Here is a 110,694-nt window from a genome sequence, read left to right as displayed (position 1 = left end):
CGGTGCCTTGTGGCTGGGCTTTCATGTTCGGCACGGTCACGAGGCCAGCGGGCGGCGCCTCGGGGAACTCGGCCAAGTCTTGCGCCAGCGACCAAAGCACAAGCCGCAGGCGTGTCGGTGCAGGCTTGAGCAGCAATGGCATAAAGATGGTGAACTGACCAAAGCGGATACCGTGTTTACGCAGGGCACCACGGGCTTCTTGATCAAGCGCTTTCACGTCATCGGCAACAGTTGCACGGGGCATAACGCCCAAGGCTTCAACCATCTGGAAGGCGAAACCGCGCGCGAGGCCTGAAAGCTCTTCATCACGCGAGAGATTGAGCAGAGGTTCAAACGCAGTGGCAATCTTGCGATCAATGAAATGCTGGAGGCGGCGAGTGACTTTCTCGGCGACGTCCGTGCCGGCTTCGTCGTCAACAAAGGCTTTCACAGAGGGCTTCAAAGCCTCGGAGCCTTTCACAAGCTTGCCAACGGCGTTGTTGCCCCACATCAGGCCGCCTTGCTCGGTAAAATCAAGCTCGGTGTCAGGCGCGTTGTAGAAGCGGTCAGCCAGCAAGTGGAAATGCGGCGCCAGCGCGGCAAGGCTTGCTTGCTTGAGCGTCTTGGCTTCCTGCCCAGCTGCGGATTTGTCCTGACTAAAGCGGAATCCTTCAAGACGGCCGACAAACTCGCCCTCAACCGTCACTTCACCGTTATCATTTACTTCGGCCAACATGGCCTCCTTTTGTTTCAAACGTCGCAGGAGCACCGATGTGCGCCTGTCGACAAATCTCTGGGTCAGGGCATCGTGGAGCGCATCTGACAAGCGGTCTTCTACAGCGCGCGTGCTCTCGCGCCAATGGGTTTCGTCATTTACCCAGCCTTTTCGCTGCGCCACATACGTCCAAGTGCGAATAAAGGCCAGCCTTTTCGACAATGTGTCGATGTCACCCGAGGGACGATCTATGTGTTTTATATGCCGTGCGAGCCAGTCTTCCGGTATCTGGCCACGCTCATGGAGGTAAGCGAATATTTGCGTAAGCAAGCTGGCATGCTCGGCAGAACTGATCGAGCGGAAGTCGGGAATTTGGCAAACATCCCACAAAAGGCGGATGCTGGCAGGGTCCGAGGCACGCGCGCGGCTTTCGGCGTCGTCCGCGAGGGCTTTGAGAGCCGAGAGATCATCTGCTTCGCGGGCCTTGACCAAGAGGTCGTCGTTGGGCGCGACTTCAAGCGAAGCGATGAGCGCATCAAGCTGGCCAAACTCAAGCCGTGGATTACGCCAGATCACCTTCTTTACCGGAGCAAATCTGTGCTCCATGATCGCATTGGCAACCTCGTCTTCCAAAGGCCTCGCCTCGCCTGTGACACCAAAAGTGCCGTGGCTCATCCCACGGCCCGCGCGGCCCGCGATTTGGCCAAGCTCATGCGGCATCAACTGGCGCATGCGCTGGCCGTCAAACTTTGCCGTGGCCGAAAAAGCGACATGGTTGATATCTAGGTTAAGGCCCATGCCGATCGCATCAGTCGCCACCAGAAAATCAACATCGCCGTTCTGATACAGCTCGACCTGCGCATTGCGGGTGCGGGGGCTCAACGCGCCCATCACCACGGCGGCACCGCCTTTTTGCCGCTTCAGCAGCTCGGCGATGCCATAAACATTGTCGATCGAGAAGCTGACAATCGCCGAGCGTGCCTGCATCCGGCTGATCTTTTTAGACCCGCCATAGGAAAGCTGCGACATGCGCTCACGCCCCAGAAACTCGGCCTCGGGAACCAGCTTGCGGATGATCCCGCGCATAGAGTCAGCGCCCAAAAACAGCGTCTCCATGATGCCGCGACTTCTAAGCAAACGATCAGTGAAAACATGCCCACGTTCGGGATCGGCGCAGAGCTGAATTTCGTCGATAGCCACAAACTCTGCGTTCATAGCCTGCGGCATCGCCTCAACGGTGCAAACCCAATAAGCGGCCCGCTCGGGCACGATGCGCTCTTCACCCGTCACCAAGGCAACGACGTTGGCCCCGCGAATGGCAACGATCTTGTCATAAACCTCGCGTGCCAGTAGGCGCAGAGGCAGGCCGATCACTCCAGAGCGATAGCTCAGCATCCGCTCGATAGCATAATGCGTCTTGCCAGTGTTCGTCGGGCCGAGCACGGCCACGGTTCTTGAAGAGGAACTCATAAGGGAACTCTTTGACGCGGTTTACAGGTTGGTGCCGTTAACACGGCTCTCGAGGCGCTCAACCGCAGCCAAAGCTTTTTCATGCGCAGGATAGAGGTTCAAGAGAATCTTATAGGCATCATAGGCCTCTTCGGGCTTGTCGATCTGTTCCATTATCGCGCCGAGACCGTAAATCGCCCCGAAATGACGCGGTGTTAAAGCAAGAACTTGCTTAAGGTCATTCAGTGCCAAGCCGTATTCTCCGAGCGCAAAAAACGCCCGCGCACGGCCATGCCAGCCTTCGGCAAACAGCGGCGCGTGGTCTGTCAGGGCGGTAAAATGCTCGACTGCAAGCGAGGGGTTGTCTTCTCGCAGGGCCTTTTCTCCTCGTTTATACAACAGGTTGGCAGATGCCGAGCCCGATTTGGACCACTCAAGCTCGATCTCACGTGCAACCTTAACTGCATCGGCTTCTTCGGCAGTCTTTAGGGTTTCAAAAAGGGAATCGAGCGAGGACTCGTCAGCGCTTGCCCCAAGGGCAAGAACACATGAGAGGAAAAGTGCCCCAACGGCAGGTTTGAGATCGACACTTATTTTTCGCATACTATGGTTAGGATAACCGCAGGCAGGGCGCATAGGAAGCCTTTGTCGCGATAACGTGAAGGGAAACACAATGAGTGACGTGATCAATGCAGCAGTAGAGGCACTAAACGCAAAAATGGACGGCGGCTTTGATGCCGGCACAGCCAAGTTTGCGATCGAAGGCGAAGGCGCTTTGATGATCGACAGCGACGGAGCACGCGCTGGCGACGAAGAGGCCGATGTAACGATGACGGCCGACCGCGAAACCTTTGAGGCCATCCTCAACGGTGAACAGAATGCAACGGCTGCTTTCATGGGCGGCAAACTCACAGTTGACGGTGACATGGGCATGGCCATGCAACTCGGTGCAGTGCTGGGTTGATGCTCACCGAAGCTCCCTTTTTTAATGAAATGAGCGAAGGCCCCGAAAAGGGCCGCGCTTTTTGGATTCAATCGTTTGACGATAAGCGGCTGCGCGTTGGCTATTGGGAGCCTCAAAACGCCAAGAGCGTTAAAGGAACCGTGCTGCTCTTTCCGGGCCGCACCGAGTATATCGAGAAATATGGCCGCACCGCCAAGGCGCTTGCCGATGACGGCTTTGCCACCTTGGCCATAGACTGGCGCGGGCAGGGGCTTGCTGATCGCCTCACTGACGACAGGATGCTTGGTTACGTCGGCAAGTTCGCCGACTATCAACTTGACGTCAAAGCCGTGCTCGCGGCGGCAAAAGAACTCGGCGCGCCTGAACCCTATCACTTGTTGGCACATTCGATGGGCGGTTGTATCGGACTAAGGGCGCTGCATGACGGCTTGCCTGTTGCTTCAGCGGTGTTTTCAGCGCCGATGTGGGGCATCAAGCTGGCCCCTGCAATGCGTCCGGTTGCGACGGTTCTCGCAGCGGTCACCAGCAGGCTCGGTATTGGCGCGCGCCTTGCTCCGGGAACGAGCGCAACCACTTATGTTCTGGATGCTCCATTCGAGGGCAACTCGCTGACGACCGACCCTGAGATGTGGGACTACATGAAGCGGCAAGCCCAAGAGCAGCCGAAGCTGACACTCGCAGGCCCTTCGCTACATTGGCTGCATGAGGCGCTGGTTGAGTGCAAGGCTCTCGCAGCATTGCCAGCCCCGACGACACGCACGCTCACCTTTCTTGGCACCAACGAGCGTATTGTTGACGCGCCTAGCGTTCATGTCAAAATGTCGGGCTGGAGCAACGGAACTTTGCAAATGGTTGAAGGCGCAGAGCATGAGGTTTTGATGGAAACATCAGAAAACCGAAGCCGGATCCACGCGCAAATCTTGGCGTTTTTTCAAGTTTAACCTCTTCAATTCGCACCAGCGCGGAGCCGAAGCCTTGTCTGAGGGTGAGACAAACTGCGCATAGCTTGCCTGCGTGCCTTGAGATCAACCTCGTCAGGCTCTATGTCAAAGAGATAACTTCAAAGAGGCCCACTATGTTTAGACTTTCGTTCCCTGTTCGTGATGCCAACGCCGTTTCTGGAGCCGACGGGTTAGAGGGCCTGCCCGAGTGGGATTTGAGCGATCTTTATACAGCAGATGATGCGCCGGAGCTAACCCGTGATCTGGCTTGGCTGGAAGGCGAATGCGCCTCCTTTGCAGCAGACTATGAGGGCAAACTGGCTGATATCGATGCCGCTGGCCTGCTTGCCTGCGTCTTGCGCAATGAAAAGATCAACGGCGTCGCAGGGCGCATCATGTCTTATGCCGGACTGCGATACTACCAACTGACAACTGACGCCGAACGCGCCAAGTTCCTTTCGGACGCGCAAGAAAAGATAACCAACTACACCACCCCGCTGGTGTTTTTCACTCTTGAGATCAACCGGATTGAAGACGCTACGCTTGACGCTCTGTTTAACGCCAATGCTGATCTCGCGCGTTATAAGCCAGTGTTTGAACGCATCCGTGCGATGAAGCCCTATCAACTGAGTGATGAGCTCGAAAAGTTTCTCCACGATCTAGGAGTCGTTGGTGATGCGTGGGAGCGGATGTTTGACGAGACGATTGCCGGGCTTGAGTTTGAAGTCGATGGTGAGGAGCTCAATATTGAAGGCACGCTCAACCTTTTGACCGACCCTGTGCGCGCGAACCGCGAGGCTGCTGCGCGCGAGTTGGCGCGTGTTTTTGCTGCCAACGTCAAAACATTTGCCCGTGTGCACAACACCCAAGCCAAGGAAAAAGAGATCGTTGATCGCTGGCGCGGGATGCCGACAGCGCAGACGGGGCGTCACCTCTCAAACGACGTTGAGCCAGAGGTGGTTGAAGCTCTGCGCGACGCTGTTGTTGCGGCTTACCCCAAGCTGTCGCATCGCTACTACGAACTCAAGCGCAAATGGCTTGGCCTTGATGTGATGCAGATGTGGGACCGCAACGCGCCACTGCCGATGGAAGACACGCGCATTGTGAGCTGGGCTGACGCGACCGCCACAGTGATGGGCGCCTATGGTGAGTTTGACCCGCGTATGGCCGAAATTGCCAAACCGTTCTTCTCGGATGGCTGGATTGATGCAGGTGTAAAACCAGGCAAGGCCCCGGGCGCGTTTGCCCACCCGACAGTGACCGACGTGCACCCATATGTGATGCTCAACTACCTCGGCAAACCACGCGATGTTATGACGCTGGCGCATGAGCTTGGCCACGGTGTGCACCAGGTGCTCGCCGCTGAACAAGGCGAAATGCTCTCCTCAACCCCGCTGACACTGGCCGAAACGGCGAGTGTTTTTGGCGAGATGCTGACCTTTCGCAAGATGTTGTCAGAGGCCGAGAGCGTTGACGAGCGTCGGGTGATGTTGGCAGGTAAAGTCGAGGATATGATCAACACCGTCGTGCGGCAAATTGCGTTCTACGACTTTGAATGCAAACTGCATGCCGCGCGGCGCGAGGGCGAGTTGACGCCAGAAGACATTGGCGCGCTTTGGATGAGCGTGCAAGCCGAGAGCCTTGGGCCGGCGTTCGAGTATATGGATGGCTATGAAAACTTCTGGAGCTACATCCCGCACTTCGTGCATTCGCCGTTTTATGTTTATGCCTATGCTTTTGGCGATGGCCTCGTGAACGCGCTTTATGCTGTCTTTGAAGAAACCCCCGAAGGCTTTCAGGATAAGTATTTTGACATGCTCAAAGCAGGCGGTTCAAAGCATCACAAAGAGTTGCTTGCACCTTTCGGGCTGGACGCATCGGACCCGAAGTTTTGGGACAAAGGCCTTAGCATGATCTCGGGGTTCATTGATGAACTGGAAGCGATGGAAGAGTGAAGGCTTGATTGTTCGCAACTTGGGGCCAGCCCCCAAACACGGGCAAGATTGGGGGCCAGCCCCCAAACCCCCGGGATACTTTTCCCAAGAAAAAGCCGGGCCCTATTTGAGTTGGCTGTCTTTTGAGCCGCGGCGATTGATGCCTGCGCGCATTTTTTGAGAGGTGTCGCGTTCGCTCATGCAGTCGATGCATAGTTTAACACCTGGAATTGCAAGGCGGCGGGCCGTCGGGATTTCTTCGTCACATTCCGCACAGAACGTTAGGCTTTCTCCCTGCGGTGCTTTTCGTTGTTTGAGACGTGCAAGCTCGTCACTGATCGAGGCTTCGATCTGTTCGCTAACGGCGCCGTCTTTTGCCCATCCTCCGGCCATTTTAGCATCCTCATTTTGCTCAGTTTGGCTTGCGCCTGTCATCACCAAGCAGCACATAGCGCGAGAAGGCATTCGGCGCATTCGTAAGCCCGAGAGAGAGCCTGCGCAAAAAGGTGATGGCTTCAGGTGTTGAAACAGGCACCATATGTCCAAAGTTATCATCGGTATCAAACAGTGAAAAGTCGAGCACGAAGACACCAAGATCTCCGATAATGTCAGCATTTTCGATCCGCCCCAGCCTGGCTTTGCGTCCCGAGAGTAGACCGGAGATGTTGAGAACCTGGTCTTTCTGTGTCGTCATGATCACAAAAGGCTCAGGTAGTTTTCCGATCTCCTGCGCTTGCCTTTGAAAGAGGCCCGTGTCGATATCAGGCGCCATGAGCACGACACTTTCTATCGCCGACATGGCCTTGCTATTGCCCTCGATGGCGAGTTGACGCAGAGCTTCCATCACCAGATTTCCGCCCATGGAATGTGCCAGGATCATGATGCGGCGCTGACCTGAGTGCTCGAGGTCACTGATCAGGTGGGCAAAATCTGAACGGGCAAAAAGGACTGAATCCCGATCATAGATATACCCCCGCGGATCACCGGCCGAGGGCCATGAAAAAAGCAGGCTCGGGTTTGTCAGTTCAAAGTCGTGCTGAATTTGCGCGAGGCGGAACACAGCATCTTCAAGCGTGTTGTTGTAGCCGTGCACGAACAACAAAAGTGGCTCTTGAGCGTTGGTTTGTGCCGAGGTGATGTTGCGACTAAGCGTTTGCACGGACGGCAGGATGTCGGCGCTTAACGGCGCGAAATGCCGTTTTGCATCTGCGGGCCCGGTGGTGCGCTCTATATGACCGATCTTGTGTGTTGGTGGCACTGAAATGCGTGTTTTGGCAAAAGACATTTCGGTTGCGCGTGTTTGCCCGAACATTTGCCCGTGCTGGCCGGGGTTTCGCATTGTTGCAACAAAAACTGTTTCCGTTTTGGCTTCCGGGTGTGGCGCACTGAAGCCTGTCGTTTGAGGGCGGGTGCATGCCGCAACGCAAAAGACCAACAGGAATGTAAGCAGACGAGTCATTCTTGCTTTATGCCATGCTCAGGAGGAGCAAGAAAGGGCGTAGGTGACGCTTTGCGGCCCAGTGTAAGGCGCAATCTTTCGGGTTGTGATCTTCGTCGCTGTCAGGCGGGTCGCAACGATGTTTTTCCATGTGCTATCAATTGTAATGAGCTCGGGGTATTGCCCGCAGTTGCGCAAGCCCGAGGCGATGAAGTTCCAGCCGATCTTGTGGTTGGTGACATCGCCAACAGAGGCGATCTCGCGAAGCTTGCCGTTCTTGTAGCGCCAGATACGCATGATTTTGGCAAGGTGGGGCCTGTCGACAAAGGCGATCTCCACATGGCCGTCACCGTCAAGGTCGGCGGTGGCAACAGGGGCAAGCCAGCGGTTTTTCTGGCCGATATGTGGCGTCTTGGCGATCAGCTGCAGGCGGTGGTTTTTGACACCATATACCGCCAATTGCGCCCCGAGCTTGGCATGGCTTCGCACAGTGATGACTTCGGGAAAGCCATCGCCAGTGACATCTGCAAGACGCGGTGCGGTGTCCTCGAACACATAAGGTGCATTAAGCTGCACTTGCAGCTCTTTGATGCAGCCAGTGCCTTTAGCTTGGTAAGTCAGCGTTAGTCGTGTCGGCTCAAGCGCATCCCCAAGCACGCCATGATCGTAGCGGTCACTGAGTTGCGAATACTGCGCCTTGGGTGGTCCGGTGTAGCTTTGCTCGCAGGCATGTGCCAACCCAAAGGAGGCAAGCCAACATGTTAGGGCGAGCCGGAGCACTAGATTTGCTTTTCAGGCATTTGCACGACGAGGCCATCCAGGGCATCGGTTACTTTGATCTGGCAGGTTAACCGCGAGCGGGTCGTGTCGGGTTCAAAAGCGAAGTCGAGCATGTCTTCTTCCATGTCGTCCTTGGCAGGCACTTTCTCGACCCAGTCCGGATGCACATAGACATGGCATGTTGAGCAAGCGCACGCACCGCCGCAGTCTGCTTCGATGCCGGGAATGTTGTTATCGCGCGCGCCTTCCATAACAGTGAGGCCGTTGGCAACGTCAACGATATGTTCTTTGCCGTTGTGCTCAATATAAGTGATCTTCGCCATTCTTGAGGCTCCTTTGATGTGCAGTGCTTACTTGTTGTTACAAAAGGCAGCTAAGGGCCGCCAGCCCTAATTGCGACAGGCAACGATGCCACAGGCGACAAATCTTCGTGGTTTGGCCTTCGGTGGCGCTTTGCCATGGCTCGGTTTGCTTGTAATGTGCTGTAAAACAAGTGGGCAGACACGTGAAACTGGTAGTGATTTCTCTTGGCTTGGTGGGTGTTTTGGCGGCTTGCACAGAGCAAAACGCCTCCAATGTGGCGTCCACAGGGCCGATCCGCAGTTATGAAGCACCGCTCAAAGGGTCAGACCCCAACGCTTGTTGGGGGAAGGATATCAGCCCGGCAGTGATCGAAACTGTGACCGAGCGTGTGCTGATAACGCCGGAAGTGCTCTCAGAAGACGGAACAGTTCTGAGCGAAGCTGAGTATAAGGACAAGGCTCAGCGCCGGATTGTCAAAGAACGTCGCGAAGTCTGGTTCGAAACGCCCTGTCAGGACACGCTCACACCCGATATCATTGCAACGTTGCAGCGTGCGCTTAAGGCGCGAGGGCTGTATTCAGGTGCTTTGAGCGGAGTTTTAGACGCGCGCACACGCCACGCGATCCGCAGTTTCCAAGCGCCTCAGGGGCTCGATAGCTCGATCCTGTCGCTTTGGGCGGCTCGCAAGCTCGGGCTTGTTGCGATCGACCTGCCAAGTTAAGGCCCGCTTAATGCCAGTCAATAATCTCATCAGTTGTCGCGCGCTCGGTGCGAAAGCTGTTGGCTTTATGGGCTTCATCTGCATATCCAAACGAGACTGCGCAAAGGACGAGCTTGTCGTCCGAAAGACCGAAGTAGTTGCGCAGGAACGGGGCGTAGCCAGCCGGAGCCGCTTGCGCGATGCTGGCTACACCCGAAGCCTGCGCAGCAAGGGTAAAGGCTGTGACAAACCCGCCTGCATCAAGTGCACCATAAGCGCCCAACTCGCGGGGGGACGTAACAATTGCGACATGTGGAGCGCCAAAGAAGCGAAAGTTCTCAAGCATTTGAGCAGCACGAGCGGGCTTGTCTGTGCGGCCAATGTCAAGCGCATCATAAAGCTGCATACCACAGGTGAAGCGCCGCGCTTTGTAGGCACCGCTATAGCCTTCCGGCCAAGGCAGATCTGGCTGCATAGTGTTCTGGGAGGCGTGCTCATAGAGCGCCTTACCGAGCTTTGCCGTCTCTTCGGCTGTTGTGATTGTCAGTTGCCATGGTTGCGCGTTACACCATGAAGGCGAACGGCGGGCGGTATGCACGATCTGCTCGATCAAATCACGTTTAACAGGTTGTGACAGAAATGCTCGGCAAGAATAGCGAGCTTTCATAACGCGCGTTAAGCTATCAAATTCGGGTTGCATCAGAAGGCTCCTTCATTGACGCCGTAAATGTAGCCGATGATCAACGCCAGCATCAGGCCTGTGAGAACGGCAAAGAAAATCTTCCAAGCCGAGTAGGGCCGTTCGCCTTGCACACGCCCTGTGCGGCCATTGATGACAAAGCGGTAGGTGCGCCCACGATACTTGTAAGCCGCGAGCCAGACAGGCAGCAGGATGTGTTTGAATGTCACATCACTGACGTCGGTGTTGATATCATGAATGCGCTGCCGGTCGCCGCCGATATCAAACTTCACATCGCGCTCGATGACGCGGGCCATATGCATGCGGGCCTCCTCGTAGCCGTCCGCAAGACTAACGCTGTAGCCTTCAGCGCGAAATCCGGCGAGATACTCGGGGCGGTAAGGTTCAAGTGCAGCCAGATCCCAAGGCTCGAGGGCATCAGTAAACCTTTTCGGCAGGCTCTTGGAGGCGAGCACCAGCACGTCATCAAAGAAACGCGCCACACGGCCGCGCACGCCTTGCCAGCGGATTTTGGCAACGCGCTGTTGAACGCGTTTGCCGTCACGCATGACTGACCGGGTTTCGTAATAGACTGTGCCCCGCTCGCCTGAATATGCCGAGACTGTCTTCGCGTCATACGTCCAGTAAGGCACGTAAACACCGTTCATCTTGCGGCCCTTGCGAGCATATTTCTTAAGACCGTTGGGGGCGAACCAGAGTGCCCCGAGCCAGTCTTTCATTGCGCTACGTGCGGTTGGCTCGTCAAGGGCGAAAGGCAACACTGCACGCGGTTTGATCTGCCGGTGCAGCCCGGTGTCAGTGACAACAGGGGTGGCGCAAAACGGGCACTCGGCGGCATGGGTGTTGGCATCAAACTCGACTTGTGCTGCGCAATTAGGGCATTTCGAAACACGGGTTTCTTCAAAATCTTGCGAAGGAAGAACCGCCCCGAGGCCGGCCTCGATATCAAGTTCCTTGATACCATTCCCGCGGCCGACACCAATTTCCTCGGTGCTGCCGCAGTGGTCGCAGACAAGCTGCTCTTGCCCCGGATCAAAGCGGAAGTCTGCCCCGCATTGAGGGCAGGGAAAGCGGTGACTTTCTGTCACTTCTGTAGGCGTGTGCTCATCCATGAGTTCTAGGCCTTCGGCGAAAGTAATTGTGCCAAGGGCAAAGCCCTATGAGTTCGTCGGCAGGGGCGGCGGCAGGATCGTGAAGAGTTGCGCAAGTTCGGTGACTTGTGCCGCGGCGAGCCAGCCGTTTTGACCTGCGGTCCAAACCAGCGTTTCGCGAGTGAGTGCGCCATCGGCTACCATGCGGCCCATAGCGGCGCGCGAATAGGGGCCCTTGCTCTCGCCATTCTCGGCAATGTGCCAAACCTTCTCAACCGGTGGCGGCGGGGGCGTTTTAGATGTGCTTGCCCCCAAAGAGCCTGACTGAGCACTCTCACGGGCAATCTGCATCCCCAAACCGGCACCAACACCGGCTTGCAAAGCGGCGCCTCCTGCGCCCTCGTGAGTGAGGCTCTCGGCAGCCTGGAAGTTCATATAGGTCGACAGATCACCCACCACGCCCATCGAGGTACGCTTGTCCAACACGGCTTCGACGGCTTCGGGGAGCGAGATATTCTCGATGTAGAGCTCCGGCATTTCAAGGCCGTATTCCGCAAGGCGCGGCGCGATGTCACGGCCAACAATAGTGCCGAGTTCGCGGGTGTTTGCAGCCATATCAAGCACCGGAATGCCTGAGCGGGCGATTGTGCGCGAGAACTCCTGCACAATGATGTTGCGGATCTGATAGCTGATCTCGTCCATAGTGAACTCACCGTCTGTTCCAACGATCTCAACAAGGAACTTCGCCGGATCACTGACCTTGACAGTGTAGCTGCCGTAGGCGCGCAGACGCACGGGGCCGAACTCCGGATCGCGCGCAATGATCGGGTTTTTGGTGCCCCACTTCAAGTCGTTGAAGCGCGTGGTGTTGACAAAGTAGACCTCGGATTTGAACGGGCTTTCAAAGCCGTGATCCCAGTGATTGAGCGTTGTCAGAACCGGCATGTTGTTGGTTTCAAGCATGTAAAGCCCGGGCGTGAACACATCTGCCATCTGGCCTTCGTGAATGAAAACAGCGGCTTGGCCCTCTCGCACAGTGAGCTTTGCACCATATTTGATCTCATGGTCTTCGCGCTCAAAGCGCCAGACCATCGTGTCGCGGCTGTCATCAACCCAGTGAATGACGTCGATGAATTCGCCTGTCAGAAAATCAAAAATACCCATGGGTGTCTCCTTTGCTTGTGGTGTTTGGCTCGTCAGCCGAAATTGGTGTGTCGCGTTAGAGCCCGTTGCTTGCGCGCCCTGTGAAGACCGGCAATCATGACGCTACTTCTCCGGTGAGTTCGGCAGCGATCGTGGCAATGATCGGACGCGCCTCTTGAAGTGTCATCCCGTTTTTGAGGCGCGGATCATAGAGCATTTTCAGCAGCAGTTCGTCATGCGTTGTAAGTGTCGCAAACTCTTCGTCATCGTTAAAGATAGAAGGCCGCGCGTAAGGGCTGTCATTGGACAGGCCTAGCCCTTGCGCGACTTCCTCGTGGATGCACGACAGGCGCATAAGGTCAGGGTGTTCGGTGCGGATAAGGGCTATCGCTTGTTCTGCGCCCATCGCCGCCGAGGATACGTTGGAATAAACCAGACAGTAGATGTCGCGCGGCAGGTTGGTCATCTGGTTAAGGCTGCTTTGAGGAAAGCCGGGCCAGACTTGCTGCACAGTTTTGCGCAGTTCCTCGGTCTCGTCAGCGCCAAAAAACAGCACATGAAAGTTTGCCCCGCTTTCAGGGGCAGAGCCGATTGCATGGCGACTTACACGACTTAGTCTTGGCAGATAAGTCTTGAGTGCGGCCTGGTCTTTTGCCCGTTGGGCAGGATCGGAGGACGCGCCGAAATGCGCTGCGACACGCACGGAACCGCGCCAGCGATGAAAGCGGGTGATCGTGCCTGCGTTTGAGATCAGAGGGCTAGCGCCATGCTCACTGTGAAAGGCAATAGCTTCAAAGTTCCGCGCCAGATCGGCGGCACGAAAGCCGGTGTCAGGGCCACCGCCGTCACGACGTAGCAAACCTTGTGCAAGCAAATGTGCCTGCAATTTGACGTAGTGCTCTGACAAAGCCAGTGACGTTTTCGATTGGGGCTTGGGCTTGGCTGAAGGCGCGGTTGCCGGTTTTATCAAGTCTGCAGGGCGCGCTTGCGGCTTGAGGCTTTCTCGCATCGGCAAGTCGCATCCGGCCAAAAGGGCCAGCCCTATAAAGGCCAGCCCGATTGTTCGAAATGTTTTACCCGCAAACATCCGTTCTTACGAGGGAACAGCGGTACTGGCATTGTCGCCTGTGCCCGTTTTACGTGCTTTGGCCGAGGCCAAGGTGTCGCGCAGTTCAGCTTCCATCTTCTTGAGCTCGACTTCAGCCGATGCACGGCGCGCCTTGCCTTCGTCGGCAATTTGCAAGCTCTCCTCGATGGTGCCGATCAAGTCGGCGTTGGCGGCTTTGACAGCTTCGATGTCAAACACACCACGTTCCATCTCTTCGCGGATCATCTTGTTACTCTCGCGTAGGTTCTTGGCGTTCGAAGTGAGCAACTCGTTGGTCAGATCATTGGCGTCACGCACCGCTGCGGCGGCTTCGGCCGAGCGTTGGATCGTCACGGCTTGCGCCAATTGCGTCTCCCAAAGAGGCACGGTGTTCACTAAAGTCGAGTTGATCTTTGTCACCAGCGATTTGTCGTTCTCCTGCACGAGGCGGATCGAGGGGAGTGACTGCATCGTCACTTGCCGCGTGAGCTTGAGGTCGTGAACCCGGCGCTCCAGGTCATCACGAGCAGCGCGCAAATCACGCAGTTCTTGGGCCTTCATCACCTTGTTCTTCTCGGCGGCTTTCTCCACTTTTTTCTCATAAGCCGGGATGTCTTTTTCATCCAGAATACGCAGCTTTTCTTCGCCAGCGGCGATGTAAAGCGCCAGCTCGTCGTAGAAATCAAGCGTCTTTTCATAGAGCATATCGAGTGACTTGATATCTTTCAAAAGCGTGTGCTCATGCTCGTGAAGGTCTTCTGTCACGCGGTCGATCTGGCCTTGGACCTGCTCGAACTTTGCCGTGAACTTAGCGAAGGGTGCTGCCCGGCCGAGCAGGCGCTCCCACCATGTGCGCTTGCGGCGAACATCAAGCTCGCTAACTGAAAAACCACGGATTGTGGTGACGATGCCGCGAAGGCTGTCGCCCGCAGGGCCGACGTCTTTGTTGCGCACGCCTTGCAGCATTGACTGGGAGATTTCTTGCAATTCCGCCTGAGCCGCTGAGCCGAATGATACGATTGACTGTGTGTCAGACATATCAAGTTCACCCATACGCGACTTGATTTCCTTGCTCACTTCGCCTTTCGCTTCTGCCATCGGAACGACAGCATTAGCAGCGACGGGCTCGGGCAAAACAACGGCGTTCACCTCTTCCACCATGGCGAGTGTCTCTTTGGCTTTTTCTTGGATTTTCGTAGTCATGAGGGAGCTCACTTTCGTTAATCTATGATTGGTCGAGGCGAATGCCTTCTTGCTTCAGGCGATCGCGAAGAACTTCGATCTCGACAGTCAGATCGCTGTGATTGTCGAGTAAAAGGTGTTTGGTTTTGGCGTCAAAACTGGCTTGCAAATCACTCAATAGCGTCATGAAGTCGGCCTTGGCATCAGGTGACTGCGCGCGGGTGTAAACGTCAGCAAACTTCTCACAGGCATCGCGTGCGCCTTTGAGGTAGACGCCCATAAACTTGCGTGCGCCGGTGAGATCGCGCGGGTCTTCCTCGACTGTGCGCAGCAACTCTCGCACTTGCATCTGAAAACTCTCTACGCGGGCTTCAACCTGCCTGTCACCTGCGCGGTGCGCGGCGCTTGTCATGGCTTTGAGATGCTCCTCGGCTTTTTCAACTGCTCGTGCGACGCGGTCGGTTTGGAATTCGTCAACACCGTCCATGCCTTTGTTCTTCAGAGGGTCAGCACCGAACGCAGCAAAGTGCAATACGGCGCCAAGAACGGCAAAGATAACAGCAGAGCCAAGACCGAAACCTACGTAACCGGCAACAGCCAAGCCGGCGCCAGTGAGCAAAGAGCCAAGAATTTTGCGCGGAACAGCCGGACGGCGGGCAACCTTGCGCGCATCATACGCCTCCTGAGCGATCAAGCCATCACGTGTCAGCCAAGCCGCAAGCAGCATTGATCCGAGCGCTACAAGCCACATGAACATTTCAGCAGGAGGGGATGTGAACGCCTGCCAAACCATAGGCAAAGGCGCGAGAAACAATAGGTTTACCCGCCCGCCAGCTCGCGTGCGCCGTGCGCCCCGATAGCTACTGTCGCCTGTCTCAGGGCTATGCTTGCCGCCATATCGCTGTGCCATCAGGCGCTTCCCCAAACGGAGACATAAAGCACCAGTAGCACCAATAGGGCGAAGGCAAGTTTTTGAAGGCCGGTTTCTGACATTAATCCCCCAGATTTGTCACAAGTGTTCCGTTGTTTGCAACCTATGGCATGGCCCTGCTCAGCGCTAGGGGGAAGATTTCCCGACTTCTATCAGAGCGGGATGTTGCCCGCCGTGCTCAAAGCACGACAGGCAAGCTGTTTAGTGCTGCGATTTACGCTCCGCATTTAGCTTGCGGCTGTATCCCGATTGCAAGATTTCAACCGCAAAGAGCACGATGACCGAGAAGTAGAATGTTGACTTGGACATTGGCACAACTTCGTAGCCAAACAGTTTGAGTGCGAGGGCGGCGTCATGGTTGGCATGGGCCGCCGCTTGGCCTGCTTCGCCCAACAAGACGACACCGACGATCAACAGGATGAAAAGACCAAGGACCTCATACATCCGGTTCTTCTGCAGGAAGGTTGTGACACCGTCAGCCAGCGCCAGCATTGCCACACCTGAAAGGATGATTGCGGCAGCAAGAATTGGGAAGACATCAGTGATCGCCAGCGCAGAAAGCACTGAGTCAAAAGAGAAAATCAGGTTCATCATCACGATCAGGATAACAACTTGAGTGGCGGATTTGCTGCCTTTGTTGTTCAAGTCTGCGCCGATATGTTCGATCGAGAGCATGTGGCCGATCTCTTTCACGGCGGTATACATGATGAAAACACCGCCGAAAATGAACACGCATGTGGCGAAGTTGACACCGCCTTCAAGGATGCCAACCCAGTTGAAAATGTAAAAGGGTTCGGCCATCGCATCAATCAACCGGACCATGACGAAGAGTAAAACAACTCGCAAAGCGACGGCGATGATAATGCCCCAAAAGCGCACTGCCTTTTGGTGAGCAACCGGTGCGCGTTGGCTTTCGATCGAGATATACAGAAGGTTGTCAAAGCCCAGAACGGCTTGAAGAAAGCAGAGCATGAGCAGGTTGCCCATGTTCTCAATGGTTAAAAGATCGGCCATGGTGTCTGTTCCTGTTTGGTGTGGTTGCCCGCTTCATAGCGCAGCCGTTGCAGGGTGCAATAGCCGGAAACGTGTGGTTTGCCTAGCGTTTGCGCTTACGAGTAGTGGTTTTGCGCTCTTCTGGGGGCGTTCCGCCTTCCATCCCGAGTTGATCTCGCATCACACGTTGGCGAATTTCCTGCACTTCGCCTGCCTGGAGTTCGCCAAGCTGAAACGGGCCGTAGGACACCCGAATAAGTCGGTTCACCCGAAAGCCGACAGCCTCCATGGCGCGGCGGATTTCGCGGTTCTTGCCTTCGCGCAACCCGATGGTGGCCCAAGCGTTCGCGCCTTGCTGGCGATCCAGCACAACCTCCATCCCGAGAAATTTTTCTCCATCAACAACAATACCTTGGCGCAGGGGCTTGAAGGCGTCGTCGGTTGGCCGTCCGTTTATACGCACGCGATATTTGCGCAGCCAACCGGTTGAAGGCAGCTCAAGCTTGCGCTTCACGCCGCCATCATTTGTCAGCAGGAGCAAGCCTTCGGAGTTGAGGTCAAGCCGACCCACAGACATCACCCGCGGCATGGTGTCAGGCAGGGCATCAAAGATGGTTTTGCGATCTTTTTCGTCGCGCGTCGTCGTCACCAAGCCGGCAGGTTTGTGATAGAGCCAGAGGCGCGCGGGCTCGGGCGTTTCAAGCGGTTTCCCGTCGACAGTAACCTTGTCACTTGCCTGCACGTTAAGCGCCGGAGAGCTTATTTTGCTGCCATTTACGGTCACGCGACCAGCTTCGATCATCCGCTCGGCATCACGCCGGGACGCAAGTCCTGCGCGGGCGATGACTTTGGCGATGCGGTCGCCTTTTGGGGTGGGTGTATCACTCATGCTTAGGGCCTTAGAGCAAAGCGAGCGCTTGCGAAAGGGGGCAGTTTTCGCCATGAGAGCATATGGTGTTTGCAACGCATATGAATGTCGCCCTGAAAGAGGCTGAGGCCGCTGGTGCACGTGGCGAGGTGCCTGTGGGCGCGGCTTTGGCGCTTGATGGCAAGGTGATCGCGCGGGCAGGCAACCGCTGTCGCGAGCTCAATGATCCGACGGCGCATGCCGAGGTTCTGGTCATTCGAGAAGCCTGTAAAACTCTTTCAAAAGAAAGACTTGAGGGCGCAGAGCTCTACGTCACGCTAGAGCCTTGCCCGATGTGCGCTGCGGCCATTTCAGCGGCCCGCGTGGCACGGCTTTACTATGGTGCATCCGACGCCAAGTCAGGCGGGGTTGAGCAGGGGCCGAGGGTGTTTGAGCATGCCCAGTGCCACCATGTTCCGGAGGTTTATTCCGGCATCGGAGCGACCGCCTCGAAAGCGCTTTTGGAGGCGTTTTTCACAGCCAGACGCAGCAAGCCTTAAGGCAGCGCACGGTGTGGTTAACGCCCCTTTGATGTCGCAAAACTCCTTGTGACTCGCGTGCATACCGCAGTGCATACCACAGTGCATAATGCGTGCAGACAGTTTTGAGAGCCAAAACCACCGATGAATGGTTAACGAGCCGAGGCCAGGCGCGAGCAACTTGCGCTTGAAGACAGAGCGGCGGAGCGGTAAAGGCAGGGCAACAAAAAACACGGAGCGAACCTATGTCGATTGACAAGGACACAGCCGCCAAAGTTGCCAAGCTTGCGCGGATCAAAGTGGAAGACGAAGACTTGCCTGCGCTGGCCGACGAGTTCAACGCCGTGCTCGGCTTTATCGAGCAGTTGAGCGAAGTTGATGTCGAGGGTGTCGAGCCGATGGTTTCTGTCACACCGATGCGCCTGCCGCGCCGCGTTGACGAGATCACCGATGGGGGGCAGCAAGACAAAGTGCTCGCCAATGCGCCTGATGCGCGTGAAGGCTTTTTTGCGGTTCCGAAGGTGGTTGAGTAATGGCTGATCTAAACAAACTGACAATCGCTGCCGCACGAGATGCGATGCGCAAAGGTGACTTGACCTCCGCCGAGTTGACGGAGGCTTGCCTCAAAGAGATCGACACAGCAGGCGAGTTGAACGCATTTGTTCACCACACGCCGGAGATTGCAGCGGAGCAGGCCAAGGCTGCTGATACGCGCATCAAAGCTGGCGATGCACCTGACATGTGCGGCATCCCGCTCGGCATCAAAGACCTGTTCTGCACCAAGGGCGTTCCCTCGCAAGCGGCTTCGCGCATCTTGGAGGGTTTCAAACCCGAATACGAAAGCACGATCACGAGCCAGCTGTTTGACGCTGGTGCTGTGATGCTCGGCAAACTCAACATGGACGAGTTCGCGATGGGCTCGTCAAACGAGACTTCGGTTTATGGCAATGCCGTGAACCCGTGGCGGCGCGGCAACGATGATGCGGCGCTCACGCCTGGCGGCTCGTCGGGCGGTTCGGCAGCTGCGGTTGCGGCTGACTTGTGCCTCGCGGCGACGGGCACTGACACCGGCGGCTCGATCCGCCAGCCAGCGGCGTTTACCGGTATCACCGGCATCAAGCCGACATATGGCCGCTGCTCGCGTTGGGGTGTTGTGGCTTTTGCCTCAAGCCTTGACCAAGCTGGCCCAATGACAAAAGACGTGCGCGATGCGGCGATTATGCTTGAGGCGATGTGCGGACATGATGCCAAAGACAGCACCTCGGTTGAGCTGGCTGTGCCAAATTTTGAAGCCATGCTGACAGGTGACATCAAAGGCAAGAAGATCGGCATTCCGCGCGAATACCGCATGGACGGCATGCCCGAAGAGATCGAAAATCTCTGGGCCGAGGGCACCAAGATGCTCAAGGATGCGGGCGCCGAGATCGTTGATATCAGCTTGCCGCACACCAAGTATGCGCTTCCGGCTTATTATGTGATCGCGCCTGCCGAGGCGTCTTCAAACCTCGCGCGCTATGACGGCGTGCGCTACGGGCACCGCGCCAAAATCGGCGCTGGTGACGGCATCACCGAGATGTATGAAAAGACCCGCGCCGAGGGCTTTGGCCACGAGGTGCAACGCCGTGTTATGATCGGCACATATGTGCTTTCGGCGGGCTTTTATGACGCCTATTACAACCGCGCGCGGCGTGTGCGCACCTTGATAAAGAAAGACTTCGAGGATGTGTTCGCCCAAGGCGTTGACGCGATTTTGACACCAGCAACGCCCTCTGCGGCCTTTGGTTTGGGTGAAATGGTCGATGCCGATCCGATCGCGATGTATCTCAATGATGTCTTTACTGTAACAGTTAACCTCGCGGGCCTTCCCGGCGTTTCTGTGCCAGCGGGCGTTGATAAACAAGGCCTTCCGCTTGGTTTGCAGCTTATTGGCCGCCCTTGGGAAGAGGGCGATTTGCTAAATACCGCCTATGCGCTTGAGCAAGCTGCCGGATTTGTGGCCAAACCGGCGAAATGGTGGTAAACCCTCGCCAAAATATGCAGATAGGCAGATAGATCCGTGAAACATATCCTTTTGATGAGTGCCGCCGCGTTGGCGCTGGCCGCTTGTGCTCCGACTGTTCCCAATTCGGGTGCACCAGACGCGGGCGCTGGCGTTGGCTTTGGCAGTTATGACGACTACCAGAAACAACAAGCCACGCGCGATGCGCAGCTGAGCGGAGCCTCTCCGGTGAGCACCCAGACTATCGGCGGTGAAACGCAGGCGGTGTTGAGTGCCACGCGTCCGGCTTCTGTCAGCCCGACCAGCCCACAGCCCGCGCTTGTGAATTCTGTCGGGATATCAAACGAGAACGACTTTGACGCCGTTGGCTCACAGCGCACCATTGAAGCTGATGCGGCCCGCCGCGAAGCTTTGAAAGCGCAGTATCAGCAAGCAGAAGTGACAGCCGTGCCGACACGCGCAGGCGACGGCGGCGGTGCGAGCTTGGTTGAGTATGCTTTGAACACGACAAACCCTGTCGGCCAAAGCCAATATCAGCGCCGCGGCGTAAACCTGGCCGCGCGCCACAAGAAAAACTGCGGCAAGTATCCTTCACCGGACATGGCGCAGGCCGAATTCTTGCAAAAGGGCGGGCCGCTGCGCGACCGTCTGGCGCTTGACCCTGACGGCGACGGTTTTGCCTGTGATTGGGATCCGGCACCGTTCAGATCTGCCAAAAATGCAGTGGCAAAAGACGGTGTTGTTGAAGTCGTCGAGAAACTTCCGGAAGAGTGAGCATGGCTGCGGGCATTTGCGCGCGTCCTTCGCCCAGCTTTGGCCCGCGCAGGGGCGGTGCAACACCTGATATTCTTGTGCTGCATTATACGGCTATGGCCTCTGCTCAAGCGGCGCTCGAGCGGCTGTGTGATCCGGCAATAGAAGTTTCGGCACACTATCTGATTTGTGAAAAAGGTGTTGTTTATCAGATGGTTGATGAGCGAGAGCGCGCGTGGCATGCGGGTGCTGGCCGCTGGGGCGGGGTGGATGATGTCAACTCGCGTTCTATCGGGATCGAGCTCGACAATCGCGGAGACCACCCGTTTTCTGAACCACAGATGAGTGCGCTTGAGGGGCTGGCTGAAGGCATTCTAAGCCGCTGGAACATTGCACCTGAAAGGGTGATCGGGCACTCGGACATGGCCCCTGGCCGCAAGGTTGATCCGGGCGGGCGCTTTGATTGGCAAAGGTTGGCGCGGGGTGGGCTGTCGATCTGGCCCAAAGCCGGCGAGGCAGGCGATTTTTACGCTGATGCAGCGGTGTTCGGTTATCCGGTAGACGCGGTTGACCCCGAGGTTTTGCTCAAGGCTTTCCGGCTGCGGTTCCGGCCGGCGGCCAGAGGCCCGCTTGACGCCACGGATGCGACCCTTATGGCTGATTTGGCGGCGCGCTGGCCTGCTATGAGCCAGACGCGTTGATCGTGATTTGAAGGGGCTGCTGTGGCGGTTCTTGAGGCTTTTGAGGGGCGTTACTGACGCTCAGCCCGCCGATTTCGGCAAGGAACTCAACCACAGTCTCGACGCCTTCACCATGCTTCAGAGCACAGAACACCGTTGGCAGGGTCGGGCGCATCATTTTGCTGTCGCGCTGCATAACGTCCAGAGACGCACCGACATAGGGTGCTAAGTCGGTTTTGTTGATCACAAGCACATCGGATTTGGTGATCGCGGGGCCGCCTTTGCGGGGGATCTCCTCTCCGGCGGCAACGTCGATCACGTAGAGGGTGACATCGGCCAACTCGGGGCTGAATGTGGCGGAGAGGTTGTCGCCTCCGCTTTCGATCAACACGATCTCGACCTCGGGGTGACGCGAGACCATTTCAGCTACGGCGGCGAGGTTGATCGAGGCGTCCTCGCGGATTGCGGTATGCGGACAGCCGCCGGTTTCGACGCCGATGATGCGGTCTTGCGGCAGAACTTGCAGGCGCATCAGGGCTTCGGCGTCTTCTTGAGTGTAGATATCGTTGGTGATCACGCCGATCGAATGCGTGGCGCTCAAGGCGCGGCAAAGCGCGGCTGTGAGCGTGGTTTTGCCCGCGCCGACAGGGCCGCCGATGCCGACGCGAAGAGGTCCGTTTTGTCCGGTCATGTGCGAAAAATCCTTGAGTATTGCGTTTCGTGTTTCATCGCGGCGATGTCGGCCATGAAAGCTGTTGAGGAGAGGTCTTCCAAGCTTCCGGCCTCGGCTTTTGCAGCGATTTCGATGCAGAGCGGCGTGAGCGCTTTGATGAGGCTTTGCCCTTCGGTCTGGCCCAAAGGCACAAGGCGCATGCCCGCGGCGGCGAGGTTTGACAGGAAGGCTTGCAGATACATCGTCAGCGTCAAATCAAGCGGCAGGCCTTGCTGGCGAGCGGCGTGGCCGACGGCGACGGGGTAAGTGAGGCTTGGCAGGGTTACGCCCCAGATATCGGCGGTGGCGCGGGTGAAGGCCTCGCCTTGCAGCACGGTCTCTTTGAGGCGCTCGGCAGAGGCGGCAAAGGCCCGCGCGATAGCATCTGCCCTGGTCGGGTCTTCGGCGCTGTAGGCGGCAGCGAGCAAGAGCGCGTCGGCTTGCCCCGCGCCGTGGCTCAGCACAGTTTGCAGCCACGCCTTAAGGCTTTCACTGCTTGTCACTTGCCGGCTTTCCACGGCCCACTCAAGCCCGTGGCTATAGGCGAACGCGCCGACAGGGTAGGCGGGCGAAAGCCACTGCGCGAGCGTGAGAATTTGCTCAGTCTGTGTGGTCATGTGCATGTTCGTGGTCGTGGTCGTGATGATTGTGGCTTGCTGTGTGGTCGTGGCCGTGGGTGCGCCCGTGACCATAGGCACCGCCTTCAGGCACAAACGGCTCGCTAACCTCGCGGGTTTGCGCGCCGATCTGGTGCAGCATATCGCGGATGACTTTGTCACGTTGAATGACCAGCCGCCGTTCCTCGATCTGACAGGGCGTATGGCGGTTGCCGATATGCCACGCGATGCGCGCAAGGCCCTCGCCAGTAACTTCCAGTAGCTCCTCACGAGCTGCGATCACCTCGATCAGCGCGCCGTTTTCAAGCTCAAAGGCATCGCCATGATCAAGGGAAGTGGTGTGCTCAAGATCAACCAGAAAGCGGGTGCCTTTGCTTGTGGTCAGCACCTTGCGGCGCAAGAAGCGGGCGTCGTAGGTGAGCTCTACTGTATCTTGCGTGGTCGGCGTTTTGCCCGCGCGGATGATTTTCTGGCTGGTAGGTTGCGTCATAGTCTCTCTCAAAACAGGAAGTATCGCTGCGCCATCGGCAGCACGGAGGCTGGCTCGCAAGTGAGCAACTCGCCATCAGCACGCACCTCGTAAGTCTCGGGGTTGACCTCGACTTGCGGTGTGGCGTTGTTGAGCAGCAAGTCGCTTTTGCCGATGTTGCGGGTGCCTTGAACGGCGATGGTTTGTTTGGCCAGACCGAGGCTGTTGCCGATGCCCTCGGCCTGTGCCGCTTCGCTGACAAAGACCACGGCGGAGTTTTCAACCGAGCGGCCATAAGCGCCAAACATCGGGCGCGAGTAGACCGGCTGTGGCGTCGGGATTGAGGCGTTCGGGTCGCCCATTTGCGCGCAAACAATCGTTCCGCCAAGCAATACCATTTCGGGTTTCACGCCAAAGAAAGCAGGGTTCCAGAGCACCAAGTCGGCGCGTTTGCCTTCCTCGATGCTGCCGATCTCGCGTGACATGCCGTGGGCAATGGCGGGGTTGATGGTGTATTTCGCGATATAACGCCGGACGCGGAAGTTGTCGTTCTCGCCAGTCTCCTCGGCGAGGCGCCCGCGTTGTTTCTTCATCTTGTCGGCGGTCTGCCATGTGCGAATGAGCACTTCGCCGACACGGCCCATGGCCTGACTGTCGCTGGCGATGATGCTGAAAGCGCCCATGTCGTGCAGGATGTCTTCGGCGGCGATGGTCTCGCGCCTGATCCGGCTTTCGGCAAAGGCGACATCTTCAGGGATGGACTTGTCGAGGTGGTGACAGACCATGAGCATGTCGAGATGCTCTTCCAGCGTGTTGACTGTGAAGGGGCGTGTTGGGTTGGTTGACGAAGGCAGCACGTGCTCCTCGCCACAAATTTTGATGATATCGGGCGCATGACCGCCGCCTGCGCCTTCGGTGTGAAAGGCGTGGATGGTGCGGCCTTTCATCGCCTTAACTGTGTGCTCGACAAAGCCGCTTTCATTGAGCGTGTCGGTGTGGATCATCACTTGCACATCCATCGCATCAGCGACGCTCAGGCAGCAGTCGATCGCCGCGGGGGTTGTGCCCCAGTCTTCATGCAGCTTGAGCGCACATGCGCCCGCTTTGACCTGCTCTTCCAGTGCCGCAGGCAGCGAGGCATTGCCTTTGCCCGCGAAGGCAAGGTTCATCGGGAAGGCATCAGCCGCTTGCATCATCCGCCCGATATGCCAGCCACCGGGGGTGCATGTTGTCGCCAAGGTGCCGTGCGCGGGGCCGGTGCCGCCGCCAAGCATTGTGGTCAGGCCCGAGTGCAGCGCGTCTTCGATCTGCTGGGGGCAGATGAAGTGAATGTGTGAATCAAAGCCGCCAGCGGTCAGGATCTTGCCTTCACCTGCGATCACTTCGGTGCCCGGGCCGACGATGATATTGACGCCCGGTTGCGTGTCGGGGTTGCCGGCTTTGCCGATTTTGGCGATGCGCCCGTCGCGCAGGCCGACATCGGCCTTAAAGATGCCTGAGTGATCAACGATCAGCGCGTTGGTGATCACTGTATCGACAGCGCCGGCTTGGCGGGTGACTTGCGACTGGCCCATGCCGTCGCGGATCACCTTGCCACCGCCGAACTTGACTTCTTCACCGTAGGCCAGGGCGTTGCCGCCTGCGAGTTCGGCTGTCAGGTCGCGTTCGACTTCGATGATCAAATCAGTGTCGGCAAGGCGCAGCCGGTCGCCCGTTGTGGGGCCGAACATGGCGGCATAGTCGGCGCGGTTGATTTCGGTGGCCATTAGATGTCTCCCATCACGGCTTGGTTAAAGCCAAAGATACGGCGCGTGCCCGACATGGCGATCAGCTGCACTTCGCGGCGCTGGCCCGGCTCAAAGCGCACGGCAGTTCCGGCGGCGATATCGAGGCGTTTGCCGTGCGCGGCGCTGCGGTCAAACTCAAGCGCGGGGTTGCTCTCTGCGAAGTGATAGTGACTGCCAACTTGCACTGGCCTGTCGCCGGTGTTGGCAACCATCAAGGTGATCGCCTCGCGCGTCGGGTTGAGCGTAAGAGTGCCGCTCGCGGGGAAAAGCTCTCCCGGGATCATGATTTTGCCAGTGCTTTGAGGATCTGGTCTTTGAACACCAGTGCCACAACAGCCAGAACCGCAGCCAGAACCGCAGCCAGCAAGAGGGCGGTCGGTAGCCATGTCGTTTCGGAGGTATGCACATGGGCAAGTTCGGCTTGGTGCGCGGCAAGAGGGGCCGACAGAAGGGCCGACAGAGCAGCGAGAAGGAATGTAGCGAAGTATCTCATGTGAATATCCTTATCTGATAGGGTTGTGAACGGTGACGAGCTTGGTGCCGTCGGGGAATGTCGCTTCGACTTGCACTTCAGGGATCATCTCGGAGACGCCTTCCATGCACTGCTCGCGCGTAATGATAAGAGCGCCGGCTTGCATCATGTCCGCAACCGAGCGCCCGTCACGAGCGCCTTCGACGACGGCATCAGTGATAAGCGCGATGGCTTCGGGGTGATTGAGCTTAACGCCGCGCGCAAGGCGTTTGCGGGCCACTTCGGCGGCCATTGAAATGAGGAGCTTGTCTTTTTCACGTGGTGTCAGTTGCATTTTACGTCATCCATGATCGGGGAGGGGCGGTGTTTGAGAGAAGTTCGATGGCGGGAACCAGTGACTTGCGCAGCTCAAAGCTGTCGGGAGCCAGACAACGCGCAACGAGTAGGTCATTGCCAATAAGGCTTGCGCCCGCGCTGTCCGGTAGCAGCGCGCGCAAAGCGGTTAGCTTTGTTTCGGCGTCTGCTGCGACATAGAGGATCAAAGCCATCGCGCCGGTGCTTGCGGTTTCTTGGCCAACGGCCTTTGTCGCGAGGTGCTGCGTCAGGTCGCCAGTCAGGGTCATGGCGTCTAGAAACAGTGGCTTACCCTGTCTGTGAAGGCTGACCCTGTCCTTGAAGTTAACGTTGTGCAGGGTTTCACCCATTGCCGCACGTCCGAAAATCAGCGGCTCGACCAGCAGCAGAGATGCGTCTTGCGCCAGTTCGACGTGCATCTGACGGCTCAGCGCACAGCCCTCAAAGAGGATGGTTTCCTGCGGCAGCCAGTTGATCCGTGCACCAGCCTCTACCTCAAGGCGGTTGCGCAGAGTGGCGTATTCGTCAGGTTGAGAGCGATAGAGCCGCTCGGCGGCCTGTGTCGTGAGGCCCAGAGTCGAGCCTGCGCCGGCACAGGCGCGAAAGGAGAAGTTGTCGCCGCCAGTGATGCCGCCTGATGTGTTGATCATGATGGCGTGCAACTCGTCGGTGAGAGACTGCGGAAACAACACTTTCATCGCACCTGATTGCCGTAGGTCAGCCAGTGCGCTGCCGCGCGAGCCTTGCTTGGTGGTCACCTCAACAGCGCCAACCGATCGCGGTTGAGCCTTGGCTACGGACGGGCGTGCGCGAGGCGTGGTTATGGTGACAGTCGGTGAAATTGAGGCGCTCCGGATAGATGCCAAGCATGAATGCTCGTGTGTTGTGGTTTCATCACAGGCCACCGAGCGAGTCAGCCACAAGCGTGTTTCTGGCAGGGCAGGCGGCAAGCTTGCCTGAAATTTAGGCGATGACTGCTAATGAGGGGCAAAAATTGAGCAGTTGCTCATTTCCGGGAGGGGAATCCGGATTCAAACCTGTTGATTACGCTGCAGTGCAGAAATGCTCGGGGCGCCGGAGCAAGCACGAAGATGCGACGTAAAGGTGTGTGACGACCGGACGAAGTGAAGCCCGCGCCAGCCGTCACACGGATTGCAACACAAAGTTGCAGGTTAGAGGTAGTAAGCCCTGCGCCATTGCGCAAGCCTTTCGGCCCTCCCTGCGAGGAGAACATGATGAAACTACTCAATTCTACAATGGCCGGGGCGTTTGCTCTCGCTGGTTTGACTGCGCCTGCCATGGCGGCGGACTGCCCGATCAAAGTCGGCGTTCTGCACTCACTGTCCGGCACGATGGCGATTTCGGAAACCACGTTGAAAGACACCATGCTGATGCTCATCGAACAGCAAAATGCCAAGGGTGGCCTTCTGGGCTGCGAGCTTGAAGCTGTCGTGGTTGACCCTGCCTCTGACTGGCCGCTGTTTGCCGAAAAAGGCCGCGAGCTTTTGAGTGTTCACAATGTTGATGTGATCTTCGGCAACTGGACATCGGTAAGCCGCAAGTCTGTTCTGCCAGTGCTTGAAGAGCTCAACGGGCTGTTGTTTTACCCTGTGCAATACGAAGGTGAAGAAAGCTCCAAGAACGTGTTTTACACCGGTGCCGCGCCGAACCAGCAGGCTATTCCTGCGACAGATTACTTTCTTGAGGAGCTCGGTGTCGAGAAGTTCGCGCTTTTGGGCACTGACTATGTTTACCCGCGCACGACGAACAACATTTTGGAAAGCTACCTGAAGCAAAAGGGTGTTGCTGCTGAAGACATCTTTGTGAACTACACGCCTTTCGGCCATTCTGATTGGTCAAAGATCGTCGCGGATGTTGTGGCGCTTGGCGCTGACGGCAAGAAAGTCGGCGTGATCAGCACGATCAACGGCGACGCCAATATCGGCTTTTACAAAGAGCTGGCAGCTGCCGGCATCTCGGCTGACGACATTCCGGTTGTGGCCTTCTCGGTTGGTGAGGAAGAACTTTCGGGACTGGACACAGCAAACCTTGTTGGTCACCTCGCGGCCTGGAACTACTTCCAGTCAGCCGAGGCAGAGAGCAACACAGCTTTCATCGAAGCATGGAAAGCCAAGATGGGTGCTGAGCGTGTCACCAACGACCCGATGGAAGCGCATTACATCGGCTTTAACATGTGGGTGAACGCGGCGACGGCGGCTGAGACAACCGACGTTGATGCGGTGCGCACGGCGATGTATGGCCAAGAGTTTCCCAATCTGACGGGCGGCACGGCTGTGATGCTTCCCAACCACCACTTGGCAAAACCGGTGTTGATTGGCGAAATTCAGGAAGACGGACAGTTTGATATCGTCAGCCAGACCAGCGAAGTGCCCGGCGATGCCTGGACGGACTTCCTGCCGGCGAGTGCTGTGCTCAAGTCAGATTGGAAAGATCTGGCATGCGGCATGTACAACACCGAGACAAAGAGCTGCGTTCAGCTTTTGTCAAACTACTAAGCCGACCAAAACAAACCGGAGGGGGCTAGTGCCCCTTCCGACTTATTTTATAGGGCGTTTTTCAGATGATCCGACTGTTTCTCACCGGCCTGTTCGTGCTGCTCAACTGCTCGCTTGCTGTCGCGCAAAGCACCTCGGTGCAAACTCCGATGCAGGCTGTTTTGCAAGAGCAAAGCGAACTGATTGTTAAAAGCTCGCGCAAGTCAATTGCACCAGCGATTGATGCGATCACCGAAAGCGGATTGCCGCAAGCGCAGGATGTTTTGCAGGCTTGGCAAGGCAAGGACATGTGGCTGCGCAAGGCGGACGGGCTGTTCTTTAGGGCCGAGAAGCTCGATAGCAAGACTTACAAGTTGTTTGACTTTGACAGCGGTGAGCGTGTTGGAGAAGCTCCCAAGTCCGAGTTAAAGCAGCTTAAACCCAACAGCGGTGTTCGGGCTTTGATCGGCGTTGCGCTTGTGCAGTTTCAGCTCAATGATCCTGATCCGGAGCGTCGCCGTGCTGCCCTTGTCTCGATCGAGCGCAACCCGAGCGAGAGCCTGCTTGCGCCATTGCGGGCCTCGATCACCACCGAAAGCGACGAAGGCCTAAAGGAGATGAAACTACGGGCCGAACGCCTGCTAACCATCTCGTTTGGCGCGGATGAAGCCGCGCGCATAGAGGCCATCGAGTATATTTCTGGCGATTTGGGAGTTGATGCGCGGGCGACGTTGAACCGCTTGCTTGCCAGCAAAACAGATGTGTTTACCGACGCACCGCCGGACAATGTGAATGTCGCGCGCAGGCTTGAAGTTGGTGATGCCATTTCCTCCGCTGAGGCTTATCAGTTGCTGGTTGATCGGCAGTTAGTGCCGCCCCTTGTGAGCCAGAACGACATCCGCCTGACGCTTGCCCAACATGTGACGGATGGCAAGGTTGGAGGCGTCAGCGTTGCGGCCCTTACGGAGGCTGTGCAGCGCGAGAAAGCCTACGGCGCGTTGGTTGCTGAAGGGCTTGCCGAGCCCGCTCCAACCGAGGCCGAAGTTAACGCGGCTCTGTCACAGCACATTTTTGCCGAGCTTTACGACGAGCCTTCTGCGGCGGTCACGCAGGCTGCCGAAAAAGCGATGCAAAGCACCTCGGTTCATGTTGGGCTTAATCAGGCGGCCGATCTGGCGCTTGACGGGATTTCGCTGGCGTCGATCTACTTTCTTGCCGCGATCGGGCTGGCCATTACTTTTGGCGTCATGGGCGTGATCAACATGGCGCATGGTGAGTTCATCATGATGGGCGCTTACACAGGCTACGTTGTGCAGCAGGTTGTTCCCAACCACACCATCAGCATTATCGTGGCGATCCCGCTGGCCTTTGCGGTGACGTTTGCCGCGGGTGTGGCGATGGAGCGTTTGGTGATCCGCTGGCTATACAACCGCCCACTTGAAACGCTGCTGGCGACGTTTGGTGTGTCGATTGCTTTGCAGCAGCTGGCCAAGAACATTTTTGGCACGCAGGCGCGGCCGCTCACGGCTCCGGCCTGGCTTGACGGGGCCTGGGTGCTCAATGATGTGGTGTCGATCAGCTACATTCGCATCGCTATTTTTGTGCTCGCTCTCGGGTTTCTGGCGATCTTTCTGTTCATCATGAAGCGCACGCGGCTGGGCCTTGAAACCCGCGCGGTCACTCAAAACCCGGGCATGGCTGCGAGCATGGGCATCAACCCGAACCGTGTGAACATGCTCACCTTTGGGCTCGGATCGGGCATTGCGGGGGTTGCCGGAGTGGCGATCGGGTTGTTTGCCAAAGTCACCTCGGAACTTGGCAGTGACTACATTGTGCAAAGCTTCATGACGGTGGTTGTCGGCGGGGTCGGCAATATCTGGGGCACTCTGTTTGGCGCGGCAATGATCGGTTTCATGCAAAAGGGTATCGAGTGGCTCAACCCGTCAAACACGTTGGCGGCGCAGACATTCATGATCATTTTCATCATCATCTTCATACAGTTCAGGCCAAGGGGCATTATTGCCCTCAAAGGCCGCGCGGCGGGGGATTGAGCTATGCAAAACAGCTTTCTCGCTCGCAACCCTTCAACCCTGATCTTTCTGGCAGCGCTGGCGCTCTTCACCATTGTTGTGACGCTGTTGTCTGAGGGTCTCGGCATGGGGTTTGTCTCAACCAGCTTTGTGAAAACTCTCGGCAAGACGCTCTGCCTTGGCTTGGTGGCGATCTCGATGGATCTTGTCTGGGGGTATGCGGGCATTCTCTCGCTTGGGCATTTCGCGTTTTTCGGGCTTGGTGGCTATATGATCGGCATGTGGCTGATGTATGAACGCACGCGGGATGTGGTTGTCAGCTCGCTTGCTGACGCGCCCATTCCTGCGTCGGCACAAGAGTTGAACGATGCGATTGCCACGCAGATATTCGGGGTTGTCGGCAGTGCCGAGTTCCCGCTGATCTGGGCTTTTTCAGACTCGCTGGTGTTGCAGCTTGCCTTGGTTGTTCTGGTGCCGGGGTTGCTGGCGCTGGCCTTTGGCTGGCTGGCGTTTCGCAGCCGCGTGGCAGGTGTCTACCTGTCGATCCTGACGCAGGCGATGACACTGGCGCTCTCGCTATACCTGTTTCAGAATGACAGCGGATTGCGCGGCAACAACGGGCTTTCGGGGCTGCAGAACCTGCCGGGGCTTACGGATGTTCCGCAAGCGCTGGTCTCGCTGTGGTTTCTCTGGGGCTCTGCGCTGGCGCTCGGGCTTGGCTATGTGCTTGCGGCTTGGGTTGTTTCCGGCAAGTTCGGCTCGGTGCTACGCGGCATTCGCGATGACGAAGCCCGCGTGCGCTTTCTCGGCTACTCGGTTGAGAGCTACAAGCTCGTGCTCTTCACCGGAACCGCTTGCATGGCGGGCATCGCTGGCGCGCTTTACTACCCGCAAGCGGGGATCATCAACCCCGCAGAGATCGCGCCGATTGCCTCGATCTATCTCGCGGTTTGGGTGGCCATCGGTGGACGAGGGCGCATATACGGAGCCGTCATCGGCGCGGTTTTTGTAAGTCTGCTGTCGTCGTGGTTCACAGGTGGACGCGCGCCAAACATCGACCTCGGGTTCTATACAATTCAATGGGTTGACTGGTGGCTTGTGGTCTTGGGCCTCTCGTTTGTTCTGGTGACACTCTTCGCGCCCAAGGGCATTGGCGGATTGTTTGACCTGATCAGCAGTCGCATCATGCCAGACAGGCACGGAGCAGACCTTGGGCCTGATGACGGCGCCCTACGCGAGCGGGAGGCAAGAGAATGAACACCTTACTAGAAGTCTCGGGAGTTAGCGTCAGCTTTGACGGGTTTCGGGCGATCAACAACTTGTCGTTTCGCATTGCCAGCGCTGAAATGCGCGCCATCATTGGCCCCAACGGTGCAGGCAAGACAACCTTCATGGACATTGTCACCGGCAAGACCAAGCCGGACGAGGGGCGCATTCTTTGGGGTGAAAAGAGCGTTTCGCTGCTGGGCCTGTCAGAAGCCCGCATTGCGCGGGAAGGTGTCGGGCGCAAGTTTCAAAAGCCGACAGTTTTTGAAGATCAAACCGTGCAGGAGAACCTGCTGATGGCCCTCAAAAACAAGCGCGGGCCGTTTTCTGTGCTGCTCTATCGGGCCAAGAACGACGATCTCGCGCGGGTGGAAGCCTTTGCAGAAGAGATCGGCCTTGCGGATGCGCTTATGCGCAAATCAGGCGAGCTAAGTCACGGGCAGAAACAGTGGTTGGAAATCGGTATGTTATTGGCGCAAGAGCCGCGCTTGTTGCTGGTGGATGAGCCTGCAGCGGGGATGACGCCAGCGGAGCGTGAGCACACAACAAACATACTTGTCGAGGCCGCAAAGACGCGCGCAGTCGTTGTTGTAGAGCACGACATGGAGTTCGTGCGCCGGCTTGATTGCAAAGTCACGGTTTTGCATGAAGGCTCGGTTCTGGCTGAGGGCAGTCTGGACCATGTGACCGCCAACAAAGACGTTGTTGACGTCTATTTGGGGAGATAAAATGTTAAGTATCAAAGACCTAACCCTACACTACGGGCACTCCCAGATTCTCAATGGCATTTCGATGGAAGCCGAGATTGGTGAGATCACCTGTGTTATGGGCACCAACGGTGTCGGCAAAACGAGCCTGATCAAGGCGATCTCGGGCAGACATATGCGCTCGGCCGGGGCCGTAACGCTCGACGGGCAACCGCTTGGCAAGCTGCCTGCCTTTGGGCTGGCACACAAGGGCATTGGATATGTCGCGCAGGGGCGTGAGGTGTTTCCGCTGCTGACTGTTCAGGAGAACCTTGAGACCGGTTTTAACTGCCTGCCAAAGGGCGAGCGGCGGGTGCCTGACGAGATTTTCGAACTGTTCCCCGTGCTCAAAGAGATGCGGACACGCCGCGGCGGTGATCTGTCGGGTGGCCAGCAGCAGCAACTGGCCATCGCGCGGGCCTTGATCACGCGGCCAAAGCTCTTGTTACTGGATGAGCCAACCGAGGGCATACAGCCCAACATCATCCAGCACATCGGGCGGGTGATCGAGCAGTTGCGCTCTGAGGGGCAAATGGCGATTGTTCTGGTCGAGCAATACTTCGAGTTTGCCTATGAACTTGCAGACAAGTTCGTAGTCCTGCGGCGTGGAGAGGTGATCCAGTCAGGTGCGCGCGACAGCATTGCCAAGAGTGAGTTGCTCTCTTTGGTCTCTGTATAGCGTGCTTTGCAGTTGCGTGCTGCGTGAGTGAAGCAGCGCTATTGCTCGGGCTCGATAAACCGCCTTTCGGGGATTGAGTAGAAGAGCTCTTTGTCGCCTTCGAGAAGCTTTATGACACCGTCTTGTGGCAGCGGCGCGTTGATCGCCTCGCCGCCGACAAAGGACGTCACCTGTGCGGTTTGCGGATCATAAAGGAGGTAGCCCTCCTTGGAGGCCGCGTCCAAAGTGCTTTGCATGTGTGTGATTGCCGGAGCGAACAGTCCGTAGTCTTTAGACAGGTCGCTCACTTCGCGGTTCACTTCGCTATCCATGACCCGCGATTTCGCAAAGACAAAACCCTGTGGCTCGGAGAGGCCTGACCATGGATCGCGCTTGATCCAGAACAGGGCTGCGAGAACCGTGATCGCGAGAACAGCGAGTACTGTTGCATACTTGCTTCTGCGTATCAGTGCCTTCCTTCGCTCTATGGGGGAGTTTGTATGGGTTGGTGCAAAGAAAAAGCTGAAAGAGAAAGGGCTGGTTGCGGGGTTCTTTACGGCGCTCGATTGACGTGGGGGGGGCTTGTCGCGTATGGCGCAAGGGCGCGGAGGGCCGGGTGACCGCTTGGGGCAACCCGAGAGGAAAGTCCGGACTCCACAAGGAAACGGTGCCGGGTAACGCCCGGGCAGGGCAACCTGACGGAAAGTGCCACAGAGAAGAGACCGCCTGCGGTTTCGTGGGTAAGGGTGAAACGGTGGGGTAAGAGCCCACCGGGGTTCTGGTAACAGCACCCGCATGGCAAACCCCACCGGGAGCAATGCCGAATAGGAACCTTACATGGGCCGCCTTGGCTCAAGGTTCGGGTTGGCAGCTAGAGGGGCGTTGGCAACAGCGTCTTGAGATGAATGGTCACACAGGGCGGGGCAACCCGTCTGGACAAGATCCGGCTTATAGGCCCTCCGCGCGTTTTTCTGATGTTACGAAATAAAGGCCCAGGAGCAAAAGAGCGGCGCCTGTGAGCTTTGTGTATGTGAGCGGTTCTCCGACAATGAAGGTTGCAAGAACCCATGCTGTGAAAGGTTCTGCCAACGCCAGTGTAACGGCCGTTGAGGCGGGCAGGGCCTTGAGGCCCCAAGTGTAAAGCGCATAGGCGACGCCTGTTGAGAGCAGGCCAAGGGCGAGCAATGTGTAGGGGGCTGTGCCTGTGAGTGCCCAGTGCCACGGGATGAAGGCGAAGACTGGCAAAGTGAAGATCGCGGCGAGCGCGAAGGTGCTTGCGGCGATGGTTGCGGATGGGGCGTGTGGTGACATGCGGCTGCTGGCGAGCGAGTAAGTTGCGTAAGTGAGGCCAGCGGCGAGGGCCAGTATGATGCCGGCCCAAGTGAGGCCTTCCGTCTGGCCGGAGAGCACAAGCAGGCAGGCACCGAAGATGGCGCTGGCTTGTCCGGTGAGCTTGCGGGCGGTTGGCTTGCGGCCTTGGGTGAGGTCATAAAGCGCGACCCAAAGCGGGGCCGAGCCGATGGTGATCGCCGTGCCGATGCCCACCCCTGCGCGCAGGACTGCGGCGAAGAACAGCAGGTTGTAGGCGGCGATTGCCACACTGGCCAAGAGGAGCGGTCTGCGCGGGAGTTGGCTGAAGGCGCGGCGCGCTGTCGGCTGTGCGAGCGCAAGAGCGCACAGAGCTATTGCACCGATAAGCAGGCGTAAGGCACCGACGACGAGAGGCTCGCGCGCGTCAGGCAGAAAGCTCTGGAATGTGCCGGTTGTGCCCCAGAGCATAGCGGCTACGAGAACGGCGATGATGGCTGAGTTACGTGACATAGGCGCGTTTCCGGTGTTTATTCGCCTATGGCAGATCGCAACCTCGGTGAAAAGAGGGCGCTGGCGTGTCTTTGCGGTTGACTCGGGCGAGCGAGCGCTTAAAAGGCTGGTCTGATATAGAATTCATGGGCCGCACGCAAATGTGCCTGCCCCACTGCTGGAGATGACCAATGGCGAAGCCAACCACGATCAAAATCCGCCTGAACTCGACCGCAGGCACTGGCCACTTCTACGTGACCAAAAAGAACGCGCGCACGATGACCGAAAAGATGGTTGTTCGTAAGTACGACCCTGTTGTGCGTAAGCATGTTGAATACAAAGAAGGCAAGATCAAGTAAGATCTGGCTTCATCTGAGAGTTTCAGAGCCGCGCTCCCAGCACAGGGGGCGCGGTTTTTCGTTTTGCTGACAGAAGAGGGCAATATGCCGGAGTTACATGTGTTATGCGGGCGGATCGCCTCGGGAAAGTCGACGCTGAGTGCCGAGCTGACGGCTCATGGAGACATGGTTTGTTTGGCCGAAGATATGTGGCTTTCGGGGCTGTTCGGCGACCAGATGAACGCGATCGCGGATTATGTGCAATGCTCGGCTAAGGTGCGAGCAATCGCTGGCCCGCTTTGTGTTGATATCTTGCGCGCGGGGGCTTCAGTTGTGATGGACTTTGCCGCCAACCGGCGGGTTGATCGGGCCTGGATGTTGAGCCTCGCTGAAGCTGCTGGCGCTGAGGCGCAACTGCATTATCTGGATGTGGCAAGTGAGATCTGTCTGGAACGCTTGCAACGTAGAAATGCCCTCGGGGAGCACCCGTTTGCAGTTTCGGAAGATCAGTTTTGGCAGATCAACAAGCACTTTGAAGCACCAACAGAAGACGAAGGCTTTTCGCTGGCATTCTACCACTGAGGTGGCACTCGGAAAGGTAGCTGTCGAGCATGTGCTGCGCCATTTTCGGGGAAAGTGCGCTCATGTCGATACCGGCCTCGGCACGCCAGATAGCGCCACGGCCCATGAGAAAGCTCTCGACCGTTGCCGAATATAGCACCTCTTTGCTCTTGAAATGATTATAAAATCCTCAGCGTGTTTGCCGAGCATGTGGCGGTGTTCAGGGAGAGTTGCCAGCCGTGGGATAGATAGGACTTCTCACTTTTGAGTGATCGCTCAACAATTAGCTTGAGTGATCGCTCAACAACCCTTAGGTGCTGTGTATCGGATAACGCAACACACCCTGAAAGGGCATATTATGGCGACCTTTACTATTCACACGATCGAAACCGCACCGGACGCGGGCAAACCGCTTTTGGAAACTTCGCTGAAGAACAACGGCCGCATCCCGGGTTTGCACGGCACAATGGCCGCCGCCCCGCCGCTGCTGGCCGCCTACAACTTCGCGCATCAGCAGTTCATGGCGACGTCTATGACCGACGAAGAGAAGACCGTTGTTTGGCAAACGATCAACGTTGAGAGCAATTGTCATTACTGTGTGCCAGCGCACACGGGCATCGCCAAGATGATGAAGATCGATGACGCGATCACAGAAGCGCTGCGCAACGAAACGCCGCTGCCGACCGCCAAGCTTGAAGCCCTTCGCACATTTACACTGGCTTTGGTGCGCGACCGTGGCTTTGTTGCTGATGCCGACACGCAAGCGTTCCTGGATGCTGGCTTTAGCGAGACAAACATCCTTGAGATCATTCTTGGTGCGGCGCAGAAGTTGATGTCAAACTACACCAACCACTTCGCAAAAACGCCTGTTGACCAAGTGTTCCAGAAGTTTGCTTGGGAAAAGCAGGCCGTTGCCGCCGAGTAAGTAAACCTGAGGCGCGCTCGAATGTGGGCGCGCCTTTAACACCTGTTTGACAATCTTGCTGGTCATCAACATCATCTTGAACTTGTTTGATATCTCGGAACTCGGCCTATGGTTGGCTGGTGATCGGGCTGTGTTCGGGCAGTGTTTTCTTAAGGAGCAGACATGACAGATCCTCTTCGCATCGACATCGTTTCTGACGTGATGTGCCCTTGGTGCATCATCGGATATCGCCAGCTTGCACAGGCGCTTGAGGCGTCGGACACAGCGCATGAAATACATTGGCACCCGTTTGAGCTTAACCCGCAGATGCCGCCGGAAGGGCAGAACACCCGCGAGCATATCATCGAGAAATACGGCAGCACACCGGAGCAATCAGAGCAGTCGCGTCAGCAGATGGCGGCTTTGGGCGACAGTCTCGGCTTCAAGTTTGCCTGGACTGATGCGTCGCGGATGCACAACACTTTCAACACCCATCAGCTTTTGCACTGGGCCGATGCGCATAATCGCCGCCATGATCTGAAGATGGCGTTGTTTTCGGCGCATTTCACCGACCAGCGCAACCTGTCAGACAACAACGTGCTGGCGGATGTTGCCGGCGAGATCGGCTTGGACCGTGACGAGGCCTTGGCTGTGCTGGACGATCAGCGGTTTGCAGATGACGTACGCAGTGCAGAGGCTTTTTGGCAGCAGCAGGGAATTTCCGGCGTGCCTGCTGTGGTGTTTAAGGGCAAGCACCTTGTCACAGGGGCGCAGGGCGTGGAAAACTACACCAGCATACTGAAGCAACTTGCCGAGATGAAGGACTAGCCCATGGCCCGTGCCGCTAACTATGATCGTGATGCAGCGCTTGACGCCGCCATGACCGTGTTTTGGCGCAAGGGCTTTCATGCGACGTCGCTCAAGGACTTGGAAGCCGCTCTGAGCATGAAACCCGGCAGTATCTATGCGGCGTTTGAAAGCAAAGAGAACCTCTATCTGTTGGCGCTGCAACGCTATTTTGAGGCGTCGCGTCGCGGGTTTCGCACACAGTTGGCTGGCTTTGACTCTCCCTTGGCGGGGTTGGCCTCCCAGTTCCAGAGTTATGTTGACCTTGCAGATGAGGACGCGACACGCCAAGCCTGTATGTTGATGAAAACGCTGGTGGATACCAGATCAACCGACCCCAAGATTGCGGAGGTTTCAAAGAGCTATCTTGAGGCAATATGCGCCGAGTTTGCGCAGGCGTTTGAGGCCGCACGCGATTTGGGAGAAATATCGGCTGACGCTGATCCAAAGCGGCTTGCGCGGCGTTATCAGGCCAATATCACAGCGCTGCGTGTTGAGTTGCAGCGCGGAACTTCGGATGCCGATGTCGCCAACCTTGCTGCGGACATGACGCAAGAGACGCTTGGATTGCGCGTTGGTGCCTAGTATTTGTCGGCTGGCTTGTTCCGCAGTTTGCGATACCAGCTCTTGTTGGCGACGATAAAGGCGTCGATCATCGGGCCGACACCGCCGACTTGCCGACCCTTGAGGTAAAAGAACCCCGCGATTGCGCCGAGGGTTGCGCCGCCTGTGTCGATGATCAGGTCTTTCATCGTGTCCACAAGGCCGGATTTTTGCATGTTCATGCCAAAGGTCTGATCCATGGCAAACTCGAACACCTCCCACAACGCGCCGATCGAGAGGCTGACGCAAAAGGCCAGCATAGCCAGTGCCCAAGGCGGGGCGGCGTAGCGGTCGCCCTCAAACAGCATAAAGATCAGCAAGAAACCGAGCATGGCAAAGCTGAGGGCAGAAAGGAAATGCAAGGCGACATCCCACCACCAGAACTTGCCGTAGAAATCTGCGACCTCGCCGAGGAACAGTGTGGCAAAGATGAACAAGACAGCCGCCGTAAGCAGGGAGTTGGGCAAGCGAAGGCCAAAGACCCGTGCAAAGCGCTGCGGCAGAAAGGTGAGCACCAGCGTTGCAGTGGCAACAAACACCGTCGACCAAGCCTGCGCGACACCGCCTGCAACGGCCTCCAAGAGCAGCACAGACTGAATGATCCAGACGACATAGGGGCGTGATTGTTGCATTGGGGCTTTCAGTTTGGGCACTTGCACCCAATATAGGGGCTATGAGTAATTTTGCACCATTACGGCTGGCAAGCTACAACATTCGCGCAGGTCTTGGCAGCGATTTGCGGCGCGAACCATTGCGTGTGCTGCGGGCAATTGCGGCGTTTAAGGCCGACGTCGTGGCCCTGCAAGAAGCTGACTTTCGCATGGGCGCGCGGCCTGCGGCGTTGCCGCGGGAGTTGATCGAGAGCCACACAGGGCTGCGAGCCCTGCCTGTCGCAGACAATGAGGTGAGCCTTGGTTGGCACGGCATAGCGCTTTTGGCGCGGCCCGATTTGCAGGCTGCTGATGTCCACCGCTTCCCGTTGCCGGGGCTTGAGCCGCGCGGGGCTGTGGCGGTTGATCTGCCTCACCTGCGTGTGGTTGGTGTGCATCTGGGCCTGTTGCGGCGCTCGCGGCGGTTGCAGCTTGACCACATTCGCGAGGCGCTTGATGCTTTGCCAGAACGCCCCACGATCATTCTGGGGGACTTCAACGAGTGGTCGCGCAAGGCGGGGCTGGGGCGGCTGGCGCAGAGTTACAACATTCTGACACCAGGGCGCACTTTTCCTTCAAGCCTGCCTGTTGCCGCGCTTGACAGGATCGCCCATTGCGAGCGCTTGCGGGTGAAACCACTGGATATTCCACGCGCCACGAAGGGCAGCCACCCGTCCGATCACCTGCCGATTCTGGCAGAGGTGAGCGCGGTTTAGAGCAAGCTATGCTCTTGCAGCTCTGTTCGCAGGGTATCGGGCGAGGTAAAATGCACAGCCTGCCAGCCAACAGCACGTGCGCCTTCAACGTTTGCGAGGCTGTCGTCGATGAACAGGCAGTCTTGCGGGGTGAGGCCGTTGCGCTGGGTGAGGAGGCGGTAGATCTCGGGTTGTGGTTTGATCATTTTCTCGACGCCGGACACCACGGTATCTTCAAACACTTCCGCAAGCTCGGGGTGGGCGGCGAGGCCCAGGGGCCATGTCTCGGCCCCCCAGTTGGTGAGGCCGAAAATGCGATGCCCAGAGTGCTTTAGCTCATGCAGAATGCTCCATGTGCCTTCTATCTTGTGCTGTATCGTGTCGGGGAAGCGCTCAAAGAAACCCGCCAGCAGGGGGGCGTGGTCGGGATGGGCTGCTTGGATAGCCTCTGCGATCGAGCGACCACGGTCTTGTTCAAGGTTCCATGCGAAGAAGTCTGATTCGGTGAAGAACTGTTCGATTGCAGTTGCATCGTCAAAGGCGTGCCGGAAGGCCGCGTGGGCATCCCAGGCTACGAGCACATTGCCGATGTCAAAGACGATATTTTTCATGAGGTCAGCCTGCCAAATTTGCTTGCTTGAAATGAAAAGGGCCAGTCGCGGTGACTGGCCCTATGTCTTGTTTGCTTCGCTCGCCTGACTACTCGGAATTGCCGAGGAACATGAGCAGGAACTGGAACATGTTCAGGAAGTCGAGGTAGAGGTTCAGCGCGCCGTGGATGGCTGATTTGTCGAGCCACTCCTGATCGCCGTGGTGGGCGTGGGCGAGGTATGTGGTTTTGATCTGCTGCGTGTCATAGGCTGTGAGGCCAGCAAAGATCAGCACACCGATCATCGAGATCGCGTACATCATTGCAGGTGACTGGAGGAACCAGTTGATCACCATGGCAACCAAAAGGCCGATAACACCCATGATCAGGAAGCTGCCCCAACCGCTGATGTCTTTCTTGGTGGTGTAGCCCCAGAGTGACAGGCCAGCAAAGGCGATGGCTGTTACGAGGAAAGTCTGCACAATCGAGAAGGTTGTGTAGAAGATGAAGATCGAGCTAAGCGACACACCGATGAGGGCTGCGAAGGCAAAGAAGAACAGCTGTGCGCCTGCGGCTGAGATACGGTTGGTGACCGCGCCAAAAGCGAAGATCATGCCGAGCGGTGCGAGCATGATGACCCAACGCAGGGCCGAGGTGTAGATCGCGGCGCCGAAGCTTGTGAGCATGGTGCCGTTTGGCATAACGCCTGCGGCGGTGGCCGGATCAGTTGTGGTCGCGAGGCCGGCGATGGCCCAAGCCGCGAGTGCTGTGATCAGCATGCCGACGGACATCGTGCCGTAGACCTTGTTCATATGGGCGCGTAGCCCGGCATCAATCGCTGCGGTGCGTGTGCCGACGCCGGATTGAATGTTTCCAAATTCTGCCATGTGCTAGCCTCCGAGAAAGGTTAAAACAGTGGCCCCGCCGTGTTTGGCAGGGCCTTCTTATTCAATATCGGTGAGGTCGCAGCATATTTCAAGGACAACCGGTGCCCTAAGTCAGCTTATTTGCACCAATATTGCGGCACGTCCCATGCAGGGCGGCGGCTTTCGGCTTTGGCCTGCGCTTGGGTGAGGCCAATATCTCTGAGCTGCTCGGCGCTGAGCGCGCCAAGAGCGCGGCGTGATTTGCGGGTTTGCAACAGGGCTGAGAGCCATCCGGAGCGAACCTCACGTGCTGGTGTTGCGCGGATGGCGTGGGTGTTTGTCAGTGCTCGTGTCATATCAATTCTCCTTTTGTGATATGTTGCGGTGTTACATTCTATGTATTGATATGTAGCCGGGCTTCTGACATAAGGAAAATGAATGTTTGTTTAGGCATCATCACGGAGTTTGATATGAGAAACCTCGACATCACCACACTGCGCTCGTTTTTGGCCGTGGCTGACTACGGCGGCGTCACCCGGGCGGCAGGGATGCTCAATCTCACCCAATCAGCCGTGTCGATGCAGCTCAAACGGCTGGAAGAGCTTTTGGGCGTCAACCTGCTTGACCGCAGCAGTCGCAAGATCGCGTTGAGCAGTGATGGCGAGCAATTGCTCACCTTTGCGCGGCGCATGGTTGCGCTCAATGACGAGGCCGTGGGGCGGCTGACAGAAGATGTGTTTGAGGGCGAGATCACCCTCGGCGCACCGCATGACGTGGTGTATCCGATTGTTCCGCAGGTGCTGAAGGCGTTTCATGCGGCTTACCCGAGGGTCAAGGTGAGGCTGCTGTCGTCAAGCACGATGAGCCTGCATGATACGCTGTCAAAGGGCGAGGCCGACTTGATATTGACCACCGAAGCGCAGCCACTGTCGGGGGGCGAGACCCTGACAGAGATGCCGCTGCGTTGGGTTGGTGCAATTGGCGGGCAGGTGTGGCGTAAGACGCCGTTGCCGCTGGCTTTTTGCTCGTCTTGTATCTTTCGTCCGCTGGTTCTGAGCAAGTTGGAGCTGGCAGACATGGTGTGGGATATGGCGATAGAGTCGTCTGAAGACCGCTCTGTCGAAGCAATGATCAGCGCTGATCTCGCCATCGGCGCGATGATGGAAGACAGTATCCCGCCACACTTGGAAGCGCTGCCTGCGAACTGTGGCTTACCAGACCTTGGCCGTCAGAAGATCAACCTTTACGGGGCGATTGCCCGCGACGAGGCAACTGCGCATTTGGCGGATTTGATCCGGCAGGGCTATGGCAAGGCTGTGCTGCCAATGGTGCGCTCTGCGTAACAAGCTCAAAGACTCATCAAAGAACCAAAACGCCCAAACCATGCAATAACTCGGTGGCTTGCGCCTTGGAAATGACCGCGCCTTTGAAGCACGTCGCGGTGGAGAGCGTCAGAACGCCGAGGTCGGCTGATCGCAGGTCGGCACCCTCAAAACGAGCGGTTGCTAAATGGGCATTGTTCAGTCGGCACCTGTCAAAGGTAGCGTCGCGAAAGTCGCATTCGGCGAGGTCAGCCTCTGTAAAGTCTATCCCGTCTAACTGACATTTCCGAAAGTTCATTTTGCGCAGGAAAGCCCCTGTAAGAAGGGAGCCTTTGAAGTCTGATCCCAGAGCGCGTGCATCCTGAAAGTCGGCGCCTGTGAGCTTGCAATCATGGAACCTTGCGCTTGAGATATCTGCGCTCGACCACTTTGTGAGAGACAGATTGCACCCTGTAAACCACGTGTCGGAGGCGCGCGCATAGCTGAAGTCGGCCTGCATTGCGGAGCATTTTACAAAAGAGCTGTCCTCAAGGAGTGCGTTTTTGAACGTGCAGTCCTGAAAGGTGCAATTGTCAAAGTGATATTGTGAAAGATCCATGTCATCAAAACGCAGTGATTTGAATGTGCAGGATGTGAAATCATTGCCGTCAAGATTGGCGATGTCGGCAATGATCTGCATTTGATTTAGCCTTTCGACACGCTGTTTTAGTCAACAAGTGTGATCACGACTTTGCCGGTTGATTTGCGCGTTTTCAAGAGCGCCATGCCTTCGAGAGCCTGATCAAGCGGCAGCGCGTGGCTGATGTGAGGGGTGATGCGGCCCTCGTGCAGCCAGCCTGCCAGCGTGGTCAGGCTGTCGGTGACGACTTCGGGCTTAAAGCCCATGTACCCGCCCCAATAAAACCCGATAACAGTGAGGTTTTTGACCAACAGGTGATTGGCTTTGATCTGCGGCACGTCGCCCGAGGCAAAGCCGATGCTGAGCAGGCGGGCTTCGGGGTTGCAGGCGCGCATGGCGGCGGTGAACTGCTTGCCGCCGACAGGGTCATAGACAACATCGGCCCCTCCGAGCGCTTTGACGGCTGCATGGATGTCTTCGCAAGAGGCGTCAATCAGGTGATCTGCTCCTGCGGCCTTGGCAATGGCCAGTTTGTCGGCCCCGCGTGCACATGCAATTACGGTTGCTCCCATGAGCTTGCCGATTTCGACAGCCGTGAGGCCGACACCTCCGGCAGCGCCAAGCACGAGAAGAACTTCGCCTTTTTTCAACTTTGCTTTGTAGTCTAATGCTACATGGCTGGTGCCATATGCGACTTGCAAAGCGGCCGCGGCGTTCATATCGGTGCCTTCAGGCAAGGGCGTGACACGGGCCGCATTGACGCAAGTGTAGTCAGCAAGACCGCCCGAGCCGCCGAACACGGCAACAGAGCTGCCAATCGGCGGACTGCTGACACCTTCACCGTGCGCCTCGACGATGCCCGAGATCTCCATTCCCAAAGTGAAAGGAAGCGGGGGGGTGTCTTGGTATGTGCCGTTGATCATCAGCAGGTCAGCGAAGTTAAGACCACAGGCTTTGATTCGGATACGCACCTCTCCAGTGGCCGGCACGGGGCGGGGAATCATCTCGATTTGAGGATCTTGCCCGAAAGCGCGAAGCCGCAGAGCGCGCATATTTTGGGAGGTTTGATCAGTTCTGGTCATGGGGAATTCCTGCTATGTTTTCACCTGATAGCCGACAGTGCAGTCTCGTTATAGTAGTATTGAAAGTTAAGCTCATCCCGTTTTCACTATTTGTTAGCGTTGGTGTCCTAATGTTTGACTTGACCGATCGATGGAGGCTGACTTTGTGAGTAGAGATTCGCGTAAAACGTGTGATTGTTTGTTTCCCTAGCCTTTTACGGTAGTGTTTTTGTGTTTGACGCGCTATGAGTTATGTTTAGACGTTGTCTAGCGAGTAAAATGGTGTAAATACGCTTCTGCTTTTTTCGGGTTATGCCGCGAAGAGCGAGCCCCGGGGGATTGGGTTTGTTGGAAGCTTTATGTAAGATGAGGAATGTTAAATGGCTCACCCCGTAGATGTGCACGTAGGAAAACGAGTTCGGCACCGCCGCTGGCTTGTTGGGATGACACAGCAACAACTTGCTGAGGAAGTTGGGATCAAGTTCCAGCAGATTCAGAAATATGAAACCGGAGCAAACCGCGTCAGCGCGTCAAGGCTTTGGGATATTTCGGAAACACTGGATGTGCCTGTAAGCTTTTTCTTTGAGGGCCTTGATGTCAGCGATGCTGCCGAGACTTTGTCAGAGCAACTTCCGGCGGATTTGCTGGGCGACAAAGAGGCGATGGAGTTGATCCGCTCTTACTATGCGATCCCCGAGAACCAGCGTCGCCGCTTGTTTGATCTGGCACGGGTTTTGAGCGACGTCGCTTGAGCCTGACGCGTTGATTGGGTAGGGCTTACGTAGCAATAGCGCGGAGCCGACGATGCCTGACATAGACGCAATTGAAATTTTGAGAACCGCGCATGCGATGGCCGAGGCCGCTCGCGGCGCGGTTCTTCCGTTTTTCCGTGGCAATAACCTTGGAACGGCCAACAAACTTGCAGGCGGTTATGACCCTGTTACCGAAGCTGACAAAGGCGCGGAGCGGGCTATGCGTGCGGTGCTGGCTGATATGCGCCCCGATGATGCGATCATTGGTGAGGAATATGGCAGCGATGCTGGCAGCACCGGGCTGACGTGGGTGCTTGACCCGATAGATGGCACACGGGGGTTTGTATCCGGCACGCCAACATGGGGCGTGCTGATCGGGTTGAACGACAGTTCCGGGCCGGTTTTCGGGATGATCGACCAGCCCTACATCGGCGAGCGTTTCTGGGGCGGGCTGGGCTATGCCGAAATGCAAGGCCCACAGGGGGCTAACGCATTGAAAGCCCGCGATAGCCGCCCTCTGAGCGAGGCCGTGTTGTTCACCACTTTTCCCGAGGTTGGAAGCGCGGATGAGCGCAAGGGTTTTGAAGCGGTCGCTGCCGAGGTGCAACTGACGCGCTACGGCATGGATTGCTACGCCTATGCACTGCTGGCGGCGGGGCAGATCGACTTGGTGGTCGAGGCGGGCCTGTCAAACTATGACATCTGCGCACCTATTGCTGTTATCGAAGCGGCAGGCGGAATCGTAACCAACTGGCAAGGTGAACCAGCGCATGACGGGGGGCGTGTTCTGGCTGCGGCGAGCGCTGAGCAACATGCTGCGGCTTTGCAAATTTTACGCAGGATTGCATAACGGCCCGCGGACAGTTTAGGGTTACGTCAGCGTGTTTCTCTGCCCTTTTCCAACACGCAACAGCCGGTTCTGAGGGGGCGCAACCAAAGAGGTGCGCATGATTAACTCATTGAACGAACCAGAAACCCTGATCAAAAACGCTGATCATATCCTGACGATGAACGACTCCCGTGAAGAGCTTCGCGGCGCTGATGTTTTGGTTAAAGGTAATGTTATCAAGGCTATAGGGCACAATCTTGAAGGTGCGGGTAAGGTGCTCGATGCAAGAGGTTGCGTTGTGACACCGGGGCTTGTGAACACCCACAACCACTTGTTCCAAACGCTCACGCGTGCGGTGCCCGGCGGCCAGGATGCGCTCTTGTTTGGTTGGCTGCAAACGCTCTATCCGATCTGGGCACGCTTCGGGCCGGAAGAGATGTTTGTAAGCGCGCAAGTCGGGCTTGCCGAACTGGCGTTATCAGGCTGCACGATGAGCTCGGATCATCTGTATCTCTACCCCAACGGCGCTCGGCTTGACGACACCATAGAGGCGGCCAAGACCGTTGGGCTACGCTTTCATCCTACGCGCGGCGCAATGAGTATTGGCGAGAGCGACGGCGGCCTGCCACCCGACAGCTTGGTTGAGCGCGAGGCCGCCATTCTGGAAGATTGCATTCGCGTGATTGACGCCCACCACGATGCGCGCGAGGGCGCTATGGTGCGGGTTGGCGTGGCGCCGTGCTCGCCGTTTTCTGTGAGCCGCGAGTTGATGCGCGATGCCGCAATTCTGGCACGCGATAAGGGCGTGATGCTGCACACTCATTTGGCGGAAAACGAGGAAGACATTGCCTATTCGCTAGAAAAGTTCGGCTGTCGGCCCGGGCAATATGCTGAAGATCTGGGCTGGACGGGGTCGGATGTCTGGCACGCACACTGCGTTAAACTTGACGGTCAAGAGATTGATTTATTTGCACGTTCCGGCACCGGCGTTGCGCATTGCCCCTGCAGCAATTGCCGACTTGGCTCTGGCATTGCTCCTGTGCGCAAGATGCGCGATCGCGGCGTGAATGTTGGCCTCGGCGTTGATGGCTCGGCGAGCAACGATGCTGGCAATCTGATGTTGGAGGCGCGCCAATCAATGTTGTTGCAGCGGGTTGCTAGCGGAGCCGACGCGATGAGTGCGCGCGAAGCACTTGAGATCGCCACACGCGGTGGGGCTGAAGTGCTCGGGCGGCCGGACTGCGGGCAGTTGAGCGTCGGAAAGCAAGCCGATATCGCTGTTTGGGATGTCTCCGGCGTCGACACTGCGGGAAGCTGGGATCCGGCTGCGCTGCTGCTCGCGGGGCCAAACAAAGTTAAGGAATTGTTTGTTCAAGGCCGCCATATTGTGCAGGATGGGCAAATGCCGCATTTGGACTTGAGATCCATCATTGGGCAACAAAATGCTTTGGCAAAGAAGCTCATGGAGGGTTGAGAATGCGAATTACGACTTTAGCGACAATGGTTTTTGGGTTGGTTTTGAGCGCCAGTGTCACCAGTGCCGAACCTGTGCGCGAGTTTGCCGGATGGGTAAGCCAGCTGCGGGCACAAAACGGGCTCGGGCCCCTGAAAACAAGTAGCAAGCTCGAAAAGATTGCGAACAAACACGCGCAGGATATGGAGAAACGCGGTTTTTTCTCGCACACAGGCTCTGACGGCTCAACGATTGGCAGGCGCGCCAAGCGTGGGGGCTACAAGTATTGCACCATTGGCGAGAATATCGCGCAGGGCCAAAAAAGCGCTCAAGAGGCGATGCGGGATTGGACAAAATCACCGGCCCACAAAGCGAACATGCTCAAAAAGGGCGTGACCGAGATCGGCGTTGTACGCACCAAGAGCAACTATTGGGTGCTGGTCGTTGCGGGTAAAAGAGGCGACTGCTAGGCGGCTTTGCGATTGCCCCTAAGGCAGGAATGACGTTAACGTGCCCCTGAAGAGCAGGGGCGCGCAAATGGCTGAACTTGGCGACATTCAACCAGACATTGAAGATGAAGTGTATGAGCTGACACGGCGTGACGTTTCCGCGCTTCTTGCGGCTGTCGAGTTGGGCGACCGCACGCTGCTTCTTGAGCTCATGGAGCCCATGCACGCGGCGGACATTGCCGACTTGCTTGAGCAGGTTTCAAGCAGTGAACGGCGGGCGCTGATCGAGCTATACGGCGTCGAGTTTGACGGAGAGATCCTGTCGGAACTTGACGAGAGCCTGCGCGAGGAAGTGATCGCGGATCTGCGCCCCGAGGTTCTTGCCGAGGCCGTCCGCGAGCTGGAAAGCGACGATGTTGTTGACCTTCTGGAAGATTTGGATGCGCCGCAGCAAGAAGCCATTTTTGAAGCATTGGACGATGCTGACGAAATGGTCGCGCGGCAGGCGATGTCCTATCCGGAAGACTCCGCTGGCAGGCTCATGCAGCGCGAGGTTGTCGCCGCCCCCGAGCATTGGAGTGTCGGAGATGCGATTGATTTCATGCGCAATTCCGAAGACCTGCCGGAGCAGTTTTACCATGTTGTGCTGGTCGACCCGCGTATGCGGCCTATCGGGAACATCACGCTCGGGCGGATCATGGGGGCGCCGCGCGCACAGCCATTAAGCGAGTTGGTTGAAGAGCTCTTCGAAGTCATTCCTGTTGAGCAGGACGAGGAAGATGTCGCCTATGCTTTCAAGCAGTATCACCTGATTTCGGCACCTGTTGTTGACGACGAGGGGCGGCTTGTCGGAGTGATCACCATTGATGACGCGATGATCGTGCTTGATGAGGAACACGAGGAAGACATCCTGCGCCTTGCCGGTGTCAGCGAGGGCAGCCTGACGGACCGTGTGATCAACACCACCAAGCGCCGCTTCCCCTGGCTGGCTGTGAACCTTGTCACGGCGATCCTGGCCAGCTTGGTGATTGCGCAGTTTGATACGGTGATCAGCGATTTCGTCGCTTTGGCGGTTTTGATGCCGATTGTGGCGTCAATGGGCGGGAACGCGGGAACGCAAAGCCTGACTGTGGCTGTGCGTGCAATTGCCACCAAGGATTTGACAGGCTCGAACGTGTGGCGGGTGATCCGACGCGAGGTTCTGGTTGGAGCGGTGAACGGGTTGATCTTTGCGGTGGTGATGGGCGCGGTCTGCGTGTTTTTCTTCTCGCCGGTGCTCGGCGGGGTGATTGCAGCGGCGATGGTGATCAACATGGTGGTCGCGGGGCTGGCAGGGACGGTGATCCCGGTTTTGCTTGAGAAAATGGGCATTGATCCGGCTTTGGCATCGGGGGCGTTCGTGACCACTGTGACAGACGTTGTTGGTTTTTTTGCCTTTTTGGGCTTGGCAGCATGGGTGTTGATATGAACGATTTGAGCGAGAGAAAAGCGGCAGCGCGCAAGGAGGCGTTTGCACGGCGCAAAGAAGCGCATGAGGCAGATAGCGGCGCAGGTGCGGGCTATTTGTCAGAGGTTCTGGCGGGCTATCGCGGGGTTCCGACCTCGGGTTTTTTGCCAATCAGAACCGAGATTAACCCTGTTCCGGCGATGGCGGAAGCCGCAGCGCATGGGGTTGTCGGCGTGCCGGTTATCCAGCGCATGGGCTTGCCTTTGCTGTTTTCACGGTGGGAACCTGATTGCGCGCTACGCGAAGGGCCGTTCGGGGCGAAGATCCCTAAGGTTGCTGACTATTTCGAGCCCGAGATTTTGATCGTGCCGCTGGTTGCGTTTGACAAGAGTGGCGGGCGGCTTGGCTATGGCGGCGGGTTTTATGATCGCACGCTGGAGCTGTTGCGAAGCAAACGTGCGACACTGGCAATTGGCTTTGCTTACGCCGCGCAGGAGACCGAGGCGCTGCCGCTTGAGGCAACGGACCAGCCACTTGATATGATCGTCACCGAGCGCGGCATCGTCAGTTTCTGAGTATTTTTGCGAAAAGAAAAGCGAGGGTGCGATGAGCCGCAAACATGATTTTGAGGCGAAAGTTGTCTGGACGGGTAACACCGGCGAAGGCACGGCGCATTACAAGGCCTATGAGCGCACCTGGGAGGTTCAAACCGAGGGCAAGCCTGTGGTGAAGTGCTCCAACGACCCGCTTTTGGGGGGCGATCCGACGTTGCATAACCCCGAGGATATGCTGATCGCAGCGCTCTCGTCTTGTCATATGCTTTGGTATTTGCACATGGCGTCGGATGCGGGCGTGACGGTGCTTGCTTATGAGGACGACCCTGTGGGCCATGGTGAGAGTGAGGCGAGCGGGGCCGGGCAATTTGTGAGCGCCGATTTGCGGCCAAGGATTACCGTGGCGGCGGGGACTGATCTTGCCAAGGCCGATGCGATACATAGTGAGATCGGCAAGGTTTGCTTTATCGCACGTTCGGTTGCCTTTCCGGTGCATCACAAGGCGCGATACGTGATTGCATAAGGCGCGGTTGCGGCCTAGGAACGATGATATGAAATTACTGTTTTTAGGCGATGTGATGGGCCGCGCTGGGCGCAAGGCTGTGGGCGAGAAGCTTAAGGGGCTGCGCGAGGCGTGGGGGCTCGACTTTGTTGTGGTCAATGGGGAGAACGCCAGCAACGGCATGGGCCTTTCTGGAGAGCATGCCAAGGCGTTGCTAGAGGCGGGGGTTGATTGCCTCACGCTTGGCGACCATGCGTTTGACCAAAAAGACATGCTGAGCTTTATCGGCAGTGAGCCGCGGATCGTGCGACCTGTGAATTTTGCCAAGGGTGCTCCGGGCATTGGCGCGAAGGTGTTTCAGGACACGCGCGGGCGCAAGGTTCTGGTCGCACAGGTGCTTGGGCAAGTGTTTATGAAGCGCGCTTATGAAGACCCGTTCGGGCAGATTGATGCGGTTCTAAAAAAGCACATACTTGGCGGTGCCGTGCAGGCGGCGATTGTTGATGTGCATTGTGAAGCGACCAGCGAGAAGATGGCGATGGGCCAGTTTTGCGACGGGCGTGCGAGCCTTGTTGTGGGCACGCATACGCATGTGCCGACGGCTGATGCACAGATTTTGCCCAATGGCACGGCCTACCTTACGGATGCTGGCATGTGCGGCGACTATCTCAGTGTGATTGGCATGGAAAAAGCCGAACCGATGCGCCGGTTTGTGACCGGTATGAACAAGGGCCGTTTTACGCCTGCAACGGGCGAGGCAACGCTTTCGGGCATTTATGTCGAGACCGACGACAAGACCGGCAAGGCTCTGAAGCTGCGTATGGTGCGGGTCGGCGGACGGCTGGAAGAAGCGATGCCGTAATGCGTAACTTGGGGCCAATCATCGCGTTGCTAGTGATTGGGTCGGGGTGGGGTTTGACGATCCCGTTAACCAAGATAGTTGTCTCAACCGGGCACCAAGCGCTTGGGCTGGTGTTCTGGGATGTGTTCATTTGCACCGTTGTTCTAGGTGGGCTGACCTATGCACGCGGAGGCCGGCTTGAGCTGGAAGCGCGGCACATCAAGCTTTATCTCGTTGTTGCGCTTGTTGGCACAATTTTGCCAAATGCTGTTAGCTACAATGCGGCGGCACATTTGCCTGCGGGCGTTATGGCGCTGATCATCTCGATGGTGCCGATGTTTGCATTTCCGATTGCTTTGATGATGGGCACAGATCGCTTCAGCGCGCGGCGCATGCTTGGGTTAGCCATCGGGCTGGCGGGGGTTGCCTTGCTGGTCGGGCCGGAGGCAAGCTTGCCAGAGCGGGCTATGGCTGCATTTATTCCGCTAGCGCTCATCGCGCCGTTTTTCTACGGCATCGAAGGAAACTATGTTGCCAAATTTGGCACAGAAGGCCTGAACCCTGTTGGCACTCTGTTTGGTGCATCCTTCGTGGCTATGGTGATCATGTTGCCGCTGGCGCTTGTCACGGGACAATGGGTTAACCCTGTGCCGTTTGGCGTGCCAGAAAGCGCTCTTGTTACCAGTTCTTTGATCCATGCAGCGGTCTATTCCGGCTATGTCTGGCTTGTCGGACGTGCGGGGGCGGTGTTTGCGGCGCAGGTTTCCTACCTTGTAACGATCTTCGGTGTTGTGTGGTCGATGCTGCTTTTGAAGGAGGCATACTCGCCCTATATTTGGGCCGCGCTCGGGCTGATGCTTGCGGGGATGTTCCTTGTGCAACCGCGCAACAAGGAAGCGCTTGCGTAAGCGCACCACAAAAGCGAAAATCAGCAGCAACAAGAATAAGAAAGACGTATCAGTATGGGCCTTTTTGAGCTGAGCCAAACGACGCAGGCCTTAATGACCCTTGCGGTTGTTGCCGGCATGTTTGCGCTGTTTGTGCGCGAGACTTACCCGACCGAAGTTGTTGCCATCGGCGGTGTGGCTTTCATGCTGATCTTTGATTTGCTGCCTTATCAGGCAGGCCTTGATGTGCTTTCAAACCCTGCGCCCTGGACGATCGCGGCGATGTTCATCGTCATGGGGGCTTTGGTGCGCACGGGGGCGCTGGCGCGGTTTACCAGCGTTGCAGACAAGGTTGCCAAGACAAACCCGGCTTTGGCAATCGGCATGTTGATGGCTTTTGTGGTGATTGCCTCGGCGTTTGTGTCAAACACACCTGTCGTTGTGGTGATGATTCCGGTGTTTGTGCAACTGGCCAAAACGATGGGAATTTCGGCTTCGCGGCTGCTCATTCCGCTGTCATATGCGGCTATTCTCGGCGGCACGATGACGCTGATCGGCACCTCGACAAACCTGTTGGTTGACGGTGTGGCGCGTGCCAACGGGCAGGCGGCGTTCAGCATTTTTGAAGTGACACCGCTGGGCATCGTGCTTGTCATATGGGGGATGATCTACCTACGGTTTATCAGCCCGATGCTGCTGCCCGAGCGTGACAGCATGGCCAGTCTGCTCAGCAATCGCAGCAAGATGAAGTTTTTCACCGAGGCCGTTATCCCTCCGGAGAGCAACATGATCGGGCGCGAGGTGATGGGCATCCAGCTGTTCAAGCGCGACGGTGTGCGGTTGATTGACGTTGTGCGCGGTGACAGCTCGCTACGGCGCAACCTTAAGGACGTGGTTTTACAAGTCGGTGACCGTGTCGTGCTGCGCACCGAGATGACAGAGCTTTTGGGCCTGCAACGCAACAAAGAGCTCAAGCGGGTTGATCAGGTTTCGGCGGTTGAAACCACGACTGTTGAGGTGCTGATAACGCCGGGCGCGCGGATGATCGGGCGCAAGCTTGGCGCGTTGCGGCTGCGGCGGCGTTACGGTGTCTATCCGCTGGCGGTGCATCGCCGGAACCAGAACATTGGCCGTCAACTTGACGAGTTGGTGGTGCGGGTCGGTGATACGCTTTTGCTGGAAGGTGCACCGGATGACATTCACCGCTTGGCAAGTGACATGGATTTGGTCGAGGTCAACCAGCCACAAGACAAGGCTTACCGCCGAGAGCATGCACCGGTGGCGATCGGGGTGCTTGTTGCGCTTGTTGTCTTGGCCGGCTTTGGCGTTGCGCCGATTTTCCTGTTGGCGATACTGGCTGTGGCCGTGGTTCTTCTGTCACGTTGTATTGACGCCGAGGAGGCCTTTTCCTTTGTTGACGGGCGGCTTCTAACGCTGATCTTCGCGATGCTTGCTATCGGTGCTGCTTTGCAAGCCACGGGCGCTGTCGAGATGATCGTGCGGGCGATTGCACCTATGCTGTCGATCATGCCGCCGTTTCTGATCGTCTGGGCGATCTATTTGCTGACAAGTGTGCTGACCGAGCTTGTCAGCAACAACGCGGTTGCGGTTGTTATTACGCCTGTCGCGATCGGTATAGCCGATGCTCTGGGGATTGATGCCAGGCCCTTGATTGTGGCTGTCATGGTCGCCGCGAGTGCATCCTTCGCGACGCCGATCGGATACCAGACCAACATGCTGGTTTACGGCCCCGGCGGCTACAAGTTCACTGATTTTATGCGCGTGGGCATTCCGCTGAATCTGTCGATTGGTCTTCTGGCGTCGGCTCTGATTCCGATACTGTGGCCTCTTTGAGCGAGTTCTCCAGAGCATCGCGCATCTTGCCTTTGAGCTTGCCGACGGCCTGCACAGGAGCGCTGGTATGGCCAGCATAGAGTGCTTTCCAGTTCACGGGTTTGACTGCTTGCAACGCGCCGCCCGCGGCAGGGGTGACGACCCCCTTTGATACCAGCTCTGCGCTGATTTCTGCAGCGGCTTGTGGCGAAATCCTGAACACTTGTACGAGCTTTGCTGCGCTGGCTTGGCCATTGACGCGCGTGAACTGCGCCGCCCAAGGGTAAATGCGCGCAGCGGTGCTCGACAGCGCAGCTGTCGGTGCTCCGGCACTGGCAAGTGTAGGAATGAGTGGCGCAGCAGTTAGCGCGCCGAGCGAGAAGGTAAATTGGCGTCTGTTCATATAGTGGATATAGGCACGATCTCGAAAATTGCGAGTCATTCGCAAGTTTTACATTGGCCAGAACACCAAAATCAGCGGAATCGACACCGCAACGACGATAACTTCCAGCGGCAAGCCCATGCGCCAGTAGTCGCCAAACTTATACCCGCCCGGGCCAAGGATCAGCGTGTTGTTCTTGTGGCCGATGGGGGTAAGGAACGCGGAACTTGCGGCCACGGCGACGGCCATCAGGAACGGATCTGGAGAGACATCAAGCGCGCGGGCCATTTCGATACCGACAGGGGCAGCGACGATGGTGGTGGCGGTGTTGTTGAGCACATCAGAGAGCGTCATGGTGACCAGCATCAGCACTGTCAGGATCGCCCAGGCCGGCATGCCGGAGGTGAAGCTGAGCATGGAGGAGGCCAGCAGCTCTGTCCCGCCAGAGGTTTCGAGCGCTGCGCCGAGGGGGATCATTGAGCCGAGCAACACGACGACAGGCCAGTTGATGTGATCATAAAGCTCGCTCAACGGCAGGATTTTGAGCAGCACGTAGGCGACAACCACAAGGCCGAGCGCGATGGGCAGGTAGACGAGCCCGACACTTGCGGCGGCAACAGCAGCGGCGAACAGCCCGATGGCGAGCCAAGTTTTGCTGTCTTGCGTCACAGCAAGGCCACGGTTGGCAAGTGGCAGGCACCCAAGCCACTCGGTCACATAGGGGCCAGCGTCTTTCGGGACGAGAAGCAACAGGATGTCTCCGGCTTGAATTTCGGTTTTGCGGATATGGCTGGTGATCTTGCGGCCCTGTCGGGATATGCCCATCAGCACGGTTTGCTTGCGCCATGAGAGGCCAACATTCATTGCGGTTTTGCCGTTGATGCGGGCTTCTTCTGTCACAACGACTTCTACCAGATCGAGCCCTTCGCCAGCCGCTTTGAGGCGCTCCTCGCGCTGTATGTCGGCGAAGGCGAGGCTCAGTGTGGCGCGGAACTCGTCAAGCGCATCTGGGCTGGCTTCGAGCACCAGAGTATCCCCCGCACGTAGGCGAGAGTTGCGCGCTGCACCGTAGCGGCGCTTGCCGTCGCGCATGAGGCCGATGATTGCGACGTCTGCCTTTTCTGCGGCTTCCTCAAGCTCGGCGACACGTTTGCCGATCTGCTTTGAGCCTTCCGGAATTGTCAGTTCGGCAACGTAGGCGGAAAAGTCCTCAGCGTCTTTTGCCGTGTCGGAATTGTTGGGGATAAGCCGCCAGCCGAAAAAGGCCACGAAAAGTAGACCGACGAGGGCAGTGATGCCGCCGACCGGCGCAAAGTCAAACATTGCAAAGGGCTCGCCGAGGGTTTCACCACGGATCGAGGCGATAATGATATTGGGCGGGGTGCCGATCAGTGTGGCCATGCCGCCGAGGATGGTTGCGAAGCTCAGCGGCATCAGCGACAGGCCGGGAGCGCGGCCAGCTTTGCGGGCGGTCTGAATGTCAACGGGCATGAGAAGCGCGAGGGCTGCGACGTTGTTCATAAAGCCCGACAAGATGCCGCCAACCGCGCCCATTATGGCAATATGCGTGCCGAGTTTGCGGGTGCTGTCAACGAGTGTGCGGGTGATCAGATAGATCGCTCCGGAACGCACAAGGCCCGCGGAGACGACCAGTACCAGAGCGACAACGATTGTCGCGGGGTGACCGAAGCCGTCAAATGCGTGTTTCGTGTCAACCACACCAAGCACGACTCCGAGCATAAGCGCGGCGAAGGCCACAAGGTCATAGCGCCAGCGGCCCCAGAGAAGTAGGGCAAAGACGCCAGCGAAGAGCGAAAACAGGATGATTTGATCTTGTGTCATATGGTGACACTAACGCGACGCCGCAGGAGTTAGAACGGGAAAATGCGCACAGCCTCGTCAGCCTTTGTCACGGCGGCGCGAGAGAAGCACAGCAGTGATAACGGCTAGGACCATGAGAACAAGGCCGATTGGGTAGTCGAGCAGTTTTTCGGGTTTGCCATTGAGCAAGGACAGCGTCTGGCTGAGTGATATCTCAAGCCGTGGCCCAAGGAAAAAGGCGATGATGAACACAACGATCGGGATGCCGAGGGATGTCATGACATACCCCAACACTGCGAATGCAAGCATGATGCCGATGCCGAAAAGGCCACCAGATGCGAGGTAGACGCCCACAAAGCACATGAGCAGCGCCGAGGAAAAGATGAAGCTTTCGGGTGCGGACACCACCTTGACCCAAAAGCGAAGACCAAACTGGCCGAGCATCAGGTTGCTGAAGTTGGCTATCAGCATGGCTCCGAAGAGGCCGTAAATGAGGCGGCCCTGGTTTTCGAACAGGAACGGGCCGGGTTGAATACCGTGAATCATAAAGGCCGAGATGATCAGCGCCGCGCCGACCGAGCCGGGGATGCCGAGGGTGAGAAGAGGGATCATGTTCGCGCCCATGACCGAGCTATTGGCTGACTCTGACGCTGCGATTCCATGTAAGTTGCCCTTACCAAAACTCTTGGGGTCTTTGTTGGCGCTGCGCGCCGAGGCGTAGGACATGAAGGCTGCTGCGGTCGAGCCGATACCTGGCAAAGCGCCCAGTATAGTTCCGATAACCGAGCCGCGCAGGATCGTATAGCGGCAAGCCCAGAACTCGGCCCAACTGACGGCCGCGTCTGATTTCGGTTGGTTCTTGGGCAGCCTGATCGCTGCACTCACATTCGGCTTTGTTTCACTTAGGCGGCGCAGCAGCTCGGAGATTGCCAGCATACCAATAGCTACAGCAGGAAGCGGCAGGCCGTCGTAAAGCTCGTATTGATCAAAGAACAAGCGTGGAGTGCCATGCTCGGGGTCGGTTCCGACCATCGCCGCCAAAAGCCCGAGGGCGATCGCGATAACGCCCTTGAGCATCGACTGCCCCATGAGCCCCGCAATGACGGCGAAAGCGAGAAGCATAAGGCCGAAGACCTCGACTGGCCCCATTCTAAGCGCAAGAACGGCGAGCGGAGCGGAGATGGTTATCAGCACGATATCAGAAAACGTATCGCCGGTGACCGACGAATAGAGTGCCATCTTGGTTGCCTTCAACGGCTTGCCTTGCTTGGCAAGCGGGTAGCCGTCAAGCGCCGTTGCGGCGGCGTCGGGCGTGCCGGGGGTGTTGAGCAACACAGCCGGTATAGCGCCGCCGACAAGCCCGCCTTTGTTAACGCCCACCAAAAAGCCGATGCCAGCGAGCGGGTCCAAGCCAAAGGTAAACGGGATGGCGATGGCCATAGCCATGACAGGGCCGATGCCGGGAACTGCGCCGACAAACTGGCCGAGGGCGACGCCGCAAACCACAAAGAACAAGTTGATCGGTGTAAGCGCGTCGCCAAAGCCGGCAAGCATAATGCTGAGTTCAGGCATAGAGTGTCCTTTGGGCAGAAGGCGTTAAGGAAGTGGGCGTTCCAGAAGCTGCGCGACGGTCAGCCAGATAAATGCGGGCACAGCCACCGCGCCCAACAACAGCCAAAGCGGGCGCCGCTCATGGGCCAGCCACATTAGCGCAAAGGCCAGCGGTGGTGCGGTGAGCATAAAGCCAAATGCTTTCATCAGGGCGAGGCCCACAACGAGAAGCCCGGCAAACAGCGCGGCGCGAAGCCAATGGTTTTTGTGGTTGTTGTGGGTTTCGGGCAAGATTTCCGAGGAGGGGGCAAAGATAAGCGCAGCGCCACAGAACGCCAGCAAAGCGGCGAGCGCCAAGGGCACGGTGCGCGGTTTTACCCAGCCATAGTCAACGGCGTCGACCTGTGTTGGGATGATCCAAAACCATAGGATCACCCCGAAGAGGACAAAGAAGGCGCCTGTTAGACGATCATTTGCCATCTTACTTCGCAAACAGCGTTGCAACATTCCCGACGCCGTCTACGAGCATCGCTTTGGTGCCTTCAGGGCCGAGATTAATAATCGGCGTCTTGAGTGTGTTCGCGACAACGGATTTAACGTCATCAGCCTCGAGTGCTGCTGCGAGCGCGGCTGTCAAAGCTGCTTTGGCGTCGTCCGGTGTTCCGGCTGTCGTCGCAAAGAAAAAGTAAGGGTCAACATAGATGTCAAAGCCCTGTTCTTGCAGCGTTGGCGTGTCGGGCGCATAGTTGTGCCGGGTGTTGTTCATCGAGGCGATCATTTTGATCTCGCCGCTTTCCAAGAACGGCAGGTGTTCGCCGGCTTCAAAGCCTGCAATTGCTTGGCCACCGAGGATAAGTTTGGTGTTTTCCGCGCCGCCTTTTGTTGCCAGGAACTGGAAGTCGACACCCGCTTGGGCCATCACAAAACGCATGGCCAGCTCTTGAGGTTTTGCATCAGACGATATGGGGGCGTCATTTGACTTGGCATGTTCGACAAGGCCGGGAACATCGTCAAACGGAGCGTCGGTGCGGGCAATCAACGCCAGCTGAGCCCGTGAGGCTGTGCCAAGGTAGTCAAAACTATCAAGGTTGAATTTAAGCTTTTCGGGGCGGTTCACAAGATTGATCAGGATTGGCATGCTCACGCCAAGGCCGATCACGGTGCCGTTGGCAGGACGGTTGGCGATACCTGTAAACATAGCAACACCGCCGCCGCCGGGTTTGTTTTCGGCGATCACGTTCCAGCCGGTTTGTTCCTTCATGGTCTGCGCGATAATGCGCCCGATCGTGTCTGTTGAGCCGCCTGCGCCAAATCCGATCTGGATGGTCAGCGGGCCTTTTGGCGCCCATTCGGCCTGAGCAGCAGTTGCCAAAACCATGGCCGAAGCCACGGCAAGCGCCTTGATTGTCTTTGTGAATTGCATGTTTCTCTCCCTTTGTCGGCGATCTACATACAATAGTCGCCTATAGAAGGCAGCCTAGCAGCAAGTTTGTTAACATGGCAACTAAAAATGAATATGCGTGCATGAGGTTGAACCCTGCACCCCTCATCCCCTATAGATGCGCAAACACTAAAGCGTTTCGCACGAAAGCAGGAACACAGCTTGATTGCGAAGCGCCCACGACATCAATAAGTAGTGCGCGTTTCGCTTTACTATTTAGGTAGGCAATAGCGCGAAACGCTTTAATTCTGAGGATCTTCAAATGGCTGGCCACTCCAAATGGGCAAATATTCAACACCGTAAAGGGCGCCAGGACAAACTGCGCTCGAAACTGTTTTCCAAGCTCTCCAAAGAGATCACTGTGGCGGCGAAAATGGGTGACCCTGACCCGGACAACAACCCGCGCCTGCGGCTGGCTGTGAAAGAGGCCAAGTCGCAATCAGTGCCCAAAGATGTGATCGACCGCGCGATCAAGAAATCAGCGGCGGGCGAGGGCGACGACTACGAAGAGATCCGCTATGAAGGCTACGGGCCCAACGGCGTTGCGGTGATCGTGGAAGCGATGACAGACAATCGCAACCGGACGGCCTCTAGTGTGCGTTCAACCTTCACCAAGAACGGTGGCAACTTGGGCGAGACAGGCTCGGTTGCCTTTATGTTCGAGCGCAAGGGTGAAGTCAGCTACGAGGCTGATGCAGGTGACGCCGACACTGTGATGATGGCTGCAATTGAAGCCGGAGCCGAAGATGTCGAAAGCTCGGAAGAGGGCCACACTGTTTGGTGTGCTGACACTGACCTGAACGAAGTATCGACAGCGCTTGAGGCCGAGTTGGGTGAGTCCGTCAGCACAAAACTGACATGGCGCCCTAACATGAGCACCGAGCTTGAGCTGGAAGACATGCAGAAGCTGATGAAGCTTGTCGATGCTTTGGAAGATGACGACGATGTGCAGCGTGTGACCACCAACTTTGAGGCGTCAGACGAAGTTATGGCGCAGCTCGCGGAAGACTAAGCCGAATGTCTAGTGCGTCGGGTGAAGCACGCCCTTGGCCGCCTGCTTTAGAGCGGTCAGCAACGGTGCAAGCGGCCCTGCAAGCATCCGGCTGTGCTGCACATAGAGAGCCAGGTCGTAGGTTGCTTTCTCATCCAGTGGCACAAGGGTTGTCTGCGCAAGTTCTTTGGTGATCATGGGTTCGGGGATCATTCCCCAGCCCATGCCAAGCTCTGCTGCTTTGGCGAACCCAGCGGTTGAAGGCACAGTGTGATAGGGCGGTGTTGCCGTCTTGTTAAATCGCTGTTGCATCCAGACAAATTGCAAATCGTCCTTGGGGTTAAAGCGCAGCATCGGCGCTTTTGACAGGCCCTCGAAGCTCACACCCTCACCAAACCAACGCTCTACATAAGCAGGGCTTGCCGCCGCAATATAGCGCACGGCGCCCAATGCCGTAACATCACAGCCCTGAACAGGGCGGGCATATGAGGTGAGTGCCGCGGCCACTTCTCCACGGCGCAGCCAATCAAGCGCGTGATCCTGATCATCGACGACGAGATCAAACACCGTGTCGGGAAGCTTGGCGAATGCAGGCATAAGCCAGCTGTCGAGGCTATCTGCGTTGCAGGCAAAGCGAATTGTCTTAAGTTTCTTTTCGGCGTCTTTGGGCGTGTTCGCCCCCGAAAGGCCATCAACCAAATGGGCTTCCATAAGCTCGAGCGTGAGGGCATGTGCTGCGATCTTGTGCCCGACTTCTGTGGCGTGACAGGGCGTTTCGCGCAAGACAAGAACATGCCCGATCTGGCTTTCCAAAGCACTCAGGCGTTGAGACACGGCCGATTGCGTTAATCCCAGCTCTTGCGCGGCCGCTTCAAAGCTACCACTGCGCAAAATGGCGGTGAGGGCGTTCAGGTGTCGTGGATCAAGGTTCATAAGCCTATCTAATGCTAATTTAGCTTCTTTAATTTGATTACTGATCATTCTCCCTGTTAACAAGCGTTAAGCAGTATAGGGGCAGACATGATGCATACGTTTGGGGTCGGATTTTCACTCTCTTTTTCACTGATCCTCGCGATTGGCGCGCAGAATGCTTTTGTGCTTAGGCAAGGCATTCGTCAGGAGCATGTGTTTATCACCTGCATTACATGTGCGCTGTCAGACGCTCTGCTGATCGCCGCTGGTGTTGCCGGCTTTGGCGCGCTGGCAGAAGCCGTGCCTTGGCTGGAAACGGTGATGCGCTATGGCGGTGCGGCTTTCCTGTTCTGGTATGGCCTGCGCAACTTCATCGCCGCTTGGAAGGGCGGTGAGGCGCTTGAAACCGGGGGGCAGGTGCGGGCCAGCATCAAGGGCGTGCTGACAACCGTGCTCATGCTCACGTTTCTCAACCCGCATGTTTACCTTGATACTGTTGTGCTGCTCGGCTCGATCTCGGCGCAGTATGGAGACAAGCTCGTGTTCGCGTTGGGTGCTATGCTGGCGAGCTTTGTGTTCTTTTTCTTGCTGGGTTACGGCGCGCGGTATTTGTCGCCATTGTTTTCCAAACCGATGTCATGGCGGGTGCTTGATGTGATCGTCGGCCTCACCATGTGGGCGATTGCGCTGAAGCTGGTTCTTTAAGAAAATCGAGTTATTGGCCTTGCGGTGCTGCGTGCTTCGTGGCTTCTATTAACAAATGAACGAGTCTTCAAATTATCAACCTGTAAAGGGCGTGTTCTGGATGCTGGTGACGGGCGTGCTGTTTGTCGCTGTGACAGCGCTGGTCAAGCACAACGGCACGCGTATTCCGGCGGCTGAATCGGCATTTCTGCGCTATGCCTTGGGGCTTGTCTTTTTCATTCCGATGATCGGAACTTTGCGCAAAGCACATCTAACCCCGCGCCAACACAAGCTTTTCTGGGTGCGTGGCTTGGCGCACTCGGGCGGTGTGACGCTGTGGTTTTATGCTATGGCGCGCATTCCGATCGCTGATGTGACGGCGATGAACTACTTGTCACCGATTTATGTCACCATCGGGGCGGCGCTGTTCTTGGGGGAAAAGCTGGCGTTCCGGCGCATTCTGGCTGTTGTCGCTGCCTTAGTCGGGGCGCTGATCATCTTGCGGCCGGGCTTTCGGGAAGTGGGGGCGGGGCATCTCGGAATGTTGTTCGCGGCGGTTGTCTTTGCTGTGTCTTACCTCATCGCCAAGATCATGGCTGACGAAACCAACCCCTTGGTTGTGGTTGCGATGTTGTCGATCACTGTCACGGTCGGGCTGTTTCCTATGGCGATGATGAACTGGGTGGCACCGACATTGGGCGAGGTTGGTATCTTGTTTGCTGTCGCCGCTATCGCCACGGCGGGGCATTTCACGATGTCGATGGCCTTTGCTGCTGCGCCGGTAACCGTGACCCAACCTGTCAGTTTCCTGCAACTGGTCTGGGCTGTGACGCTGGGCGTTCTGGTGTTTGACGAAGCGTTTGACCCGTGGGTTGTCGTTGGCGGCTTGGTGATCATCAGCTCGATCGGCTTCATCACCCTGCGCGAAGCTGCTTTGAAGCGAAAGATGCGAACACCGGTTGTGCCGGCGACGAAGTTTTAGCCGACAGATCTAGCAAACAATGATGAGTTCCTGAGCGTCAACTTTGACACCTTTGGCACGTAATTTCTCGAGTATTTGCTTGTTTTTATCTGTCAGGTTTTCAGAGCTGATCGAAACGGATTTCAAGCGCCGCATACGCAACAGGGGCGTGAGATCGGGGCTTGAGGAGATATACAGAAGCTCGACTGTCTCCAGCTTCGGAAGCTTCGCAAGGGGGGCAAGATCTGCAACTCTTGAATGTGATAAGTCGATTTTCTTGAGGTTTTTCAAACTCTTGAGAGACGAAATATCGGTTATGCTTTGCGAGCCGATCACCAGTTCCTCAAGGCCCGTCAGATGCGCAATAGCAGAGATATCACTGACGCCGAGTTGCTGTGCGTGCAGCAGCTTGAGGTTCTTGAAACGGGCGATCTCAGACAGATCGCTCACCACAGTTGCGCCAATATGCAGTTCCGTGAGCTGTGTCATCTCAAGCAAGGGGTCGAGGCTTGGCAGATTGCTGTAGCTGACCATCAGCTTGGTGATATGAGGCATGCTGGCGAGCGTGCCAAAATCAGGCAGATAGGCGTTGTCGAGGTTGAGTGTTGAGCACTGTTCGCTGACGCAATCCGCAACAATCTTTAGGCCGCGCTCTTCGGCTGCGCGGGCGTGGCTTGTGTCGGGTTTTGGCTGGCAGGCGGTCAAGCTTATTGCTGCGGCAGTGAGTAAGCTGAGGCGAAGCTGCATGGGGCTCTCCTTTTGGGCGAGGCTAACACAAGAGAGGAACTGCTGTATTGCTAAAATATTTGAGCAAAAACAATGCATAACACATGTTTGCAAGTGTTTCCTTAGGCCTGCGTGCAGAGTGGTTAACGCCGCCTCGGCGGTGCGGGGCGGGTTGCACAACCCGTGCATATTGCAGTGCATACCACAGTGCATAATGCGTATGCACAGTTTTGCAGCGCAGGTTAAGCGAAATTAACTTAATGCAGCGCGCGGTGCGCGAAGGGCAAAAGAGAGAAGAGCGCTTAACAGACGGCCATCATGTCAAAGGCCTGGACATGAATGCCCTTGGCCTTAAGTCGGGCGACGACATCTTGTCCGGCGGCATCGAGGTTGGCGACGGTGACAGAGACATGTTTGAGGTTCGGCAAGTCGAGCAGGGGGCTGATGTCCTTGAGTTGGCTCATATTCAACAGCTCGATGGTCTCCAGATTGGAGAGCGCTGTCAGGGCCGAAATGTCAGAGACAGGCGCACCGGTCAGATCAAGACGTTTGAGATTGTGCAGGTTTTTGAGCGCTGTAATGTCGCTGAGGTGCGGCGAGCCGATCACCAGCTCTTTGAGCTCGCCCAGTTGCCCGACAGCGCTGATGTCGCTCAAACCAAGGCCCTGCGCGTGCAGCAGTTCAAGCTTGGTGAACTGGCCGATTTCTGACAGGTCTTGCACCTTGGTGCCGCCGATATGCAACTCGGTGAGTTGGGTCATTGCAAGCAGCGGATCGAGGCTGCTCAGGTCGGTGTAGCTCACCATCAGCCGATCAATGTGCGGCATGCCTGCGAGGGTGCTATAGTCGGCTTCGAGTGCATGGGTGAGATCGATCGTGGTGCATTTAACAGCCGCGCATTCGGCGATGACTTTCGGGCCATCCTTTGGCACCGGCGGGGCCATTTTTGCCATATCGGCCGTTTCGGCCATGCGCAAAGCCGCCTCGGCGAGCACGAGTTGTGGCGCGACAAAAGCGATGAGGGTTGCTGTAACGAAAAGGGCTTGGCGCAAATGCATTTCAGTCTCCAACAGGGTGTGCACAGCGTAGCGACATGCGCCAGAACGCGCCAGAACGCGCCAGAATTTGAATTTTTGCAGCGGATTTAGGCCGACTTTGACGGCGTTAGCAGGCGGCGCAAGACGTCGGCCTTTGATATTTGACCGATGGTTTTGCCATCTTCTATCACCGCGATGGCCGCTTCTGTCGTTTCGAAATGCGCCATCAAATCACTGATTTCGGCATTGGCGTCAATTTCGCCTCGGGTGTCTTCGTAGGCTTGCGACATCACATCGCGCGCGCAGAGCACACCGAGCGGGTTCATATGGGCGACAAAGTCGGCAACGTATTCGTTTGCGGGGTTGGTGTAGATTTCCTGCGGAGTGCCGCATTGCACGATGCGCCCGCCTTCCATAATGGCGATGCGGTTGCCGATTTTGAAGGCTTCGTCGAGGTCGTGGGATACAAAGATGATCGTGCGGCCAAGGCTGCTTTGTAGCTCAAGCAACTCATCTTGCAGGCGGGTTCTGATCAGTGGGTCAAGCGCAGAAAAAGGCTCGTCCATCAGCAGGATCGGGGCTTGCGTCACGAAAGCGCGCGCAAGGCCGACACGTTGTTGCATCCCGCCGGAAAGCTCGCCGACTTTGCGGTCGGCCCAGTCGGAGAGGCCGACAAGCTCAAGCTGCTCGCGGGTCTTTGTGTCGCGCTCCTCTGTGCTCATGCCCGCAAGCTCAAGCCCGAGGCCGACGTTGCTGGCGACGGTGCGCCAAGGCAGCAGGCCGAACTGCTGAAACACCATCGAGATATGCGAGAGGCGCAAGTCGCGTAGGGCCTTTGGGCTGGCGGTGTTGACGCTGACTTGCGCGCCTTTGTAGGCGACTTCAACATTGCCGCGAGCAACGGGGTTAAGCCCGTTGACGGCCCGAAGCAGCGTTGATTTGCCCGAGCCGGAGAGCCCCATGAGCACGAGTATCTCGCCCTCGGCCACATCAAGGGAGCAGTTGTGCACACCGAGCACCTGGCCTGTTCGCTCCTGAATTTCGGGGCGCTCAAGGCCTTCGTCCATCAGCGGCAGGGCGGCGTTCGGTTTGTCGCCAAAGACGATTGAGACGTTGTCAAAGCGAACGATGGGAGGCGTTGAAATGCTCATGTCGAGGCCTCCACGCGCAGCATGCGGTCAAGGGCAATGGCGACGGCGACGATCACCAAGCCGCTCTCAAAGCCGAGGCCCGCGTTGACCGAGTTGAGCGCCCGCACGACCGGCACGCCGAGGCCGTCGGCCCCGACAAGTGCGGCGATGACGACCATCGAGAGCGAGAGCATGATGGTCTGGTTGAGGCCAGCCATGATTTGCGGCAGGGCGGAGGGCAGTTCGACTTTCCAGAGCAGTTGCCGCTTGGTCGCCCCGAAGGCTTCAGCGGCCTCGATGAGCGCGACCGGGGTGCTGGACACGCCGAGTTGCGTGAGGCGAATGGGCGCTGCGAGCACGAAGATAAATGTGGCCACAAGGCCGGGCACCATACCGATGCCGAACAGCACGATCATCGGGATCAGGTAGACGAATGTCGGAATGGTTTGCATCATGTCGAGCACTGGCAAGATGGCTTGAAACACCTTCGGGCGGTGGGCGGCATATATGCCGACGGGAATGCCGACGCCCATGCAGAACACGCCTGCAAACAAGATCAAAGCGAGGCTCTCGGTGACTTCTTCCCAGTAGCCCTGGTTGATGGTGTACAAGAAACAGAGCGAGACGATGATGACCCGCGTCGGGCTGCGCTGTAACAGCCAGGTGAGGGCGGCAAACAGCGCAACCATGAGGTAGGACGGCGGGAACTGAAGTGCCGCCAGCACGCCGTCGATAGAGGTGCTCAGCACGGTTTCCAGAAGATCGAAAAAGCCGCCGAAGGCCTCGGTCATCCAATCAAATACTGCGGCAATTTTCTTACCGATAAGGATCTTGCCGTCGTCTTTGATCCAGTCTGTGTTCCAAGCCATGCTGAGCCCTTATGTGGTCACTGTTTGCGGATTTTGTTGTAGCCTATCGAGTGCACGACATTGCCACTTGGCGTCAGCTTTTCGCTGCGCAGGGTGATGTCGAGCTCGGGCGAGTAATACTGCCGCCAGATGAAGCGGGAGCCGTTGTCGAGCTTGGTGTCGGTGTGCACTTTCCATACCGGATAGGTGCAGCCGCCAACTGTGGTGCTGCCTTGTCCTTCGTACTTGTATTTCGTGCTGCCTTTTTCGTGCTTGCGACCGTTGAAGTAAGTTTGCAACCGCACGGTAAACCCGCGCTTTGGCAGGGCCATGACTTGCTTGGTGGCATCACGGGAGTAGACCATTTTTGTCATACCGCCGCCGCGTGTTGTGGCACCGGGCATAAGGCCGTTGAGATACCAGGTTGTTTGCTTGACGATCTTGCCGCCACGGCCGGGGTTGCTGCGATGCTCGATGAGGTGCTCGCCGCTGGCACGGCTGTAATTGGCACGAAACTTTGTCTGGGTGTTTTCAATACGGATACCGCTGCGCATGTCGTCGCCTGTCGGGCAGTGGGATTGCGCCTGAACCTGAACGGCGCCGACCGTGAATGCGGCGGCTAGGACTAAATGTTTGATCATATAAATAACCTTCGCAAAATAAGGTGAGGCGGGCCAAAGACAAGCCCGCCTCCTGGTTGTGTTAGTTTACATGTCGAGCGCGGCTTTAACAGCAGCAACTGCGTCGCCGCCGTCTTTTGTTGTCACGCCTTCAAGCCAGCCCACGTAGGATTCGGGGTTGGCTTTGAGCCATGTTTTTGCGGCCTCTGACGGCTCTTCGCCGTCATTGAGGATCGCGCCCATGATCTCGTTTTCCATTGCCAGCGTGAACTTGAGGTTGCCAAGCAGCGCGCCAACATTTGTGCAATCGGCTGAATAGCCTGCGCGGGTGTTGGTGTAGATCGTCGCGCCGCCAAGGTCGGGGCCGAAGAACTCGTCGCCGCCTGTCAGGTAGCCCATCTCGAAGTTGGCGTTCATCGGGTGCGGCTCCCAGCCGAGGAAGACGATAGGCTCGCCTTTCTTGGAGGCGCGGCCCACTTGTGCCAGCATGCCTTGCTCCGAGCTTTCAGCAACTTCAAAGCCCTTGAGGCCGAAGTTGTCTCCGTCGATCATGCTCTGGATCAGGCGGTTGCCGTCGTTGCCGGCTTCGATGCCATAAATCTTGCCTTCAAGGGCGTCTTTATGTGCGGCGATGTCGGCAAAATCTTTGATGCCAAGATCCATCGCGGCTTTGTTGATCGCCAGCGTGTATTTTGCGCCCTCAAGGTTTTCGCGCACTGTGTCGACAGTCTTTGCTTCGCGGTAGGGGGCAATGTCGCCTTCCATAGTTGGCATCCAGTTGCCAAGGAAGATGTCAACGTCGCCTTCGGCCATCGCGGTGTAGGTGACTGGCACGGACAGCACTTTGATGTCGGTCTCATAGCCAAGCGCTTCAAGCACTGTCGTGGTTGCTGCTGTGGTGGCGGTGATGTCTGTCCAGCCGACATCAGAGAATGTGACTTTGTCGCAATGGCCGTCGGCAAAGGCCGAGGTTGCCGCAAAAATGGCCAGTGTTGAAAGGGTTGTCATAAGTTTCATCGGTGTTCTCCCGTTTGGTTTTGAGCAGTCTGGTTTTTATTGATTGACGCGTCAATAAAAACAAAACATCTTAGCGAGCGCAAATCTTTAGAGGGTGTCATGCCAAAAATAGGAATGGAACCGATCCGCCGAGAAGCACTTGTGAAGGCGACAATAGCTGAAATAGGCGAACATGGAACACTTGACGTGACCGTTAGCCAAATCGCGCAGCGGGCGGGTATGTCGAGCGCGTTGGCGCATCACTATTTTGGCGGAAAAGAGCAAATTTTCGTTGCGGCCATTCGCTATATGCTGGGCGTTTATGCTGCCGAGGTGCGGGGCGCTTTGGTTATGGCTGACACACCAGCCACGCGCGTTGAGGCAATTGTGCGGGCGTCATTCTCGCCGCGCAACTTCCGCTCCGAGACGGTGTCGTCATGGATGAACTTCTATGTTCTGGCGCAGCGCTCTGAAGAGGCCGAGCGCCTGCTGAGCATCTATCAAAGCCGCTTGCGCTCAAACCTGCGCTTTGGCTTGCGCCCGCTTGTCGGTGCGCGGGCCGAAGCGGTGGCCGGGCGTGTCGCGGCGCTGATTGACGGGGTTTACCTGCGGCAATCACTTGGTGGCGGCGTGCCAGACAACGCCCGCGCCAACCAGCAAGTCATGGATTATGTCGAACTCGAACTCGAAAAAGGTGAAAAATGAGCGCTCCCAACATCCTGGTTTTTATGGTCGATCAACTGAACGGCAAGCTGTTCCCTGACGGGCCAGCCGACTGGCTGCATGCGCCGAACCTGAAAAAGCTTGCCGCGCGCTCGACCCGCTTTGAGAACGCCTATACCGCCAGCCCCTTGTGTGCGCCGGGGCGGGCGAGCTTTATGTCGGGGCAGTTGCCCTCGGCCACGCGGGTTTATGACAATGCCGCCGAGTTTGCCTCGTCTATTCCGACCTATGCACATCACCTGCGCCGCGCGGGCTATCAGACGTGTCTGTCAGGCAAGATGCACTTTGTCGGCCCTGATCAGCTGCACGGCTTTGAAGAGCGGCTGACGACCGATGTTTACCCGCCTGATTTTGGCTGGACACCGGACTACCGCAAGCCCGGTGAGCGCATTGACTGGTGGTATCACAACATGGGGTCTGTGACGGGGGCTGGTGTTGCCGAGATCACCAACCAGCTTGAGTATGACGACGAGGTTGCCTACCACGCGACGCGCAAGGTTTATGACCTCGGCCGCGGCAATGACGCGCGGCCCTGGATGCTGACGGTGAGCTTTACCCACCCGCACGACCCTTATGTGGCGCGCAAGAAGTATTGGGATTTATACAATGATTGCGAGCACTTGCTGCCTGAAGTTGGTGCGATGGATTATGATGATCATGATCAGCATAGCCAGCGGATTTTTGACGCAAATGACTGGCGCAGCTTTGACATAACCGAAGAGAATGTGAAGCGCTCGCGGCAGGCTTACTTTGCCAATATCTCCTACATCGATGACAAGATCGGTGAGGTGATGGAAGCACTGGAAGCAACGCGGCAGGAGGCCATCATCGTGTTTGTTTCCGATCACGGTGACATGCTTGGCGAGCGTGGCTTGTGGTTCAAGATGAGCTTTTATGAAGGCTCCGCGAGGGTGCCTTTGATGATCGCGGCACCGCAGATGAACGCGGGGCTGGTGCAAGAGCCTGTCAGCAACCTTGATATCTGCCCGACGCTTTGTGACCTCGCTGGTGTGAGCATGAATGAGGTGATGCCGTGGACGCAGGGCGAGAGCCTTGTGCCGCTTGGCCAAGGCGTGCAGCGCAAGAACCCTGTGATGATCGAATATGCTGCCGAGGCGAGCTATTCGCCGCTGATCTGTCTGCGACACGGGCGCTGGAAATACACCAACTGTGCGCTTGACCCTGAGCAGTTGTTTGACATGCAGGCCGATCCGCTTGAGATGCAAAACCTTGCCGATGTCAGCGAACATGCGCGGGTGCTGGACGTTTTCCGCCGCATGGCCGCCGAGCGCTGGGATTTGGAAGAGTTCGACGCCGAGGTGCGCCAGAGCCAAGCTGCGCGCTGGGTTGTTTACGAGGCATTGCGCAAGGGCGGGCATTTCCCCTGGGACTATCAGCCGCTGCAAAAAGCCAGCGAGCGCTACATGCGCAATCATATGGATTTGAACGTGCTTGAAGAACGGCAGCGCTTTCCGAGGGGCGAATAACAATGACGAACAAACAAGCTGACTACGTGATTGTGGGCGCTGGCAGTGCGGGATGTGCTATGGCCTATCGCCTCACCGAGGCCGGGCATTCTGTGATCGTCATTGAGCACGGCGGCACAGATATCGGGCCGTTCATCCAGATGCCTGCTGCGCTGAGCTATCCGATGAACATGGGGCTGTATGACTGGGGCTACAAAACCGAAGCCGAGCCGCATTTGGGCGGTCGCGAGCTGGTTGCGCCGCGTGGCAAGGTGCTGGGCGGGTCGAGCTCGATCAACGGGATGGTTTATGTGCGCGGACACGCGCGCGACTTTGATCACTGGCGTGACAGCGGGGCCGAGGGCTGGGGCTATGCCGACGTGCTGCCCTACTACAAGCGTATGGAGCATTGGCACGAAGGCGGGCAGGGCGGCGATGCGAGCTGGCGCGGCAAGAACGGCCCGTTGCATGTAAGCCGAGGGCCGCGCAAGAACCCGCTGTTTCACGCCTTTGTCAAAGCTGGTGAGCAAGCTGGTTATGAAGTCACGCAGGACTACAACGGCGAGAAGCAGGAGGGCTTCGGCGCGTTTGAGCAGACAGTGCACAGGGGGCGGCGCTGGTCGGCGGCGAACGCTTATTTGCGGCCTGCGATCAAGACGGGGCTTTGTGAAGTTGTGAACGGGCTGGCCGAGAAAGTGGTGATTGACGGCGGGCGTGCGACGGGGGTGCAACTCAAACGCGGTGGCGTTAGTGAGGTGATTTCTGCAGGTCGCGAGGTTATTCTGGCCGCGAGTGCGTTTAACTCGCCAAAACTGTTGATGCTGTCGGGCATCGGGCCTGCCGAACACTTGCAAGAGCATGGCATTGAGGTGATCGCCGACCGTCCGGGTGTGGGGCAGAACCTGCAAGATCATCTAGAGATGTATATCCAGTTTGCCTCAAAGCTGCCGATCACGCTTTACAAATACTGGAACCTGCTTTCGAAAGCCGTAATCGGTGCGCGTTGGTTGTTCACCAAGACGGGGCTGGGCGCATCCAACAACTTTGAAAGCTGCGCGTTCATTCGCTCAAAAGCGGGTGTCGAGTATCCGGACATCCAGTATCACTTCCTGCCGATCGCCGTGCGCTATGACGGCAAAGCAGCGGCGGAGGGGCACGGATTTCAGGCACATGTCGGGCCTATGCGCTCGGCCTCACGCGGACAGGTGACGCTGGCATCGGCCGATCCTGCGGCGGCGCCAAAGATTTTCTTCAACTACATGAGCAAAGAGGAAGACTGGGAAGACTTTCGCCGTTGCATCCGGCTCACGCGCGAGATTTTTGCGCAGGACGCCTTTGAACCCTATGTGAAGCACGAGATTTTGCCCGGCGTTCAAGAGCAGAGCGATGAAGAGCTTAACGAGGTGATCCGAGAACATGCAGAGAGCGCTTATCACCCTTGCGGCACCTGCAAGATGGGCCGCGTCGATGACCCTATGGCTGTGGTTGACCCCGAATGCCGCGTGATCGGCGTTGAGGGCCTGCGCGTTGCGGACAGTTCGATCTTCCCACGGGTGACGAACGGCAACCTCAACGGGCCGTCTATCATGACAGGTGAAAAGGCGAGCGACCACATTTTGGGTAGGGGCATGTTGCCTGCGAGCAATGACAAGCCTTGGGTGCATCCGAACTGGGAAACCGAGCAGCGCTAATTGATCGGGATCAAAGCAGAGCGGGGCGGAGTGATCTACTGTTGGTGAAAGACATCAACAGGAGTGAAACATGTCACATACACCCCATGAGCTACACGACGAGTTCCCCGAGTTCGCAGAGAAAATCACCGAGTTAAAAACCTCAGATGCGCATTTTGCCAATCTGGCGGAGGAATACCATGAGGTGAACCGTGCCGTGCACCGTGCGGAGACCAATGTCGAGCCTGCGAGCCAGTTTGCCGAGGAAGACATGCGCAAGAAGCGGGCGGCGTTGAAGGACGCTTTGTATCAGCTGCTAACGGCTTGATCTGTCGATAAAACGCCAGAGATGTGGCAGCACATCCGAGCGCCAAAGATCAGTGTGCCCGCCGCCTTTGACGGCAAGGAACTGTTTGTCGTTTGTTGCGGCGGCGGCAAACACCTTCCGGCCTTGAGCAATTGGAATGAAGGCATCTTCAGTCCCGTGAATCACCAGCAGCGGGCTTTTGATGTAGCGGGCATTGGCTGCACTTTCCCATGTGGAAGTGAGAAACTTCGACAGGGGTTCAAGTTGCGGAGACATACCAAGCGCGACATCGAGAATTGAAGAATAGGGGGCTTCAAGCACAACGGCTGCTGGTGGCCCCGCGCCTTTCTCCGCATCGGTTACGGCAGAAGCCAGCAAGCCAAGAATGACGACGCCAGTGCCGAGACTTTCGCCATAAAGCACTCGGGGGTTGTCGGACTTGAGGACGCGATCAAGGTGTCGGTATAGTGTGCGCACATCGGCGGTTATGGCCTTCTGCGAGGGCGTGCCTGTAGACCCTGACGAGCCGCGATAGGCCATAGCAACAAGGCCATACCCGCGCTCTGTAAAGCGGCGGAACCGGCCTGCACGGTTTGCCAGATTGCCCGCGTTACCGTGAAAATAGAGGATGACCGGCTTGCCCCCGCGAGGTGCTGCGACCCATGTAACAAGCTGCGCACCGTCGACCTCAAGTGTTTTCTCGGTGAGGTTCGGAACGCCGGCTTTTGCCGGGCTGACGCGGGTGCTGTCAAAGGGGTAGATCATTTTCTGTTCGAGGAGCCCAACGGCGACATACCCGCCGAGGCTGAACAGGGTTATGTAAGCCAACACCCGTAACATCAGGCGAGATCATAGGGCAGCACGCCGCGGCTGTCGGGGTTGATGGTGAGGCGGCGCTCAAGCGGTGGAACCGAGCGTTGATGGCAGTTTGCACGTTCGCAAATCCGGCAGGATATGCCTATGGGTTCAAACTCTTGCCGCTCGGACACGTTGAGTCTGTCGGCATAAACAAGCGAGGGTGAATGGGCTATCTCACAGCCCAAGGCTATGGCAAAGCGGCGCGTGGGGGCGCCAAATTGCCCTCCGGTTTTGCTAACATCACAGGCGATAGAGATGTAGCGCACCCCATCAGGCGTTTCGGCGAGTTGGCGCAAGAAGCGGCCCGGTGTTTCGAACGCTCTGTGGACGTTCCAAAGCGGGCAGGCACCACCGAAACGGGCGAACTGTAGCCGTGTGGCCGAGTGCCTCTTGGTGATGGTTCCGGCTTGGTCAACGCGCACAAAAAAGAAGGGCACGCCCTTGGCTCCGGGGCGCTGCAGCGTTGAGAGCCGGTGCGCGACTTGCTCGATCGAAGCGCCAAAACGACGTGCGAGGCGCTCAAGATCGTGGCGCGTGTCTTGTGCGGCTTTCTGGAAGGCTTTGTAGGGCATAAGCGCGGCCCCGGCGAAGTAGTTTGCCAAGCCGATCTTGGCGATGGCGCGCGCCTCTTCGGAGTGAAAGCGGGCCAGATCAAGTGTGGCTTCAAGCAGCTTGTCTTGTTTGAGCAGGGCCACCTGCAACAGAACTTGAAAGGTGCGGGTTGCGGCTGTTGCGCGTGTAGAGAGCGTTAGCGTTCCGCCTGCGCGATCAAAGTTGCGCAGGCTGTCTTGGTCGCGCTCTTGCACAGTGATGCCTGCTTGGCTCAGCGCATGGGTGGCGCTTTGGTAGATGTCAGAGCTTTGTGAGGCGAAGTGCTCGGCGGCGCGGTCAACAGCGTCGATGTAATTGTCGCAATAGTGAAAGAAATCACGCACTTCATCCCAGGGGCTGGCCTGTGCGCGGGCGTCATCGCGGCCCAGGGCTTCATCGAGCGAGGCGAGACGTTCTTGGGTTTGTCTATAGGCACGGTGCAGGGCCAGAAACGAGCGTGCGAAACCCTGGGCATTTGAGGCCGTCAGCCGCAAGTCAGCCAGCGGTGGAGGATCATCGGCGAAGACCGGATCGGCGAGGGCCTCGCGCATGTCAGACACGAGGCGTTCGCTGTCTGCTGATGTAAGCTCGGTAACATCAAAGCCGAACTCCTGCGCAAGGTTGAGCACCACTGTTGTTGAGACAGGGCGCTTGTTGTTCTCCATCTGGTTGGCGTAGGGCAGCGAAACGCCGAGCTTTGCTGCGAAGTCTTTTTGCGTCAGGCCAAGACGCAAGCGCGTTTCGCGCAGTTTGGCGCCTGCGTAGAGTTTTTGAATAGCCATATGCAGCCTCTAGGATTTGCAACTTTGCTCTGTTTGCATAGTGCCTTTGCAAATTTGCTAAAGCAAGCGGCTTACAAGTTCAACCGGCGCTCACGGCGAATAATGAGCAGGGCTGTGATCATGGCGGCAAAACAACTCACTGTCATGATTACAGTCAGAGGCACTTCGCTTGATCCGGGCTTGAGGAGCGCGCCTGCAAGTGCTGCAAGCGCGGCGCCACCGCCGATCATGATCGCGCTGCCAAGCCCCGCTGCGGTGCCTGCCAAATGCGGGCGCACCGAGAGCATTCCGGATTGCCCGTTTGGCAAGACCATGCCGTTTCCGAGGCCAAGCACAGCAACAAAGGCGAAGAACAAAAATGGCGTGTTAAGGCCTGCCAGGCTGAGTAGGAGCGACGGCAGCAGTGCAATCACGCAGATCAGATTTCCCCAAAAAATCATCTGATTGACGCCGATGCGAACCGAGTAACGACCGGTGATGAAGTTGCCGATGAAGTAGCCGATGCCGGGGGCTGCAAAATACAAGCCGAGTGTATCGGGTGAGAGGCCAAAGACCTGCTCGCCCACAAAGGGTGCGCCGCCCAGATAGGCAAAAAATGCTCCCGCAGAGAAGGCCGAGGAGAAGCAGTAGCCCCAGAACCGCGGGGATGTGAGCAACTCGGGGTATTCACCAAATTGCTGCGTCAAGGTGCGGCCACTGGGCGGAGATGTTTCCTTCAGGTCAAACCAGGTGACGGTAAAAAGCACCAAGCCGAGGCCAAACAGCATCCAAAAGCTCGCATGCCAGCCGTAGCGGACCTCAAGAAAGCCGCCGACTGCCGGGGCGATCATGGGGATGAGCGACATGCCCATTGTGACATAGCCAAGCATCGAGGCGCCCCTGTTGAGGCCATAAATGTCGCGCACGACAGCGCGGGTTAAGACCATCGCAACAGAAATGACGGCCTGCAACATACGAAAGACCATGAAGGTGAAGGCGTCTTGTGCGGCGAGGCAGCCAAGGGTTGCGAGGCAAAACAGGGCCATCCCCCAAAGGAGCACGATTCGGCGGCCGTATTTGTCAGATATCGGGCCGATGAAGAGCTGCAAGAAAGCGTTGATGGCCAGATACAAAGCAACCGAGAGTTGCATAAAGGCGTAGTCGACCTGAAAGAACTCGGCCATACCGTTAAGGGACGGCAGGAAAATGTTCATCGCCAGCGCAGACAGGCCCGTCAGGCAGATAAGTGTTCCGATGTGCGGAGGTGTTGAACGGTCTAGAAAGCGGCTTTTTTGAATTTCTTGCATTTGGGAAGCGGTATTCCGGTTGTTTGGTAGAGTCCAGTCTCAGGTGATATGTCGGTGAAAATTTGCAAATTTGCAATTAGCTGAAAAACCTAGAATACATCTTTGCAAATTTGCGAGTTTGTTCTTTTTCGAGGCCTTGCAACGCGTTATGTTGGTCTAAATCCTAAAGGGGGCCGACATGAAAGATATCCTTCAAATGCTTGATGATCGCCGCGCTGATGCGCAGCTTGGCGGTGGTGAAAAGCGCATTGCAGCGCAGCACGCCAAAGGCAAACTTACTGCGCGCGAGCGGGTTGAGTTGCTGCTGGACGAAGGCAGCTTTGAAGAGTTCGACATGTTCAAGGCGCACCGTTGCACTGATTTTGGTATGGAAAAACAAAGGCCTGCGGGTGATGGTGTGATCACTGGGTGGGGCACGATCAATGGCCGTATGGTCTATGTGTTTTCTCAGGACTTCACGGTTTTCGGCGGATCGCTCAGTGAAACGCACGCCGAGAAGATCTGCAAGATCATGGATATGGCGATCCAGAATGGGGCGCCTGTTATCGGTATCAACGACTCAGGTGGTGCGCGTATTCAGGAGGGGGTTGCCTCGCTTGCGGGCTATGCCGAAGTTTTCCAGCGTAACATCATGGCCTCTGGCGTGGTGCCGCAGATCAGCTTGATCATGGGGCCTTGTGCCGGCGGCGCGGTGTACTCCCCTGCGATGACCGACTTTATCTTCATGGTGAAAGACAGCTCCTACATGTTTGTCACCGGCCCGGATGTTGTGAAGACCGTGACCAACGAGGTTGTCACCGCAGAAGAGCTTGGCGGCGCGAGCACCCATACCAAGAAGTCGTCAGTCGCTGACGGTGCGTTCGAGAATGACGTCGAGGCGATCGCTGAGGTGCGCCGCTTGGTTGATTTTCTGCCGCTTAACAACCGCGAAAAGCCGCCCGTGCGCCCGTTCTTTGACGAGCCGGGCCGCGCGGAGGCGAGCCTTGATACGCTTATTCCTGACAACCCCAACCAGCCCTATGACATGAAAGAGCTGATCGCGAAGATCGCTGACGAGGGTGACTTCTACGAAATTCAGGAAGATTTCGCGGCCAATATCATCACTGCGTTTATCCGTCTTGAAGGGCAAACTGTGGGTGTGGTTGCCAACCAACCGATGGTGCTTGCCGGTGTTCTGGATATCGACAGCTCGCGCAAGGCCGCGCGGTTTGTGCGCTTTTGCGATGCGTTTGAAATCCCGATCCTGACACTGGTTGACGTGCCGGGCTTCTTGCCGGGGACGTCACAAGAGTATGGCGGCGTTATCAAGCACGGCGCGAAGCTGTTGTTTGCCTACGGTGAGGCAACCGTGCCGAAAGTGACTGTAATCACTCGAAAAGCCTATGGTGGTGCATATGATGTTATGGCCTCAAAACACCTGCGCGGTGACTTTAATTATGCGTGGCCCACTGCCGAAATCGCGGTGATGGGCGCGAAGGGTGCAACCGAGATTATCCATCGTGCCGACATGGGCGATGCTGACAAGATCGCCCAACATGCCGCCGATTACGAAGAGCGTTTTGCCAACCCGTTTGTTGCCGCCGAACGCGGGTTTATCGACGAGGTTATCGTGCCGCATAGCACCCGCAAACGTGTTAGCCGCGCCTTTGCCAGCCTCAGGGGCAAGCAGCTGACGAACCCGTGGAAAAAACACGACAACATACCGCTGTAACGCCGATGGATACGGTGTTTCATACAGCCGTTTGTGCGGCGTTCGGCGTGATGCTGGCAGGGCAGGTGTGTGCCACAGAAAACCTGCGCGCAGTGCCCGTGCCGCCCTCGGGGATGCTTATCGAGCTGACAGATGTCATTCTTGACGAGAAGCCCGATCAAACGTTTGTCTATTCGCGGTTTCGCTTTTTGGTGCCGGAACTGGCAAAAGGCAACCCGCCGGAGCTTGAGGTTCTGGCCCGTGATTTTGAGTTTCTGTGCAACGAATTTGCTTTGCCGATCGTGCTTGAAAGTACCGCTGAAGTAGATCGCATCGTGATCTCATATTCCGACCGACCAGTTGATTTCGGGGCGACTGATCCTGACGCCCGGCAGTTTTTTGAGCAGTTTGGTGTCAAAAATGATGCCTGTATCTGGGAGAATTATTAATGCAACCACAACATGTTGCGGCACAAAGTTCATTTGAGCGGGTTCCTGCGCCTTTGGTGTCACAACTTCTGACGCTTTTCGCGCGTGGCTATCGAAAATCTTCATTTTTAGGTATGTTGCTGGCGCAGGCTTCGAGAGAAGTCAGTAACTTTAACCAGAGGCAGGACGGGGCTGAAGCGCCCCTAAAGTCCGAAAGAAATGACAGGAGTTCAATATGTCAAATGTCCTTAAAGGCGCAGTTGCCTTTTCGTTTGTGGCGCTCGTTTCCGCTTGTGGCGGCAACAAAGCTTCAGATGAAGAGTATGTTGTGGTTGATCCAGCCCCGATCTCGGTTGAGCCAACGTTCACCGGCAAATACAAATAACCAGTTTTTGAAGCGGGCCTTTGGGCCCGTTTCACCCTACCATTTCCTTACATTTCAAGCCTGTCTGCCGTCTCGGAGTGCTCTGAGGGGGGCTTTCGTATGATTAAACATCGAGGTTTTCCGGGCCGCCTTACGGGCACCGACTTTCAGTTTGTCATTCGCCGCGCCAACCCCAAAGGGGTGACGCCACTCACTGTGCGCGAGCGGTTTCGTGACCGCCGCCCGCCGGACAAGCGCGCTGACGCGGGTTTCATGAAAGCACTGTGGGAGTACTTTGGCGAGCATCCGTTCGAGCGCGGCAATCTTGATGCCGGGCGCATTTCCTGGTTGTATGGCCGTGAGATTATTCCTGCTGAAGACCCGTTCGACCCAGCAAGCTATGATGCGCTTTTGCAGATCGACGTCGCGGCGGCAAAGCTCTCGTTTCCCGATATTTTTACGGATGATTGGGATGATGATGAGGGCGGACAAGCATGAATTTGCCGATACAACCCCTAATTGAGCGCAGTTTAGCTCATTTCAGATCAACCCCACCCAACGGGCTTTCGCGGTTTCTGATCCCATGCAAGGGTCTAGAGGTGATGGTAGGCGCAAGCCTCATCCGTTACCCTTCCCCTGCAGGGCGCGGCGGCTGCCCCCAAGGTCGCCGCCCCTGCTTTTTTCTTGCCACAGGTGGCGAGCAAAATAGGCTGGGTAACTCGACAACGCGGCCCGTCATGCTTAACTCTCTCAGTATGAAGGCCGCACAGACGGCCAAGCTGTCGGCTAACATGTCGGCAAAAAACATATGCAAACGAGGCAAAGAGTTATGCAAAAGATCACAAAATGGGCTGTCGCGCTCAGCACGGCGGCTATGCTCGCCGGTTGCGGCGATACGCTTACTGAGCAAGCCGTTATCGGCGGCGGTGCGGGTGTCGCAGTATCACATGTCACCAAAGGTGACTTGCTCACCGGAGCGCTTGTCGGTGCGGTTTCCAACGTCGCATACTGTCAGAAATTCCCGTCACGCTGCTAGGCTGACGCAGGTCTCGCAAGGGGCCACCAAAAACACCAAAGCCACGTCACAGCTTCACAGCTGCGGCGTGGCTTTTTCTTTGCTTCATTGGCAACGGGTAACACCCGCGAAGGCCAAAACGAAAGGGACATGCTATGTTTAAGAAAATCCTGATTGCCAACCGCGGTGAGATCGCTTGTCGGGTTATCAAAACTGCGCGAAAAATGGGCATCAAGACCGTTGCGATTTACTCAGATGCTGACCGCAACGCGCTGCATGTCAAGATGGCTGACGAGGCCGTGCACATCGGGCCGCCGCCTGCAAACCAGTCATATATCGTCATAGAAAACGTGATGAAGGCGATCAAAGACACCGGCGCCGAGGCGGTTCATCCGGGGTATGGCTTCCTTTCGGAGAACGCCAAGTTTGCTGAAGCGCTTGAGGCTGCTGGCGTTGCCTTTATCGGCCCACCTGTGGGTGCGATCGAGAAGATGGGCGACAAGATTACTTCCAAGAAGATCGCTCAAGATGCCGATGTCAGCACCGTTCCGGGCTATATGGGCCTGATCGAGGACGCCGAGGAAGCTGTCAAAATATCCAATCAGGTTGGGTATCCGGTGATGATCAAGGCTTCGGCAGGCGGCGGCGGCAAGGGCATGCGCATTGCCTGGAACGACGACGAAGCGCGCGAGGGCTTTCAGAGCTCGAAGAACGAAGCCGCGAACTCCTTTGGGGATGACCGGATTTTCATTGAAAAGTTTATCACCCAGCCCCGCCACATCGAAATTCAGGTGCTGTGTGACAGTCATGGCAACGGGATATACCTTGGCGAGCGCGAATGCTCTATCCAGCGCCGCCAGCAAAAGGTTGTTGAAGAAGCGCCATCGCCGTTTCTTGATGAGGCTACACGTAAGGCTATGGGCGAGCAGTCTGTTGCTTTGGCGAAGGCTGTTGACTATGCCAGCGCTGGCACGGTTGAGTTTATCGTTGATGGTGAGCGCAACTTCTATTTCCTTGAGATGAACACGCGCTTGCAGGTTGAACACCCTGTCACCGAGCTGATCACCGGCGTTGATCTTGTCGAGCAGATGATCCGCGTGGCTTATGGCGAGAAACTGGCGATGAGCCAAAAAGACGTGACGCTGACGGGCTGGGCGATAGAGAACCGCCTTTATGCGGAAGATCCTTACAGAGGTTTCTTGCCGTCAATCGGGCGTCTGACACGCTATCGCCCGCCCGCCGAGCTTGCCGCAGGCCCACTTGTTGCCAATGACAAATGGCAGGGTGATGCCCCTGTAGGAGACTTCGCGGTGCGCAATGATACCGGCGTGTTTGAGGGCGGTGAGATCAGCATGTTTTATGACCCGATGATCGCCAAGCTCTGCACTTGGGCTCCGAGCCGCAGTGAAGCGATTGCCCATATGCGCGACGCGCTCGACGGGTTTGAGCTTGAAGGCATTGGTCACAACCTGCCGTTCCTCAGTGCGGTGATGGACCACGAGATATTCACCAAGGGCGAGATGACGACGGCCTTTATTGAAGAGCAGTATCCTGAGGGCTTTGAGGGCGTCGAGCTTGCCGAACCCGAGCTGCGCAAGATTGCCGCCAGTTGTGCGGCGATGCACCGTGTCGCCGAGATCCGCCGCACCCGCGTGTCAGGCCGTATGGACAACCACGAACGCCGTGTTGGCAAAGACTGGGTCGTCAGCTTGCAAGGGCAGGATTATCCGGTGCGGATCGAAGCTGACCCGATGGGCTCCACCGTGCATTTTGCCAAGGGGAAAGTGCGCGTCGCGTCTGATTGGACACCCGGCGACCAGCTCGCAAAGCTTGATCTGGATGACGGCAACCTTGTGTTGAAGGTCGGCAAGATTTCGGGGGGCTTTCGCATTCGCTCTCGCGGGGCCGACCTGAAAGTGCACGTGCGCAGCCCGCGTCAGGCAGAGCTTGCGAGGTTGATGCCAGAGAAGCTGCCGCCGGACACTTCAAAGCTGCTCTTGTGTCCGATGCCGGGCCTTGTTGTGAACATTAGCGTCGAAGTCGGCGAGGAAGTGCAGGACGGCCAAGCGCTTTGCACAATTGAAGCGATGAAGATGGAAAACATCCTGCGCGCCGAGAAGAAAGGCATTGTCAGCAAGATCAACGCCGCAGCGGGCGACAGCCTTGCGGTTGACGATGTGATCATCGAGTTCGAATAGCGCCCATGATTGACCCCGCAGCATCCACAGCAAGAAAGCGGAAAGGTTTTTCTGCTACGTCAGATCAGGCTTGGCCTATATCTGAGGGGCGGTTGGATGCTGCGAACACCTATGATGCTGTCTTTGTTGGCGCTTTTGGCACTGACAGGATGCAAACTCGACAGCGAGGAGGCGTTGCGACAACGCCTCATCCGGCAGGTGTATCTGCTCGATACAGTGCATTTCGCCTCAAGCAGCACATGCACCGCGGCGGTGTTTACCTTGGCGCTGGCCGAGTTTCGCAACAAGTTTGCGGCTGCAGGCACAGTGAAGGCGGCGCTGAGAATGATAGAGCAGGGGCAACCGGTGCATTTTTATATGCCCGAGGTGAGCCCCAACGAGATCAGCGAAAGGTTGATGTCACACAATCTGCCCAGCGGGTTGGGGCTGATTTCGGCGGCTGTTGGGCCGGCGCAAAACTGCATGCCCGATCAAGTGTCGCGCGGGTATTTTCGGGTGCTGATGTCGCCGGAGACGCAGTTGGTTTATCTGCCAAAAGACAATGCTTTGCTTCTGGTTTATGTGCCCGAAAAACTGGCGTTTTACCTGCGCAGCAACGTGTAAGCGCTCAGCGTCTGTCGCGCATTTCCTGCTGGCGCAGCGGCAATTTGTCAACAGAGCGGGTGATTTCGCGTATGTCCCAAGGCAGCGGCTTGCGCAGATACATCTGCCCGTCCTTGCCGATGAGCACGAGCATAAAGCCGCGCGGATGGAACTTGTCGCGTAGGGCGGTTTCGGCAGAGGGGCTGGTGTCGGAGAGAACCACAATATCACGCAGGAAAAGTTCGTTGGGTCGTTCTGATAACAGGCGCATTTGCTCGACAAACCGCGGGTCGTTCTCGCTGTCGGCAAAGACAATCAAGACCCTGTTTTTCCATAAGAGTTTACTCAGATCCACCGTATCGCTGTCAACGAAGACTTCGGAGCGATCAGAGTCCGGAACGATTTCAGCTATTGCTGACCCCGTTAAAAACACTGCAATTACATATACTAAGATCTGTTTCATGAGCTCTCCTACACCCTATCATATAGGTGTAAAGGCAGGCATTGCGAGCGACTTTATCTGGTGTGGAGCTTTCTCTGCGTTGTTAAGTCATTCGTTAGCTAAATTTGGGCATCCTGTCTTTCGTTCGCTGCTGCTCTCTGTTTGGCCTGCGAAGTATGGGATAAGGTTTGGCGAGATGAGAATAGTTCTGCATTTGGGTGCTCAAAGGACAGCCACAACTACGTTCCAGAATTACATGCGCAGCCACCGTCGAGAGTTGGCAGTGCATGGCATCGGTTTTTGGGGGCCGCGCCGCACACGCAAAAGCGGCATGTTTGATGGGCTGTTTAGCCGCGCGAATGTGCCCGTGCCCGAGATTATCCTTGATCAGGCGCGGCGCAACTGGCGCGATGTTACGCAGGATGTCGCTGACAGCTTTGCCGGAGCGAGCATTGAGATGCATGATTTTGCCGGATACGCAAACCGGCCTGGTCTACGCCTGGCGCAGGTTGTCGGCTGCCCCAAGCTTGTTGAGGCCTCTGACGGCCTGAAGCTGAATGAAGCGCCTGACCTTGAAGAACTCCGCCAAATTCTAACGCGGCGTGGCGAGGCGGCTTGCAACTTGCCGCAGGGCTCCGGGCGCTACCAGCCTTTCAATGCTGATGCTCGATCCGAACTGAAAGAACTATTCGCCGATGACATGTTCTGGGCGAAAGGCGGCGCGGGAGGTGTTGCCACGTATATTGACCACATATCGCCAGAAGAAGCAGGCCTAAGTCTGCCGCTGGCTCTAAACAGAGGACACCACTATGACCAAGCGAGAGGACTGGACCGCGCAAGCTGAAAAAGAGCTGCGAGGCCGACCGGTTGAAGACCTGACATGGAAAACCCTTGAAGATATCGAGGTGAAGCCTGTTTATTTTGCCGATGATATCGAGGGCGCAGAGCACCTCGGGAATGTGCCTGGAACGGGGCCGTTTACACGCGGTGTAAAGGCCACGATGTATGCTGGCCGCCCTTGGACGATCCGCCAGTATGCCGGCTTTTCTACCGCCGAAGAAAGCAACGCCTTTTACCGCAAAGCCCTTGCTGCCGGACAGCAGGGTGTTTCTGTTGCCTTCGACTTGGCTACGCACCGCGGATATGACAGTGACCACCCGCGCGTGGCAGGCGACGTCGGCAAAGCAGGTGTTGCCATCGACTCTGTCGAGGATATGAAGATCTTGTTTGACGGCATTCCGCTCGACAAAGTCTCGGTTTCGATGACAATGAACGGAGCTGTCATCCCGATCTTGGCAAATTTCATTGTTACGGGAGAAGAGCAGGGCCACGACAAAGCACTGCTCGCAGGCACCATCCAGAACGACATTCTTAAAGAGTTCATGGTGCGCAACACCTACATATACCCACCTGCGCCAAGCATGAAAATCATCTCGGATATCATTCAGTATACTTCTGACGAGATGCCCAAGTTCAACTCGATCTCGATCTCGGGCTATCACATGCAAGAGGCCGGTGCGAACCTCGTGCAAGAGCTGGCCTATACGCTGGCTGACGGGCGTGAGTATGTGCGCGCAGCGATTGAGGCGGGCATGGATGTTGACACCTTCGCTGGTCGGCTCAGCTTTTTCTTTGCGATTGGCATGAATTTCTTCATGGAAGCGGCGAAACTGCGGGCTGCGCGCCTGCTTTGGCACCGCGTGATGACCGAGTTTGAAGCCAAATCGGAGCGCTCCAAAATGCTGCGCACCCACTGTCAGACATCGGGTGTGAGCCTGCAGGAACAAGACCCGTATAACAACGTAATCCGCACCGCATATGAGGCGATGGCAGCGGCACTTGGCGGCACGCAAAGTCTGCACACCAACGCGCTGGACGAGGCGATTGCGTTGCCAACAGAGTTTAGCGCCCGCATTGCCCGCAATACGCAGCTTATATTGCAGGAAGAGACCGGAGTGACCAATGTTGTCGACCCGCTGGCTGGCTCTTACTACGTTGAAAGCCTTACCAAAGAGCTCGCTGACAAGGCCTGGGCTTTGATGGAAGAAGTCGAGGAAATGGGCGGCATGACCAAGGCTGTGGCTTCCGGCATGCCCAAGCTGCGCATCGAAGAAAGTGCGGCGCGGCGGCAAGCCATGATCGACAAAGGCGACGAGGTGATCGTTGGTGTCAACAAGTACCGGCTCGACAAAGAAGAGCCTATCGACATTCTGGATGTTGATAACGTCGCTGTGCGCGACAACCAGGTAAAGCGGCTTGAAGGCATACGCGCCAGCCGCGACGACGCGGCTTGCAACGCTGCTTTGGCCGAGCTTACCCGCCGCACCAAAGAGGGAGGCAACCTTTTGGCCGCCGCGGTGGAAGCCGCGCGTGCACGTGCAACTGTTGGAGAAATCAGCATGGCTATGGAAGAAGAGTTTGGCCGTCACAGAGCCGAAGTGAAGACGCTTGCCGGTGTCTATGGCGCGGCCTACGAGGGCGACGAAGGCTTTGCCGCGATACAGAAAAGCATCGAGACGTTTGCCGAAGAAGAAGGCCGCCGCCCGCGTTTGCTTGTGGTCAAGATGGGCCAAGACGGGCATGACCGCGGTGCTAAGGTTATCGCGACGGCCTTTGCGGATATCGGCTTTGACGTAGACGTCGGCCCGCTGTTTCAGACGCCTGATGAGGCGGCGCAAGACGCGATCGACAACGATGTGCATGTTGTTGGTATTTCGTCGCAGGCGGCAGGGCACAAGACCCTTGCGCCACTGCTTATTGACGAGCTGAAAGCAAAGGGCGCCGGCGACATTATCGTTATCTGCGGCGGGGTTATTCCGCAGCAAGACTATGAGTTTTTGCAAAGCGCCGGCGTGAAAGCGATCTTTGGGCCAGGCACCAATATCCCTGAAGCGGCTCAGGATATTTTGAAGCTCATTCGCGCCGCGCGGGCCTGAACAGGTGTTGACGTTTGACCATCTGGTGATTGGTGCCGAGCGCTTGGAAGACGGTGTTGCATGGGCGCAAGAGCGTCTTGGCGTGCCGTTGGAAGGCGGCGGCAACCATGCCCGCTATGGCACACATAATGCACTGCTCGGGCTTGAAAACGGCGCCTACCTTGAGGTGATCGCCGTTGATCCTGATGCAGAGGCGGAGCATCTGCCTCGGTGGTTTGGCCTCGATGGCTTTGAAAGCGGGCCGCGGTTGCTGACATGGGTGTGCAGCACGCAAAACCTCAGCGGTGCGTTACCGCGCTTGCCCGAAGGGTTTTCTGGCATTGCAGAGCTGTCCCGTGGTGACTTGCACTGGAAGATGGCTGAAGCCCAAACCGGTGTTTTGCCATTCGATCAGTGCTTCCCGGGCATCATTGATTGGGGCACAACCCCGCATCCGGCAACGCGTTTGAAGACAAGCGGGATCGTTTTGGAGCGGCTCGAACTTCAGCATCCTGAGGCCGGGAAGCTGCGCAGCATCTTGGCCGACTTGCTCACAGACGATCGTGTTCATCTGAGTGCCCAGGAGCGGCCGCACCTGAGCGCAACCCTGCGCCGCCCAGACGGCAGCTTGGTGACGCTATGACGCTGCGTTCAGCGCAGCCACAAGACGCAGCAGCGATTGCAACGATCTGGAACGCGGTGATCCGCGATACTTTGGCGACATTTACGACCGTTGAAAAAGAGGCGACCGCGCTAGCAAAGCAGATTGCGGGAGAACCAAACCGCTGGCATGTTGCGGAGGTTGATGGGCAGGTTGTTGGTTTTGCTTGTTATTTTCAGTTTCGCGGCGGGCCGGGCTACGCGCGTGCTATGGAATTTTCCGTGCATCTGGCGCCGGAAGCGCGCGGCAAGGGTCTGGGCAGGAAACTGCTTGAACAACTGGAAGCAGCCGCTTCGGCGGAAGGTGCGCATACGCTTTATGGCGGGGTTAGCAGTGCCAACCCCGAAGGGGCCGCGTTTCACGAAAAATGTGGATTTGAGCGGCTCGCAACCTTGCCTGAAGTCGGGCGCAAAAATGATCAATGGCTTGATTTGCATCTTTATCAGAAATTTCTCTGATATCGCCGCTGACACTTGCAGACAGGCAGGCTAAGCTGGCGAACATGTCAATTTGGACCCGCATAAGTGCCGCTGTGGCCGCGCTCGCTCAAGGCGCACCCTTGTCTGATGTGTTTGCACAGTTGCGCACTCCTCCGGAGCGTTCGGTCGGGTTTACGATCGCCGTGATCGCGCTTGGTGCCAAAATGGCAAAGGCCGACGGGCATGTGACTCGCGATGAAGTGACGGCCTTTAAGGAAGTGTTCCAGATTGCCCAAGCAGACGAGGCAGGCGCGGCCAAAGTGTTCAACCTAGCGCGGCAGGATGCGACGGGCTTTGAGGCCTATGCAACCCGTGTGCGAGACATGTTCGGCGCGGGGCACGAGGCCTTGCATGACTTGCTTGAAGGGCTGTTTCACATCGCTGTGGCTGACGGCATGTATCACCCCAATGAAGACGCGTTCCTGCATGAAATCGCCGAAATTTTCGGGCTTAGCGAGCACGCGTTTCGCCAGATCAGGTCTCGTTTTGTGCCCGAGGCGGAGGCGGACCCTTACTCGGTTTTGGGCGTTGAACCCTCGACGCCGATTGAAGAAATCAAGCAGGTGTGGCGTGCGATTGTCCGTGAAAGCCACCCCGACCAGATGATTGCGCGCGGCCTTCCGCAAGAGGCCATAAAGATGGCAGAAAAACGGATGATTGCCATCAACCGTGCTTGGGAAGAGATTTCCGAGAGGCGGGGTTGATGCGGATCGCGACCTATAATGTCGAGTGGTTTAACAGCCTGTTTGACGACGATGGAGCACTGCTGATGGACGGCGGTTGGTCGGGGCGCCATAACGTAACGCGCGAACAGCAAACCTTGGCATTGGGGGCCGTGTTCACCGCCCTAAAGGCCGATGCGGTGATGATCATCGAGGCCCCCGACGAGAACCGCAAGCGCCATGCTGTGCCAGCGCTGCAAGCCTTTGCAAAAGCGTTCGATCTGCGCACCAGCGAGGCGATAGTCGGGTTTCACAATGACACCCAACAAGAGATTGCTTTGCTTTATGATCCCTATGTGATGACCGTGCGGCATGATCCGCGCGGCGAGGTTTCTGGCAAAAAAGGGGCTCATAATTCGCCACGCTTTGACAGCACCTTCCGGATAGATCTTGATGTCGATGCGAAGGAAGATCTGGTGCAGTTTTCCAAGCCGCCGCTTGAGTTGGAGGTTCAGACCGCGAAGGGGGGCGCTCTGCGCTTGATCGGCGCTCACCTCAAGTCAAAGGCGCCACACGGAGCGCGCAATGATGCCGAGGCCATGACCTTGTCTGTGAGCAACCGTCGAAAGCAGTTGGCTCAAGCGATATGGCTGCGTCAGCGCATTGAAGAGCACCTCGACGCTGGGGAAAACCTGATTTTGCTGGGTGATCTGAATGATGGGCCGGGGCTTGACCAATACGAAGATTTGTTCGGGCGCTCTTCTGTTGAGATCATCATGGGAGAGACGGGCAAAAACTGTCTTTTTGACCCACATGCGCGGCAGGGATTGAGACGGCGACTAGGGCCTGTTCCGACATCGGCGCGCTTCTATCTGAAAGGCAAAAAGCGCTACCTACAAGCCTTGTTAGATTACATTATGATCTCGCCGGGTTTGGTTGAGAAAGCGCAGGGCTGGCATATCTGGAACCCTTTTGAAGACCCTAAGCTATACAAAGTTCCAGCGTTGCGGGAGGCTTTGCTCACGGCGTCTGACCACTTTCCGGTAACGCTTGATATTGATGTTTGAAAAAGACGCGACAGCTCTTATGTTTATAGAATGACACGATCAACGGCATTTGCAATTTCGCTTTGCGCTCTGCTTCCGTTGTCGCTTCCTGCTTGGGCGGAGGACGACGGGCTGACGCTGATGGAACGTGGTGCACAGTTGTTTTTGGAAGGCATCCTGAAAGAAGTTGAGCCGGCCATAGATGATTTGCAAGAGCTTGCGGAAGGTATGGAACCCGCGCTGAAGGAGTTCGCTGACAACATGGGGCCTGCACTGGCTGACCTTTTTGATCAGATAGAAGACTGGAGCGCCTATGAACCGCCAGAAATCCTGCCCAACGGTGACATCATTTTGCGCAAGAAAACGCCGGATGAATTGCGACCCAATGATGATGCAATTGAGCTTTAAGTCACTTAATTAAAACAACTTTTGGAGTTGCGGGAAAAGCTTCGGCAAGCGAGTTGAATCGAGACTCGGCCACTTCACCAAACAGCGGCTCTGCATCTGAACTAAGGGTTAACTCGAGGACGCGCTTTTTGGGATACAACTTGAGCTCCCCCATTCTCGCATCTTTCACCAGCCAGAGCATCGCACCAAAGCGCATCGCTTTTCCGACAGTTTCAGCGACACGCTGGTCCGCTTCCGGGATAAGGTCATAGAGTTCGGAAAAACGACTGCTACGGCCCGAGTTCGAGTAGCGATAGAGCAGCGCAAGCCCGAGGAAGACTCGCTCGGAATGCCGAAGTCCCCCAAGGTTTGCCTGCGTGGCAAGGTCAAAGCAAGTCTCTGCGCGATAGTCCGGATGCGCGCGCCAACTTACGTCATGCAGCAAGCATGCCGCCTTGATGAGGCGTAACCGTTCTGGAGAAGCGGATTTGAAAAGAGGTTGGATAAACTCGAAAAGCGTGCGCCCAAATCCGGGCAAGCGGGCGTCTTTTGCTTCAGAAAACAAGCAAGCTTCAATGAGCGGATCACGGGCGCGGAGGGGGGGGGGCATTTGTTCGTAGAGCATGCCTTCGCGGATGCCGTAGGAGCTGATTGCGATGTCGTGGGGGCGGAATTCCTTAACCACTTCTTTAAGAACTTCGGAGGCGATTGGAACGAGGTTCATCCGGTTCGAGGACACGCCACAGGCTTGGCGAAGCTCTTCGTTGTCAGACTTGGCAATGTATTTCGCAGTTTCGTTCACGGCTTTGCGGGTCATGCGGTATTCATGCAGAACATGCAGCGGATAGCCCCGCCGGTGCATGTCGATACGGGCAATGGCGCGCCACGAACCGCCAACGAGAAAGAGACGGTTATGCTGCGGGCCGAGATTTTTATGAAGCGATTGCAAGGTGTTACGGATAATTTCTTTGCGCGCCTGCTTGCCGCCTTTGATGCTCTTCAGCCGTTGCGGGCCGAGCGGGGATGTCACGCGCTTGCCGACTTCACCGTCAGATATCTCGGCAAGTTCCATCGACGCACCGCCAATGTCGCATACAAGGCCGTAAGAGCCGGGCCAGCCGAGCAAAACGCCTTGCGCGGACAGGCGCGCCTCTTCCTGACCGTCGATCACCCAAAGCTTGAGGCCGGTCTCGGACTCGACGAGATCACGAAACTCGGGCCCATCAGAAGCCTCGCGCACAGCGGCGGTGGCGACGGCGGTGAGGGGGCCGGTGCCAAGGCCTTCTGCGAGGCGTTGAAAACGGCGAATTGCGCTCAAAGCCCTTGTTCTTCCTGAAGGATTCAGCTTTCCGCTCTCGGCGATGCCCTCGCCAAGTCCGGCCATAACCTTCTCGTTGAAGAAGTAAGCAGGCGAGCGCGACGCCCCGTCAAAGACCACCAAACGCACCGAGTTTGAGCCGACATCAACCACACCGACACGCGACAATGCGCGGGCCTCTTTGCCCTGAAAAAGCGGGCGGCCGAAGGGGCCATAATCCTCGAGGTTGGTCGGGTCGTCGCTGTCCATCGGCACCTCTGGGCTTTGCTTGGCAGAATGTATCGCAACCACGCGAAAGACCGTCAACAGCCGATGTGCCGACCGTGGAACTTTGCGACGAAAAGTAAACGGCGAGCCTCCCGTTTGTTAAGCTTGGTTAACGGGCGTTTTGGCGGTGTGACTCGGGTGCATATTGCAGTGCATACCACAGTGCATAATGCGTATGCACAGTTTGAGAAATAAAGGGTGGTTAACGGCGGCTGAGATCGGGGTTTCTGTTGCGCAGCGAACGGCGGCTTTGAGCCCAGACTACCGAATGCTGCACCTCGAATAGAGGGCGGCGATGCGCCGAAAACCGACATTTGTTTTAAGTCGAACGGTCCTATCCAGATCAACACGGTGGACCCGTCTAAATTTCCAAACTCCCAAAAATTACTTTGACCTCCTTGAAAAGGGTCTATGAGTCAGAGAAAAAAGTGGAGGGAGGCGGCATTTGTTGGGGCGGGCGAAGTTTTCCTGACGCCCCCCTTGCAAATAGGCCGACCCAGCGGTCGTGAAAAGATTGTTCATCTTCTGCATCTATCGAATGGGGACCAAATGCCGCCGAAAACACACCCATGGTGGTCGAGAGCGCGACATCGAAGTTTCGGTCGTTTGGAGAGAGCGCGACTGGCTGTTTCCAGAAACTACTGTTCATAGCCCAAAATGATATTTCGAACCACCTAAAGTCACTGTCATTTGGCCGCTTCGCATAGACCAATGATGCCGAAATTGTGTATTCGCTTTCGTCGGAATAAGACACCCTCTCAATGTCGCATCGAAGCTTGATTTGCGAGAACGCATAGACGGTCCAACCAGATCCTTCCAAATGAACGCGTGGAGGATTGTTGGGAATCTCAAATGACAATTCAGCAGGTCCAAGACATACGGATGGGGCTGTTGAGTACGGTCTGTTGGCGGCTTCAGATGAGTCTGTAATCGTGTCAAACATTCTATTCAGTATCAGAAGGAGTTCATCGGCGGCTTCGTCGCCTTGTTGTTTGATCGATAATATTCGCGTCTCTTCCTCCAATCGCTTCGCATCATCTTCGGCCTGTTGGGTCGCAATCTGAAGCCCAGCTTCCGCTAGGGCATTTTTGGCGGTAGCTTCGACATCAGTCTGCGCCGATGTAATAATGTCCTTACATCTTTGGAGAGATGGTCTCCCGTCTTGTGCCTTGCGCAGCATCGAGCGGACTAGACCATTAATCCGAGCACTTGCATTCGGCATTCTTTCTGGTTGTCCACGCAGGTGTCCATCCCGGATGGCGTCGAAATCACCTGTAAACGGTGGATCTCCAACGATCATCTCTTGCACGATACATGCTAACGCATAAACATCTGTTGCAGAGGTAGAACGCATCATAAGCCATTGCTCCGGAGCGGCGTATTGCGGAGTGAGAGATGTTTTCAGTGTTTGCAGTGAAGTACTGTTTTCCACGAACTTGGCGATCCCAAAATCAGCGATTTTCCACCGACCATCGTGCCAGAGTATGTTCCCTGGCTTTAAGTCACGGTGAACAATATCGCCAACTTCCATGAGACCATCAATAACATCAGCCGTTACGTTGCTTATTTCGCTCCACTCAAGCGTTTCACGGCCTACCAAGTGCTGTTCCAAGCTATAGTCGCATATGGGCATTACAAGAAAATAGCGATCTGATTGTGCATCCTGACCGTAGTCCAGCACCGGCACAACGTTAGTTAGCGTTCGTGACGAAAGCGTTGCACCCAGTGTAAGTTCCCGATGAGCCGCAGCGTCTGCAGTCAGCATTAGCCGTTTGACGGCGACAGGGCCGCATTCCCCGCTTCCACGGAACACTTCGCCGAAACCGCCCGGCGGACCAAGCGGGTCGGAATCGTCAAATATCCAAGTGCCCTCGGTTAGTCGGATTTCGATCTTCATGCCAAACCTCTTAGGTAAAATCGTTATCTTTCTTCCTAACCAGAGAGTTTTGGAATGTCACTGCGCTCGCTATTTTATCAGTGTTGCGATGCGCAAGATGCGGACGTTCGAACCACTGGCTCCAACGTCCAGTTTCAATACTCAGCAGTAACAAGAACAGCAGTACGCGAACTGCTTATCGGGCTACGACATCGGTATCAGCAAGGCTTGCTTGCACCCATTCGATGAACTGGTTTGCCAAACGGTTAGGGCTTGGGTCCTGCGCCACAACCGCCCCCCAATACGAATAATCCGTGCCCACTACACTGCCAGCAACCACCGCCAATCGGCCATCACCCACATAGTCAGCAACAGTTTTTGTCGTGACCAGTGCAAAGCTCAACCGATGCTGGATCATCTCGACAGCCAAATGTTCGGCCGTAACTTGTCCAGCGATTGATATCGGTGGCGCTCCAAGGCCCTTTGCTGCAGCCCATTCCTGCCAAGTAAATTCACCCGAATGTTCATTGCGGCGAAAGACAACATGCAAAAGGTCTTCGGCCAGAATATCGCTTAGTTCAAAGCTGTCTTGCGCCAAGAACGGATGCGAGGGTTGGCACATCACTGCGCGATGGTCGTCAAACAGATGTGTCCATTCCCCGTGTGGTGGTCGGCCTTCCAGATGTGCAATGACCACATCACACCCATGTGCAGACAGCGGGTCATGAGAGGGCTGAATGTAAAGATCGATGTTTGGATGAAGGCGCTCGAATGCATACAGATGCGGGATCAACCACATCACGCCAAAGGAATATGAAACCGAGACCGTCAGCGTTTTACTCTTGTTTTCACTTAGTATGCCGTCTGCGCGGCGTATTCTTTCAAAGGCATCACCAAGGGCTGCCCTGATGGACAGCCCTACTTCGGTACCGAAGAACTTGCCACCCTCTCGATAGACAAGCGCCTGACCGCTGGCGCTTTCTAATGCGCGCAGCCGATGGCTGATAGCTGCTGGCGTGACACATAATTCTCGTGCGGCACCTGACAGGGTCCCATGCCGTAAAACGGCGTCAAAAGCCCGTAGGCCTGTCATGGAAGGCGCATTGCGCATCGTCTCTCCTCTTTTACTTAAAGTGAAACTGAAACGGAATAATTGTCAATTTGTTCGGTATCAAATTGTGATTATGGTTACGTATGGAATTGGATGACATCCCTCGATTGAACGCTGCTGAACTCCATGGTGGGCGACATGCGCTGTATCTTTCCCGTTTGGCGCATGTGCGCGAAGGGATGCGCATGCACAACGTCGCCGTTATGCTCGTGTGCGACCCGAACCAGATATTTTATGCTACAGGTGCGTCTAACATGCAGTTGTGGAGCACACGCACGCCTGCGCGCTATCTACTGCTTTTTCAGGACGGCCCCTCTGTTCTGTTTGATCATGTCGGCGGCGTTCATCTTGCACAGGGCCTGCCGACGATCACGGACATTCACAAGGCAGAAGGGCTCGACTACGTCAGTTCTGGCGGTGACATGGCAAGTGCGTCTGCACGGTTTGCTGCCGATATTACTAGCTTAGTGCGCGATCACGATACTGCTATTGATACGATCCATATAGACCGCCTTCCATACCAAGCCGTTGACGCGCTACGCGCGAAAGGCTTTGAAGTGCGCGACGCGCTGGAACCACTGAGCTTGACGCGCTCCATCAAGCAGGAAATCGAGCTACCTTATGTAATGGAAGCGATGCGGCGGGTGGAAGAAGGAGTTGCCCGGCTTGAAAACAAGGCCGAGCCAGACAAAACCGAAGTCGAAACATGGGCTGAATTTCACTACTCCTTGATGGCCAAGGAAGGGCAATACGCCTCGACCCGTTTGTTTCAAAGCGGGCCAAATACGTTTCCCTACTTTCAGGAAGCTGGCGGACGGGTGTTGCAAAAAGGTGATCTGCTGTGCCTCGACACCGACGCTGTGGCATTTGAAAATTATGCCGTCGACTTTTCGCGTACCTTCCTGTGCGGCAATGGTCGCGCAACCGTTGATCAAAAGCTGCTCTATGCTCGTGCACGTGAGCAACTTGAATGGAACGCAGAACTGTTGCGACCCCATGTGGAATACCGTGAGCTCGCGGAGAAGGCATGGAACGTGCCGGAAGAACATCTGCAAAGCCGCTACTATTGTGTTGGCCATGGTTTGGGGATGGCGGGTGAATTTCCAAACATTCCGCACCACGATACATCCGATGGAACCTATCCATTGGAGGGCAAGCTGGAACCGGGCATGATCATCTGCATCGAAAGTTACATCGGCTGGGACAAATCGAACGAAGGAGTGAAACTAGAAGACCAATTTTTGATCCACGAAACAGGTGCCCTGCGCATGTCGAACTATTCCTTCGACGAAAGACTGCAAACCCGCATGATTTAAGGGCGACCAATAATCTGAACAGCAACTAGGAGTGTGAAAATGACAGACAAGAAAAAACAGCGCGTCGCAAAGATGGCGGCGGACGTAAAGGCCGGAAAGCTGGACCGCCGCGAATTCCTGGCAATGGCCAGCATCCTGAGTGTCAGCTCCGCAGGAGCCTACAGTATGATTGGCCTTGCGGCCCCCGCGCATGCAGAAGAGAGCAAGAAGGGCGGCATATTACGCATCGGTCAGCAGATACTCGATATCAACGATCCACGCACATATGACTGGCCGCAAAAGGCAAATGTTGCACGACAGATTTGTGAGCCATTAGTGCGTTGGGAGCCGGATGGCAGCTTTTCCCCTTCACTTCTGGAGAGCTGGGAGGTTAGCGACGATGCCTTGACTTACACTCTCAATGTGCGTCGCAACGCGGTTTGGAACAACGGCGACCCCTTCACCGCAGACGACGTGGTTTTCAACATTCGCCGTATGTCAGACAGTACGATGGAAGGGAACTCTATGGCTGCACGTCTGGCGGCCCTACGCGAAGGAGAAGCGACATCTGCCGCAGAAAACGCGGTAGTGAAGATCGACGACTACACAGTCCAGTTGAACCTTTTCAAACCTGATATCTCACTTATCCCATCGTTTGGTGACTACCCGGCGCTTTGTGTGCATTCTTCCTTTGGTGGCCAGTTGCAGGACGAACCAATCGGTACGGGCGCATTCGAACTGGTGTCCTTTGGCGTCGGCGACAAGGCCGTTCTGAAACGGCGCGAAGATGGCAAGTGGTGGGGCGGCGAAGCCTTGCTTGATGGATTGGAGTTCGTTGATCTGGGTAACGACGATGCCGCCTTCTTGGCATCTTTCGAGTCCGAAGAAATAGATATGAATGACGAAACCCAGAGTAACTCTGAGGAAGCTTTCAATGCGTTGGGCCTGAAGCGCGCCGTCGCTTTGACTGCGACGACTGCAGTGGCACGAATGAATACAGAGCAGGCGCCATTTGACAACCAGATGTTGCGTAACGCGGTCCAACGCGCGGTGGACAACGAGGTATTACTGGAACTGGCGATTGCTGGTCTTGGTTCTGTGGCGGACAATCACCATGTCGCGCCTGTTCATCCCGAATATGCGAACGTACCGCGACCACCAACTGACGTGGCCATTGCAAAACAGATGTTGGATGACAGTGGTTTCAGCGGCGAGATCGAATTGATTTCAATAGACGAAGGTGAATTGCGCGATTTTGCCGACGCAACTGCCGCGCAACTGCGCGATGCAGGGTTCGAGGTGAGCCGCCGCACTTTGCCCGGTGCGACTTTCTGGAATGACTGGACGAATTATCCGTTCTCAACAACCTCATGGGGGGGCAGGCCTTTGGGTGTTCAAATCTATGCTCTGGCCTATAAATCCGGCGCGGCGTGGAACGAGAGCGCACATGCCAACCCGGATTTCGATGCGAAACTGAGCGAGGCATTGGGGATATTCGATCCTGAAAAGCGACGTCCGCTGATGGCAGAGCTGGAAAAGATGTTGCAAGATAGCGGCGTGATTGTTCAGCCCTATTGGCGCGAATTGGCGATGCACCATACCGACGCGGTCAAAGGGTACAAACGCCATCCGTTACGCGAGATGCATCTAGAAGCGGTCTGGCTAGACCGCTGATCCGAAACGAGTATACGGGCCTGCAGGTTTTTCCTGAGGGCCCGTTCTTCTCCTCATCGAAAGATCCCAATGAAAATTGCTGCCGTACGGGCTACGCCTGTCAATATTCCATTTCGCGCACCCTACCGGTTTAGCTACGGTAGTATCGCTTCGCTGACCAAAACCGTTATCGAGGTCGAGACCGAGGATGGTGTTGTTGGCCTTGGGGAATGCGCGGATGGGGACCGCGCCACTGATGTGATGGCGATGGGTGCCCGTCTGATCGGGTGGGATGTGCGCGACGTTGCACCGGCGGAGCACATGTGTGTGCCACAGATGCGCTATACGCCATGGGGTAATATCCTTGGTGCGCGCCGTGTCTTCGGAGGCATTGAAATGGCAATGTGGGATGCGCGCGGCAAGACCGAGGGGCAACCCCTCTTCCGTTTGCTGGGAGGAGCCGTTCGCCACGATATACCGCTGACCGAATACTTTAGCTATCGCTTGCCCGGCGCTGATCACGCGGGCGAGGCTACGCCCGCGCAGGTCGCCAACTATTGTGCGCGGATGATCGAAGATCACGGCTCGACAGTCTTTGAAGGCAAGGTCGGCACCGTTGACCTAAGCGAAGAGCTGCACATGGTGCGCGAGGTCCGTGCAGCAATTGGCGATCTTCCCCTGCAACTTGATGCCAACGGTACATGGACGTTGGCCACAGCCCGCCACGCTGTGCCTCAGTTTGAGGCCTACGATATTTCATGGTTCGAAGAGCCTTGCGAAGGCTATGCTGATCTGGCCGCGTTGCGCCCCCACGTTGCCTGCGCACTGTCCAGCCACATGATTGATCTTCCGGCGGCTGTGCGATCGGGTGCACCCGATGCCATAGTGACCAACGTGAATGAACATGGCGGTATTGCGGGCACGCAGCGTTTCATCGCTGCTTGTTCAGCATATGATGTTGGGTTTCGGTTCCATTCGGGCGAAACCGGTATCGCAAGTGCCGCCTACCTGCATCTGACAGCTGCGATCGAACATGTGCGCGGTGCTAGCCAGACGCTGTTTCGCTGGTATGCGGATGATGTGATCGAAGGCGGTCCTTTTGTTCTGAAGAACGGCGTTGTGCGTGTGCCGGATGGGCCGGGTCTTGGCGTTACGCTGGATCAAAAGGCCCTTGAGCGATGCCACGAACGGTATCTTAGCGAAGGGGCGTTGCCGACGGGTGGGTCGGTGAATGACGCAAGCGATTATGGCGGCGGGTTTCGCAAGAAATGAGTAACTCTAGGAAAAACATGACCAAGATACTGACAATGGACGATGTCGAGCGCGTAAGCCAGCAAGCCCTCATCGCGTGCGGCGCGGCACCCGAACAGGCCGCAGCCGTTGCGCGTTCTATTCGCGCAGCAGAGGGGGAGGGCACGCGCGGCATTGGTCTGGGGTATCTGCCATACTACTGCCAGCACCTTAAGGTCGGCAAGATCCTTGGTGATGCGGTGCCGCGCGTCAGCCACCCCGCCCCCGGAATGGTAGCCGTCGACGCGGCTGACGGGTTCGCCCACCCCGCGTTTGAGGCGGGAAAACCCGCGTTGATCAAAGCAGCAAACGATCAAGGCATCGCCTTGATGGGAATCACCAATGCCTATGCCTGCGGCGTGCTGGGATACTTTACCGATATATTGGCGCGTGAGGGCCTAATGGCGATCATGTTCGCCAATGCGTCTTCCACCATGGCCCCATGGGGGGGCAAGACACCCTTCTTTGGCACCAACCCGTGGTCGTTTGCGGCGCCACGTAGGTGTGATCCTCTTGTTATTGACAGTTCCTCTTCGGCCACCGCATTTGTGAACCTCGCGAACGCAGCGGCGGCAGGTGATGCCATCCCACCCAACTGGGCGTTGGACGCTGAGGGGCAGCCAACCACTGATCCAAATGCCGGGATGGCAGGTTCCATCGCACCAGCGGGGGGGCACAAGGGGGCCGCGCTTGCGCTGATGGTCGAAGTGTTGGCTGCGGGGTTGACCGGGGCGCATTGGTCTTTTGAGGCATCCTCGCTTGGCGATGACGCAGGTGGGCCACCAAAGTTGGGTCAGACGATCATCGCAATCCGCGCTGATGGGTTGGGGCAGACCGATCACATCGCTCGGATTGAGGCTATGATATCGGCAATGACATCCGAGGAAGGCACCCGCGCGCCCGGTGAAAGACGCCATCAAACCCGAGCACATACAGCCCGCAATGGGGTTGAGATTGACGCAGAAATGCAGGCCACTCTTGAAAGTCTTGGTGCCAGCCTGTGACCGGTATCGCCGCGCCGCCGATGCATGTGCGAGCCTAGCTAGCAGGCCCATTTGCCCGGCTTTGCAGCGCCCTTGAATCACGCGCAGACCGCAGGCTTCACCTTTGAAAATAGCATTCAGTCCTATGGATATATCGCGTCCGGGTGGATGGTTGCAGAAGGCAAGGCCGACATTGCAGCACTTGACGCGCAATCATGGACACATATGCAACGGTACGATGGCTTCGCGCAGAACCTGAAGGTCCTTGGCTGGACTCTCACCCCTCAACACCTGCACTGTCCTTCATCACGGCTTTGCGGAATGATGCCGCAGCGATCCTGCTGGCTTTGCAATCGGCACTCGACAAACTCGGGCCCAATGACAAGGCCGCCATCGGTATCAAAGACATTCTTCAGATTCCGGCAGGCGAATATCTGGCAGTAGAAAATCCGTGTTCCAAACCATAGATCGATCCGTTTGACGTTTCCGCAAGAACGCGTGGCGAACGGGAAAGAGCAGTTCCGCCACCCCGTTTCGGATCAAATATTGAATAAGTTGTAGGTCCTGGAACTGGCGCGAAAAAACTGTCGAACGTCTCGCTTAGAGCAATGAAAGTTCGCTTTGTCTGGCCCTTTCCGTGTCTACCGGAAACGCCCTTCCACGGGGCGGGGGCGGGGCTGCTCAGTCTTCGGCGTGGGTGAGTTTGGGTACGTCGGAGGCGCCTGCGGAGCCGCGGCCTGACAGCGACGGGTTTTCCATAAAGAACTTGTGACAGTTAAAGGAAAACGTGCCTTCGGGGAGGTGCGTGCGGGTGAAGCTGCCGTCGGGGGCCATGACCCAGCTTTGGGCGGTGTCGGCCATGTTTGCGGCCATGACTTGCGAGGTAATTTGCGCCTTCACCGTGGCGTTGGTGATCTCGATCAGGGTTTCGACGCGGCGGTTGAGGTTGCGGCCCATCCAGTCGGCTGACGACATAAAGACGCGGGCCTTTTTGTGCGGCAACCCGTGGCCATTGCCAAAGCAGACGATGCGCGAATGCTCGAGAAAGCGGCCAACGATGGATTTGACGCGGATGTTCTCGGAGAGGCCGATGACGCCGGGGCGCAGGCTACAGATGCCGCGGATGACGAGGGATATTTTGACGCCCTCGCCAGAGGCGCGGTAGAGCGCGTCGATGACTTCCGGCTCGGTGAGCGAGTTCATTTTGGCCCAGATTTCGGCGGGTTTTCCGGCGCGGGCGTGTTCGATTTCGGCCTCGATCATCTCAAGCAGTTTCGGCTTGAGGGAGATCGGCGAGATGGCGAGGTTTTCGAGCGCGGCGGGTTCGACGTAGCCTGAGAGGTAGTTGAACACTTTGGTGGCGTCACGCCCCAGGGCGGCGTCGCAGGTGAACAGCGAGAGGTCGGTGTAGATGCGCGCGGTGATGGGGTGATAGTTGCCGGTGCCGTAGTGCGTATAGGTGACGAGCTTGTCACCTTCGCGGCGCACGACGGTGCTGATTTTGCAGTGGGTTTTGAGGTTGAGAAACCCGTAGACCACATGTGCGCCTGCGCGCTCGAGGCGGCGCGACTGGCGGATGTTGGCGGCTTCATCAAAGCGGGCTTTCAGCTCGACGAGGGCAGTGACGGACTTGCCGTTTTCGGCAGCTTCACAGAGGGCCGAGACGATCGGGCTGTCGTTTGACGTGCGATAGAGCGTTTGTTTGATGGCGACGACGTCGGGGTCGCGTGCGGCTTGGGCGAGGAAGCGGATGACCATGTCAAACGTTTCGTAGGGGTGGTGCAGCAGCATGTCTTTTTGCTGGATGGCGGCGAACATGTCGCCCTCATGGTCTTGCACCCGTTCGGGGACGCGGGGGCTGAAGGAAGGCCAGAGGAGATCGGGTTTTTCGTCGCGCACCAGCTCGGAGAGGTCGGCAAGGCCGATGGTGCCGTCGATCTCGACGATCTCGTCTCCGGTGACGTGCAGCTCGCGTTTGATCATCGAGAGCAGGCGTGCGGGGGCGTTTGCGCTGATGGTGAGGCGCACGACTTCGCCACGGCGGCGGCGCTTGAGGGCTGTCTCGAACTCGCGCACGAGGTCTTCGGCTTCGTCTTCAACCTCAAGGTCACTGTCGCGCAGGATGCGAAAGGCGCAGGCGCCTTTGAGTTTGAAGCCGGGGAACAGGCTGGGGAGGTGCTCAAGCAGCAGTTCTTCCAGCGGCAAGTAGCGTTGCTGGCCGTCGGGCGCAGGCAGTTGCACAAAGCGGTTGATCTGCTGCGGAATCGGCAGGAGTGCTTGCAGTTTGCGTTTGTCGCGGAGGTTTTCGAGCTCAAGCGCGAGGGCAAAACCGGTGTTGGGGATGAACGGGAAGGGGTGTGCCGGATCGATCGCCAAGGGCGAGAGCACGGGGAAGACTTGCTCAAGGAAGACCGCATGCAGCACGGCTTTGTCTTCATCTGTCAGCTCGGTGCGCTCGACGAGGTGAATGCCTGCTGTGCTCATTTCTTCAGTAAGGTCGGCAAATGCGTCCTGTTGGCGCAGCAGAAGTTTGCGCGCGTTCTCGTTGATCAGCACCAGTTGCTCGGCGGGGCTAAGCCCGTCAGTGGCGGGTGTGCTCACGCCTTCATTGACCAACTCGCGCAGGCCGGCGACGCGCACGGTGTAAAACTCGTCGAGGTTGGTGGCCGAGATCGAGACAAACCTGAGACGTTCAAGCAGGGGCACGCGGGGGTTCTCGGCTTCTTCCAAAACCCGCCAGTTAAAACCAAGCCAGCTTAGCTCGCGGTTCACAAACCGGCCGGGCCCTGCGAGATCAAGGTCAGGCAGCTCTTGCGGCGCAGGAAAGGGCGCTAGGAGGAAATTAGCTTCGGTCATCTTCAGCCTTATTGCTTTGGAATGTATCAGTATTATGACGACAAATGATAATGCGCTCCGCGCACGATAATGTCTAGGGGCGCGCGCCGCTACTTTTTGCTGAAGGCAACCGGCAGATTGAACTTGAACTGCGCCGCGGAGAGGCCTTTGGGCGCGGCGGTTAATCTGGCCCTTTTGACCGCTCTGATTGCGGCTTGGTCGAGTTTACGGTTGCCTGAAGACTTGGCGAGAGAAACGCCGACCACGCGGCCTGCCTTTGAAACAACGATGCGTAACACGGTGGTTCCGCTGGCATTGGTGCCGGAGGGGTAGCGCTTCTGGCGTTCAATACGGTTGCGTATGGATGCGCCCCATTGGGCCATCAAGTTTCTGCGCTTGGCCTTGGAAAGTGTAGCGCTACGGGTGACGGCTGTGTTGCCTGCGTTCTGGCCTGTTTGCCCGCCTGAGGCCTTCTGCTTTGCGGGGGCCGAAGAGGCAGGCTGGCTGCGCCGCGGTTTTGCTGCGGGCGCTGGCCGTGTTTTCGGGCGCTTTGAGGTGTCGGGTGCGAGGGCGGCAACAGTAGGTGTCGCGCTTTGGGTATCAAGTTGCACATGGCCCTCGGTGGGGGCCGCTAGGGGCGTGGTCTGATGCGGTTTCATCGCAGGGGGCGTGGGCAAGGGAGCGAGCGGCTGAGCCGATGTCTGCGCGGCGTTGAGAGGGGCGAGCGCCTCGGGCAGATCTTGCATCGCCTCGACAGGGCGTGTCCACTCGGCAACCCGGGCGGTCATATCGGCCGGGCTTGTCATCAGCGACACGCTTGCCTGCCCCGCTTCGCCCTGCGACTGCGCGCCGGACTGACCGAACTGGGCAAACAGCCCGACATGCACCAAAGCGGCGAGGCCGAAGAAGGCGGCGAATTCGCCAGCGCGGGTCATTTCGGGGCCGTCGTGAGTTGCACTTGTTCATAGCCGAGCGCAGAGAGGCGGGAGAGGGCGGAGGCCAGCGTGGCCGCAGGCAGGGTGGCATCGGCGCGCACCAGCACTGCGGTTTTGGCTGGCGCTGGTGTTAAAGCCAGCATCTCCCAGACGGCAGGGCCGCGCAAATCATCCAGAGCAAAGGCGCCGTCAGCGGCGATATGCAGGCGCAAGTCGTCCGGCAAAGCTGCGCCATGCTGTGCCAGCGGCGGCTGCACATCTATCGGTGGAGGGGCGACGATTTGGGCACTCATCAGAAAGAAAATCAGCAGCAAAAACACCACGTTGATCATCGGCAAGGCCGGTTCTGACTGGCGGCGTTGTTTGGGCTGCGAGAAATCCATCGCTCACTCCACCAGCATCAGGCGGGTGAAGCCAGCGGCTGTCAGGCGTTGTGCGATGTCTGTCAGCCGTTGCACATCGGCGCCATCGCGGGCGCGCAGCAAGATCGCGTCGTCGGGGCTGTCGGTGAGAGACAAAAGCGCCTGCGCCAGCTCTGCCTCGGACTGCACAGCGCCGTTCAGCAAGAGCCCGTCAGGCAGGAGTGTGATCAGGCGCGGCGGGCCGGAGTAGTCACTGACACCAGCACCGCCAGCCATATCAACTGCGGTTTCACGCCCGAACTGGGCTGCCAGCATAAAGAACACCAAGAGCAGGAACACCACGTCGATCAGCGGTGTCAGCGCCGGCTTTCGGCGCACACGGGAGGGTGCGAAGGCAAACATCAGCCGTGGTTAACCTTGAGCGTTGGTGTCGGCTCCGGCGCGGTGAAGATACGCGTGGCGGCATCTTCCATATCGGCCTGCGCGCGGTCGGTGACGCTCTCGATCCATGTCAGTGCCATTGAGGCCGGAATTGCCACGGCCATGCCCGCCGCAGTTGTCAGAAGTGCTTCCCAGATGCCGCCGGCCAGCACAGAAGGATCGGCCTGATTGCCGCTGGTTTGCAGGGCTTGAAATGCCGAGATCATGCCAAGCACTGTGCCCAGAAGCCCGACCAGCGGCGCAATGGTGGCGATCAGCTCAAGTGCGCGAAGCCCCGCGCGCGCGTCACGCAGCAAGGACTTGGCAACGCGGGTCGTTTCCTCGCGGGCTTTGGCGTCACTCAGGTGTTCGCTTTGGTGGTTGCACATTGCCGTATGCGCCAGCATGGCGCGCAGGCTGCGCAGGCCTGACAGGGCGTTGACGGCTTTGTCGCGGCGGCCATTGCACCAGTCGCCAAGCGCGGCCTCGGTGCGCGCGCCCGCCCAAGCGCCGAGGCGCCAGAGCCGCCAGCTTTTCCAAAGGATGATCGCCAGCGTCAGAACCGAAAGCAGCGCAATCACCCAAAGGGCCGCACCCCCACGTTCGAGAAACGAGAACAATTCTGTCATGCCCATGTTGTTTGTCCTTTTGTTGCGCCGTCTGCCATATGCGTCATCGGATCACATCCAGAGGCTGGTAGACAAGGCCTTGCTCGGTGTGCTCGCACCAAGCCGTAATGCCAAACACCGCCGCCAGCCTTTCGGCTGATAGCACGTCTTCGGGCCGGCCGTCGGCTGCCACGCTGCCGTTGTCCAACAGGATCAAACGCGAGCAGTGACGCGCTGCGAGCCCGAGGTCGTGCAGTGACACCAGCAGTGATTTGCCCTGATGTGCAAGCTCTGCGAATGTCTGCATCGTGGCGATCTGGTGCGCGGGGTCAAGCCCGGCGATGGGCTCGTCTGCCAGCAGCAGCGGCGTGTCTTGGGCCAGCGCACGTGCGATCAGCACGCGGGCCTGTTCGCCGCCTGATAGCTGCGTTGCGGGGCGGTGGCGCATTGCGGTGAGTTCCATGCGCGCGAGGGCGGCCTCGACGTGTTCAGTATCATCGGCGCTTGGCTTCTGGAGAGCGCTCAGGTGCGGCGTGCGCCCCAGCATCACCACAGATTCGACTGTGATCGGCCATGCGATTTCACGCATTTGCGGCATCCATGCTGCCTGTCCGGCGCGCGCGTTTTGCGGCAGTTGGGCGAGGCTGCTATGGCCCTGGTGCGCTTGCAGGCCAAGGATGGCGCGCATGAGGGTTGTCTTACCAGCGCCATTGGCCCCGATCAGGCCGACAAACTCTCCGGGTTTGATATCAAAACTCACGTCACGCAGCACCGTGCGGCGTTGCAATGTGACTGACAAACCTGACAGCGAAAGCGCGTTCACAGGCGTTCCTTTCGCAATTTGAGGATCAGGTGCAAGAACAGCGGTGCGCCGACCAGAGCTGTCAGCACGCCGAGTTTCAGGTCGCGGTCGGGCAGGATTACGCGGGTGGCGATGTCGGCGGTGAGCACCATCACTGCGCCGCCGAGGGCCGAGGCCCAGAGCAGACGCGACGGGTGCGCCCCAACGAAGGGCCGCAAAATATGCGGCACAACCAGCCCGACAAAGCCGATCGCTCCGGCGACGGCTGTGCCTGCTCCGACAACGCAGGCCGTGCCGAACACCAGCTGTAGCCTAAGCCGGCTGACTTGGATGCCCATCGCCTGTGCGGCGTCTTCACCAAGTGTCAGCGCGTCGAGGCCACGGCCCAAGGTGCCGAGCAGCAAAAGCCCCAGAGCCATGAAGGGCAGGGCGATCCAGACATGGATCATCGAGCGGTCTTCAAGCGAGCCCATCATCCAGAAGACGATTTCACTGGCTGCAAAGGGGTTGGGTGACAGGTTCAGCACCAGTGAAGTCAGTGCGGAGGCCAGCGCCGAGACTGCGATACCGGCGAGGATCAGTGTGAGGGATGTGCCGCCCGGGCCTGCGAGGGCCATCACCAGCAGCACGGCTGCCAAGGCGCCCGCCAAAGCGGCCAGCGGAAGCCCGAGCACGAAGGCGGCGGCAAAACCGCTTTGGATCGCGATCACGGCTCCCAAGGCGGCAGAGGCGGAGACGCCGATCAGCCCCGGCTCGGCAAGCGGGTTGCGCAGGTAGCCTTGCATGGCCGCCCCTGCAAGCCCGAGGCTGGCACCGATCAGCAGAGCCAGCAGGGCGCGGGGCAAGCGGATTTCGCGCATCACCAGCGCAACGGGGCTGTCGTCGCCTGCCATCAAGCCAGACAGGCTGTCCGCGATGCTGAGCTGGGCGGGCCCGATCAGCAGAGAGGCCGCAAACAGCAGCACAATGGCCAGCCCAAGCCCGGGTAACAAGCCCCGCTTCATGGCTGCACCTTGTTCATGCTGTGGCGCAGGGTGGCCAGTTTTTCGGCGGCGCGCATTACGAAAGGCGTGCCGCAGACCCAGTCATGGTCGGTTACGGCTGTGGCCGCGCGGCCGCGCTGCAGGGCTTTAACGGCCGGATGCTGCAGGATGTCTTCGGCCCGTGAGCCGCCGGGGTAAGCCGTTGACGTGATCACCAGGTCGGGATCGGTGAGCGCCAGCACCTCAAGCGGCATTTTGCGCCCGCTGTCATATCCGGCGGCGATCGCGGCATTGCTGAACCCGGCCAGTTCAAGGACTTCATTTGCCATTGAACCGCGGCCGGACGTGAAGCCGTTGGCGTAATAGAAGATCGCACTGGGGGGTGTTTCGCTGTCTGTTGCCAGAGCGGCGCGGCGCGCCTCAAAATCGGTGATCATCCTTTCGGCCTCTGCCTCGCGGTGCAAGAGGGCGCCCATTTTGGCGAGCTGGCTTGTCACCCCGTCCAGCGTTGTTGTGATTGAAAAAATCTCGACACGGATGCCCAACCCGCGCAGCATATTGACAGTAGAGCGCGGCGTATACTCGCCCGCCAACACCAGATCGGGCTGCATCAGGAATATATCCTCGGCTTGCCCGTAATTGATGCGATAGTTGGCGGCCTCTTTGGCCATGGGTGAAACATGGCTGTCCAGCGATATCTGGGAAACCGACAGAAGCTGCCCCTTGGCGGCGAGCAACATTGCCAGTTGATCGGTGCAGAGGTTCATTGACACGACCCGCTGCGGGGCATCAGCCAACGCGCCGCTGACGGCGGCAGAACAGCTCACCGCGCACACCAAAGAGATGCGCGCGGCAAGAGCCTTGATTTGCTTAAAAGTCAGCACGAAGTCCAACAAAGACCGAGCGGCCCGGCTGATTGTAGCCCGATGCGGTTTCGTAGTCCTCATCAAGCAAGTTGTCGACGCGCAGGAAGACCTCGGCTGTGTCGCTCAGATCATAGGACAAGCCTGCTCCGACCAGAGTATAGTCTCCGACTTTGTTGCCCGCAGATGCAAAGGCACTTGGCAAAACATCGGCGGCATGGCGCACATTCAGATAGCCCGAAAACCTGTCAGTGAAGGTGCCGTTGACACCCAGCACAAGATCATGCCGCGGTGTACGCGCCAAGCGCACGCCCTCGGTTTTGGCGTCGGTATAGGTATAGGCCCCATAGAAGGAATACCGCTCGGACATCTTGTATTCACCCGAAAGTTCAAGGCCCTTGGACGTGGTTTTGCCCGGCACCTGATTGTAGCAGCCAAAGCCGCTGCCGCAGACTGTCGCGGCGAAGTCATAGTCGATCAGGTCATCGATATCGGTGAGAAACAGCGTGGCTTTAACAAAACCGCGTGTGCCATATGTCTTTTCGACACCAAGCTCGTAGCTGACGCTCTTTTCGGGCTGCAAGGCAGGGTCGCCGTAAGCGCTGAACCTTTCGTAGAGCGAGGGCGCCCTGTAGCCCGACCCGACAGAGGCACGCAAAGCGAGGTCTTCGCGGGCATGATAGACGGCGCTCAAGCGGCCGGTTGCCTGCCCACCGAATGTCGAGTTGTCATCATAGCGTAGCGCGGCTGACAAGTCGAACTGCGCGCCGGGGCTGAAGAGCAGCTCGGCGGTAAAGCTGGTGTTGTCTTCCGAGCCGACTGCGGCACCGGCATTGATCTTCTCTTCGGTGTGGTCGATGCCGAAGTTAAGTGTCGCGTTAGCGCCAAGCGAGGCGCTGCCAAGATAGGCCACTGACTGACGCTTGCCTTGAAAACGCGGGGTAAAGCCGCCGGGGTCTTTGCGATCAATGTCAAAATACGAAAAGCTCAGCGTATGGGTGACGGCACCGGTTTCGAAGGTGGTGTAAACGCGCGCACCGTGTTCGAGGTTGAAAAACTCTCCGGTGGAATCAAGCGAGAAGGAGGAGCGGTCAAACTCGCCCTCGCCGTCGCGGTAGAGAAAGGCACCGCCGATCGTGACGGTGTCGGAGATCGCATATTCAGCTGTCAAATGCAGGGTAGACTGCTCAAAGCCGTCTTTTTCAGTGTTGAACGACTGTGACGAGATGCCCTGTGACTTGATGTGTCCGTAGCTGAGCGCAACAAAGCCCTGTTCGGTTTTGTGGCCGATGTTGAGCGCGCCCGAGTAAGTGTCAAAGCTGCCTGCCTCGGCCTTCATATTGCCTGAAAAGCCAAGCTCTGTTGGCCTGAACGTCGAGAAGTTGACGACACCGGCGATCGCTTCGGAGCCAAAGATCGCCGATTGCGAGCCTTTGAGCACCTCAACACGTTCGATGCCTGCTGCGGTGAAACCGCCAAAGTCGAACTGGTTCTGTGGGCCTGTCGGGTCGGCCACGTCAATTCCGTTGACGCGTACGCCGACATAACGTGAGGGCAGGCCGCGCAGCTGTATCGAGCTGGCCCCGCCCAAACCGCCGTTGCTGTTGACGTTGACGCCCGGCAGGCGAGACAGCCGGTCAATCACGCGGGTGTCATTTGAGCCTGCATCCTCGCCTTCGAGGACTTCGACATTCGTGCCGGTGCGAGCCTGCTCAACAGGTGTGAGCGACGAAGACTCGACAATGATCGGATCAAGATCAAAGGCGGCGTCCTGAGCGAAAGCGGGGGGGGCCAGTATGGCGGTGCTCGCCAGTAGGGATGCCATTAGGTGGCGTGTCATAGGTCTTCCTCCATCCGCAACAGTTGCGGTTGTCCTGGGTCTAACTGGTGGAAGATGAGACTCCGCCAGCGGTGCAAATGCCACCACGACGGAAGATCCGTTGCCCATGACGCGTCCCGCGTCCGGACAGGGTGATCACCTCGGCAGGTCTCCTGACTCACGGGTCGATGCTTGATCGGGCCTTCCCCCTGTGGGTTACACAGAAGTGACATGTTCCGACTTTGCTCGCCGCTTACAGTTGCGGGGGCAGTCACGGAATTGGCAAGTCGCAGACCTGCCGCACCGTTGTTCCCTATTATCCAGACATTCTCTGCCCAGACCGAAGTGACTCGTGTCTAGGGCAATTGCCACAGCTTTGAAAGTGGAAAACCGAGCGCAAATGGTCCTGTCAATCCGGCTTGTGAGCCTTGAGTGCGGCGCGCCGTGGTCAGTTGAAGCGGTCGGAAAAACCAAGCAAGTCGTTGAATGGAGCGTTTCGCAGCAGGTCTTGCGGCGAGGCTACATTGCAGGGGGTGAAATCAGAGATTTCGTCGATCAAGACCGCGAGGCAGGCCTGTGAGCAAGCCTGTCTGACAAGGTCTAGGGCTTGCTGAAAGTCGCTGGCTGCCGTGGCGAGGCTTGCAAGTGCGCCTGCTGCGATCTGACTCCACGCCAGAACCAATGCGAGCAAGGCCATGTAAGCCCCCAAGGCGGCAACAAGGCCCAAAGGCCCGAGCGCCAACACCAGAACGACCAGAAGCGCCAAGTGAACAAGAGTTGGTGTGAGCGCTTTGATCAGGGATTCAAGGATTCCCACATGCACTTGTGCATGAACGCAGGCGAGTTCGGCCTGTCTGCGGGCGGCTCGTGCAGCTGCAATCGCTGCGGGGCATTCGCCGTCTTCGCACTCTGGGGGGACATCTGGCGGCGGGTTTTCTCGCTCGCCAAAGACGCCGCGAACCGTCGTAACAACTGTGGTAATTGTATTCCCAATCCATCCAAGCATAACAAACCCTCTTTGAAAGTTTACGGCGTATCGCAACAAATAGTGCTCATTGGTCTGCTGCGAGCGCCTCACGGCCAGCATAGCATGGCTTCCCTAAAACGGGCCAAAAATTAAACCTGAGGTTGAAAGTGATGCGTCACTCCGGCCAGATCGAAAGTTGATCCATTGCCGCCAGCACCTCACCGGCGAGCTTGCGGGTTACGTCGCGGCCTTCGGCCAATGCGGTTTTGTCGAGGGCGTCGACAAGCTCGTGGGCGGCAGCAAAGCTGCGGTCCATGTAGCGTGCCAGGTAGGGGAGCACGTCTGGCTTGGGGTTTAGCTGTCGGTCGGCGAAAAGTTTCATCAGCACCGCCGAGAGCAGGGCGTCGTCGGGCTCTCGCAGATTGACAATGCCCACTTGGTGCAGGCGGCTGGTAAGGTCGGGCAGGGTTAGCCCCATCAGCTGTGGCACGCAATTGGCTGTCATCATCAGAAACCCGCCTTCGGCTTTTGACATGTTGTAGAGGTGAAACAGCGCGGTTTGGGCCTCGGGAATTGCGGCGATCTCTTGGATGTCTTCCACAACGGCTGCGCGGGTGGCGAGCACGGGGACATCGCTTTCAGTGAGGTCGCGCGCCTGAATGTGACGAGCACCGGAGAGCGCGCTCCAGACATGGCAGAGGTGGGTTTTGCCCGAGCCTTTCGGCCCGACAACCATGAGCGTGCGCCAGACGGTTTTGTCCCAGTTGTCAACGATGCTCACCGCCGCCATATTGGCTGTCGAGACAAAGAAGTCGTCGCGGTCGAGCGCGGTTTTGCTCGGCAGATCAAAGGTAAGTTGCTGGGGCATTAGTCGGTTTCGGGCGTGTCTGTGAGGCCGCGGTAGAGGCGGCTGTCTTTGTATGACTGGGCAAAGAAGCGTGTGAATACGCCGATCGCGGCTGCAACGGGCACAGCCACCAGCATGCCGACAAAGCCGAACAGGGTGCCAAACACAGAGAGCGCGAAAATCAGCCAGACCGGGTGCAGCCCGACAGATTTGCCGACCAGTTTTGGTGTTAGCACGTTGCCCTCGATCACTTGGCCGATGACAAAGATGATCACCACCGCCGCCAGAGAGAACCACTCGCCCCAGAACTGGAACAGCGCCAAACCGATGGCGAGGATGCCGCCAAGCACTGCGCCGAGGTAGGGGATGAATGTCAGCATTCCGGCGATGAAGCCGACGATCAGGCCAAACTGTAGCCCGACCACCATAAGCGCGATAGCGTAGTAAGCGCCGAGGATCATGCAGACGGTGCCCATGCCGCGGATGAAGCTGGCCAGCGTCGCGTCGATCTGGCTGGCGAGTGTGCGCACAACAGGGGCGTGATCACGCGGCAGCATTTCGTCAATCGCTGCGACCATTCTGTCCCAATCATAGAGCAGGTAAAAGGCCACAACCGGCACGATCACCATGAGCATCACGAGGTTAACAACCGACCAAGCCGAGGAGAGCACAGTTTGCAGCAGCTCGCCGCCGCGTTCCTGCACTTTGTCGCCGACAGTCAGCAGCGAATGACGCAGGGTGCTGTTTTCGTCCATAAGAGAAGGGAAGCGCTCGGTAAGAAAGCCCTGCAACTGCTCAAACAACTGCGGCGCGGTGTTGAACAGGGATATGGCCTGTTCGATCATGACCGGAATGACCAGAAGCGCCAGTATGACGAAGATCAGCAGCCCCGTCAGGGTGATCGTGGTGGTGGCCACGGCGCGCGAGGCGCCCATTTTTTCAAGCCTATCAGCGACCGGATCAAGGAAGTAAGCGATCGCTCCGCCGAGCACGAAGGGCAGGATCACATCGCCCAGATACCAAAGCGCCACGCAGAAAACGAGCGCGGAGATACCCCAGTATTTCGCCTGATCGCGGATCGGAAGTGCCATGTGAATCCTCGGTTTTGAACTGGTAATTACATTGCCCACCTTGGCCTAAAGCGCAAGAGGGCGGTTGGAGATAGTGCGGGTTAGTCCGAAGGGTTCGGATTTGGCGGCGGGGTGTAGTTGTCAGGATCGGCCAGCCATTTTTGGTGTTCTGAGTAGAAGTTGTGTTCGCCCAAAGGTGGAAGCTCCCAATCAGGCCAATGGGCGGGGCGGGCGGTGCCTTTGGGCAAGGTGACAGAGCCGTCAGCAAACATATCCTGCAAAAACGGCGCGAGATGCCTTATGGTTGTATCATCCACAGATCTTACCGAAGCTCCGCGTAGCAAGGCTTCGGTAAGATTTGTGGAACTGTACAACCGCGCGCTGTCGAGGTTTGCCCCCTCCAACCGCGCGCTTCTGAGGTCTGCCCCCTCCAAGCGCGCGCTTCTGAGGCTTGCCCCCTCCAACCGCGCGCTGTCGAGGTTTGCCCCCTCCAAGCACGCGCTTCTGAGGTCTGCCCCCTCCAAGCGCGCGCCGAAGAGGTTTGCCCCCTCCAACCGCGCGCTGAAGAGGTATGCCCCCTCCA

118 protein-coding genes, 1 other RNA gene, 1 pseudogene and 1 riboswitch (1 of these 121 only partly in view) are annotated in these 110,694 nt (G+C 57.3%); of the genes and pseudogenes, 58 read left to right on the top strand and 62 right to left on the bottom strand.

Annotated elements, in window-relative coordinates; translation table 11 throughout:
* Together KO498_RS03215 and KO498_RS03210 are read right to left on the bottom strand one after the other, a co-directional pair.
* Positions 1-2,164, bottom strand: the 5' portion of a protein-coding gene (locus tag KO498_RS03215) for a helicase-related protein (RefSeq protein WP_215958440.1). The gene continues 575 nt to the left of window position 1, outside the view; only the first 2,164 of its 2,739 coding nucleotides appear in the window; the start codon lies at positions 2,162-2,164; its stop codon lies off the left edge, out of view.
* 21 nt (positions 2,165-2,185) lie between these two features.
* Entirely contained in the window at positions 2,186-2,746 is a 561-nt protein-coding gene (locus KO498_RS03210) for a tetratricopeptide repeat protein (RefSeq protein ID WP_252731244.1), read from the bottom strand.
* A gap of 70 nt (positions 2,747-2,816) precedes the next feature.
* Here KO498_RS03210 and KO498_RS03205 point away from each other — a divergent pair, with 70 nt between their 5' ends.
* From KO498_RS03205 to KO498_RS03195, 3 genes are all read left to right on the top strand, one after another.
* Complete coding sequence (locus KO498_RS03205; RefSeq protein ID WP_215958439.1) at positions 2,817-3,107, top strand: SCP2 sterol-binding domain-containing protein; 291 nt, start codon at positions 2,817-2,819, stop codon at positions 3,105-3,107.
* Complete coding sequence (locus KO498_RS03200; RefSeq protein ID WP_215958438.1) at positions 3,107-4,048, top strand: alpha/beta hydrolase; 942 nt, start codon at positions 3,107-3,109, stop codon at positions 4,046-4,048. Before KO498_RS03205 ends, KO498_RS03200 begins: the two co-directional genes overlap by 1 nt.
* A gap of 134 nt (positions 4,049-4,182) precedes the next feature.
* The gene (locus KO498_RS03195; RefSeq protein WP_215958437.1) at positions 4,183-6,003 is read left to right on the top strand and encodes a M3 family oligoendopeptidase; all 1,821 of its coding nucleotides are present in this window, start codon (positions 4,183-4,185) and stop codon (positions 6,001-6,003) included.
* A 102-nt stretch (positions 6,004-6,105) separates the two neighbouring features.
* Here KO498_RS03195 and KO498_RS03190 read toward each other — a convergent pair whose 3' ends face one another.
* The 4 genes from KO498_RS03190 to KO498_RS03175 are packed head-to-tail and all read right to left on the bottom strand — an operon-like array spanning position 6,106 to position 8,523.
* Complete coding sequence (locus tag KO498_RS03190; RefSeq protein ID WP_215958436.1) at positions 6,106-6,375, bottom strand: DksA/TraR family C4-type zinc finger protein; 270 nt, start codon at positions 6,373-6,375, stop codon at positions 6,106-6,108.
* Positions 6,376-6,394: 19 nt separating this feature from the next.
* Positions 6,395-7,441: an alpha/beta hydrolase gene (locus tag KO498_RS03185; RefSeq protein ID WP_215958435.1), complete on the bottom strand. Its 1,047-nt coding sequence runs from the start codon at positions 7,439-7,441 to the stop codon at positions 6,395-6,397.
* An 18-nt stretch (positions 7,442-7,459) separates the two neighbouring features.
* Positions 7,460-8,200: an FG-GAP repeat domain-containing protein gene (locus KO498_RS03180; RefSeq protein ID WP_354667612.1), complete on the bottom strand. Its 741-nt coding sequence runs from the start codon at positions 8,198-8,200 to the stop codon at positions 7,460-7,462.
* Positions 8,200-8,523, bottom strand: coding sequence for a 2Fe-2S iron-sulfur cluster-binding protein (locus KO498_RS03175; RefSeq protein WP_215958434.1), 324 nt, complete (start codon positions 8,521-8,523; stop codon positions 8,200-8,202). The genes KO498_RS03180 and KO498_RS03175 overlap by 1 nt, the downstream gene beginning before the upstream one ends.
* 182 nt (positions 8,524-8,705) lie before the next feature.
* Between KO498_RS03175 and KO498_RS03170 the strand changes: the two genes are divergently transcribed.
* Positions 8,706-9,224: a peptidoglycan-binding domain-containing protein gene (locus tag KO498_RS03170; protein WP_215958433.1), complete on the top strand. Its 519-nt coding sequence runs from the start codon at positions 8,706-8,708 to the stop codon at positions 9,222-9,224.
* 7 nt (positions 9,225-9,231) lie between these two features.
* Here the strand turns inward: KO498_RS03170 and KO498_RS03165 are convergent, their stop codons facing one another.
* From KO498_RS03165 to KO498_RS03130, 8 genes are all read right to left on the bottom strand, one after another.
* On the bottom strand, positions 9,232-9,903 hold the full coding sequence (locus KO498_RS03165; RefSeq protein ID WP_215958432.1) for a nitroreductase: 672 nt from the start codon (positions 9,901-9,903) through the stop codon (positions 9,232-9,234).
* Positions 9,903-11,015, bottom strand: a complete 1,113-nt coding sequence (locus KO498_RS03160; protein WP_215958431.1) for a TFIIB-type zinc finger domain-containing protein — start codon at positions 11,013-11,015, stop codon at positions 9,903-9,905. Before KO498_RS03160 ends, KO498_RS03165 begins: the two co-directional genes overlap by 1 nt.
* Before the next feature lie 45 nt (positions 11,016-11,060).
* Complete coding sequence (locus KO498_RS03155; RefSeq protein ID WP_215958430.1) at positions 11,061-12,158, bottom strand: SPFH domain-containing protein; 1,098 nt, start codon at positions 12,156-12,158, stop codon at positions 11,061-11,063.
* A 94-nt stretch (positions 12,159-12,252) separates the two neighbouring features.
* Positions 12,253-13,224 (bottom strand): DUF2927 domain-containing protein, encoded by a 972-nt coding sequence (locus tag KO498_RS03150; protein ID WP_215958429.1) that lies wholly within the window; start codon positions 13,222-13,224, stop codon positions 12,253-12,255.
* 6 nt (positions 13,225-13,230) lie between these two features.
* Positions 13,231-14,427, bottom strand: coding sequence for a toxic anion resistance protein (locus tag KO498_RS03145; RefSeq protein ID WP_215958428.1), 1,197 nt, complete (start codon positions 14,425-14,427; stop codon positions 13,231-13,233).
* 22 nt (positions 14,428-14,449) lie between these two features.
* The gene (locus tag KO498_RS03140) at positions 14,450-15,316 is read right to left on the bottom strand and encodes a 5-bromo-4-chloroindolyl phosphate hydrolysis family protein (RefSeq protein ID WP_215958427.1); all 867 of its coding nucleotides are present in this window, start codon (positions 15,314-15,316) and stop codon (positions 14,450-14,452) included.
* 222 nt (positions 15,317-15,538) lie between these two features.
* Positions 15,539-16,351, bottom strand: coding sequence for a TerC family protein (locus KO498_RS03135; protein ID WP_215958426.1), 813 nt, complete (start codon positions 16,349-16,351; stop codon positions 15,539-15,541).
* 82 nt (positions 16,352-16,433) lie between these two features.
* Positions 16,434-17,219 (bottom strand): pseudouridine synthase, encoded by a 786-nt coding sequence (locus tag KO498_RS03130; RefSeq protein WP_215958425.1) that lies wholly within the window; start codon positions 17,217-17,219, stop codon positions 16,434-16,436.
* Positions 17,220-17,281: 62 nt separating this feature from the next.
* Here KO498_RS03130 and KO498_RS03125 point away from each other — a divergent pair, with 62 nt between their 5' ends.
* The 5 genes from KO498_RS03125 (at position 17,282) to KO498_RS03105 (ending at position 21,169) form a co-directional block, all read left to right on the top strand.
* A complete protein-coding gene (locus tag KO498_RS03125; protein WP_215958424.1) occupies positions 17,282-17,737 on the top strand; it encodes a nucleoside deaminase in 456 nt (151 codons plus the stop codon).
* Between the two features lie 224 nt (positions 17,738-17,961).
* A complete protein-coding gene (gene gatC, locus KO498_RS03120; RefSeq protein WP_215958423.1) occupies positions 17,962-18,249 on the top strand; it encodes an Asp-tRNA(Asn)/Glu-tRNA(Gln) amidotransferase subunit GatC in 288 nt (95 codons plus the stop codon).
* Positions 18,249-19,736 (top strand): Asp-tRNA(Asn)/Glu-tRNA(Gln) amidotransferase subunit GatA, encoded by a 1,488-nt coding sequence (gene gatA, locus KO498_RS03115; protein WP_215958422.1) that lies wholly within the window; start codon positions 18,249-18,251, stop codon positions 19,734-19,736. Before gatC ends, gatA begins: the two co-directional genes overlap by 1 nt.
* Positions 19,737-19,772: 36 nt before the next feature.
* Complete coding sequence (locus tag KO498_RS03110; protein ID WP_354667611.1) at positions 19,773-20,489, top strand: hypothetical protein; 717 nt, start codon at positions 19,773-19,775, stop codon at positions 20,487-20,489.
* A 2-nt stretch (positions 20,490-20,491) separates the two neighbouring features.
* Positions 20,492-21,169, top strand: a complete 678-nt coding sequence (locus tag KO498_RS03105) for an N-acetylmuramoyl-L-alanine amidase (protein ID WP_215958421.1) — start codon at positions 20,492-20,494, stop codon at positions 21,167-21,169.
* Here the strand turns inward: KO498_RS03105 and ureG are convergent.
* Genes ureG through KO498_RS03065 form a run of 8 tightly spaced genes read right to left on the bottom strand, consistent with a single transcriptional unit; the run spans position 21,150 to position 26,317 of the window.
* Positions 21,150-21,839 (bottom strand): urease accessory protein UreG, encoded by a 690-nt coding sequence (gene ureG, locus KO498_RS03100; RefSeq protein ID WP_215958420.1) that lies wholly within the window; start codon positions 21,837-21,839, stop codon positions 21,150-21,152. The genes KO498_RS03105 and ureG overlap by 20 nt on opposite strands.
* The gene (locus KO498_RS03095) at positions 21,836-22,477 is read right to left on the bottom strand and encodes an urease accessory protein UreF (RefSeq protein WP_215958419.1); all 642 of its coding nucleotides are present in this window, start codon (positions 22,475-22,477) and stop codon (positions 21,836-21,838) included. Before KO498_RS03095 ends, ureG begins: the two co-directional genes overlap by 4 nt.
* The gene (gene ureE / locus KO498_RS03090; protein WP_215958418.1) at positions 22,461-22,967 is read right to left on the bottom strand and encodes an urease accessory protein UreE; all 507 of its coding nucleotides are present in this window, start codon (positions 22,965-22,967) and stop codon (positions 22,461-22,463) included. The genes KO498_RS03095 and ureE overlap by 17 nt, the downstream gene beginning before the upstream one ends.
* A gap of 8 nt (positions 22,968-22,975) precedes the next feature.
* Entirely contained in the window at positions 22,976-24,712 is a 1,737-nt protein-coding gene (gene ureC, locus KO498_RS03085) for an urease subunit alpha (RefSeq protein ID WP_215958417.1), read from the bottom strand.
* On the bottom strand, positions 24,712-25,017 hold the full coding sequence (locus tag KO498_RS03080) for an urease subunit beta (protein ID WP_215958416.1): 306 nt from the start codon (positions 25,015-25,017) through the stop codon (positions 24,712-24,714). Before KO498_RS03080 ends, ureC begins: the two co-directional genes overlap by 1 nt.
* Entirely contained in the window at positions 25,014-25,226 is a 213-nt protein-coding gene (locus tag KO498_RS03075; protein WP_215958415.1) for a hypothetical protein, read from the bottom strand. The genes KO498_RS03080 and KO498_RS03075 overlap by 4 nt, the downstream gene beginning before the upstream one ends.
* 10 nt (positions 25,227-25,236) lie before the next feature.
* Positions 25,237-25,539 (bottom strand): urease subunit gamma, encoded by a 303-nt coding sequence (locus tag KO498_RS03070; RefSeq protein ID WP_215958414.1) that lies wholly within the window; start codon positions 25,537-25,539, stop codon positions 25,237-25,239.
* 1 nt (position 25,540) lies between these two features.
* A complete protein-coding gene (locus KO498_RS03065) occupies positions 25,541-26,317 on the bottom strand; it encodes an urease accessory protein UreD (RefSeq protein ID WP_354667610.1) in 777 nt (258 codons plus the stop codon).
* 477 nt (positions 26,318-26,794) lie between these two features.
* Between KO498_RS03065 and urtA the strand changes: the two genes are divergently transcribed.
* The 5 genes from urtA to urtE all read left to right on the top strand — a co-directional run bounded on the left by urtA (position 26,795) and on the right by urtE (position 32,775).
* A complete protein-coding gene (gene urtA / locus KO498_RS03060; RefSeq protein WP_215958413.1) occupies positions 26,795-28,075 on the top strand; it encodes an urea ABC transporter substrate-binding protein in 1,281 nt (426 codons plus the stop codon).
* Between the two features lie 65 nt (positions 28,076-28,140).
* Entirely contained in the window at positions 28,141-30,105 is a 1,965-nt protein-coding gene (gene urtB, locus KO498_RS03055) for an urea ABC transporter permease subunit UrtB (protein ID WP_215958412.1), read from the top strand.
* 3 nt (positions 30,106-30,108) lie between these two features.
* Positions 30,109-31,341 carry an urea ABC transporter permease subunit UrtC gene (gene urtC / locus KO498_RS03050; RefSeq protein WP_215958411.1) on the top strand — a complete coding sequence of 411 codons (1,233 nt, stop codon included), beginning with the start codon at positions 30,109-30,111 and terminating at the stop codon, positions 31,339-31,341.
* Positions 31,338-32,078 (top strand): urea ABC transporter ATP-binding protein UrtD, encoded by a 741-nt coding sequence (urtD, locus tag KO498_RS03045; RefSeq protein ID WP_215958410.1) that lies wholly within the window; start codon positions 31,338-31,340, stop codon positions 32,076-32,078. The genes urtC and urtD overlap by 4 nt, the downstream gene beginning before the upstream one ends.
* A gap of 1 nt (position 32,079) precedes the next feature.
* On the top strand, positions 32,080-32,775 hold the full coding sequence (gene urtE, locus KO498_RS03040) for an urea ABC transporter ATP-binding subunit UrtE (protein ID WP_215958409.1): 696 nt from the start codon (positions 32,080-32,082) through the stop codon (positions 32,773-32,775).
* 38 nt (positions 32,776-32,813) lie between these two features.
* Here the strand turns inward: urtE and KO498_RS03035 are convergent, their stop codons facing one another.
* Positions 32,814-33,074 carry a hypothetical protein gene (locus tag KO498_RS03035; protein ID WP_215958408.1) on the bottom strand — a complete coding sequence of 87 codons (261 nt, stop codon included), beginning with the start codon at positions 33,072-33,074 and terminating at the stop codon, positions 32,814-32,816.
* Between the two features lie 284 nt (positions 33,075-33,358).
* On the opposite strand from KO498_RS03035, the gene rnpB reads away from it, so the two are divergent.
* Positions 33,359-33,721: RNase P RNA component class A (gene rnpB / locus KO498_RS03030), an RNA gene on the top strand.
* A gap of 68 nt (positions 33,722-33,789) precedes the next feature.
* Here rnpB and KO498_RS03025 read toward each other — a convergent pair.
* A pseudogene (locus KO498_RS03025) lies at positions 33,790-34,533 on the bottom strand (DMT family transporter); the annotation flags it as partial.
* Positions 34,534-34,745: 212 nt separating this feature from the next.
* Between KO498_RS03025 and rpmG the strand changes: the two are divergent.
* The 5 genes from rpmG to KO498_RS03000 all read left to right on the top strand — a co-directional run bounded on the left by rpmG (position 34,746) and on the right by KO498_RS03000 (position 37,788).
* Entirely contained in the window at positions 34,746-34,913 is a 168-nt protein-coding gene (rpmG, locus tag KO498_RS03020; RefSeq protein WP_007814563.1) for a 50S ribosomal protein L33, read from the top strand.
* An 84-nt stretch (positions 34,914-34,997) separates the two neighbouring features.
* On the top strand, positions 34,998-35,474 hold the full coding sequence (locus KO498_RS03015; protein ID WP_215958407.1) for an AAA family ATPase: 477 nt from the start codon (positions 34,998-35,000) through the stop codon (positions 35,472-35,474).
* A gap of 337 nt (positions 35,475-35,811) precedes the next feature.
* Positions 35,812-36,378, top strand: coding sequence for a carboxymuconolactone decarboxylase family protein (locus KO498_RS03010; protein ID WP_215958406.1), 567 nt, complete (start codon positions 35,812-35,814; stop codon positions 36,376-36,378).
* A 162-nt stretch (positions 36,379-36,540) separates the two neighbouring features.
* Positions 36,541-37,185 carry a DsbA family oxidoreductase gene (locus tag KO498_RS03005; protein WP_215958405.1) on the top strand — a complete coding sequence of 215 codons (645 nt, stop codon included), beginning with the start codon at positions 36,541-36,543 and terminating at the stop codon, positions 37,183-37,185.
* Positions 37,186-37,188: 3 nt separating this feature from the next.
* Positions 37,189-37,788 (top strand): TetR/AcrR family transcriptional regulator, encoded by a 600-nt coding sequence (locus KO498_RS03000; RefSeq protein ID WP_215958404.1) that lies wholly within the window; start codon positions 37,189-37,191, stop codon positions 37,786-37,788.
* On the opposite strand, the gene KO498_RS02995 is transcribed toward KO498_RS03000, so the two are convergent.
* Complete coding sequence (locus KO498_RS02995) at positions 37,785-38,438, bottom strand: hypothetical protein (protein ID WP_215958403.1); 654 nt, start codon at positions 38,436-38,438, stop codon at positions 37,785-37,787. The two genes, KO498_RS03000 and KO498_RS02995, sit on opposite strands and share 4 nt — an antisense overlap.
* Positions 38,439-38,479: 41 nt before the next feature.
* Here KO498_RS02995 and KO498_RS02990 point away from each other — a divergent pair, with 41 nt between their 5' ends.
* On the top strand, positions 38,480-39,172 hold the full coding sequence (locus KO498_RS02990) for an endonuclease/exonuclease/phosphatase family protein (RefSeq protein ID WP_215958402.1): 693 nt from the start codon (positions 38,480-38,482) through the stop codon (positions 39,170-39,172).
* On the opposite strand, the gene KO498_RS02985 is transcribed toward KO498_RS02990, so the two are convergent.
* From KO498_RS02985 to KO498_RS02975, 3 genes are all read right to left on the bottom strand, one after another.
* Positions 39,169-39,762, bottom strand: coding sequence for an HAD family hydrolase (locus KO498_RS02985; protein WP_215958401.1), 594 nt, complete (start codon positions 39,760-39,762; stop codon positions 39,169-39,171). The two genes, KO498_RS02990 and KO498_RS02985, sit on opposite strands and share 4 nt — an antisense overlap.
* 88 nt (positions 39,763-39,850) lie before the next feature.
* On the bottom strand, positions 39,851-40,627 hold the full coding sequence (locus tag KO498_RS02980; protein ID WP_215958400.1) for a Bax inhibitor-1/YccA family protein: 777 nt from the start codon (positions 40,625-40,627) through the stop codon (positions 39,851-39,853).
* Positions 40,628-40,743: 116 nt separating this feature from the next.
* Positions 40,744-40,962: a DUF1127 domain-containing protein gene (locus KO498_RS02975; protein ID WP_215958399.1), complete on the bottom strand. Its 219-nt coding sequence runs from the start codon at positions 40,960-40,962 to the stop codon at positions 40,744-40,746.
* 114 nt (positions 40,963-41,076) lie between these two features.
* On the opposite strand from KO498_RS02975, the gene KO498_RS02970 reads away from it, so the two are divergent.
* On the top strand, positions 41,077-41,949 hold the full coding sequence (locus KO498_RS02970; protein WP_215958398.1) for a LysR family transcriptional regulator: 873 nt from the start codon (positions 41,077-41,079) through the stop codon (positions 41,947-41,949).
* Between the two features lie 16 nt (positions 41,950-41,965).
* Here KO498_RS02970 and KO498_RS02965 read toward each other — a convergent pair whose 3' ends face one another.
* Both KO498_RS02965 and KO498_RS02960 read right to left on the bottom strand, forming a co-directional pair.
* Positions 41,966-42,607, bottom strand: a complete 642-nt coding sequence (locus KO498_RS02965) for a pentapeptide repeat-containing protein (RefSeq protein WP_215958397.1) — start codon at positions 42,605-42,607, stop codon at positions 41,966-41,968.
* Between the two features lie 26 nt (positions 42,608-42,633).
* Positions 42,634-43,599 carry an NADPH:quinone oxidoreductase family protein gene (locus tag KO498_RS02960; RefSeq protein WP_215958636.1) on the bottom strand — a complete coding sequence of 322 codons (966 nt, stop codon included), beginning with the start codon at positions 43,597-43,599 and terminating at the stop codon, positions 42,634-42,636.
* Between the two features lie 389 nt (positions 43,600-43,988).
* Here KO498_RS02960 and KO498_RS02955 point away from each other — a divergent pair, with 389 nt between their 5' ends.
* From KO498_RS02955 to KO498_RS02910, 10 genes are all read left to right on the top strand, one after another.
* Positions 43,989-44,360: a helix-turn-helix domain-containing protein gene (locus tag KO498_RS02955; RefSeq protein WP_215958396.1), complete on the top strand. Its 372-nt coding sequence runs from the start codon at positions 43,989-43,991 to the stop codon at positions 44,358-44,360.
* A 52-nt stretch (positions 44,361-44,412) separates the two neighbouring features.
* Complete coding sequence (gene hisN / locus KO498_RS02950; protein ID WP_215958395.1) at positions 44,413-45,210, top strand: histidinol-phosphatase; 798 nt, start codon at positions 44,413-44,415, stop codon at positions 45,208-45,210.
* A 97-nt stretch (positions 45,211-45,307) separates the two neighbouring features.
* Positions 45,308-46,663, top strand: a complete 1,356-nt coding sequence (locus tag KO498_RS02945) for an 8-oxoguanine deaminase (RefSeq protein ID WP_215958394.1) — start codon at positions 45,308-45,310, stop codon at positions 46,661-46,663.
* 2 nt (positions 46,664-46,665) lie between these two features.
* Entirely contained in the window at positions 46,666-47,112 is a 447-nt protein-coding gene (locus KO498_RS02940) for a CAP domain-containing protein (RefSeq protein ID WP_215958393.1), read from the top strand.
* Between the two features lie 67 nt (positions 47,113-47,179).
* Positions 47,180-48,559 carry a magnesium transporter gene (gene mgtE / locus KO498_RS02935; RefSeq protein WP_215958392.1) on the top strand — a complete coding sequence of 460 codons (1,380 nt, stop codon included), beginning with the start codon at positions 47,180-47,182 and terminating at the stop codon, positions 48,557-48,559.
* A complete protein-coding gene (locus KO498_RS02930; RefSeq protein WP_215958391.1) occupies positions 48,556-49,113 on the top strand; it encodes a 5-formyltetrahydrofolate cyclo-ligase in 558 nt (185 codons plus the stop codon). The genes mgtE and KO498_RS02930 overlap by 4 nt, the downstream gene beginning before the upstream one ends.
* Before the next feature lie 31 nt (positions 49,114-49,144).
* Positions 49,145-49,615 carry an OsmC family protein gene (locus tag KO498_RS02925; RefSeq protein WP_215958390.1) on the top strand — a complete coding sequence of 157 codons (471 nt, stop codon included), beginning with the start codon at positions 49,145-49,147 and terminating at the stop codon, positions 49,613-49,615.
* 28 nt (positions 49,616-49,643) lie between these two features.
* On the top strand, positions 49,644-50,456 hold the full coding sequence (locus tag KO498_RS02920; protein ID WP_215958389.1) for a TIGR00282 family metallophosphoesterase: 813 nt from the start codon (positions 49,644-49,646) through the stop codon (positions 50,454-50,456).
* Entirely contained in the window at positions 50,456-51,343 is an 888-nt protein-coding gene (locus KO498_RS02915; RefSeq protein ID WP_215958388.1) for a DMT family transporter, read from the top strand. The genes KO498_RS02920 and KO498_RS02915 overlap by 1 nt, the downstream gene beginning before the upstream one ends.
* A 54-nt stretch (positions 51,344-51,397) precedes the next feature.
* Positions 51,398-53,176 (top strand): SLC13 family permease, encoded by a 1,779-nt coding sequence (locus KO498_RS02910; RefSeq protein WP_215958387.1) that lies wholly within the window; start codon positions 51,398-51,400, stop codon positions 53,174-53,176.
* Here KO498_RS02910 and KO498_RS02905 read toward each other — a convergent pair.
* From KO498_RS02905 to KO498_RS02885, 5 genes are read right to left on the bottom strand one after another with little or no spacing between them, the layout of a single operon-like run.
* Positions 53,097-53,597 carry a hypothetical protein gene (locus KO498_RS02905; protein WP_215958386.1) on the bottom strand — a complete coding sequence of 167 codons (501 nt, stop codon included), beginning with the start codon at positions 53,595-53,597 and terminating at the stop codon, positions 53,097-53,099. The two genes, KO498_RS02910 and KO498_RS02905, sit on opposite strands and share 80 nt — an antisense overlap.
* A 9-nt stretch (positions 53,598-53,606) precedes the next feature.
* On the bottom strand, positions 53,607-55,379 hold the full coding sequence (locus KO498_RS02900; RefSeq protein WP_215958385.1) for an SLC13 family permease: 1,773 nt from the start codon (positions 55,377-55,379) through the stop codon (positions 53,607-53,609).
* 57 nt (positions 55,380-55,436) lie between these two features.
* Positions 55,437-56,930, bottom strand: coding sequence for a tripartite tricarboxylate transporter permease (locus KO498_RS02895; RefSeq protein WP_215958384.1), 1,494 nt, complete (start codon positions 56,928-56,930; stop codon positions 55,437-55,439).
* 24 nt (positions 56,931-56,954) lie between these two features.
* Positions 56,955-57,389 (bottom strand): tripartite tricarboxylate transporter TctB family protein, encoded by a 435-nt coding sequence (locus KO498_RS02890; RefSeq protein ID WP_215958383.1) that lies wholly within the window; start codon positions 57,387-57,389, stop codon positions 56,955-56,957.
* 1 nt (position 57,390) lies between these two features.
* Positions 57,391-58,332 carry a tripartite tricarboxylate transporter substrate binding protein gene (locus KO498_RS02885; protein WP_215958382.1) on the bottom strand — a complete coding sequence of 314 codons (942 nt, stop codon included), beginning with the start codon at positions 58,330-58,332 and terminating at the stop codon, positions 57,391-57,393.
* 280 nt (positions 58,333-58,612) lie between these two features.
* Between KO498_RS02885 and KO498_RS02880 the strand changes: the two genes are divergently transcribed.
* A complete protein-coding gene (locus KO498_RS02880) occupies positions 58,613-59,362 on the top strand; it encodes a YebC/PmpR family DNA-binding transcriptional regulator (RefSeq protein WP_215958381.1) in 750 nt (249 codons plus the stop codon).
* 9 nt (positions 59,363-59,371) lie between these two features.
* On the opposite strand, the gene KO498_RS02875 is transcribed toward KO498_RS02880, so the two are convergent.
* Complete coding sequence (locus KO498_RS02875; protein WP_215958380.1) at positions 59,372-60,274, bottom strand: LysR family transcriptional regulator ArgP; 903 nt, start codon at positions 60,272-60,274, stop codon at positions 59,372-59,374.
* A gap of 90 nt (positions 60,275-60,364) precedes the next feature.
* Between KO498_RS02875 and KO498_RS02870 the strand changes: the two genes are divergently transcribed.
* Both KO498_RS02870 and KO498_RS02865 read left to right on the top strand, forming a co-directional pair.
* Entirely contained in the window at positions 60,365-60,958 is a 594-nt protein-coding gene (locus KO498_RS02870; protein WP_215958635.1) for a LysE/ArgO family amino acid transporter, read from the top strand.
* A gap of 55 nt (positions 60,959-61,013) precedes the next feature.
* A complete protein-coding gene (locus tag KO498_RS02865) occupies positions 61,014-61,919 on the top strand; it encodes a DMT family transporter (RefSeq protein WP_215958379.1) in 906 nt (301 codons plus the stop codon).
* Between the two features lie 9 nt (positions 61,920-61,928).
* On the opposite strand, the gene KO498_RS02860 is transcribed toward KO498_RS02865, so the two are convergent.
* The 6 genes from KO498_RS02860 to choX all read right to left on the bottom strand — a co-directional run bounded on the left by KO498_RS02860 (position 61,929) and on the right by choX (position 67,276).
* Positions 61,929-62,645 carry a leucine-rich repeat domain-containing protein gene (locus tag KO498_RS02860; protein WP_215958378.1) on the bottom strand — a complete coding sequence of 239 codons (717 nt, stop codon included), beginning with the start codon at positions 62,643-62,645 and terminating at the stop codon, positions 61,929-61,931.
* Between the two features lie 281 nt (positions 62,646-62,926).
* A complete protein-coding gene (locus KO498_RS02855; RefSeq protein WP_215958377.1) occupies positions 62,927-63,682 on the bottom strand; it encodes a leucine-rich repeat domain-containing protein in 756 nt (251 codons plus the stop codon).
* A gap of 86 nt (positions 63,683-63,768) precedes the next feature.
* Positions 63,769-64,812 (bottom strand): choline ABC transporter ATP-binding protein, encoded by a 1,044-nt coding sequence (choV, locus tag KO498_RS02850; protein WP_215958376.1) that lies wholly within the window; start codon positions 64,810-64,812, stop codon positions 63,769-63,771.
* A complete protein-coding gene (gene choW / locus KO498_RS02845) occupies positions 64,809-65,660 on the bottom strand; it encodes a choline ABC transporter permease subunit (protein ID WP_215958375.1) in 852 nt (283 codons plus the stop codon). Before choW ends, choV begins: the two co-directional genes overlap by 4 nt.
* Before the next feature lie 17 nt (positions 65,661-65,677).
* Complete coding sequence (locus tag KO498_RS02840) at positions 65,678-66,280, bottom strand: hypothetical protein (RefSeq protein WP_215958374.1); 603 nt, start codon at positions 66,278-66,280, stop codon at positions 65,678-65,680.
* 66 nt (positions 66,281-66,346) lie between these two features.
* On the bottom strand, positions 66,347-67,276 hold the full coding sequence (gene choX, locus KO498_RS02835) for a choline ABC transporter substrate-binding protein (protein ID WP_215958373.1): 930 nt from the start codon (positions 67,274-67,276) through the stop codon (positions 66,347-66,349).
* Between the two features lie 99 nt (positions 67,277-67,375).
* Between choX and betI the strand changes: the two genes are divergently transcribed.
* From betI to KO498_RS02815, 4 genes are all read left to right on the top strand, one after another.
* Positions 67,376-67,960 (top strand): choline-binding transcriptional repressor BetI, encoded by a 585-nt coding sequence (gene betI / locus KO498_RS02830; RefSeq protein WP_215958372.1) that lies wholly within the window; start codon positions 67,376-67,378, stop codon positions 67,958-67,960.
* The gene (gene betC / locus KO498_RS02825) at positions 67,957-69,465 is read left to right on the top strand and encodes a choline-sulfatase (protein WP_215958371.1); all 1,509 of its coding nucleotides are present in this window, start codon (positions 67,957-67,959) and stop codon (positions 69,463-69,465) included. The genes betI and betC overlap by 4 nt, the downstream gene beginning before the upstream one ends.
* A 2-nt stretch (positions 69,466-69,467) precedes the next feature.
* Positions 69,468-71,135, top strand: coding sequence for a choline dehydrogenase (gene betA, locus KO498_RS02820; RefSeq protein WP_215958370.1), 1,668 nt, complete (start codon positions 69,468-69,470; stop codon positions 71,133-71,135).
* A gap of 70 nt (positions 71,136-71,205) precedes the next feature.
* The gene (locus KO498_RS02815) at positions 71,206-71,442 is read left to right on the top strand and encodes a YdcH family protein (protein ID WP_215958369.1); all 237 of its coding nucleotides are present in this window, start codon (positions 71,206-71,208) and stop codon (positions 71,440-71,442) included.
* On the opposite strand, the gene KO498_RS02810 is transcribed toward KO498_RS02815, so the two are convergent.
* The 3 genes from KO498_RS02810 to KO498_RS02800 all read right to left on the bottom strand — a co-directional run bounded on the left by KO498_RS02810 (position 71,431) and on the right by KO498_RS02800 (position 74,938).
* Complete coding sequence (locus KO498_RS02810; RefSeq protein WP_215958368.1) at positions 71,431-72,261, bottom strand: alpha/beta hydrolase; 831 nt, start codon at positions 72,259-72,261, stop codon at positions 71,431-71,433. The two genes, KO498_RS02815 and KO498_RS02810, sit on opposite strands and share 12 nt — an antisense overlap.
* Positions 72,261-73,652 (bottom strand): helix-turn-helix domain-containing protein, encoded by a 1,392-nt coding sequence (locus KO498_RS02805; RefSeq protein ID WP_215958367.1) that lies wholly within the window; start codon positions 73,650-73,652, stop codon positions 72,261-72,263. The genes KO498_RS02810 and KO498_RS02805 overlap by 1 nt, the downstream gene beginning before the upstream one ends.
* Positions 73,653-73,723: 71 nt before the next feature.
* A complete protein-coding gene (locus tag KO498_RS02800) occupies positions 73,724-74,938 on the bottom strand; it encodes a multidrug effflux MFS transporter (protein ID WP_215958366.1) in 1,215 nt (404 codons plus the stop codon).
* 178 nt (positions 74,939-75,116) lie between these two features.
* Here KO498_RS02800 and KO498_RS02795 point away from each other — a divergent pair, with 178 nt between their 5' ends.
* The 7 genes from KO498_RS02795 to KO498_RS02765 all read left to right on the top strand — a co-directional run bounded on the left by KO498_RS02795 (position 75,117) and on the right by KO498_RS02765 (position 81,236).
* Positions 75,117-76,649: an acyl-CoA carboxylase subunit beta gene (locus tag KO498_RS02795; protein WP_215958365.1), complete on the top strand. Its 1,533-nt coding sequence runs from the start codon at positions 75,117-75,119 to the stop codon at positions 76,647-76,649.
* Positions 76,619-77,077 (top strand): DUF6497 family protein, encoded by a 459-nt coding sequence (locus KO498_RS02790; RefSeq protein WP_215958364.1) that lies wholly within the window; start codon positions 76,619-76,621, stop codon positions 77,075-77,077. The genes KO498_RS02795 and KO498_RS02790 overlap by 31 nt, the downstream gene beginning before the upstream one ends.
* A gap of 214 nt (positions 77,078-77,291) precedes the next feature.
* Positions 77,292-77,441 (top strand): hypothetical protein, encoded by a 150-nt coding sequence (locus KO498_RS02785; protein ID WP_215958363.1) that lies wholly within the window; start codon positions 77,292-77,294, stop codon positions 77,439-77,441.
* A gap of 99 nt (positions 77,442-77,540) precedes the next feature.
* The gene (locus KO498_RS02780; RefSeq protein ID WP_215958362.1) at positions 77,541-77,918 is read left to right on the top strand and encodes a hypothetical protein; all 378 of its coding nucleotides are present in this window, start codon (positions 77,541-77,543) and stop codon (positions 77,916-77,918) included.
* Between the two features lie 331 nt (positions 77,919-78,249).
* Positions 78,250-78,456: a hypothetical protein gene (locus KO498_RS02775; RefSeq protein ID WP_215958361.1), complete on the top strand. Its 207-nt coding sequence runs from the start codon at positions 78,250-78,252 to the stop codon at positions 78,454-78,456.
* A 134-nt stretch (positions 78,457-78,590) separates the two neighbouring features.
* Positions 78,591-80,633 carry an acetyl-CoA carboxylase biotin carboxylase subunit gene (locus KO498_RS02770; protein ID WP_215958360.1) on the top strand — a complete coding sequence of 681 codons (2,043 nt, stop codon included), beginning with the start codon at positions 78,591-78,593 and terminating at the stop codon, positions 80,631-80,633.
* A gap of 96 nt (positions 80,634-80,729) precedes the next feature.
* Entirely contained in the window at positions 80,730-81,236 is a 507-nt protein-coding gene (locus KO498_RS02765; protein ID WP_215958359.1) for a hypothetical protein, read from the top strand.
* A 4-nt stretch (positions 81,237-81,240) separates the two neighbouring features.
* On the opposite strand, the gene KO498_RS02760 is transcribed toward KO498_RS02765, so the two are convergent.
* Positions 81,241-81,678, bottom strand: coding sequence for a DUF4174 domain-containing protein (locus KO498_RS02760; protein ID WP_215958358.1), 438 nt, complete (start codon positions 81,676-81,678; stop codon positions 81,241-81,243).
* 175 nt (positions 81,679-81,853) lie between these two features.
* Here KO498_RS02760 and KO498_RS02755 point away from each other — a divergent pair, with 175 nt between their 5' ends.
* From KO498_RS02755 to KO498_RS02725, 7 genes are read left to right on the top strand one after another with little or no spacing between them, the layout of a single operon-like run.
* Complete coding sequence (locus KO498_RS02755; protein ID WP_215958357.1) at positions 81,854-82,501, top strand: hypothetical protein; 648 nt, start codon at positions 81,854-81,856, stop codon at positions 82,499-82,501.
* Positions 82,467-84,593, top strand: a complete 2,127-nt coding sequence (gene scpA, locus KO498_RS02750) for a methylmalonyl-CoA mutase (protein ID WP_215958356.1) — start codon at positions 82,467-82,469, stop codon at positions 84,591-84,593. Before KO498_RS02755 ends, scpA begins: the two co-directional genes overlap by 35 nt.
* A gap of 4 nt (positions 84,594-84,597) precedes the next feature.
* Positions 84,598-85,215, top strand: coding sequence for a VOC family protein (locus KO498_RS02745; RefSeq protein ID WP_215958355.1), 618 nt, complete (start codon positions 84,598-84,600; stop codon positions 85,213-85,215).
* On the top strand, positions 85,212-85,691 hold the full coding sequence (locus KO498_RS02740; RefSeq protein ID WP_215958354.1) for a GNAT family N-acetyltransferase: 480 nt from the start codon (positions 85,212-85,214) through the stop codon (positions 85,689-85,691). Before KO498_RS02745 ends, KO498_RS02740 begins: the two co-directional genes overlap by 4 nt.
* A gap of 44 nt (positions 85,692-85,735) precedes the next feature.
* Positions 85,736-86,416 (top strand): molecular chaperone DjiA, encoded by a 681-nt coding sequence (locus KO498_RS02735; RefSeq protein ID WP_215958353.1) that lies wholly within the window; start codon positions 85,736-85,738, stop codon positions 86,414-86,416.
* Positions 86,416-87,441: an endonuclease/exonuclease/phosphatase family protein gene (locus tag KO498_RS02730; RefSeq protein ID WP_215958352.1), complete on the top strand. Its 1,026-nt coding sequence runs from the start codon at positions 86,416-86,418 to the stop codon at positions 87,439-87,441. Before KO498_RS02735 ends, KO498_RS02730 begins: the two co-directional genes overlap by 1 nt.
* A gap of 30 nt (positions 87,442-87,471) precedes the next feature.
* A complete protein-coding gene (locus tag KO498_RS02725; protein ID WP_215958351.1) occupies positions 87,472-87,828 on the top strand; it encodes a hypothetical protein in 357 nt (118 codons plus the stop codon).
* A 1-nt stretch (position 87,829) separates the two neighbouring features.
* Here the strand turns inward: KO498_RS02725 and KO498_RS02720 are convergent, their stop codons facing one another.
* The 3 genes from KO498_RS02720 to KO498_RS02710 all read right to left on the bottom strand — a co-directional run bounded on the left by KO498_RS02720 (position 87,830) and on the right by KO498_RS02710 (position 92,379).
* Positions 87,830-89,374 carry a Ppx/GppA family phosphatase gene (locus KO498_RS02720; RefSeq protein WP_215958634.1) on the bottom strand — a complete coding sequence of 515 codons (1,545 nt, stop codon included), beginning with the start codon at positions 89,372-89,374 and terminating at the stop codon, positions 87,830-87,832.
* A 427-nt stretch (positions 89,375-89,801) separates the two neighbouring features.
* The gene (locus KO498_RS02715) at positions 89,802-91,289 is read right to left on the bottom strand and encodes a serine/threonine-protein kinase (protein ID WP_215958350.1); all 1,488 of its coding nucleotides are present in this window, start codon (positions 91,287-91,289) and stop codon (positions 89,802-89,804) included.
* A 175-nt stretch (positions 91,290-91,464) separates the two neighbouring features.
* Positions 91,465-92,379, bottom strand: coding sequence for a LysR substrate-binding domain-containing protein (locus KO498_RS02710; RefSeq protein WP_215958349.1), 915 nt, complete (start codon positions 92,377-92,379; stop codon positions 91,465-91,467).
* An 83-nt stretch (positions 92,380-92,462) separates the two neighbouring features.
* Between KO498_RS02710 and KO498_RS02705 the strand changes: the two genes are divergently transcribed.
* The 5 genes from KO498_RS02705 to KO498_RS02685 all read left to right on the top strand — a co-directional run bounded on the left by KO498_RS02705 (position 92,463) and on the right by KO498_RS02685 (position 98,067).
* On the top strand, positions 92,463-93,695 hold the full coding sequence (locus KO498_RS02705; protein WP_215958348.1) for a M24 family metallopeptidase: 1,233 nt from the start codon (positions 92,463-92,465) through the stop codon (positions 93,693-93,695).
* Between the two features lie 39 nt (positions 93,696-93,734).
* Positions 93,735-95,348, top strand: a complete 1,614-nt coding sequence (locus KO498_RS02700; RefSeq protein ID WP_215958347.1) for an ABC transporter substrate-binding protein — start codon at positions 93,735-93,737, stop codon at positions 95,346-95,348.
* Positions 95,349-95,417: 69 nt separating this feature from the next.
* Entirely contained in the window at positions 95,418-96,599 is a 1,182-nt protein-coding gene (locus KO498_RS02695) for a mandelate racemase/muconate lactonizing enzyme family protein (protein WP_215958346.1), read from the top strand.
* Positions 96,600-96,616: 17 nt separating this feature from the next.
* Positions 96,617-97,621, top strand: coding sequence for an Ldh family oxidoreductase (locus tag KO498_RS02690; protein ID WP_215958345.1), 1,005 nt, complete (start codon positions 96,617-96,619; stop codon positions 97,619-97,621).
* A 194-nt stretch (positions 97,622-97,815) separates the two neighbouring features.
* A complete protein-coding gene (locus KO498_RS02685) occupies positions 97,816-98,067 on the top strand; it encodes a hypothetical protein (protein ID WP_215958344.1) in 252 nt (83 codons plus the stop codon).
* A gap of 214 nt (positions 98,068-98,281) precedes the next feature.
* On the opposite strand, the gene KO498_RS02680 is transcribed toward KO498_RS02685, so the two are convergent.
* The 13 genes from KO498_RS02680 to KO498_RS02620 form a co-directional block, all read right to left on the bottom strand.
* Positions 98,282-100,456: an RNA degradosome polyphosphate kinase gene (locus tag KO498_RS02680; RefSeq protein ID WP_215958343.1), complete on the bottom strand. Its 2,175-nt coding sequence runs from the start codon at positions 100,454-100,456 to the stop codon at positions 98,282-98,284.
* Between the two features lie 89 nt (positions 100,457-100,545).
* Positions 100,546-101,370: a TonB family protein gene (locus tag KO498_RS02675; protein ID WP_215958342.1), complete on the bottom strand. Its 825-nt coding sequence runs from the start codon at positions 101,368-101,370 to the stop codon at positions 100,546-100,548.
* Complete coding sequence (locus tag KO498_RS02670) at positions 101,367-101,753, bottom strand: ExbD/TolR family protein (RefSeq protein WP_215958341.1); 387 nt, start codon at positions 101,751-101,753, stop codon at positions 101,367-101,369. Before KO498_RS02670 ends, KO498_RS02675 begins: the two co-directional genes overlap by 4 nt.
* A 3-nt stretch (positions 101,754-101,756) precedes the next feature.
* Positions 101,757-102,134 carry an ExbD/TolR family protein gene (locus tag KO498_RS02665; RefSeq protein WP_215958340.1) on the bottom strand — a complete coding sequence of 126 codons (378 nt, stop codon included), beginning with the start codon at positions 102,132-102,134 and terminating at the stop codon, positions 101,757-101,759.
* Entirely contained in the window at positions 102,134-102,787 is a 654-nt protein-coding gene (locus KO498_RS02660; RefSeq protein WP_252731241.1) for a MotA/TolQ/ExbB proton channel family protein, read from the bottom strand. The genes KO498_RS02665 and KO498_RS02660 overlap by 1 nt, the downstream gene beginning before the upstream one ends.
* A gap of 37 nt (positions 102,788-102,824) precedes the next feature.
* Complete coding sequence (locus tag KO498_RS02655; protein WP_215958339.1) at positions 102,825-103,583, bottom strand: ABC transporter ATP-binding protein; 759 nt, start codon at positions 103,581-103,583, stop codon at positions 102,825-102,827.
* A complete protein-coding gene (locus KO498_RS02650) occupies positions 103,580-104,566 on the bottom strand; it encodes a FecCD family ABC transporter permease (RefSeq protein WP_215958338.1) in 987 nt (328 codons plus the stop codon). The genes KO498_RS02655 and KO498_RS02650 overlap by 4 nt, the downstream gene beginning before the upstream one ends.
* Positions 104,563-105,372, bottom strand: a complete 810-nt coding sequence (locus KO498_RS02645) for an ABC transporter substrate-binding protein (RefSeq protein WP_354667609.1) — start codon at positions 105,370-105,372, stop codon at positions 104,563-104,565. Before KO498_RS02645 ends, KO498_RS02650 begins: the two co-directional genes overlap by 4 nt.
* A gap of 43 nt (positions 105,373-105,415) precedes the next feature.
* Positions 105,416-107,248, bottom strand: a complete 1,833-nt coding sequence (locus KO498_RS02640) for a TonB-dependent receptor plug domain-containing protein (RefSeq protein ID WP_215958336.1) — start codon at positions 107,246-107,248, stop codon at positions 105,416-105,418.
* A gap of 125 nt (positions 107,249-107,373) precedes the next feature.
* Positions 107,374-107,587, bottom strand: a riboswitch (cobalamin riboswitch).
* A gap of 88 nt (positions 107,588-107,675) precedes the next feature.
* A complete protein-coding gene (locus KO498_RS02635) occupies positions 107,676-108,233 on the bottom strand; it encodes a hypothetical protein (RefSeq protein WP_215958335.1) in 558 nt (185 codons plus the stop codon).
* A 136-nt stretch (positions 108,234-108,369) separates the two neighbouring features.
* On the bottom strand, positions 108,370-109,062 hold the full coding sequence (locus KO498_RS02630; RefSeq protein ID WP_215958334.1) for a DnaA ATPase domain-containing protein: 693 nt from the start codon (positions 109,060-109,062) through the stop codon (positions 108,370-108,372).
* Positions 109,062-110,132: an AI-2E family transporter gene (locus tag KO498_RS02625; RefSeq protein ID WP_215958333.1), complete on the bottom strand. Its 1,071-nt coding sequence runs from the start codon at positions 110,130-110,132 to the stop codon at positions 109,062-109,064. The genes KO498_RS02630 and KO498_RS02625 overlap by 1 nt, the downstream gene beginning before the upstream one ends.
* 80 nt (positions 110,133-110,212) lie before the next feature.
* The coding region (locus KO498_RS02620; RefSeq protein WP_215958332.1) for a pentapeptide repeat-containing protein at positions 110,213-110,694 on the bottom strand (482 nt) is incomplete at its 5' end.

The sequence above is a fragment of the Lentibacter algarum genome (assembly GCF_018860975.1).
Taxonomy (GTDB): domain Bacteria; phylum Pseudomonadota; class Alphaproteobacteria; order Rhodobacterales; family Rhodobacteraceae; genus Lentibacter; species Lentibacter algarum_A.
The sequence above is the reverse complement of the archived record's forward strand: the minus strand, read 5'-3'. Positions and strand labels throughout refer to the sequence as shown.

Coding starts and splice junctions, on each gene's coding strand:
- KO498_RS03210 (WP_252731244.1), bottom strand. CDS start 2,746: ATGCGAAAAATAAGTGTCGATCTCAAACCTGCCGTTGGGGCACTTTTC.
- KO498_RS03205 (WP_215958439.1), top strand. CDS start 2,817: ATGAGTGACGTGATCAATGCAGCAGTAGAGGCACTAAACGCAAAAATG.
- KO498_RS03200 (WP_215958438.1), top strand. CDS start 3,107: ATGCTCACCGAAGCTCCCTTTTTTAATGAAATGAGCGAAGGCCCCGAA.
- KO498_RS03195 (WP_215958437.1), top strand. CDS start 4,183: ATGTTTAGACTTTCGTTCCCTGTTCGTGATGCCAACGCCGTTTCTGGA.
- KO498_RS03190 (WP_215958436.1), bottom strand. CDS start 6,375: ATGGCCGGAGGATGGGCAAAAGACGGCGCCGTTAGCGAACAGATCGAA.
- KO498_RS03185 (WP_215958435.1), bottom strand. CDS start 7,441: ATGACTCGTCTGCTTACATTCCTGTTGGTCTTTTGCGTTGCGGCATGC.
- KO498_RS03175 (WP_215958434.1), bottom strand. CDS start 8,523: ATGGCGAAGATCACTTATATTGAGCACAACGGCAAAGAACATATCGTT.
- KO498_RS03165 (WP_215958432.1), bottom strand. CDS start 9,903: ATGCAACCCGAATTTGATAGCTTAACGCGCGTTATGAAAGCTCGCTAT.
- KO498_RS03160 (WP_215958431.1), bottom strand. CDS start 11,015: ATGGATGAGCACACGCCTACAGAAGTGACAGAAAGTCACCGCTTTCCC.
- KO498_RS03155 (WP_215958430.1), bottom strand. CDS start 12,158: ATGGGTATTTTTGATTTTCTGACAGGCGAATTCATCGACGTCATTCAC.
- KO498_RS03150 (WP_215958429.1), bottom strand. CDS start 13,224: ATGTTTGCGGGTAAAACATTTCGAACAATCGGGCTGGCCTTTATAGGG.
- KO498_RS03145 (WP_215958428.1), bottom strand. CDS start 14,427: ATGACTACGAAAATCCAAGAAAAAGCCAAAGAGACACTCGCCATGGTG.
- KO498_RS03140 (WP_215958427.1), bottom strand. CDS start 15,316: ATGGCACAGCGATATGGCGGCAAGCATAGCCCTGAGACAGGCGACAGT.
- KO498_RS03135 (WP_215958426.1), bottom strand. CDS start 16,351: ATGGCCGATCTTTTAACCATTGAGAACATGGGCAACCTGCTCATGCTC.
- KO498_RS03130 (WP_215958425.1), bottom strand. CDS start 17,219: ATGAGTGATACACCCACCCCAAAAGGCGACCGCATCGCCAAAGTCATC.
- KO498_RS03125 (WP_215958424.1), top strand. CDS start 17,282: ATGGTGTTTGCAACGCATATGAATGTCGCCCTGAAAGAGGCTGAGGCC.
- gatC (WP_215958423.1), top strand. CDS start 17,962: ATGTCGATTGACAAGGACACAGCCGCCAAAGTTGCCAAGCTTGCGCGG.
- gatA (WP_215958422.1), top strand. CDS start 18,249: ATGGCTGATCTAAACAAACTGACAATCGCTGCCGCACGAGATGCGATG.
- KO498_RS03105 (WP_215958421.1), top strand. CDS start 20,492: ATGGCTGCGGGCATTTGCGCGCGTCCTTCGCCCAGCTTTGGCCCGCGC.
- ureG (WP_215958420.1), bottom strand. CDS start 21,839: ATGACCGGACAAAACGGACCTCTTCGCGTCGGCATCGGCGGCCCTGTC.
- KO498_RS03095 (WP_215958419.1), bottom strand. CDS start 22,477: ATGACCACACAGACTGAGCAAATTCTCACGCTCGCGCAGTGGCTTTCG.
- ureE (WP_215958418.1), bottom strand. CDS start 22,967: ATGACGCAACCTACCAGCCAGAAAATCATCCGCGCGGGCAAAACGCCG.
- ureC (WP_215958417.1), bottom strand. CDS start 24,712: ATGGCCACCGAAATCAACCGCGCCGACTATGCCGCCATGTTCGGCCCC.
- KO498_RS03080 (WP_215958416.1), bottom strand. CDS start 25,017: ATGATCCCGGGAGAGCTTTTCCCCGCGAGCGGCACTCTTACGCTCAAC.
- KO498_RS03075 (WP_215958415.1), bottom strand. CDS start 25,226: ATGAGATACTTCGCTACATTCCTTCTCGCTGCTCTGTCGGCCCTTCTG.
- KO498_RS03070 (WP_215958414.1), bottom strand. CDS start 25,539: ATGCAACTGACACCACGTGAAAAAGACAAGCTCCTCATTTCAATGGCC.
- urtA (WP_215958413.1), top strand. CDS start 26,795: ATGAAACTACTCAATTCTACAATGGCCGGGGCGTTTGCTCTCGCTGGT.
- urtB (WP_215958412.1), top strand. CDS start 28,141: ATGATCCGACTGTTTCTCACCGGCCTGTTCGTGCTGCTCAACTGCTCG.
- urtC (WP_215958411.1), top strand. CDS start 30,109: ATGCAAAACAGCTTTCTCGCTCGCAACCCTTCAACCCTGATCTTTCTG.
- urtD (WP_215958410.1), top strand. CDS start 31,338: ATGAACACCTTACTAGAAGTCTCGGGAGTTAGCGTCAGCTTTGACGGG.
- urtE (WP_215958409.1), top strand. CDS start 32,080: ATGTTAAGTATCAAAGACCTAACCCTACACTACGGGCACTCCCAGATT.
- rpmG (WP_007814563.1), top strand. CDS start 34,746: ATGGCGAAGCCAACCACGATCAAAATCCGCCTGAACTCGACCGCAGGC.
- KO498_RS03015 (WP_215958407.1), top strand. CDS start 34,998: ATGCCGGAGTTACATGTGTTATGCGGGCGGATCGCCTCGGGAAAGTCG.
- KO498_RS03010 (WP_215958406.1), top strand. CDS start 35,812: ATGGCGACCTTTACTATTCACACGATCGAAACCGCACCGGACGCGGGC.
- KO498_RS03005 (WP_215958405.1), top strand. CDS start 36,541: ATGACAGATCCTCTTCGCATCGACATCGTTTCTGACGTGATGTGCCCT.
- KO498_RS03000 (WP_215958404.1), top strand. CDS start 37,189: ATGGCCCGTGCCGCTAACTATGATCGTGATGCAGCGCTTGACGCCGCC.
- KO498_RS02995 (WP_215958403.1), bottom strand. CDS start 38,438: ATGCAACAATCACGCCCCTATGTCGTCTGGATCATTCAGTCTGTGCTG.
- KO498_RS02990 (WP_215958402.1), top strand. CDS start 38,480: ATGAGTAATTTTGCACCATTACGGCTGGCAAGCTACAACATTCGCGCA.
- KO498_RS02985 (WP_215958401.1), bottom strand. CDS start 39,762: ATGAAAAATATCGTCTTTGACATCGGCAATGTGCTCGTAGCCTGGGAT.
- KO498_RS02980 (WP_215958400.1), bottom strand. CDS start 40,627: ATGGCAGAATTTGGAAACATTCAATCCGGCGTCGGCACACGCACCGCA.
- KO498_RS02975 (WP_215958399.1), bottom strand. CDS start 40,962: ATGACACGAGCACTGACAAACACCCACGCCATCCGCGCAACACCAGCA.
- KO498_RS02970 (WP_215958398.1), top strand. CDS start 41,077: ATGAGAAACCTCGACATCACCACACTGCGCTCGTTTTTGGCCGTGGCT.
- KO498_RS02965 (WP_215958397.1), bottom strand. CDS start 42,607: ATGCAGATCATTGCCGACATCGCCAATCTTGACGGCAATGATTTCACA.
- KO498_RS02960 (WP_215958636.1), bottom strand. CDS start 43,599: ATGCGCGCTCTGCGGCTTCGCGCTTTCGGGCAAGATCCTCAAATCGAG.
- KO498_RS02955 (WP_215958396.1), top strand. CDS start 43,989: ATGGCTCACCCCGTAGATGTGCACGTAGGAAAACGAGTTCGGCACCGC.
- hisN (WP_215958395.1), top strand. CDS start 44,413: ATGCCTGACATAGACGCAATTGAAATTTTGAGAACCGCGCATGCGATG.
- KO498_RS02945 (WP_215958394.1), top strand. CDS start 45,308: ATGATTAACTCATTGAACGAACCAGAAACCCTGATCAAAAACGCTGAT.
- KO498_RS02940 (WP_215958393.1), top strand. CDS start 46,666: ATGCGAATTACGACTTTAGCGACAATGGTTTTTGGGTTGGTTTTGAGC.
- mgtE (WP_215958392.1), top strand. CDS start 47,180: ATGGCTGAACTTGGCGACATTCAACCAGACATTGAAGATGAAGTGTAT.
- KO498_RS02930 (WP_215958391.1), top strand. CDS start 48,556: ATGAACGATTTGAGCGAGAGAAAAGCGGCAGCGCGCAAGGAGGCGTTT.
- KO498_RS02925 (WP_215958390.1), top strand. CDS start 49,145: ATGAGCCGCAAACATGATTTTGAGGCGAAAGTTGTCTGGACGGGTAAC.
- KO498_RS02920 (WP_215958389.1), top strand. CDS start 49,644: ATGAAATTACTGTTTTTAGGCGATGTGATGGGCCGCGCTGGGCGCAAG.
- KO498_RS02915 (WP_215958388.1), top strand. CDS start 50,456: ATGCGTAACTTGGGGCCAATCATCGCGTTGCTAGTGATTGGGTCGGGG.
- KO498_RS02910 (WP_215958387.1), top strand. CDS start 51,398: ATGGGCCTTTTTGAGCTGAGCCAAACGACGCAGGCCTTAATGACCCTT.
- KO498_RS02905 (WP_215958386.1), bottom strand. CDS start 53,597: ATGACTCGCAATTTTCGAGATCGTGCCTATATCCACTATATGAACAGA.
- KO498_RS02900 (WP_215958385.1), bottom strand. CDS start 55,379: ATGACACAAGATCAAATCATCCTGTTTTCGCTCTTCGCTGGCGTCTTT.
- KO498_RS02895 (WP_215958384.1), bottom strand. CDS start 56,930: ATGCCTGAACTCAGCATTATGCTTGCCGGCTTTGGCGACGCGCTTACA.
- KO498_RS02890 (WP_215958383.1), bottom strand. CDS start 57,389: ATGGCAAATGATCGTCTAACAGGCGCCTTCTTTGTCCTCTTCGGGGTG.
- KO498_RS02885 (WP_215958382.1), bottom strand. CDS start 58,332: ATGCAATTCACAAAGACAATCAAGGCGCTTGCCGTGGCTTCGGCCATG.
- KO498_RS02880 (WP_215958381.1), top strand. CDS start 58,613: ATGGCTGGCCACTCCAAATGGGCAAATATTCAACACCGTAAAGGGCGC.
- KO498_RS02875 (WP_215958380.1), bottom strand. CDS start 60,274: ATGAACCTTGATCCACGACACCTGAACGCCCTCACCGCCATTTTGCGC.
- KO498_RS02870 (WP_215958635.1), top strand. CDS start 60,365: ATGCATACGTTTGGGGTCGGATTTTCACTCTCTTTTTCACTGATCCTC.
- KO498_RS02865 (WP_215958379.1), top strand. CDS start 61,014: ATGAACGAGTCTTCAAATTATCAACCTGTAAAGGGCGTGTTCTGGATG.
- KO498_RS02860 (WP_215958378.1), bottom strand. CDS start 62,645: ATGCAGCTTCGCCTCAGCTTACTCACTGCCGCAGCAATAAGCTTGACC.
- KO498_RS02855 (WP_215958377.1), bottom strand. CDS start 63,682: ATGCATTTGCGCCAAGCCCTTTTCGTTACAGCAACCCTCATCGCTTTT.
- choV (WP_215958376.1), bottom strand. CDS start 64,812: ATGAGCATTTCAACGCCTCCCATCGTTCGCTTTGACAACGTCTCAATC.
- choW (WP_215958375.1), bottom strand. CDS start 65,660: ATGGCTTGGAACACAGACTGGATCAAAGACGACGGCAAGATCCTTATC.
- KO498_RS02840 (WP_215958374.1), bottom strand. CDS start 66,280: ATGATCAAACATTTAGTCCTAGCCGCCGCATTCACGGTCGGCGCCGTT.
- choX (WP_215958373.1), bottom strand. CDS start 67,276: ATGAAACTTATGACAACCCTTTCAACACTGGCCATTTTTGCGGCAACC.
- betI (WP_215958372.1), top strand. CDS start 67,376: ATGCCAAAAATAGGAATGGAACCGATCCGCCGAGAAGCACTTGTGAAG.
- betC (WP_215958371.1), top strand. CDS start 67,957: ATGAGCGCTCCCAACATCCTGGTTTTTATGGTCGATCAACTGAACGGC.
- betA (WP_215958370.1), top strand. CDS start 69,468: ATGACGAACAAACAAGCTGACTACGTGATTGTGGGCGCTGGCAGTGCG.
- KO498_RS02815 (WP_215958369.1), top strand. CDS start 71,206: ATGTCACATACACCCCATGAGCTACACGACGAGTTCCCCGAGTTCGCA.
- KO498_RS02810 (WP_215958368.1), bottom strand. CDS start 72,261: ATGTTACGGGTGTTGGCTTACATAACCCTGTTCAGCCTCGGCGGGTAT.
- KO498_RS02805 (WP_215958367.1), bottom strand. CDS start 73,652: ATGGCTATTCAAAAACTCTACGCAGGCGCCAAACTGCGCGAAACGCGC.
- KO498_RS02800 (WP_215958366.1), bottom strand. CDS start 74,938: ATGCAAGAAATTCAAAAAAGCCGCTTTCTAGACCGTTCAACACCTCCG.
- KO498_RS02795 (WP_215958365.1), top strand. CDS start 75,117: ATGAAAGATATCCTTCAAATGCTTGATGATCGCCGCGCTGATGCGCAG.
- KO498_RS02785 (WP_215958363.1), top strand. CDS start 77,292: ATGTCAAATGTCCTTAAAGGCGCAGTTGCCTTTTCGTTTGTGGCGCTC.
- KO498_RS02780 (WP_215958362.1), top strand. CDS start 77,541: ATGATTAAACATCGAGGTTTTCCGGGCCGCCTTACGGGCACCGACTTT.
- KO498_RS02775 (WP_215958361.1), top strand. CDS start 78,250: ATGCAAAAGATCACAAAATGGGCTGTCGCGCTCAGCACGGCGGCTATG.
- KO498_RS02770 (WP_215958360.1), top strand. CDS start 78,591: ATGTTTAAGAAAATCCTGATTGCCAACCGCGGTGAGATCGCTTGTCGG.
- KO498_RS02765 (WP_215958359.1), top strand. CDS start 80,730: ATGCTGCGAACACCTATGATGCTGTCTTTGTTGGCGCTTTTGGCACTG.
- KO498_RS02760 (WP_215958358.1), bottom strand. CDS start 81,678: ATGAAACAGATCTTAGTATATGTAATTGCAGTGTTTTTAACGGGGTCA.
- KO498_RS02755 (WP_215958357.1), top strand. CDS start 81,854: ATGAGAATAGTTCTGCATTTGGGTGCTCAAAGGACAGCCACAACTACG.
- scpA (WP_215958356.1), top strand. CDS start 82,467: ATGACCAAGCGAGAGGACTGGACCGCGCAAGCTGAAAAAGAGCTGCGA.
- KO498_RS02740 (WP_215958354.1), top strand. CDS start 85,212: ATGACGCTGCGTTCAGCGCAGCCACAAGACGCAGCAGCGATTGCAACG.
- KO498_RS02735 (WP_215958353.1), top strand. CDS start 85,736: ATGTCAATTTGGACCCGCATAAGTGCCGCTGTGGCCGCGCTCGCTCAA.
- KO498_RS02730 (WP_215958352.1), top strand. CDS start 86,416: ATGCGGATCGCGACCTATAATGTCGAGTGGTTTAACAGCCTGTTTGAC.
- KO498_RS02725 (WP_215958351.1), top strand. CDS start 87,472: ATGACACGATCAACGGCATTTGCAATTTCGCTTTGCGCTCTGCTTCCG.
- KO498_RS02720 (WP_215958634.1), bottom strand. CDS start 89,374: ATGGACAGCGACGACCCGACCAACCTCGAGGATTATGGCCCCTTCGGC.
- KO498_RS02715 (WP_215958350.1), bottom strand. CDS start 91,289: ATGAAGATCGAAATCCGACTAACCGAGGGCACTTGGATATTTGACGAT.
- KO498_RS02710 (WP_215958349.1), bottom strand. CDS start 92,379: ATGCGCAATGCGCCTTCCATGACAGGCCTACGGGCTTTTGACGCCGTT.
- KO498_RS02705 (WP_215958348.1), top strand. CDS start 92,463: ATGGAATTGGATGACATCCCTCGATTGAACGCTGCTGAACTCCATGGT.
- KO498_RS02700 (WP_215958347.1), top strand. CDS start 93,735: ATGACAGACAAGAAAAAACAGCGCGTCGCAAAGATGGCGGCGGACGTA.
- KO498_RS02695 (WP_215958346.1), top strand. CDS start 95,418: ATGAAAATTGCTGCCGTACGGGCTACGCCTGTCAATATTCCATTTCGC.
- KO498_RS02690 (WP_215958345.1), top strand. CDS start 96,617: ATGACCAAGATACTGACAATGGACGATGTCGAGCGCGTAAGCCAGCAA.
- KO498_RS02685 (WP_215958344.1), top strand. CDS start 97,816: ATGGACACATATGCAACGGTACGATGGCTTCGCGCAGAACCTGAAGGT.
- KO498_RS02680 (WP_215958343.1), bottom strand. CDS start 100,456: ATGACCGAAGCTAATTTCCTCCTAGCGCCCTTTCCTGCGCCGCAAGAG.
- KO498_RS02675 (WP_215958342.1), bottom strand. CDS start 101,370: ATGACCCGCGCTGGCGAATTCGCCGCCTTCTTCGGCCTCGCCGCTTTG.
- KO498_RS02670 (WP_215958341.1), bottom strand. CDS start 101,753: ATGGATTTCTCGCAGCCCAAACAACGCCGCCAGTCAGAACCGGCCTTG.
- KO498_RS02665 (WP_215958340.1), bottom strand. CDS start 102,134: ATGTTTGCCTTCGCACCCTCCCGTGTGCGCCGAAAGCCGGCGCTGACA.
- KO498_RS02660 (WP_252731241.1), bottom strand. CDS start 102,787: ATGGGCATGACAGAATTGTTCTCGTTTCTCGAACGTGGGGGTGCGGCC.
- KO498_RS02650 (WP_215958338.1), bottom strand. CDS start 104,566: ATGAAGCGGGGCTTGTTACCCGGGCTTGGGCTGGCCATTGTGCTGCTG.
- KO498_RS02640 (WP_215958336.1), bottom strand. CDS start 107,248: ATGACACGCCACCTAATGGCATCCCTACTGGCGAGCACCGCCATACTG.
- KO498_RS02635 (WP_215958335.1), bottom strand. CDS start 108,233: ATGCTTGGATGGATTGGGAATACAATTACCACAGTTGTTACGACGGTT.
- KO498_RS02630 (WP_215958334.1), bottom strand. CDS start 109,062: ATGCCCCAGCAACTTACCTTTGATCTGCCGAGCAAAACCGCGCTCGAC.
- KO498_RS02625 (WP_215958333.1), bottom strand. CDS start 110,132: ATGGCACTTCCGATCCGCGATCAGGCGAAATACTGGGGTATCTCCGCG.